The sequence below is a fragment of the Pontibacter ruber genome (genome assembly GCF_023630205.1).
Classification (GTDB): Bacteria; Bacteroidota; Bacteroidia; order Cytophagales; family Hymenobacteraceae; genus Pontibacter; species Pontibacter ruber.
The window spans coordinates 749,729-865,071 of sequence record NZ_JALPRR010000003.1; the positions used below are offsets into that span (position 1 = coordinate 749,729).

The window sequence follows — 115,343 nt, forward strand, 5'->3', positions numbered from 1 at the left end:
CAGGGAGCTGTTTATAGAGTTAGAGAGTTAGAGAGTTAGAGAGTTAGAGGGTGGTGAGTATGGCAACAGATTTATACTTGTTCCCAACTTCTAATTCCTAATTCGTAACTCGGCACTCGGAACTCGTAACTGATATAGCTATCTTTGCAGCACCCAAACGGGTTTAAAAAGATGTGTTATGTTTGAGATACCTAAATTAAAGTATACTGAGTCAGGTAATTTCTTCCTGATGGCCGGCCCTTGCGCCATTGAGGGCGAGGAAATGGCCCTGCAAATCGCTGAGCGCCTGAAAGAGCTAACCGACAGGCTGCAGATTCCGCTTATCTTCAAGGGCTCTTACCGCAAAGCCAACCGTTCGCGCCTCGATTCTTTTACCGGCATCGGCGACGAAAAGGCCCTGCGCATCCTGCAGAAAGTAAGCCAGACCTTTGATGTTCCAACCGTTACCGATATACACGAGTCGCATGAGGCTGCCATGGCCGCTGAGTACGTGGATGTGCTGCAGATACCGGCTTTCCTGTGCCGCCAGACGGACCTGCTGGTTGCTGCTGCGAACACGGGCAAGGTCGTGAACATCAAGAAAGGGCAGTTCCTTTCGGGTGAGGCCATGCGCTTTGCCGTAGACAAGGTACGCGAATCCGGAAACGAGAAAGTAATACTTACCGACCGCGGCAACAGCTTCGGCTACTCCGACCTAGTGGTGGATTTTCGCAACATTCCTGAAATGCAGGCAACCGGTGCCCCGGTGGTTATGGACGTAACGCACTCGTTGCAGCAGCCAAACCAGAGCTCCGGCGTTACAGGTGGTAAACCCGCCCTGATCGAGACCATCGCCAAAGCAGCCATAGCCGTAGGAGCCGACGGCCTGTTCATCGAAACGCACCCGCAACCAGGTATAGCCAAGTCTGACGGAGCCAACATGCTGCCGCTGGACCAACTGGAAGGCCTCCTGCAGAAGCTGATCCGTATAAGAGAAGCAGTACGTTAAGCGTTTATACTTTATAATAAGGCTGGTGCACCTCTGGCTCAGGCCTGAGGTGCACTTTTCGTTTTACAACAAAGCAACACCATGAGCAACAGCAGCTATTCCCCGGATTGGGATGTATATTTTACCTTCGTAGACAACCTGCCGGCCTTTTTCAGTGTGGACCTTGGCCTGGCCGACATCGCCCCGATGCAGGACAAACCCGATCTGATAGAAATAGTGATCGGCCTGCAGCAACCGGATGAGGATGGTTTTCCGGGAGAGGGGGAGTGGGAAGTACTGGAAGAGATGGAGGATACCATGGTAAGTACGCTAGAGGCTCGCCTGGAAGCGCAGTACGTTGCCAAAACGCTGAACAATGGGAGGCGTGCGCTGTATTTCTACACCGGAGAAACCCTGTTGCTGGAGCAGCTCATGGAAGAAATTACTGCCCAATTCAGTAGCTATGCTATCGAATACCAGGTAAGCGAAGACCCGGAGTGGAACATCTACCTGGAGTACCTGTACCCGGATGAAGAGGCCATGCTGAAGATCAACAACAACCGCATGTTGCAGGCCCTGGAAGAGCAGGGCGACCAGCCGCACATACCGCGCAACATCAGCCACTGGTTATACTTTAAAAGCGAGCAGGACCGAAAAGCCTGTGCTGAAGCCTTGCAGGAGGAGGGCTTTACTGTGCAAAGTATGGCCGAAACGCAGGATGTGGACGGAATGCCTTTCGAGCTGGAAGTATACCGCGAAGACAAAACCGATGAGGACACGATAACAGAAGTGACGGGTCTGCTGTGGCAACTTGCCGCAAACTATAACGGAGACTACGACGGCTGGGAGACAATCGTGTTACAGGAAAACGCCTAGAGGCATTTTCATACTTGTGCAACGTACAGGCAAAAGCAGGCATCTGAGCAAAAAGCCCACAAATTTTGCTTGTACGAAAGTATAATCAGAGCTAACGGCTACGGCTGCTTCTCCGCTTTTTTCTCATAAACCATTCTGGCCAGGCTGCTTAGCAGCATCGATGACTGAATAGCCGATCGAATCACGTTGAGTAGTTTTTGTTTCATACTAAGGGTGTTTGGTCGTCTTGTAATGCTCCGGCAATGTTACTGGAGCAGGTAGTGGTGCGGTTGTTTACTTAAGAATGCCTTCGCGGTAAGCCCAACTGATCAACTGGTAAGAGTGGCTGAAGCCCAGCTTTCGGAGCATTTTCTGGTGGCATTGCTCCACCTGGTTCTCACTCCAACTAAATCGTTCCCCAATTTGCCCGTTCGTCAATCCATCTGCCAGCAACGCGATAACCCTGCATTCTTTATTGGTAAGCTGTTTTAAGTTTCTGGTCATACAAATCATTCCTAAATTCCCATCGGCCAGTTTGTTTCCATAAGTACTTATCCTCTAATTTATTAAGTACCAACAGCGTGTACAATACTCACTTTTGATGATTTTACAACATTTTTCTGGGTATCTGCTGCAGGTGGAACAGGAAAAGAAACCCGCCATTTAAGAATCCGGCCTTGCTGAGCTGGTTTATGGTTATGGAACAGGAGGCAGCTTCTGTTTTTTTGTTATACTTGAAGCATAATCATGTAAGTATAAAACAATGCCTGATTCATTTCTGATTACCTATAAAACCCCGATCCGGCGGCTGCAGCACCTGGTTAACATGCACTACCTGGAGGTACCAGCGGAAGTTGTGCAGCAGCTGGGCGGCAAGTTCAATGTACGGCTCCTGTGTACCGTAAACAGTGCGCTTACTTTTCAGTGTGGGCTGGTGGCGCTGGGCAGCGGGAGTGGCTACATCAGCCTGAACGCCAAAAGAATGAAAGAACTGGGCGTCAGAGTTGGCGAACAGGTGCAGGTAAATCTCCGGAAAGACGAAAGCCGCTACGGAATGGAGATGCCGGCTGAGCTGGCTGAGTTGCTGGAGCAGGACGAGGAAGGGAAAAGGCGGTTTGGTACGCTTACACCGGGCAGGCAACGCTACATCATCCACTATGTAGCCTCGGTAAAAAGTTCTCAGCTACGCATCGATCGCGCCATCCTGCTGATCGAAAACCTCAAGATGCTACCCGCAGGAAAGGAGTCTTTCAGGGGGATGCTTGGTCTGACCTGATTCTTTATTTATTCTTAAGACCTGAATAAACCCCTTTTACCATTAAAATCATTTCATTCACCCGGGTTTTTGCAAAAGTTGATTTAAGTCATTTTTGGCTTACTGGTAACTGCTTAGCTTTGAGTATATTAAGGAGGGTGGTTATGGACAACAAAAGCAAAGCAGTACTGGAAACACTGGGATATTCACTCAGCAACGACTTAGCAAAAAAGCTCTTCAACGACGTGTACGCCTATATCCTGTATAACGACACGGATATTTTCCTGGAAGTGCTGGATTTTAGAATGAATATCCAGGAAACGACTACCTGTGCTGAAGATTATCACTTCTTTAAGTTCATGCTCCAGAAAATGCTCGAAAAACATCCGTCCAGGCTGGTTACACTTAACCCGCTCTCTGACAATATCGCTGCCTGAGTTTACTCTTCCAGAAACTAACTCCTGTAATTGCTTACACTTACCCGATGGGCGGCCAGCACGGCAAGCCCGAATAACAGCACCGCCACCACCTGGTGCAGCACCCCCAGTGCTACAGGCACTGCCAGAAGTAAGGTCGTGATCCCGAGTACCGTTTGCAGCAGCCCGGTAAGCAGCATAAGCCCTGCAAGGTTTCGGGTAGCTGCAGGCATGGTAATCCTGCGGCTCTGTTGCCAGAAATAAAACAACATACCTAGCACCAGTACTGCAACCCATCGGTGCATAAACTGCACCGCAGCCCCGTTCTCCCATATAGTACTCCAGCTAAGATATCCCGCCAGGTGCGAAGGGAAGAACTCGCCTTCCATTAACGGGTATGTGTTGTAAGAGAAGCCTGCCTTCAGGCCTGCCACAAATGCCCCTAATTCGATCTGCAGCAACACCAGGATCAGCACCGTCCAGGCCAGCCTCCCGGAAGCAGGAGTTACCGGCTTTTGTATCTTTCTTGCAGAAACAAGATCGGCCACCGTCCAGAGTATAACCCCGATGAGTATGATGGCCAGGGTCAGGTGCACCGCCAGCCGGAAGTGGCTCACGTGCGGGTTATCTACCAGCCCGCTTTTAACCATCAGCCAGCCCATTACGCCCTGCGCCGCGCCCAGCAGCAGGATAAGCAGGAGCCTGCCGAATAGCCAGGCGGAGAGCTGCTTTTTTACCAGAAAGTAAAGGAACGGAAGTATAAACACGAGCCCGATCACGCGGCCAAGAAGCCGGTGCAGGTACTCCCACCAGAAGATCTGCTTAAAACCATGTAGCGACATGCCCGTATTCAGCTTCTGGTACTCCGGGAACTGTTTATACTTTTCGAAAGCAGCTGCCCAGGCAGCATCCGTCAGCGGGGGCAGGGTGCCTGAGATCACATTCCATTCAACGATGGATAGCCCGGAGCCGGTAAGGCGGGTAATTCCCCCGATCACCACCATGGCCAGGATCAGGAAAGCTCCGCTCAGGAGCCACAGTACAAGGGCTTTGTTGTAGTTAGTTTTCTGCGCCATAACAAGAAGGCAAAGTTGCTTCCTGCCGTTTGTCTTGCAGATGATAAGAATCACCGGCAAAGCTGATCCTTATCATTGTACATTTGCTTCCTGTTTAGAGGTAAGGGCAATTCGCTAAATTTTATATTGAAGGGATTGAAATAATTTATAATATTTGTTGTTAAAGTATAAATGTATGGATGAATTCTTGAAAGCTGCCCTTGAAGAGGCAAAAAAAGGGTATGCCGAAGGTGGCATTCCGATCGGATCGGTACTGGTGCACCAGGGCAAAATTATCGGCAGAGGTCATAACAGACGCGTTCAGAAAGGCAGCGTGGTGCTGCACGGCGAAATGGATGCACTTGAAAATGCAGGCCGCCTGCCAGCTTCCGTTTACAAAGAATGCACCATCTATACGACACTGTCGCCATGCCCTATGTGCTCGGGAACTATACTGTTGTATGGCATCCCGAAAGTTGTGATAGGGGAGAACAAGACCTTTATGGGCGAAGAAGCGTTGCTTCAGTCGAGAGGGGTAGACGTAACCGTGGCAGATGACAAAGAGTGTTTCGAGCTGATGCAGAATTTTATTTCTGAAAAGCCGGAGCTCTGGAACGAGGATATCGGAGTATAAAGCAATTGTATGCTTTCTTTTATACTTTGCTGCTTGGCGCTCTTGTCAGAAGCCATTGCAGAAGTATAGTTTAAACTGCATAAGCCGCATTAACTCCTGACACCGATGTTGTAGGACTGATTTTAACGACATAAGTATGTCTCCAACTATAACACCGATTTCTGACTTTTACAAAATAATCCTGCTGGAGAAGTATAAGCTGCTTTATACAGAATGGCTGCGGGCAGTGAGTAGCGAAGAGTACCGGGCTGCGCTGTTAGAGGCTTACAAATGTATCCGGCTTCATCAGCTGGAGCTTTGGGTCATGGATTCGACGCGCAACAACCCTACCGTGCAGGACCAGAAATGGTCGGTAGAGAAACTGGGCAGCTTAATGGCGGGAACCCTCATAAGAAAAGTAGCGATGGTTCGGGCCGACGACCTGTTTGTAGAAGTAGTGGCAGAAGTAATGCGCGATAAGATATACAAGCTGTACGGTCAGGAAAGGCAACTGGAACACTTCAGGACGCTGGAAGAAGCGCTGCAGTATGTGCTCCCCGGTGAGGACCCCGCCAAACTGGTAATTGAATTGCAGAATGCTGAAGCCTATACCGGGTACCCTGCAGATTAAACACTAAAAGTATGCTTTAAAAACTAACGTTATTCCCTTCCCTCCGTTTAAAAGGCCTTAACAAACAAGTTTCACGAGTTGCGTTAAAACCAATTTTGTTTCTTTTTTCGTTAGCTTGCACGAACTAATGTTTTTCGCTGCGTAGCTTCTCATTCAAACACATGGATTTTCAGAAACTGTTCCTGCACATACCCGAAACCATAGTGGTACTTTCACCGGATCTTAAAGTACTTGCTGCAACTGACGAGTATCTTCGTATCACCATGCGGTCGAGAAATGAGCTGATCGGTCAGGATTTCCTGGAAGCATTCCCGGATAACCCCGACAGCAATGAGTCTAAAAATACAATGCTGCTGCGCCAGTCCCTGGAACGAGCTTTGAACACGAAAAAGGTCGACTACCTGGATGTGCTTCGCTACGATATTCCGAAGCCTGCATCAGAGGGCGGGGGCTTTGATATCCGTTTCTGGGAAGCATCGCACACACCGGTTTTAGATGAGGAAGGCAACGTAGAGTTCATCATACAGCGTACCTCCGATATAACAGATCGTGAGATAGCCAAGCGTGCTCTTTCGGAGAGCGAGCAGAAGTTCCGGTTTATGGCAGAAATAATGCCGCAGCTTATATTCACGACCAACGCTGCAGGTGAGCTTACCTACTTTAACCAGCGTTGGCACACGTATACGGGCATTCCGGTGAAAGAACTGCTCATCAACGGCTGGCAGAATGTGATACACCCGGAGGATATGGAGAAGTCCATGTCGGTATGGGAAGAGGCCTTCCGGAACAACACGGAAATGCAGCTGGAGCTACGCAAGCTCGACAAGGATGGCGAGTACCGCTGGCACCTGTGCCGCACACTGCCCATGCACGACGAGCAGGGAAATCTTCTCATGTGGGTCGGCAGCTCCACCGACATCCACGATACCCGCCAGATGGTGCAGGAACTGCTGGAGTCAAACGAGCAGATGGCACTGCTTTCGGATCAGGTACAGCTGGCCTACCGCAAGGCTGAAGTCGAGCGTAACACACTGCTGCGTCTGATCGATAGTGCCCCGGCTTTCTTCTGTATTCTTCGTGGGCCGGAACACCACTTTGAACTCATCAACAGGAATTATCAGAGGCTTTTCCCGAACCGGCAACTGCTCAATAAAACAGTGGCAGAGGCGTTACCGGAGGTAGTAGAGCAGGGCTATATAGATCTGCTTGACCGTGTCTACCAGACAGGCCAGGAGTATCAGGCACACGATGTACTTATAAAACTGGATCAGCAGGATAGTGGTGAGCTAAATGACGTCTACGTTACCTTTATTTACCAGCCCTTACTCGACGAGCAGGAGCGCATCAATGGCATCCTCGTATACGGGTATGATGTGACCGAACAGGTAAACCTGAAAAAACAACTCAGCAATTTGGGCAATACGCAGCAGGTTGGTCAGTAAAGCGATTTTACAAACCACGGGCGCTACTCCATGAAATACGCACACATCGACATACAACAGCTTCGTATTAAACATATCCTGTTTAAGTCGAAGGTGCGTTCGGTACTGTACGGTGGTACGTACGATGAAGCCTTTTTCTCGAGTGCCGGCCCTATTGCTACCTGGTTCTCTTCGGTTGGGTTCGTAAAGTTCGGCCATGCCCCTGAGGTGCTGGAAATGCATAAACTGCACCAGGAGCTGAATACAACAGCCCAGCAGCTTTTCCTGTTATACAAGAGCAACAAGATCGATCAGGCCCATGAGGGGCTGAAGACTATAGAGAAGAATTCTGAACGCTTCCTGCTCATACTTGCACGGCTCGAGGAGCAGCTGGGATTAGCTGCAGCCGAATCATCGGTCTGAGGAAGTATAAACGAGCGTAAGATGGGCTGTTTACAATAGCCCTGTAGTTGTAATTAGCTGTAGCTGTAGCTACAATGCTTGCGAAAGCGCAAGTTCTGCGGTACTGTCTGTAAGTTTTGGCAGGCGATAATGCTGCATGTTAGGGAGCATCCAGGCCAAAGCTGTTTCTTCATCCTCAAAGAGCTCCGCGATCACTCTTTTCCCGTAAATCCGGTAGGCTCTGTCCCTTACTGACTTTATCGACATCGAGGTCCCTTCATGATCCGGGCATATACTTGCCAGGTATTTCAGGTTGCTGCCAACCAGCAAAAGGCCCAGCTCTTCAGTGACCCATCGCTGCTCCTGTACATCCAATTGTGTCAGATGCTTGTTGTTATGCAGCCACAGGCAAAGGTTATGCTTTTGCAAGACTTCACACAGCAAGCTCATACCTTCCCGGTACTCATCGCTGCTAACAGACCGGAGCCATTTGCTGTAAAGAAGCTGCTTGTTTGCGTCTACTAAATACAACAGGTAATCTGGTGATTTTTTCATGCCTTAAAACTTACTACCTTAAGCTAAAAAGAAGTTTTTCCTGCACAAATTCCTTTCCAGAATAGAGAGGTTGAGTGTCAGGCAAATCGGATGATGGTACTGAAAAGGTAAGCTCGTATTAAGTTTGTTAGTAAAGCGCGCGTAAACTCTTGTGAGTAAATCTAAATGGGGTGTAAAAGTTATAAAAATAATTTGAATAAAAATGCTCTTTATAGAATATGTAAGAGATTAAACCGTAGACGATTCCAAAATATGGAAGTTTCTGAGGTGCATTTTTCAAAATCAGGAAAAGTCAGCACGAGATTGAATAACAAAAGCATATGTATACAAGGTTATATGATTGATAAACATAGCCTTGGCCATACTTGTAATACAGGTGCCTATAACCTAATCAGCCTCGTTAAAGTAAGCGTACAGCGTAGGTTACATAAGCGAATACATGTTAGACTTAGCTGAAATTTTTACCCCCCGATTTATACTTCACCTGGTGTTGCATGTAGCGGTGCCGCTCTTTGTTGCTTTTGCGTTCTATCACAGGCAGTTTAAAAAAGCATTCTTGTTACTACTGGCAGGCTTTCTTATCGATGTGGACCACCTGCTGGCTAACCCGATCGTGAATCCGGACAGATGCAGTGTTGGCTATCACTTTCTGCACAGTTACTGGCTCATCGCCCTGTACGGCCTGCTCGCCATATACCCTAAAACGCGACTGATAGGGCTGGGCCTGGTAATCCACATTGTACTGGATGGGACAGAGTGCCTGCGGGATACAGGTTACTTCGGGTAGTACAAGCAAGCTTAATGATTGTTGTTCAGGGGAAGGTTGCCGGCAACAGCTTCTGCTATCAGTACTTCCAGGTTGATATGGTTAGACGGGTGCGGAATGGTGTTGCAGGTAACAATTCTGGCTGCCCCGGCTCGTTCCAGCGCTTCGTAGGCGTCTCCGGCAAAAATACCGTGCACACCTACGCACACTGCCGGCTGCGTAAGTTTACCTTTCAGGTGTCCGATCGTTTCGATCATCGTTCTGGCGGTAGAGATGATGTCATCCAGTAGTACAGGTGTGTGCTCCTGGTAGGCTGCCAGGTCCGGCACCTTTACCTGCACCTGCTTGTCGCCTAGCCTTGTTTTGCTGAGTACAACATAGGGCGCTTCCGCCAGTGCTGCCACCACCGATACCCACTGGCTGCTTTCCTCATCCGGGCCAATTAACAAAGGCTTTTTTACATGCTTGCTTATCCAGGAGGCAAGGGCAGGCGCGGCATGCAACACATAAACAGGTATAGCATACAGCTCGCTCATACTATGAACCCGATGCAGGTGCGGATCAATGGTGATCATGCTGTCGGCAAAAGAGGAAAGGAGCGAGGCAAAGTACCGGTTCGTGATTCCTTCCCCCGGCTGAAAGCGGATGTCCTGGCGCATGTAAGCCAGGTATGGCGCGATCAGGCAGATAGTGGCTGCGCCAAGTTCCTTTGCTGTTTTTGCCAGGAAGTAGAGGGGCAGCAGCTTGCAATCCGGCTGGTGAAGGCTGCATACCAGCAGCAGGTTTCTGTCTTTCACATCGGTTTTCAGTCTGACGTAAGTCTCGCTATCCGGAAACTGGCGTACAATAACCTCACCCATGTCGGCCTGCAGCAAACCGGCAAGCGAGGTGGCAAGCGCTTCATTTCCGGGGAGGGCAAAAAGCAGGTAGTTCATGCCGGGTCTAGTTGTATCAGGTTGTTGTCGGTTTTAAGAAAATCAATGCTATAGGCAAGCTCTCCCCTGGACTCGGAATGGATGGTGAAAAGCGTCTGCCCTTTCCGGACGTGTGTACCCAGGGGTGCTACGAAATGGATGCCTGCCGCAGGTGATTTGGGTGCACCTGCCAGCTTGGCTAATTTAGCCAGTTTGCGGTTATTTACCCTGCTGACCACACCATCTTTGGTGGCTACGACCGGATGCCGGTACAAGGCTTCGGTGGGTTCGCGAAAGCCCCCCTGTGCCTGGCAGATCCGGTAAAACTTATCCAGCGCAGCACCGCTTTCGAGCAGCTGCCTTGCCTTTTCCTCACCAGCTCCTCTGGGTACCTTCCCAACCGATTCCAGTAAGAGGGCAGCCAGCTTCAGGGAGCGGTTTTTAAGATCACTTGGCGCATCCGGCTGGTTACGCAACACAGCCAGCACATCGCGTGCTTCCAGGGCAGGACCTATGCCTCTGCCAACCGGCTGTGCCCCGTCGCTTACCAACACCTCTATCGAAAGCCCGATGACGTTGCCTACTGCCTTGAAATAATATTCCAGCTTAAGCGCATCTTCTGTTGTCCTTACCTTTGCTGTTTCCCCAACGGGTATATCGATCACGACATGGGTAGAGCCGGCTGCTGCTTTCTTGGAGAGCACGGAAGCGATCATCTGGCCCGAGCTGTCCACATCCAGTGCTTTTTCAACAGAGATGATGATGTCGTCAGCAGGGCTCAGGTGCACGGCGCCTCCCCAGGCCATGCAACCGCCCTCTTTCTGGACAACATCCCGTATCCGGCTGATGCTGAGGTTAACGGGCGTCAGTACCTCGATGGTGTCGGCGGTACCAGCGGGCGAAGTGATGGCTCTGGACGATACTTTAGGTATGATCAGGCCGGCTGCCGCTGCAATGGGAACCACAATAGGAGTGGTGCGGTTGCCCGGCAGCCCACCTACCGAGTGTTTGTCTGCAATAACAGGTGCTTTCCATTTCAGGCGGGTGCCTGTAGCGATCATGGCTTTGGTCAGGTAGATGATCTCATCCAGGCTCAGGTTATCGCCGGTGCAGGCCGTAATAAAAGCAGCCATCTCAATCTTAGAGTAATAGCCGTGCGTAATGTCGGAGATAATATGGCGAAAGGCCTGCTCCGTTAGCTTTTTACCAAACATCTTGGCCCGAACATCGCTGAAGGAGGCAATTGGCTTCAGGTGTGTTATCCAGACCAGGCTTCCTTCCCGTGCCTGCAACAGGTTGAAGGCCGCATCCGACAGAGCTGCCTCGCCCTCCAGCAGCAGGTTGGAAGTAACCAGGTTGAGTGTTGCTACCATCGTGTGGTTAAGGTGGTGGACCAGCACACGGGTATTAGCAGTAAAACCCTCCGACCTGCTTACCTGGCTGTCGGCCCGCATAAAGATGATGTTTTCCAGGTTGGTGTCGATGCCCAGCCTCCGGAGCTTCAGGATGTTGCCCTTATGTACAGCCATACTTTATGTGTCTGGTTCAGGAATGCACGATATTCTGATTTTACCTGCTTTATACTTTAAAGTTGTTGTGCCCTGCTGTAGTTGCCGTGGATTTATACTTTAGGTGCCTACAGCTCATTTGGCATGCTGGTTAAAACAGCTCCCCAGATAAAGTATAATTTACTGCTAAAGTTTACTCACTGCGTTAAAACAAAAGATCACTGCCCATACAGGCAGTGATCTTTTGTTTTATTTGTTCAACTCTTCAAGGAATCGATGTAGGAGCGAAAGCGTTACTTCTGATTCTGCTGCTGCCATGCTTTCAGTTCCTTGATCTCCTTGGTTTGTTCATCAATGGTCTTTTGCGCCATTTGCTTCATTTCTGGTGTTTTGGCCTGCTTCAGGAAGGTTCTCGCCATTTCGTTGCCCATCTCATGGTGGTGTATCATCATCTGGGCAAAGTTCTGGTCGGTGGTCATGCTGCTCATGTTCCCCATGTTTTTGTGCATATCGTCCATCATTTTGCCCATCGGCTGCATCATCCTGTTGGTAGTAGCGGTATCGCCTTTGGTAGGTTTGTGTTTGCTCGTGAAGTCCTGTAGTTTTTTGATATCAGCCTGATTGGTTTCTTTTGTTTTCTGAGCCATCTGCTTCATCTTGCTGTCTGTGCCATTGGCTATTTCGTCTTCTGCCATCCGTATGGCTCCCTGATGGTGATGGATCATCATCTGGGCAAAATCATAATCTGGATCTCCGGTCATCTGGGTTCGCATGCCACGCATTTCTTCCATGTTCTTGTGCATGTGCGCCATCATGCCGCCTCCGGCACTGGTTGTATCCATACCTGTGGCTGCAGTTGTATCAGTAGTTGTCGTTTCTTCGGTAGCAGTGGTGGTTTCTTCTTCTTTAGCACCCTGGTTGCAGGCCATAAATGACAGAGCCATAAGGCAGGAGAAGAAAGCCAGGCCTTTTTTAAGATTAAGATTTTTCATAGTTGTGGATTTTAGATTGTCTGATATACAGTTTAATGTATAAATATAGCTGATTACCAGCTATATCCGGATTTTTGATTATACGACCTGGCTTTAGACACGTTGCTGACCTTATTTTATCTCTCTTCGCAGCAGTTGTGCATTGATGGCAACAATCACGGTGCTCAAGCTCATGAGTGCAGCGCCTACTGCGGGCGAGATCATAATGCCCTGGTTGTAGAGCACGCCTGCCGCCAGAGGCAGCGCGATCACGTTGTAGCCGGTGGCCCAGATCAGGTTCTGGATCATTTTTCGGTACGTAGCCTTGCCAAAAAGTATAAGCGAGGCGATGTCCTGCGGATTGCTGTTGACTAGTATGATATCTGCAGTTTCGGCGGCTACATCGGTACCAGAGCCTACGGCTATACCTACATCGGCCTGGGCCAGGGCAGGAGCGTCGTTTACACCGTCGCCGGTCATGGCTACAAATTCACCTTTTGCCTGCAGCTCTTTTACCTTGTCCTGCTTCTGGTGCGGCAGTACGTTGGCCAGGTAGCCCTCCATCTTCAGTTTGTCGCTCACGCTTCTGGCCACGCGCTCGTTATCACCGGTGAGCAGCAGGTTCTTGATGCCGTTTTCTTTCAGCACCTGTATGGCTCCGGCAGACTCGGGGCGTATCTGGTCGCGCATGGTGATGTAGCCAACCGGCTGTTTGTCCACCAGCACGTACACGACCGTTTCCACACCCTCCTCGGCTTCACTTTTAGGTACCTGTATGTTGAACTCCTGGATGTAATTAGGACCTACCACCTTCACGTCACGTCCCTCTACTATACCTTCCAAACCTTTGCCCGGAAGGTAGTTAAATGACTGAGAAGGAGGCACTGTTATACCTTCTGCCTTCACCTTGCGAAGTATACCCTGTGAAATAAAATGTTCGGAGTTCTGCTCCACGCCAGCTGCCAGGCGCAGCATTTCCCGCTGGTCTATGGTATTATCAAAAGTCACAACGGAAGCTATTTCGTGAGAGCCCTGGGTGAGGGTGCCGGTCTTATCGAAGATAATGGTGGTGATCTTGCGGGAGTTTTCGAAGGCGGTACGGTTGCGGATGAGCAGGCCGTTATTAGCAGAAACGGCTGTTGAAATAGCTACTACCAGCGGCACTGCCAGCCCCAGCGCATGCGGGCAGGAGATTACCATCACGGTAACCATCCGCTCCAGGGCAAAAGCAAAGTCCTGTCCAAGTATAAGCCATACCGCCAGTGTACCAAAACCGGCAATGAGCGCAATATAGGTGAGCCATTTGGCAGCGCGGTCGGCCAGGCGCTGGGTCTCTGATTTGGTTTTCTGTGCTTCCTGCACCAGGTTGATCACTTTATTAAGGTAGCTCTCTTTGCCGGTATGCTCTACCAGCACCCGCAGGGCACCATTGCCGTTAATCGATCCGCCAATCACTTTGTCGCCTCTGGTCTTTTTTACCGGTTTGCTCTCGCCGGTCAGCATGCTTTCGTTCAGGTGGCTTTCCCCGTCTTCTACGGCGCCGTCGGCGGGTACTTTTTCACCGGGTTTCACAAGTATAAGATCACCTTTTTGCAGGTCTTCTATGCGCACTTTTATAGTTTCTCCATTCCGGATCAGCATGGCCTCGGCAGGCATCATACTTACCAGCAGTTCCAGCGCTTTGGAGGCGCCCAGCACCGAGCGCATTTCGATCCAGTGCCCCAGCAGCATGATCACGATCAGTGTGGCCAGTTCCCAGAAGAAGTCCATGCCCTTCAAACCAAACACAACGGCGGAGCTGTACAGGTACGCTACCGTAATGGCCACCCCGATCAGCGTCATCATACCCGGCGAACCTTTCTTTACTTCCTCTATCAAACCTGTTAAAAATGGCCAGCCGCCATAAAAGTAGATGATGGAAGAAAGTATAAAAGCAATGTACATGGCATAAGGCACGTCCAGCGAAAAGCCCAGGATGTGCTGCACCATCGGGCTCAGGATGACGACAGGTATAGCCAGCACCAGCGACACCCAGAATCGCTTCTTAAAATCTTCGATCATCATGCGGTGGTGGTCGTGGCCGTGCTCACCGTGTGGCGGGTGACCCGTGGTGTCCTGGTGCATGGCATGCTCGTGGCCGTGCAGTGTTTTTTCCTGTAGGCGTTCTTCAACTTTATTTACTTCCTGTTTTGCCTGGCCGTGGGGGGAATGGTGCTCGTGATGTTCGTGTGAATGCTTCATGTAGGTAAAGTATGTTGCCGGACAAACGTATTGAACAATGGTAAAACTGGAAATGATGTTCGACATGTTTGGCCACGATGATTGATTGTAGTTTTGCTTCAATTGCTGCTTTTGGTAACTGCTTCGGCTGCTGGATGTGCTTTTACGTCTTGAATTGCCTGCCGGGCTGGTTTGCCATACTTGCGGTACCGGAGTGGCGTTACTCCGGTTACCTCCTTAAACTGCGCCGATAAGTGCTGTACACTTTTATACCCCAGTTTGCTGGCAATCTCGCTTACGTTCAGTTCCTGGTATTCCAGCAGTTCTTTGGCCCGCTCAACTTTTTGCAGCACCATGTAGTGGCTCAGCGACATTTCCTCCAGGTCTTTGAAAGTAGAGCTAATCGTGGCATAGTCTTTTTTCAACTCTTCAGACAGGTACAGCGAGACAGGAGTATTAAGCTGAGAGAGTTTGTCCTGGTAAATGAGGTCTAAAATGGCAAGCTTTGTCTGCTCTACCAGCTCACTCTGGCTGTCCAGGATCAGTTCAAAATCATACCGGCCAAGAGCGGCCTGGATGGTATGATAGCTTATATCTTTTGGTACGCATACAGTTACTCTTCCTAATTCAATAGCCAGCACCTGCATGCCGATTTTCTGCAGCTCATTGCGCACCACTACAATGCAGCGCAGGCATACCATGTTTTTAATATGTAATACCTGCAGGTGTTCACATTCCTTTATTTCCATAATGGTCCTATTCTTTAGATGATCATTGATAGGGCTTTTAAGTGTCCCGGTACAGTACTATTCTTGTACGGGTACAAAAGGGCTCAAGTATAAGAACAAGCTATAAACTAGTGCAACGATGGTGCTTATAATGAGCATCTTCGGGAAAAGAATTTATACTTTGCAGAACCTGTGAATGAACAGGAGAGAAAGAAAATTTATAAAAAAGAACAGGAAATCTGTAAAACCGGGCTTACCTGTGCAGGGTATAAAAAGAGCACTTGTAACCAAACATTTACAACTATGAACACTACGATGAATAGACAACTGATCTCAGTACTGGCAGAATGTGCTGCAGCCTGTAACTACTGTGCCGTTTCCTGCCTGAAAGAAGACGATGTGAAAATGATGGAGCGCTGCATTCGCCTCGACCTGGACTGCGCTGCGATCTGTAAAATGGCCCTGGATTATGTGTCACGCGACTCAACCATGTCAAGAGAGGTATTAGATCTATGCGCCAGGGTGTGCCGTGCGTGTGGTGAAGAATGTGCCAAGCACAAGCACGACCATTGCCAGATGTGCGCCGAAGCTTGCCGCCGCTGTGAGCAGGCTTGCCAGCAGGGCTAAGGTTATTCTGAAAACAGAACCTATAGTATAAATTGCACTACAGGAGATACCTAAAGCCTGGCTAACGTGAGACGTTAGCCAGGCTTTTATTTTGATAAAAGTTTGTAGCTTTAGCCACGAAAGGCACAACATACTTATCAGCCAAAGCATACAACATTCTAAACACCCGAAAATGAACCCAAAAATTACGAACAGCTTTTTAGCCCTTATACTTTGCGGCACCTTGTCTTACTGCAACCAGGCTGCCACGGAGCAGGAAACTCCTGCTGCAGAAGCAACACAACATACCGCACATGCTCCTGAAGCGCATACTCCTAAGGTGAGTGACGGCGCTGTAATCATCAAGGAACAGGCAGAACCGGATACGCTGAAAGGCAGCTTAAAAGCGGAAGCGCATGGCATGATCGATGACGCACACCTGACGATCAACTACCATTCGCCGGCTGTGCGTGGGAGGAACATCTGGGGAGGCCTTGTAGCTTATAACCAGGTATGGGTAACAGGCGCGCACTCCGCCACCAGCCTTACCACCGACAAAGACATAACCATAGGAGGGAAGCAGCTGCCCGCCGGCAAGTATGCGCTGTTCACCATTCCGGGAGAGAACGAGTGGACCATCATCATCAACAAAAACTGGGAGCAGCACCTGGCCGATGATTACTCTGAGAAAGAAGATGTTTTGCGCGTTACGGTAAAGCCTGAAGCAGGAGCGCAGCCGCAGGAGCGCCTTCGTTACCAGATCGTGTCAGAGGCTGACGGCAAGGGTGCCATCAACATTAGCTGGGACAAGTTGAAGGTAACCGTACCCGTTGCTGTATAGGCTTTCCTAAACAAGATATATAAATCAAAAAGCCACACCGACAGTTGTCGGTGTGGCTTTTTGATTTATGGGTGAACCTGAGTATAGGGATATGGGTATACCTGAAAGAGAAACAACGTTGCTTACTTGAAGAAGCTCTGTAAGCGAACAATCATACTTTAACAGTAAAGAAATGGAAAAGGGAAATTATAAGAAGTTTTTGTTAATGCTCGGTGTATCGTTTGTAATCATGTACGGTGTGATGTATTTGAATGCCGATAAGTTCGATCATGTTTACCTGAACCTGAACAGGCTGTACATGGCCTTGCTGATGGTAACGCCGATGGCACTTGTTATGCTAGGTTTTATGTCAGGGATGTATAAAAACAAGAAACTGAACAGTATTATTGTAGCTGTAAGTATAGCCGTTTTTGCAGGCACACTGTTCATGCTAAGGAAACAGGCCTTAGTTGATGATAAACAGTTTTTAAAATCCATGATTCCGCATCACTCCTCGGCCATTTTGGTAAGCCAGGAAGCAAATATAAAAGACCCTGAAGTGAAGAGGCTGACAGAACAGATCATATCATCTCAGGAAAAAGAAATAGCAGAAATGAAGGCAATTTTATCCAGAATGAAATAACAGTCACGCTCCATAGAACGTTGAAAGCAAAAAACCGCTCTTGATTATCAAGTGCGGTTTTTTGCTTTCAAGTATAAACAGTCGTTTGTAGCTCTAAGCTTAAATTTTCCTGAAACGGATCTTGTTTTCATCTTCCCAGACACAAAGCGTCTTGTTATCCGGCATTTCAGCGGTTTCAATATAGCTGCCTTTCCCCACCACAGTTTCCGTATCTGCATTCAGGAACTTTAGCTTCAGATCAGAACCGTTTTTCCAAGCAATTACCGGGTTTGTTTTCCCGCTGATGCGGCAGTTCCGACCTTTGCCAATCTGCATTTCCTGCTGCCCAGGCTGTGCATAGAAGATAGTACCTTCCCGTTGCCAGGCAGTGTGAATTCCATTTTTACTGTCCAGCAGAATGCCACCGCCATCCATAGGGCAGCCCTCCAGTTTCCAGGTGCCGGTTCCCAGTTTCTGTGGTTGTGAAAACTGCTGTCCGTTGTCACTAGATTTGGTCAGGTAAAAATCCCGGGAGCCATCTATCCAGTTTCTGAACATCAGGATTACCTGCTTGCCTTCCACGGCTATACTTGGCTTGCAGCATTCGCACACGGTGCTGTCAGGCGATTCGTACACCACTTTGTTTTCTGACCATGCGTTGGCACTTCCGGTAGTGGAGGCAAACACGATCTTGTTTTGCTTGTTTTTTCTTACATCCAGCCACACCGCATAAAAGTTATCTTGTTCATCGGAGGCAATGCTCATCAGGCCCTCGGCTGCAACACCAGGTACGTCATTTACACCAGCAGCCTTCACCCACTTATCTGTCTTATGGTCCAGTCTGTATGAATGGATATTGCCCTGCTTGTCAATAGCAGTTACCACTGAGTAGTTCGCAGAACTGGCGATCTGAGGCCCCATAGACATGCCCAGGTACAAGCCTTTTAGCTGCCCCACCAGCACCGGTTCTGAAAAGGTTTGCCCGTTATCTTTGGAAGTGGCGCAGTAAATCTTATCCTCCAGGCCATATACCACCCGGGTATTCCCTTTAGGATCTACAGCTAGTTGTGGCTGCCGCCCTGCCGCGAGCAGGGTATCTGTCGTTCCTGTTTCTGTAGCGGTTTCTTTTTCTGTGTTGCTACAGGAGGTATTTAAAATCAGAAGCAAAACAAACGTCAGGAGTAGTAAGGGGGCCTTCATGTCTTTCAAGTATAAAACCAAAGTATTGTGTAAGATAAAGGTTTTTCCGGAAAGTTCATGTAGCAGGAAGGTACGCTACTATCAGTCTGAAGATTACGTACAGGGCACAAACTATAGTTATTTCCTAACCAGTTGTTACCGGTCCCGTTCATTTAATGCAAAAACACTTGTAGCTATGGAAATAATCAAGTTTAAAACCAACGTAGAGAACGAAGAAGCCTTATCCAGGATAGCTCCTTTTTTGGATAAAGAAGAAAGTATAAGCCGCTGGCACATTGATACCGAAAGTAACGACAAGCTGTTGAGCGTATCCGGTACAGATCTGGATCCCCAACGGATCGAAAACGTGGTGCAGCAGGCAGGTTTTAAAGCTGAAATCATCCGGGTAATTGGCATTGGTGGCGATGGCTTGTAAAACTGATGGCATAAACCGTCAGATACCGTTTCAGTCACCTTCTTTTAATATGAGGTGCTGAACTTGTTTATGGTGTTATTGACATAAAATCTATACTTATTGTAAGATGTTGTGCGTATAAAACAATAGCACTGTTTTTATACGCTACACGGCATGATTGAAAAAATCATTTCCTGGTCCATGCACAACAGGTTCTTTGTCTGGATGGGCATACTGCTCATTTTAGCAGGAGGAGTCTATTCTGTGCAGCAAACCCCGGTCGATGCCATTCCGGACCTTTCTGAAAACCAGGTGATCGTTTACACGGAATGGATGGGGAGAAATCCCCGGATAATGGAAGACCAGGTAACCTATCCGCTTGTTGCCAACCTGCAGGGTATACCGCGCATCAAATCCGTAAGGGCAGCTTCTATGTTCGGCATGAGCTTTATTTTTGTGGTGTTTCAGGATGAGGAGGATATTTACTGGGCCCGAACGCGCGTGCTGGAGCGGCTCAACTATGCCCAGCGCTTCCTTCCGCCGGGAATAACGCCTTCGCTTGGTCCTGACGGTACCGGTTTGGGACACGTGTTCTGGTATACGTTAGAAGCACCCGGGTATAACCTGGGCGAACTCCGCGCCCTCCAGGACTGGTACATCAAATTTGCGCTGCAAAATACAGAAGGCGTAAGCGAAGTGGCTTCTTTCGGAGGCTTTCAGAAACGCTACCAGGTCAATATTGATCCGCATAAACTGGTGTACTATGGCATCCCGCTGATGGAAGTAACCAATGCCATTGCCCGCAATAACCGCGATGTGGGCGGCAGCATTTACGAGATCAACTCCAGCGGCTACCTGGTGCGGGGGCTTGGGTACATCACCGACATAAACGACATCAAAGACATTGCCGTGGGCTCCTATAAATCCGTTCCCATCACAATAAACGATGTGGCGTCGGTGCAGGTAACAGGGGACCTACGGCTTGGCATCACCGACCTGAACGGAGAAGGCGAAGTGGTCGGCGGCATCGTCATCAGCCGGTACGGGGAAAATGCCAAGGTGGTGATCGACCGCGTGAAGACAAGAATTGCGGAGATAGAGAAAGGGCTGCCGCCCGGAGTAAAGTTTAAGGTTGCTTATGACCGCAGCGATCTGATCGAGGCAGCTATTGCTACACTTAAGGAGGCGCTGTGGGAAGAAATACTGGTGGTATCGCTGGTGGTTACACTTTTTATGTTTCACCTGCGGAGTGCGGCTGTTGCGCTCATCACCATCCCTTTATCTATCCTCATCGGTTTTATGCTGATCCGCTTCTTCGACATCAGCCTGAACATTATGTCGTTGGGTGGTATTGCCCTTGCTATCGGAGACCTGGTAGACGCCGGAATTGTGATGGCAGAGAATGCCTACAAGTCGCTGACGAACGAAATGCTGCAAAACCCGGAACCGTAAAATAGATGGAAAGGATAGGCTCAACAAGGGAGTTTGCGGAAGAAAGAAGACTGGAGATCGTGGAGCGCTCATCCAGAACGGTAGGGCGGGCTGTTTTCTTTTCCATACTCATTACGCTGATCTCACTGATGCCCATCCTGCTGCTTACGGGACAGGAGCAAAAACTCTTCTCGCCACTGGTGCTGACCAAGACCTTTACCATGATTGGTTCAGCTATCGTAGCCATCCTGATCGTGCCGATGCTGCTGCGCACCCTGATGAAGGGAAAACTTGTGCCGGAGAGCAGGAACAAGGTGTCAAGTTTCTTTATCAAAGTATACAGCCCCGTTATCCGCTGGTGCCTGGAATGGAAGAAGACCGTGATTGCCATTGCGTTGCTCATTGTACTGGGTAGCATTCCGTTGGTACTCGGTATGGGTACCGAGTTTATGCCGCCGCTCGATGAAGGTTCGCTTCTTTTTATGCCCGTCACCATGCCCGATATTTCCAACACAGAGGCCAAGCGCATTTTGCAGGTGCAGGACCGGATCATCAAATCAGTACCAGAGGTCGAAAATGTACTGGGGAAAGCAGGCCGAGCCTATACGGCAACCGACAATGCCCCGATGAGTATGATCGAAACCATCATCATCCTGAAGCCACGGTCCGAGTGGCGCAGTGGCATGACAAAGGACAAACTGGTGCAGGAACTGAACGAGAAAGTGCAGATTCCAGGTGTGATCTCCGGCTGGACGCAGCCCATCATCAACCGGATCAACATGCTCTCTACCGGTATACGCCTTGATGTAGGGATCAAAGTATACGGGCAGAACCTCGACAGCATTTATTCGCTGTCTCTGGAGATCGAGAAAGCGTTACAGGGCGTGGAGGGTTTGCAGGACCTGTATGTAGAGCAGCTCACCGGCGGGAAGTACCTGGACATCAGGATAAACCGCAAGGAGGCAGGCAGGTACGGCCTCAGCATTGACGATGTGAACATGGTCATCGAGACTGCCCTGGGGGGTATGCCGCTCACCACCACCGTAGAAGGACGGCAGCGGTTTAACGTGAACCTGCGGCTGGCGCAAAATTACCGGGATGATCTGTCAGAGATCAAGCGGATACCCATCCAAACGGGCCAGTATGGCGTTATTCCGCTGTCTGTTGTGGCAGATATTCTGGTGCAGGAGGGCCCGCCGATGATCAGCTCGGAAAATGCCATGCTGCGCGGTACGGTGCTGTTCAACATCCGGGGCAGGGACATGGGAAGTGTGGTGAAGGAGGCCCGGCAACGCATAAGCGAACGCTTCGAAAAGCTGCCGGAGGGTTACTACATCGAGTGGAGCGGCCAGTACGAAAACCAGGTCAGAGCGCAGAAGCGGCTCTCGATCATCATCCCGCTCACGCTGGTGATCATCGCATTCATACTTTATTTTACCTTTTATTCGGTACGCGAATCCCTGATCATACTTACCTGCCTTCCTGTTGCCCTCATCGGTGGGGTATACTCCTTATACCTGTTCAACGTGAATTTTTCGGTGGCCGTAGCGGTCGGTTTTATTGCGCTCTTTGGAGTAGCGATCGAAACCGGAGTACTCATCATTCTCTACATGAACGAAGAGCTGCGGAAACTAACGATAACAAAAGGGAACAGCAGCCAGGCGCTAACTACAGCAGATATCAAAGAAGCAATTTTCGGAGGAGCCGCTTTGCGGGTCAGGCCCATTCTGATGACAGTGATGGCCGATATGATCGGGCTTTTGCCGGTGCTCCTGGCAACCGGGACAGGCAGTGATGTGATGTGGCCTATCACAATTCCCTTTGTATTCGGACTGCTCACAGCCACACTGTTTGTACTTGTCGTGCTGCCAGTCGTGTATCAGTTGGTGCACGAGTGGCATCTGCGAAAGTATGGCACCATCAGGGTATTGGATGTAAAGGAGTAATCATGCAAAGGTTTGATCCATACAGGCAGCAGGGACAACGAAAGTATAGGTGGCAGTTATACTGTCTTGTAACTGCTTTGCTCCCGCTGCTGGCAGCCTGCTCCGCAGAACAGGAAACCGGTATACACGATCACCGGGTGCATACGGTACACGAACAGCATGTTAGAGAAGCGGAAGTAGACAGCTTGCTGGTTGCTGTAGCTAAACCCACCAATAAGTATGTTATCTCGGATCAGAAAACCATCAGGGTAGGAGCGGCACCCGGAGAAGCGCAATTCAGTGCAACCGGCTACATCCGCAACGACGAGCGCAGAAACGTGAAAGTTGCAGCCCGCTTCGATGGCCGAATTGAGGCGCTGCAGGTAAAGTATAACTACGCCTATGTTCGTAAGGGGCAACCTATTATGGCGCTGTACAGCCCAACGCTCAACACCTTCCAGCAGGAGCTGCATTACCTGCGCCAGCACCCCGAAGACACTGCCTTACTGGAGCAAGCCAGGCAAAGGCTGCACTTGCTCGGGCTATCTGACAGCCAGATCAATACCATGGAGCGTAGCAAAACCCCAAAATCAACAGTGCAGATCGAGAGCCCTGCAGAAGGATTTGTGTTGTTCTCTGAGACTGCAGCTACTCCTGCAGCCCAAATGGCAACTGCAAGCCAGCAGGAGGGTATGGAAAGTATGAGTGGCGATAAAACAGGTGGTGGCGCTGTTTCAGGCGCTTCGGTCAGGGGAGCAGGGGTGCTTCGGAAAGGGGATTATGTGAAAGCAGGACAGACGCTTTTTGAAGTGAATGATTACCGGGAAGTATGGGCTATACTTTCGGTAGACGCCCGGCACCAGTCGCTATTGAAAGCAGGCACACCTGTTAAAGTATACAATGAGCGGGAGCCAGGCAGGTTTGAGACAGGTAAGATCGACCTGATTGAGCCGGTGTATGAGCCGGGGCAGAAGTTTGTAACGGTACGGGTATACCTGCCGAACAGGGATTTGCAGTTCAAGGAAAACGCGCTTGTGAGAGCTACCCTTGCAAGCGGCAGCAAAGAGGCATTAACCGTTCCGAACAGTACGCTCCTGGACCTGGGCAGAAAAAAAGTAGTGTGGCTGTTGACTGCTAAAACGCCTCAGGGGAAAAAGCTATTCGAAGCCATAGAAGTAAAAACCGGACGCACCACGGCCACTGCCACAGAGATTGTCAGTGGTTTAAGAGCAGGGCAGGAAATTGCTGCAGATGCCGGCCTGCTCGCCGACAGTGAAAGTATAATTAATGCGGCAGCTCTGAAGGAATGAAAATGCTCAAGCTACATAAGTATGTTCTGACCATATCTTCAACAGTTATACTTCTGGCTATAACTTCTGCCTGTAAGTCGGACAAGGGCGGAGCCGGGCATGCTGGCCATACGATAGAAATGCCGCAAGAGCATACTGCCATTCACCTAAACAGGCGGATGAAGCTGCTGGCCAATATTGAAACAGATACCGCCAGAACTTCCTGGATGGGCACGCAGCAAGCTATACTTGGTACCGTGGCAATAGATGAAAACAAAACGGAAGAGGTCAGCGCTAGGGTAAGTGGCAGGTTGGACAGGCTGTTTGTTCGAAACTCCGGGGAGAAGATACGGAAAGGACAAGCCTTGTATGCCCTGTACAGCGAAGAGCTGCTGATTGCCCAAAACGAATACCTGAACGCACTGGAGTTGGTCCAAACTGCCTCGAACCCGGATCAGACGATGTTACGGCTGCTAAGCAGAGCTAAAAAAAGGCTGCAGCTTTGGGGGCTCACGGAAAGACAGATCCGGTCGCTTTCCACAACCCGCAAGGCCGATCCTAAAGTTACCTTCTACAGCCCGGCCTCAGGGTATATCACCAACCTGAAGGTCAGGGAAGGGGAGTACGTGGCAGAAGGTACCCCACTGATGGAAATAGTCAACCTTTCGAACGTTTGGGTAGAAGCGCAGGTATACCCAAATGAGCTGGAATACCTGAAGGCCGGGGCTCCCGTTGAGATTGAATTTGAAGGGTACCCTGGCAGGATGTTTAAAGGCATACCTGCATTTCGGAGCCCTGCTTTGGAGAAGAACAGCCAGGTATACCTGATGCGCTACAAAGTAATAAACCCTACAGGAGCACTCAGGCCCGGCATGATGGCTTACGTGAGCCTAAGTGGAGCAAAAGTAAAAACGCTTACGGTGCCTAAAGCTGCATTGCTGTTCTCGGAAGATACCGCTGTCTGGGTAGAGACAGCACCTGATCAGTTCGAGATGCGACTGGTAAAGACAGGGCTGGAAAACAAAGACAGGGTGCAAGTGCTCAGCGGACTGAACGAAGGAGAAGTAGTGGTTACTTCCGGGGCATACTTGTTAAACAGTAAGAACATCATCGATAAGGGTGCCTCCCACACGATGCCGGGCATGTAAGATCAGCTTATCCTGCTTACAACCTGTTTCTTTTTCTGCAGCGGAAGTTGGTAAAAACATAAAGATATGATCGCTCAACAGCCATACGCCAAAGATATTGCGCTCCTCTCAAAAGAGTTACACACAGAGCCGCAGCGGGGGCTTACGGGCGAGGAGGCAGAAAAGCTGCTGGAACAGCATGGGCAGAATGCTATTCAGTCTGAAAAGCAGAAGAGCATAGGAGCCATGCTTTTGCAGCAGTTCATGAGTCCTATGGTGTTGCTGCTGGTGGTTGCCGCCGGCTTGTCTTTCTTCTTTCAGGAATGGCTGAATGGTACGGCTATCCTGGCTGTTATCGTCATCAATGCATTGATCGGGTTCTACATGGAGTTTCATGCCAACCGCTCCATGAATGCGCTCAGGCAGCTGGCCTCGCTTTCAGGTAAAGTAATAAGGGATGGAAACCTTCAGGAGATTCCTTCTGAGTTTATCGTACCTGGTGATGTTCTGTTCGTGGAAGCAGGCGACATGATACTGGCCGATGCCCGGATATTTCAGTCCATGCAGCTGGAAGTGGATGAGGCCGCATTAACCGGCGAGTCCATTCCCGTGACAAAAGATGAGGCCGTTTTGGAAGGAGATGTACCGCTGGCTGACCGGGTAAATATGCTGTTTAAGGGCACCTATGTTACCAAGGGCAATGCAAAGGCTGTGGTAACCGGAACCGGCATGAGCACCGAGCTTGGCAAAATAGCCTCTCTGGTACAAGGGGCAGAGCAGGCCGCTACTCCCCTGGAAAAAAAGCTGGAGCAATTCAGCAAAAAGCTCATCCGGATTACCCTTGTGCTGGTGGTGGTCATTTTTATTGCCGGTATCCTGCAGGGTGCAGCGTGGTTGGATGTACTGGAATCTTCTATTGCGCTGGCAGTAGCTGCCATACCGGAAGGGCTGCCGATCGTTGCTACACTGGCCCTGGCACAGGGTATGCTCCGGATGGCGAAGCATAATGTAGTTGTCAAAAAACTTGCCGCAGTGGAAACGCTCGGAGGTACCAACGTGATCTGCACAGATAAAACCGGTACCCTCACACAGAATAAGATAGCTGTCAACACCATTCTTATACCTTCCGGCAAGTCTGAAGTAGTTTACAGCCCCGATGGTGCCGTTGCCATTCCGGAAGAGGTCAGGAAATCAGAAAACTACCAGAAAATAGTAGACGCTTCCGTCCTGTGCAACACGGCTAACTTGGAGATGAGAGAGGATACGCTGCGGGAAGTAGGAGACCCGCTGGAGATAGGTCTGTTGAAATATGCAATAACAGCGGGCAGGGATATCCAACAGGAAAGAGAACGATTTCCGAAAATCAGGGAAGCTGCTTTTACCTCTGAAGCCAAGATAATGGCAACGCTGCATAAGAGCGGAGATACCTATGTTGTATTTGCCAAAGGAGCTGTGGAGGAGTTGCTGCAAAAAAGTACACACATACTGCTGGAAGGACAGCCGGTAGCGTTTTCAGATAACGAAAAAGATATCTGGCTGGAACAGACGGAGCAGTTGGCTTCAGAAGGATTGAAGCTGCTGGCTTTTGCTTATAAAGAAACATCTTCCATTGAGGAAGAACTTACCAGGGATCTGATCTTTACAGGCGTACTTGGGCTTCTGGACCCACCCCGGACAGAAGTGTCGCAAGCGTTGGAAGAGTGTAAGTTGGCCGGCATCAAAGTGATCATGATAACCGGCGACCACCCGGCTACTGCAAGAAATATCGCTTTAAAACTGGGGTTAACGGATAAGGAGCAGGCGCCTGTCATGCATGGCAAAGAGATGAAGGATTTCGCCAAATTAAACGACCAGGACAAAAGGCAGTGGCTTAGAACACAGATTTTTGCCCGCGTTACGCCCAAGCAGAAACTTGACCTGGTTACGCTGCTTCAGGAGAACAACTGCATTGTTGGCATGACAGGGGATGGTGTGAATGACGCACCGGCCATCAAAAAAGCGGATATCGGAATTTCAATGGGCATTCGCGGAACACAGGTGGCCCAGGAGGTATCTGACATGGTCTTAAAAGATGATTCTTTCACTTCAATTGTAGTAGCCATAAAGCAGGGCCGGATCATATTTGAGAACATCAAGAAGTTTGTCACTTTCTTACTTTCCTGTAACCTCAGCGAGCTCATGGTTGTGGCAATAGTTTCTGTCTGGAACGTGCACTTTTCATTGCTGCCACTCCAGATTTTATTCATTAACCTTGTTACCGATGTACTACCGGCATTGGCGCTGGGAGTAACCAAAGGGAATGATCTGATCATGAAGAGCAAACCCCGGAAGCCTGAGGCTCCCATCATTGATAACCAGCAATGGCGGTCCATTTTTATGTATGCAGCCGTCATTACACTTTGTGTGCTGGCTGCAGTGTTTGTTAGCCATTACTGGTACCACCGGACAGAAGTATTGCAGGCAAAACTTTGCAATAACATACTTTTCTTTACGCTGGTGTTCTCTCAGCTGTGGCATGTATTTAACATGGCTTCTGCAAAAGTGGGCTTCTTCAAAAGCGAGGTGATAAGAAACAAGTATGTGTGGTACGCCCTTTTTATTTGTTCGCTGGTAGTATTTACGGCCTATTTCTTCCAGCCTTTCAGAGAGGTGCTATACATCCAAACGATGGGTATTGTGGATCTGGCTATCAGTATTGGCTTCAGCTTTTTGTCGCTGGTAATGATTCAGGTTTTAAAAAGAATGAGACTGGTAGTTTAGTAGTGAAAGCTCAGATCTGCCTTAAAGTATGTTTTATTCATTCCTTGAAAGAATTCAAATCCGAGAAGGAAGTAATTAAATGGTTACTCTACAACCAGATAAGCTATAAGGCCAACTAATAGCACCAATCACGCCCATGCCGAATACCAAAGCACTCTTGCTGCTTTATTAGTTGAGCTGGATGTGTTTCTCATTTGAGTTAAATACATCCCACTCACATGCAGAACAGCACCTGTTAGTATAATGATTAAAGCATAATTACTTGCTATACTTCCCCATTTAACACCAAGGCCAAAGCCAAGTATACCCGCTCCAAGTGCCGAAGCAGACTGGGCAAACTGCTGTTGATTTGTCCTGTTTTCCATCACGTTTGTATTGCTGTTTTGCTGCTTTGCTGCTTGATTTATGCAACGTAAGCGCCCTGATCTCATCTGCTTCTTTAAAGCTACTCCGGGAGCCGGGAGATAATAAAACAGAATCAGCCAAAAGTGTACCTTCATCTAATATTTTAAAAGCACAGCCAGAACTGTGACAACACTTTCCTCATGATCGGTACACATCTTTCCAGTACCAGCCATCCATCTCTAAAAGCGAAGTCAGGAGTTTCCGGCGGTCTTTCAGGTCCTGTTTAAAGATTTCTGCTACTTCATTTTTTCCTTTGAGCGGAATTTCTTTCTGCTCCAGTTGCCAAAGATCAGGCATAGGCGCATCAGCCTTGGGAGAAGTGTTTTTCATGAAATTTCCTTTCACCATCTCCAGGTAAGAATCCAGTGCGGTTTGTAGCACTGCCATTTTTAGTTCATCCTTCACCACATCCTGTGAAACGGTTTGCTTCAGGAGTTGATGTGCCTCATCCAGCAGCACAATGGCAGGCGCGACAGACAACTTTGGCTGACTGTTATGAAAGTAATGAACCACAGGAAAGGAGTGATGGTTAACAGTATGTTGTATCAACATCTGGCAAATGTCTGATACGTTATCGAAAAAAGAGGAAAAGCCCTTACCGTCCCAGCTGTTAACCAGAATCTGCTGCGGCGATTTACCCATACTGTTGATATAAAGACTGAACTTGCTCTGCAAACCAACGGCAGACAACACTTGTACAAAATAAGTGAGAGAAGCAGTTATGAAAGCTAAGCCAGAGAAGGCTGTGACACTTGTAATGATCCGCCACAAATCATTTGAAGCCACATAATCTCCCACTCCCAACGTGGAGAGTGTAAAACCGGCATAGTAGAGCTTTTCCAAGGGGCTGGCACTGGATAAAGTAGTGCTGTTTACAACAGAGTCCGGATCAGAAAGTAACATCAGAAACAGTCCTGCCCAGAGCCCCAGAACCCACGTCAGAAGCGTGCTGGTAAGAATTGATGGTCCCGCATACTCAAGTAGTTTTGCCCTTCCCTTTTTACCCGAAACAAAGAAGAAAATCTTCCACACCGTCCTGGAAACTAGTTCCGTAATCCGACCGCCTCCGCTGGAAGAAAAGGTGGTCTTGATAATATCCAGTGCAATCAAGGTAAAAATTAGAACTCCCAGGAAGAGATACAGAATATTCATAAAGCACATCGCATTGTTGGCACGTCCTTCTAAACGCAATAACAAGTATGGAGTTGAATAACACAGAAGTGGCAGATCCGGAGAGCCCGGGAAGTATAAGCTTGGAATCACTGTCAGGGCAGCTGTTGCTTGTTTTAGAGTCACTTAAGCTGGTGCTACTAGCTAAATTATGTAAAAATGCCAGGAAGTGTTTGTAGGGGGAGTTTAACGAGTTCTGATGATTAGGCCACTGCCTTTTTATCCAGGTATAAAAGACAGGCTAATCCAACTTATCAAGCTGATTCCTGTAAAACAGAACTATAACTGTAGTCGCACTCGCTTAGATCTGGGCAATTGTCCTTTGAGCTTTGCGCGTAACAGGCAACTTGTAGAATACTTTTTATTTTGCACCAGCTTAACATGTATAAACTATTGATATTAATGATATTGCTCGGCACCGGGCAGTATACTTTAGCGCAGCACGAAAACCACAAGCCAGCCCAGCAACAACAAAGCGAGATCTATACTTGCCCGATGCACCCCGAAGTGCAAAGCACCAGGCCCGGAAAGTGTCCCAAGTGCGGCATGACGCTGGTAAAGCAAAAACTAAAAGCCCCGGCTAAGCAACAGCAAGCTCCACCCAAGAAAGCTGTGAAGGCCAAGCCTGCCCCAACAAAGCAGCGCGTTCAGCAGAAATCAGCACAGCCTGCTCAGAAGAAAGATCAGCCTGCTCATAAACATGCGCAGCCTACTAAGAAAAAACCTGCCACACCTGTACAGAATCCGGAAGTAAAAGAGAAGCCTGTCCATAAAGCAGGACATAAACCAGAAAGTCCGAGGCAGGCCTACAAACCCCGCACCGTTCGTTACGACCTCTATGTACGCGATACCCTTGTGAATTTTACAGGAAGAACCAGGAGGGCAGTAGCCATAAACGGCAGCATTCCGGCGCCTGCCTTAACCTTTACCCAGGGCGATACAGCTGAGATCTATGTGCACAATGAAATGGATGTGGAAACTTCCATACACTGGCATGGGGTATTTCTGCCAAACCGATTTGATGGTGTTCCGTGGCTTACCCAAAAACCTATAAAGCCTCACTCCACTTACCTGTATAAATTCCCGATCATCCAGAATGGTACCTACTGGTACCACAGCCACAGCGCGTTTCAGGAGCAAAGCGGCATGTATGGTGCCCTGATCTTTAACAAAGTGAATGAACCTGATATGCCGGCTATCCCGATTGTGCTCAGCGACTGGACCGACAGGAACCCCAAGGAAGTATACCGGTCACTGCGCAGTGCCAACGATTGGTTTTCGATACAGAAAGGTGCGACACAGGGCTATGCGGAGGCTATCCGGAAAGGCTACTTTGGCACCAAACTTAAAAACGAATGGAAGCGGATGACAGCCATGGATGTAAGCGACGTGGCGTATGAAAAATTTCTGACCAATGGGCAGGATATAGCAGAACAAACGCATTTTACAGCCGGAGATACAGTAAAACTCAGGGTGGTGAACGGCGGTGCTTCTACCTATTTCTGGCTGACTTACTCCGGCAGTAAGATTACGGTAGTGGGCAACGATGGCAACGATGTGGAACCTGTGGAAGTGGACCGCCTGATTATCGCGCCAGCGGAGACCTACGACCTGCTGGTAACCCTACCGGAGAACATGCAATATGAATTTCTTGCGACTGCCGAAGACCGGAGCAACACAACCTCGCTATGGCTGGGCAGGGGCATGAAAATGAAAGCAAAGCGTTTGGGCAAACTGAACTACTTTGAGGGCATGAAGATGATGAACGACATGATGAAACTGAATGGGGACATAGAACCGATGGACATGGAAATGAGCAACCAGAAGATGGACATGAACAGCGTGATGTACCCCGAGTCTTCAGCGCAGGACCACAGCATGCACGGAGGAGAAACTACTGAGCCCGCTGCTGATACAACTATGCACATGAAACAAAAAGCTGATACCACCTCACACCAGGGCCATACCATGCAGGGGCACGACATGCACAACATGAATAGGAGTGGCAGTAACGGCGAGAAGGTTACCCTGAACTATGGCATGCTGCGTGCACCTGAGAAAACAACCCTAAAGCCCGGACCGGAAAAGGTGCTGCGTTTTGAGCTCACCGGCAACATGAACCGCTACGTCTGGACCTTAGACAATAAAACCGTGTCTGAGTCGGATAAGATCCTGATCAAAAAAGGGGAGAACGTGAAGATCATCATGTTCAACAATTCCATGATGCGCCACCCCATGCACCTGCACGGGCACGATTTCCGGGTACTGAACAAGCACGGCGAATATGCTCCCCTCAAGAATGTACTGGACATACTGCCAATGGAGACAGATACGATTGAATTTGCAGCCTCGGAAAGCGGTGACTGGTTTTTCCATTGCCATATACTTTATCATATGATCGCCGGTATGGGACGCGTGTTCACCTACCAGAACTCACCACCCAATCCTGATCTTCCCGATCCTAAACTAGCCCAAAAAATGTTTAACCGTGAAGACAAAATCTTTCTCCCTTCCGGCCAACTCGGGCTGGAGAGTAATGGGAGTGATGGCGAGTTTGTCTTGGGCAGTTCCAGGTACCAGATCTCCACCGAGTGGCGGGTTGGTTTTAAGAAAGAGTATGGCATTGAAAGCGAAACGTATTTTGGCCGCTACTTTGGCAAAATGCAGTGGCTGTTTCCTTTTGTTGGTTTTGACTATCACTACAATAGTGTGGAGGATGAGGCAGAGGAAAACATGTTCGGGCAGCTGAGCAACCAGAATAACCGGAAGGTGGCCGTAGCCGGTGTGCAGTATACCTTGCCTATGCTGATCCTGTCAGAAATGAGGGTAGACACCAAGGGGAAGCTGCGTTTCCAGTTGCGGCGAGAAGATGTGCCACTCACCAGTCGCTTGCGCCTGAACCTGATGGGCAACACCGATAAGGAATACATGGCCGGCCTGCGATACATCGTTACTAAGTACGTCTCCCTTTCAACGCACTACGACAGCGATATGAAGTATGGCGCTGGCCTCACGTTTGTTTATTGAAGCAGGTAAGAATAGTTATTGGTATGGTAACTATAAAAGAAAACGGCTCCCTATCAAGATAATAAGGAGCCGCTTTTGCGTAAAGTATAAGCTTATACTTGCTTAAGTATAGATTATACTAGTGGTGATGTTCTTTCAGGAACTTACCTTGCGGACCTACACCTTCTATGTGCACAAGTTGCGCTCCATAGTGCCCGACCATAGATACCGCATAGGCTGAGCTGGTTAGAATAAGTGCGGCCACAGCCACGCTCCAGCGCGTGCCCTTGAACAGGAACTGACTGAGAAGTTGTGCTACCAGTCCAATTCCTCCCAGGTACACAGTCCATTCAGCATATAGGTCGTGCTGGTCCAGCACCAGTTGTGCATGTGTGGTCAATCCGTCGGTGTGCGGATGGTTATAGTTTGCAGCCAGATAAGCGGTTATAAAACCTACCAACGCAGCTATAGTTACTAGCCAGTTTAGCTCCTTTCTGAGGAATAAAATGTTTGCCAGCAGTACAGCCGCCGCTACCTTCAGCAGCATGATCGGGAAATGAACAATGAGCGGGTGCGTGTTCGGAAAATCGCTGAGCGAGGCGTGTACCTCGCTTGGAGTTTGCTCGTGCGCCTCGGTATGCACTGTAGTAGAAGGAACAGGAGATGATGCTTCTGCCGTATCGGTTGCTGCTTGCTGTGACGTGGCAGTATCAACTGTTTCTGTTTTTACTACTGTGGTTTCAGTTTTCTTCTTTTCGTGCTTTTCGCCGCCATGTGCCAGGGCCGGTGATGCAGCTATAAGTTGTACAAAGGCAAAAAGGGTTATGCTGTAACAAACAATTTTATGAGTGCGCATTTAGGGTAAAAGTGAAAATTAATTTTTAACGGATTACCATGCCATTAGGCTTTCTGCCAACGGACAGGGTAGTTACTTTAGAATAATCTACTGTATTGATAACCGAGACATTGTGCGCTCCCTGGTTCGTGACATAGGCAAGCTTCATATCCTCATCGAAAATAATGGCGTGTGCATCAGCTCCTGTTGCAACTTCTGTTTTGCGCTGCCAGCTGTTACCGTCTCGGCGGTAGATCACAACTTTGCCATCGGTAGCGTTGCTCACCCATAGCTCATTGGTGCCACTGTGGTAGGCCACATAACCTGGCTTAAAGTTCAGCGCTATGGTTTCTTCTACAGTAAGACTATTTACATCGATCACACTTACCGTCTGGCCTGCCTCGTTGTCGACATACATTTTGCCATTTGCGGCAGGCCAGGCGCCTACCGGTTCAGCTCCCACAGGTATAGTTTTCTTCACCGCTTTGGTAGTCTGATCGATAACTGTTACGGTAGCATCATCTGTGTTGGCAACAAAGGCCAGCGCTCCATTGGTAGAAAAGGTAACTTCTGACGGGCTTTTGCCAACCGCTACAGTGCTCTTCACACTCCAGCTCTTGGTGTCAAACACCAGCACCTTGTTACCACCGGCCTGTCCCACCCATAGTTCTGATCCAGCCTGGTTATAGGCTGCGTTGTGTGGCATGTCAGGGGTGGATAATACTTTCACTTCCATGCCGGAAACGGCGTCCAGTATCATTACTTTATAGCCACCAGTAGAGCCTCCATGCCCGCCATGGCCACCGCTCAGGTCCGTGGATGTAATGGCTATAGCTAGGTGTTTTTTATCCGGGCTGAGCGCGATGTGATGGGGTGCCACTGCTTCCTGTAACTTTATGGTCTCCGCTACCCGGTTTTCCTGAAGCTTGAGGACAGACACATTGTTGTCCTGGCCATTAATCACATAGGCTGCCTTGTAATCAATGTTCAGTGGCTTTTGCGGCTCATCATGCTCACTATGGTGCATACAGCCACTTAATACTACAGCAAAAGCTGAAAGGCCCAATAAGAATGATTTCGGTAGTTTGTACTTATTTCGGATCATAGTTTTAAGTATAAAAAAGAGCCGCATACTTTCGCTGCGGCTCTTTGTGTGGATCTATAAAATTTATTTTTTATAAACTTCTTCGTTGCTTCCGCACTTCAGCATCGCGTCGCCGAAGTATGGGTTACGGATCTCTTCGTTTGAGCTTAGCCAGTAGCCACCTTTATCATCGTTGGCCATCGGGCAGTGCTGGTAATAAAGCGTCTGACCGGCAGCACCGAAGCCTTTGGTCAGGGCAAAAGTAGCTTCAGAAAGTAATTCCAGATGACTGCGCTGTGCAGCAAGGTCTGTAGATTCAGCTATTTTAGAAGCAGCCTGTTTTACCTCGCCCAGTCTTTCTTCCGCAAACGTTTTCTGCTCACCCTGCAATCCGGAAACATCAACTTTCTCAGCAGCTGCTACGATGGCTTTGGCATCGGCCTGTGCTTTTGCAGCGTCAGAAGCCACCAGGTTGTCCTTCAGCTTCAGGTAGCTGTCTACTATAGCTGTGATTTGGTCTTTTACAGGGCCGGCTACCGAAGTATAATCCGGAGTTTCTACCACTACTTTTCCTTCTGCTGGCATGGCATCGCCGTGAGCCATACCTTCGTGGTGCTCCATGTTCTCGGTTTCGGCAGTAGTAGTTTCCTGCTTGTTTTCTCCACAGGAGGTCAGTACAAACGCTGCAAGGGCAGCAGCTACAAACGTTTTCTTCATGATGTTTTTCATGGTTTGGTATAAAGTATAAAGTTAAAAATTGATTTGATTCATAAGTACAATAAGTATGGTCAGTACCACGGCAGAAATAACTATGACCTTCCACCATTTACTCCAGTTACTTTTCGGTTCTTCATCGCCTGTTTTGCAGCAGTCTTTCATATAAAGTATAAATCAATGCTGGTGGCCGGCCATCGGGTCTGCGCCTTTCTTCAATACAAACTCGCTGTAAAGCAGGTATGCGCCCGATACCACCACTTTGTCATTTTCCTTCAGTCCGGAAAGTATAGCTACATTATCAGCGCTTTCTTCGCCAAGTGTAACCATTCGTGCTTTGAACGTATCCTTACCCGACTGCACCCAAACATGCGCGCCTTTTTCGTCGCGTATAACAGCGTCGGTTGGCAGGGTAAGGGATGAACCCGTATCTGAAGGAAGTATAACGTTAGCCTGCATGCCCGGTAAGTACTGGTCGTTCGGGTTTGGCAGCTCGGCACGAAGTATGGCTACCTGACTGCCCGCCCTGAACTCAGGGCTGATGAACGTAACTTTTGCCGCAACCGGCTCCTGGCCAAAACCTTCAACCGATACCTTGATCTCGTCGCCTTCCTTCACGTTGGCAACTTCCTGCGGATACAGCTCGGCCTCTACCCAGATCTTACCCAGTTTTCCCAAGCGATACAGTACGCCGCCTTCTGCTACATACTGACCTTCGGCAGCGGCTACTTCCGTTACCACACCACCGGCAGGGGCCACAAACGTAATGCGCGGACTAACTTGTCCTGTTCTGGCTAGATTGCGGATCTGGCCTTCGGTTAAGCCGTAAAGTATAAGCTTCTTTTTGGCTGCTTCCAGGAACGAAGCAAAGCGCGGGTTTTCTTTCCCTAATTCACGGTTTTGCGCCAAAGCCAGCAGGTACTCGCGTTGTAGCGTCAGGAGCTCTTCCGAGTACAGTTCGTACAGCGGCTGGCCTTTTTTAATGGTTTGCCCGCTTTCTTTCAGGTATAGTTTTTCAATTCGTCCGGAGGCGCGGCTGCTGATCACATCGGTTTGTGTTTCGTCGAGCACCAGCTTACCAGTAAGTATAGAATTGCTGCCTACCGAGCCAAGTTTAACACGCTTGGTCTTGATGTTTCCCAACGCGATCTGACTCTCGCTAAGCATCAGTTCCCCGTTCTCCTTACCCGACTGGGTAACCGGTACCAAGTCCATGAAGCAGATAGGGCAGGTGCCCGGTTCATTCTGCACAATTTGCGGGTGCATCGGGCAGGTATAGGTTGCCTCTTCTCCCTCAGCATGCGATTTTTCTTCCACGGAGCATGCCGCTACTAGTATAGCCGTCAGCAGGAAGAGTATGTTCAGATATCGTCTCATGTTTTAATTTTGAATTTTGAATAATTGAATAACTGAATAAGTTTTTGAATTATTCAGTTATTCATAAGTCAGTTATTCAATTATTTACTTTTATAAAGCTTTCGCTGTCTACCAGGAACTGTGCGTTGGTGGCGATCACATCTGTTTGTTTTAAACCGGAAGTGATCTGGATCTCATTACCTGCACCTGCGCCTGTGGTAACGGCAACCGGCTCAAAAACGCCATCTACTTTCTTGAAAGCGACCGTCTTTGTACCTATGTCCAGCACAGCTGCTTTTGGTACCCATAATGCCGCTTCTGTTTTATAGGTGGCTTCGGCGCTAACCAACTGGCCTACCATCACCTGCTTGTTGTCGCGTGGCAGGTATACCCGCACTTTGGCAAAGTTCTCGCCTTCGTCAAAAAACGGCTGGAAGAAATCTACTTTTGCTTCCAGTTTTTCGCCCGGCAACTGCGGGAACGAGATCACTACAGGAGAACCTTTCGAAAGGGAGCTCATCTCGCCCGCAGGCACATTAAACTCAGCCCATAGCTGCTCTGCATTTACTACGCGCACCAACGGCTGACCAACCGTTACATACATGCCTTCACGCAATTGTATGGCCTGTCCGGCTGGAGTTGCGGGTGCTACCGATGGAGTAGCTGTTGCACTAGCACTTGCGCCGCCCATCGCGTCCATACCACCGCCTGAACCAGAAGCAGGTGCTGCAGCTGTGCTTGGTGTAGTTCCAGGAGCAGTTGCATTCAGGTCTATCACGTAGCCGTCATAAGGGCTGTAAAGCGCAAACGTATAGCTCTCTTCGCCGCGGCTAATAAGGCGGTTGATCTGCTCGTTGGTAGCACCGAGGTACTGCAGTTTTTGTCTCGCAGCCTGTATCAATTGCTTGTCATCGGGGGCCGACTGCACTAAGTATAGAAGCTCTTTCTGTGCCGTGATCAGGTCCGGGCTGTATACTTCCATCAGCTTCTGGCTTTTGCGGATCGGCTGAAAATTATACTTTACAAACAACTTCTCAATGCGCCCACCCACGCGTGCCGGCACCGAGTACACCCTGCGCGGATCGTAGGTGATAATACCATCCATTTTTATACTTGCCTCTGCGGTTTTCTGCTCCGGTTTGGTAGTAGCAATGCTGGCGACTACGGTGCTGTTGGTAGGTTTCAGCAGGAAAGCCAGGTCTTCGGTTATCTCCACGCCATCGCCGTGCACGGCTTTCGGCACCAGGTCCATGCCACAGATAGGGCAGGTGCCCGGCTCGTTCTGCACGATCTGCGGGTGCATGGGGCAGGTATACTCCGTAGCGCCTTCCGCATGTTTATGGTCTTCCCCTTTGCAGGCCGCCACCAGTATAGCTAGCGCCAGGAAAAGTATGTTCAGGTATCGTTTCATGATCTAATTTTGAATGAATGAATGACTGAATAATTGAATAAGAAATAAGGAATTCATTCAGTTATTCAAAAGTCAGTTATTCATAATTAATTTATCTTTCTATCTCTTTTTCGTAGTTCACGGTCATCTGGAAGAGCGACTGAAGGATCTTCAGGTACTCCATCTGGGCCATGTTCAGCGACTCCCAGGCATCGATCACTAAAGGCAGATCGGCGTTGTTCTGCTCGTAAGCCAGCATGGTCACATCGTAGTTCTTTTTGAAGGCCGGAATGATCTTGTTATGATAGTTGTCTGCCTGCTGGCGCATGGTGTTCAGCTCCAGGGCCATGTTGCGGGCCATACCTTGTGCTTCGTTCAGGATAGATTCGCGCTCGCGCTGCATGCTTTGTATCTCCAGGTTCATGGCTTTGGTGTTGGCCTTGTACATCTTCGACGACCAGGGCGCAATCGGTATTGAGATCATGCCCATCGCCGTGAACTGCTGCGGCATCATTGGGTCGCGCGGGTACATATGGTCGAAGCGCAGTTTAAAGTCCGGTAATCGTTCCAGTTTCTCCATCTGCACATTCAGCTGCATCGATTCGATCGTTCTGTCGAGTTGGCGCACGTCGCTGCGGGCACCGGTCAGGTAGGTAGTATCTACAGCAAGTATGGCAGGTTCCGGTATGGTTACCGTGGTGTCAATTTTATACTTCTGGTCTTTCGGCAGATTCATCAGGGTATTGAGCTGCACGTTCTGCTGTTCGATCTGGTTGGCCGTCATCAGTTGCATGTTCTTCACTTCGTGCAGCCTGGCCTCCGCCTTGTAAATACTGCCCAGTTTGCCCTGGCTGTAGGGGTAGCGGATACGGGCCAGCTTCAGCATGAACTCCATAATTCGCTCGTTATCCTTCAGCACTGCCATCTGTTTCTCCAGCACCACCCAATTGTAGTAAGCGGTTTTGGCCTCAGCACGAAGCTGGTTATAAGTAACATCCTTTGCAGCCAACTCAATACCAGCCCTGGATTTCATGTATTTTTCCTTGGCGCGAAGCTTTACCGGGTTGGGCACATCCTGCTCCGCCGAAACCATGATAGAACCTTTGTCGCGATCTTCCATCACTTCAGCGCCTGGGTAAGGTGACATGAAAACACCCCCACCAACCATAGGAGCCATCCAGCTTTTAGCACCTTCGGAGTAAGCGTCCATAGCTTTGGATCTCGATTCGTACATCTGCAGCATGGGGTTGTTATTGCTGATCCGTTGCAGCACACTGTCCAGGTTCATGGTTTGCACTTGCTGGGCTTGTGCGGAAAGTATAGTTAAGGCAGAAAGTATAGCTACCATTAACCCACCCCTGACCCCTCCGGGGAGGGGAATATGTATGTTATATTTCTTAATGCTTAACATCGTAGATATCGAGTTTGCCGTGTTTCTTTAATTCATATTCTTTCACCATTTCGAACACTACCGGCGTTACCAGCAGGATGTGGATGGAAGAGGTAAATACACCTCCGATCAGCGGAAGCACGATTGGTAACATCACGTCGGTGCCCACACCCGTTGCCCAGAGCACCGGAATCAGACCGAACAGCGATACAGATACCGTCATGATCTTCGGGCGGAGACGCTTCACGGCACCTTTAAATACAAAGTCGCGGATGTCTTGTTTGGTGATGGTTTCGTGGGAGTTGCCTTTAAGTTCTGCTAATTCTTTCATGGCTTCATTCAGGTACACCACCATCAGCATACCCGTTTCGATAGCCATACCGAACAGCGCGATAAAGCCTACTGCCACAGCCACCGACAAATTCACGCCATAAAAGTAGACGATAAATACCCCACCGATCAGCGCGAACGGTATAGTTACCAAACTGAAGAAGGCTTCTTTCAGGGAGTTGAAAGAGAAGTATAAGATCAGGAAGATGATCACTACCACAAGCGGAATAATAAGCTGCAGCGTCTGGGTAGCGCGTACCTGGTTTTCCCACTGGCCGCTCCACTCCAGGTAATAGCCGTTAGGTATACCAGTCACTTCGTTGCTGATCTTCTCCATGGCCTCTTTCACGGTGCTGCCCAGGTCGCGGTCGCGCACGTTGAAGAGAACGGCCCCACGCAGTTGCGCATTTTCAGATGTAATCATCGGCGGGCCATCTGTAAAACCAATAGTAGCCACCGAAGAAAGCGGAATGGTACCTGCCGAAGCCGTCTGGATAGGAATGCGCTGAATACGCTCCACGCTGTTGCGGTATTCCTGCGCCAGGCGCACGTTAATACTAAAGCGCTGTCGACCTTCGATGGTATTGCCAATAGGCGTGCCACCCAAAGCAGATTCCACGATCATGTTCACGTCATCTACCGTCAGACCATAGCGGCTAAGTGCTTCGCGGTTAATGTCGATCTCCAGGTACTTACCACCTGTGATCGGCTCTACGTACAGGTCGTTTACACCTGGCACATCACGCAGCGCCGTCCTAACCTTCTCCGACACAGCTGCAATGGAGTCTAAGTTCTGGCCGTATACTTTCACGCCCACATCGGTACGGATACCAGTTGCCAGCATGTTAATACGGTTAATGATGGGTTGAGTCCAGCCATTTACCACACCCGGAATCTGCAGCTTGGTATCGAGTTCGCGAATGATGTCTTGTTTTGTAATACCATCGCGCCATTCCGACTGCGGTTTGAGCATGATGATGGTCTCGATCATACTGATAGGGGAGTTGTCGGTGGCCGTGCTGGCACGACCAGCTTTGCCCAGCACGCTCTCCACTTCAGGTACCGACTTGATGATCTTGTCCTGCACCTGCAGAATGCGCTTGGCTTCGGCATTGGAAATATCGGGCAGCGTAACCGGCATGAAAAGGATAGAGCCTTCGTCCAGCGGCGGCATAAATTCAGTTCCCAAACTAAAGAGCATAGGGATAGCTACCAGTAGGGCAATAATGTTTACGCCTATAGTTGTTTTGCGCCAGTTCAGGCACCAACGCAACAAGGGGCCATACACACGCTCCAGTGCGCGGTTAATAGGGTTAGCTGTCTCTTCCTTAAACTTCCCTTTCAGGAAAAAGGAGATCAAAACAGGCGTAAGCGTGATCGCCACGATGGCGTCTACGATAAGGATGAACGTCTTCGTCCACGCCAGCGGACCAAACAGCTTGCCTTCCTGGCCCGTGAGCAGGAACACCGGCAGGAAAGAGGTAATTACGATAATGGTACTCCAGAACACGCTCGGCCCCACCTGCTTGGCAGCCCTTTCTATGATCCGGATTCTATCTTCTTTTGATAATTTCATGTTTCAATTTTGAATGAGTGATTGAGTGAATGAGTGATTTTTACTTTTGTCATCTCGACGATAGGAGAGATCTGAGTTAATTTGTATCAGATTTCTCGCTGAGCTCGAAATGACAACTTTCGTTCATTCACATTACTCTTCTTCCATCCATTTCTTTCCTTTCTGAGCGTCCGCTAAATGTCGGTAAGCGTTCTCTACCATTACAATCGCGTCGTCCACGATCACACCAATGGATAGGGCGATACCGGTTAGTGACATAATGTTGGAGGAGATATCGAAAGCGTTGAGAAGTATAAACCCGATGGCAACCGAGAGCGGCAACTGAATAAGTATAACCAAGGCGCTGCGCCAATGGAAGAGGAACAGGAACACAATTGCCGAGGCTACCAGCATTTCTTCGATAAGGGTAGTTCGGATGGAATCTATCGACTCGTTGATAAGGCCGCTGCGGTCGTAGACGATGTTGAATTTCACACCTTTCGGAAGACCTTTGGCGACTTCTTCCATCTTCACTTTTACATTGTCGATCACCTCGTCGGCATTCTCACCATAACGCATTACTACAATGCCACCTACTGCCTCGCCTTCACCGTTTACATCAAAAATACCCAGGCGACTTTCGCCCGTCATCTGCACCGAGGCCACATCGCGTACCCGCACCGGAATGGTGTTGTTGGTAGCAATGGCAATGTTCTGGATCTCCTCAGCTGACTGCAGGTAACCTGTTGTTTTGATGATGTAGCCGATATCGGAAAGCTCGAATTTGCGGCCGCCGGCTTCGTTGTTGTTCGCCCGGATGGACTGGATAACCTGCGGAACGGAAAGTTTATAGTAGGTAAGTTTATTGGGATCTAACGTGATCTGGTATTGCTTCTGGAAGCCGCCGAAGGAGGCCACTTCGCTCACGCCTTTCACGTTCTGCAAACCGAATTTTACATACCAGTCCTGCAGGGCACGCTGCTCGCCCAGGTCCATGCCGGGAGCGTCTAAAGTGTACCATAGGATGTGTCCTACGCCCGTACCGTCCGGTCCTAGGGTAGGAGCAACGCCTTCCGGCAGCATGTTACCCACCGAGCTCAGACGCTCCAGCACCCGCTCACGGGCCCAGTACACATCGGTTTCGTCTTCAAAAATGACATAGATAAAGCTCATGCCGAACATCGAGCTGCCGCGCACATACTTCACCTCGGGCAGGCCCTGCAGGTTGGTCACGAGCGGGTAGGTGATCTGGTCTTCGATGATCTGCGGGCTGCGGCCCATCCATTCAGTAAAAACGATCACCTGGTTTTCAGACAGATCGGGGATAGCATCCACCTTGTTTGTCTGCACAGAATATAAGCCCCAGCCGAACAGCGCCGCAGAAATAAGCAGCACAATAAAACGGTTACGGAGCGAAAAGGAAATTAATTTCGCAATCATGTAAGTATAAGATTAACCTTAACAGGAAATTGAGGAGCCACAGGAAAGTGGCAAGTATGCGGTGATGCCAAAGTATAAAGTACAGCCTGTGCAGCCTGTATCTTCAGGAAAAGACACAGCTACGCCAGCCAACGATTGGCATCAGGAATTTGTAAGGTTATAGCAGGAATGATTGCACCAGCACCGGGATGTCGCGGGCAATCGAAGGGGGACTATAAGATGCGTAGGTTGATTCTACAGCTTCCTCAGGAGCAAAAAGCTGAAGTATAACTACTTTAAAAGCGGCTACAAATTTATGATCTAAGGCTTTGGTTAGGAGAAGCGCCTTAGAATCTGAGGTGGCATCAGCATGTTCGAAAACCAGGGTATGGTCGTCGCAGCAGTCAGCTTTGTCTTTGGCAGGTACTTTATGGCAGGCAGGCAGTTTTTCTTTCTGCTGCTCCATCGGGCAATCGGCCTTTGTACCGAAGAATGTAAGATCCTGCAATTCGCCACCGCATATGTGCATGCCCACAACCATACCTGTCGAGGAGACGAGCACCACGAAGGTCAGGACTAGCAGGATCAGTTGGCGAATCAGTTTCATAGTATGTACCCTTTACAGGGACGTCTTTGCAAAGTAACGCAAGTATGTCAGAAATCCGGTTACATAATTAAAAAAAATATTTACAGATTTTCTATCTCACCCGAGCGTTCTTTTGCTGTAAAAAATCTAACACAGAACAATGTTTGACTTTCAATACAAAATTACGACAATTTTTCTGCATTTCTAAGCACGGGCCTGTGGAGGCATCTTTTTACGCATCTTAACTTTTGATTCTGCCTGAATGTTGGGGAGCTACGTATTTGCTTTATTCTTAGATAAATATAGAGGTATCTACGTAAAAGCATCAAGTCCGTCGTCTGAACTTACTTGCGCTGCAGTGGCAATGATCCCAGTACGTGCCACAAGTTTGCGGATTCGTGATGTCGTAAGCTCATGTACTCTTTTGCTGGGGCTGATCAGCACGGAAGTAGCTTTGCTTTAAAACAAACTCATCATGTATTAAACATAGAACCCCTATGCTGAACAGCAAAGAAATATCAGCTGTTAATCCGTCAGCAGTGAAAAAGAGCTTTTCACTGCTGACGGATTTTAGAGTACAGGTATTGCTTCTTCTGCTGCTGGCAGGGATCACGTTCTTTCCTAACCTGGGTGCATCAGACCCTACATTGATGGAAGCCCGGAACTTCATCACGGTACGGGAAATGACCCAGAATGGCCGCTGGTTAATCCCTACCATGAACGGACAGAACCGTTTGGCAAAGCCCCCACTACCTACCTGGATCACGGCTGTATCTGGTATTATTGCCGGTGATGTCGGGAACCTGGCAGCACTTCGTCTTCCGGCTGCCGTAGTAACTACTTTGCTGGTGTTCTTTCTCTTTTTCCTGGCAAGGCAACTTACCAGCGACCGTTTAATTCCTTTCTTTGCGGCAGCCATACTTGGCAGTTCGTTTGCCGTCGTGAACATTGGCAGGCAGGGTACCTGGGACATTTACTGCCATAGCTTTATGCTTGGGGCAATCTGGCTGCTGGTAAAAGGCTGGAAAAGACCTGAGGACAACAAAGGATCATTTGTTTTGTGTGGCGTGCTGTTGGGCTGCTCCTTCCTGAGCAAGGGCCCTGTTTCGTTTTATGCCTTGCTGCTCCCTTTCCTGGTAAGCTATGTGTATGGTTTTGGACTAAAGAAGCCAGAACGGGGCGGGCTTATTATTGCATTGGCTTCCGGGCTGCTGCTTAGCGCGGGCTGGCCACTTTATACTTACTTAACGTTGCCGGAAGAACTAGCCCGGAATGTATCCGGAGAAAGTACCGCCTGGCTTAACAGGCATGTCCGCCCTTTCTGGTATTACTGGGGTTTCCCGGCTCAGGCAGGCGCCTGGACGCTATTTGCTGTAGCTGCCCTGGCAGTACCCTATGCACGGCAGCGGATCAGGCAGTTGGGGAATTATAAATTTCTGATAGGTTGGGTGCTCTTAACAATGCTGTTGTTGTCGTTGGTGCCTGAAAAGAAAGAACGCTATTTGTTGCCGGCTCTGATTCCGTTGGCCTTGCTCACGGCGCACTACCTGCGTTACCTGCAGGCTAGCTTTAAAAGTAACAAACTTACCAGGTGGGATAATCGGATCATACTTCTGAATGTAGTGCTGTATACGCTTGCTTCCTTTTGCTTCCCGGTACTGATGTATGTGTTTGCTTACAGAGCAGGGCTAGTTTCTACAGCAACCCAGGTAGCGATTACGGGAGCAGGCGTCCTGCTGGGCTGTTTCATCCTGTTGTTTGCCGCTAAGCGGATCGCAGAAGGGGTGTTGCTGGTGGTTTTGGTGCTGAATGCTTTTGTGCTGCTGGTCGGGCTGCCTCTTTGGTATGGCGTCAGGTACCCCGGTAAACACTACCAAAGCCTGAAAGAAGTACGAAACATAAAGGAGCTGCAGGCTTTGCCATACTTTGCTGTAGGAGGCATGTCGGCTACCAACATTTGGGAGGTCGGGCAGACAGTGGATTCCCTGAGCATAGCTAACAGGGTACTTGAGTTGCCCACAAAGCTTCCAGCCGTTATATTTTCGCCATTCCCTTTGCAGCAGGTTTCGTTGCCGCAAAAAAATATAAGCCTCCAATTCATACGTACCTACCATTACAACCGGAAAAATGAACAGGATGTTTTCTATGTTTATACCTTGGGTGCAGTGCCGGCGAAGTTTTGAATACCGGTCGTAGCCAACCTGCCTGCCGCGAAAAAGGATAAAAAAAATAGTACAGGTAAACCATCTGGAATTAGTAGGCTGAACGTTTTATAATAAGAAAAAAGCAGCTGTATTTAGCTCGGTTTCTGCCAAGTACAGCATGGGAAATTGAACTTGTAGCACGGTTTTTCCCTTATATTAGGAGCAGCAGTAGCTGCAGCAACCCTAATTTAAAACGTTATGAAAAAGAGTCTTTTTGTTTGCCTGCTGATCGGCCTGTTCTTTAGCCTGAATAGCGCATTTGCCGGTACAACGCCCGAGCATGGCAAGGAGTGGAAGGTAAAGTATGGCGCCGCCGTTGAGGAGGCAAAAGTGTCACATAAGCCCATACTGATGGTTTTTGCCGGCTCCGATTGGTGCAAGCCCTGCATCATGCTGCGCAAAGAAGTATGGGATACAGAAGCCTTCCGTACTTATGCCAAAGAACATTTCGTTTTGCTCGAGCTAGACTTTCCCCGGTTCAAGAAAAACCAGTTACCTGCCGATCAGGTGAAACAGAATGAGCAACTGGCAAGCAAATTTAACAAAGAAGGCACATTCCCGTTAGTAGTACTCACGGATGCAGAAGGCCACGTACTTGGCCGAACCGGTTACAAAGCCGGCGGACCTGAAAAGTACATCCAGCACCTGGAAAGCCTGATGCACCACTAATATCCTAAAGCTTCTAACACCTGCATCGTATGCCCCGAAACCTGTTTTTGCTTTACCTGATTCTGTTAGTTCTTGCAAGTCCAGTTTCGGGGCATACTCTTCAGGGACCTTCAAAGAAGGCACACAAAAAAGTACTATTGCTGATGGGCACACGCTTCGAATTGACAGCGGTGTCAGAAGACGAGCAGCAGGCACTGAAAGCAATTGACGCAGGCATCAAAGAAATACAGCGCATCGAAGCGCTTATATCGGAATGGCAGCCAAACACCCAGGTAAGCGAAATTAACCGAAACGCCGGCATCAAGCCGGTGGTGGTCGACAGGGAGCTCTTCGATTTGATCATCCGGAGCAACCGTATCTCCAAAATGTCGGGTGGTGCTTTTGATATTACCTGGGCCTCTGCCGATAAGATCTGGAAGTTTGACGGCAGCATGAAAAAAATGCCTTCTCCGGAAGAGGTTGCCGCATCGGTAAAGCGTATCGGCTATGAGAAAATCATTCTCGACCCTACCAAGCCCAGTGTTTTTCTCAAAGACAAAGGTATGAAGATCGGGTTTGGGGCAATAGGCAAAGGCTATGCCGCCAACCGTGCCCGCGATGTGATGCGCAACATGGGCATCAGCAGCGGTGTGGTAAATGCTGCAGGCGACCTGATTGCCTGGGGCCGCCAGCCGGACGGGCAGCCCTGGTACGTGGGCATTGCCGATCCTGCCGAGAAAGACAAGGTTTTTTCCTGGCTTACTGTTAACGAGACCGCTGTAGTTACTTCCGGCAGCTACGAAAAATTTGTAGAATTCAATGGCAAGCGCTACGGCCATATTATCGACCCCCGCACCGGCTATCCTGTTTCCGGCCTCAAGAGTGTGACCGTAATTTGCCCCAACGCCGAACTGGCCGATGCCCTGGCTACTACGGTATTTGTGCTGGGGAAAGAGGAGGGCTTGTACCTGATCAACCAGCTGAAAGGAGTGGAGTGCCTGCTCATTACTGACGAGGACGAGATGGTCACTTCCGATAACCTGCACCTGCACTTTTATAAGAATCAGAATCCTGCCAAACTACGTAAAGAGAAATCACACGCTTTAAAAGAAGAGGCAAGATGAGGAAATTACGTGTCTGTTTAACTGTTGCTTTCTGCTCTGGTTTGATGCTCCTGCTCAACAGTTGCGAAGTAGTTAAACCCTACCAGAAGACTTTTCTCAACGAAGAGGAAATGAAGCTCAGCGCCCGCAAGGTGGAAACCTTTGAGTTTAACTTCCAGACGTACCGGGAAGGAGCTGCCGGTGCCAACAGCGGTAAAGTAGGAGGAGGATGCGGATGCAACTAAAGTATGCAGGCATGCTGGTAGCCTGGACAGTGGCTACAGCGGCAATGGCACAAACCCAGGTTACTACTCCTAAACGACGGGTAAAGGAGCTGGACCCGACCGAGGTCAACATCCTGGGCAGTTATTACTCACAGGATGGAGAGCATTCCCCGGTTACCGGGGGCGTGGGTACCGAAGAGCTGACTGACGTGACGCCGACCGTGATCGTAAATGTTCCGCTCGACACGACCACCAACATGATCGTGAACTTCGGGATGGACTTTTATAGTTCTGCCTCCACAGACCGGATTGACTACAATATTTCCTCTGCCTCCAGCCGTGACACGCGCATACACATGGATGTAGGTCTCAGTAAGCGCAACAATGCCCGTCGCGTAATCAAAAGTATATCCATCGGGGGCTCCACCGAATACGACTACCAGTCTTTGTCGCTGGGGCTGGGCTGGAGCAAAGGGTCTGCAGACGGTAACCGGGAACTAAGTTTTGCAGGGCAGGCTTTTTTCGACACCTGGACGCTCATTTACCCGATAGAGCTACGCACCGGCCAGGAGCTGCTGGATACAAAGAAGCGCCAATCCTACAACTTTTCGGCAACGCTGTCGCAGGTAATAAACCGGCGTTTGCAGGGTTCTCTTACTACGGACATTGTTTACCAGAGCGGGTTGCTTTCGACGCCTTTCCATAGGGTATACTTTCAGGAGCAGGAATTGCCAAAAGTGGAACTACTGCCGGATAACCGCCTGAAGTACCCCGTAGGCTTGCGCCTGAACTACTACATCAGCGACTATCTTACTTCGCGTTTCTTTTACCGGTTCTATGCCGATAACTGGGGCATTGTAGCCAATACAGTAGAACTGGAAACACCGATCAAGATCGGCCCTTTCTTTTCGTTCTATCCGTTCTACCGGTACCATACTCAAACCGAAGCCGATTATTTTGCACCTTACAAAGTGCACGATCTGGGGGAGGAATTTTATACTTCTGATTACGATCTTTCTGCTTTCAACAGCCACAAGGCGGGGCTTGGGGTACGTTATTCGCCCCTGATGGGCATTGCAGAAGGGCATTTCCCTTTCCGACGTAAAACAACGTTGTTTAAGAGTGTAGAATTGCGCTTTGGCAACTACTGGCGCAGCGATGGCCTGAAAGCTTTCATCATTAGTGCGGATCTGGGCTTTACCATCAGCCCGCGAGAGCGGTAAGGTGCGCAACCCAAGCAATTAAAAAGTATAAAAGCCGCCTGCTTGTATCAGCAGGCGGCTTTTATACTTTAACTCAGGTTATACTTATGCTTTTGCCGGAATACGCTTGAGCGTTTCCAGCAGGTAACCCCAGTATTTCTGCACCGAGCTGATCTGTACTTTTTCGTCTGGGGAGTGGGCACCACGGATGTTCGGACCAAAAGAGATCATCTCCATTTTAGGATAGTTAGCACCCACAATGCCGCATTCCAGGCCGGCGTGGCAGGCATTCACGTGGGCTTCCTCTTTGTACATGTCGCGGTACAGGTCGCTCATCAGCTTCACGATGGTAGCACCCGGGCGTGGCGTCCAGCCCGGGTAGGAACCGGCAAAGTTTACTTCTGCACCTGCCAGTTCAAATGTGCTCTGGATGGCACGGGCCAGGTCCATTTTTTCGCTGTCTACGGAGCTTCGGGTGAGGCACTGGATGGTATAGTTGCCGTCTTTTACCAGCACGCGGGCCAGGTTGTTGGATGTTTGCACCAGGTTCTCAATCTCCGGGCTCATGCGGAAAATTCCGCTAGGGCAGGCATACAGCACCCGTAGCAGTTTGTGCTGGAACTCTTCGGAGAGGGCAGTTGCTGGTGTATTTACAGCTTCAACTGTCACCTCCATGTTCGGATCTGTGGTGCGGTATTCGTCTTTCAGATTGGCGGTTTCCTGACGGATGAAGTTTTCAAAAGCTGCTTTCTGGTTTTCCGGTACGGCCACTTCGGCAAACGATTCGCGCGGAATCGCATTGCGCAGGCTGCCGCCATCAATAGAGCTCACGCGCAAGCTAAAGGACGAAGCAGCCTGGAACAGCAGGCGGTTCATGAGCTTGTTGGCGTTGCCTCTGCCTAGGTGGATGTCCATACCCGAGTGGCCGCCTGTCAGGCCTTTCACGCCTACACGGTAGCCGTGCATGCCGCCCTCCAACGACTCCTGTTGGTAAGTGCCTGTAGCGGTAACGTCCACACCGCCGGCACAGCCGATGGTCAGTTCCCGGTCGTCTTCGGTGTCGAGGTTGAGCATGATGCTGGCGTCCAGCATGCCACCTTTCAGGTTCAGCGCGCCCGTCATACCGGTTTCTTCATCTATTGTAAACAGGGCTTCGATAGGCGGATGCTGAATGTCTTTGGATTCCAGCAAGGCCATGATGGTAGCCACGCCAATGCCGTTATCTGCTCCCAGTGTAGTGCCTTCTGCCTTTACCCAGTCGCCATCCACAAACATTCTGATGCCTTCGGTTGCAAAATCAAAGTTGGTATCAGCATTTTTCTGGTGTACCATGTCGAGGTGGCTCTGCAGGAGCACAGTCTGGCGGTCTTCCATGCCCGGGCTTGCCGGCTTTTTGATGATCACGTTACCGATCTCATCTTCGATGGTTTTCAAACCCAGACGGTTGCCAAAATCTTTGATGAACTGTATCACCCGCTCTTCTTTCTTGGAAGGGCGTGGCACTGCATTCAGGTCTGCAAAGTTACTCCAGAGGGCCTTGGGCTCCAGGTTTCTTACTTCGGTGCTCATATAGTAAGGTTGGTCTATGGTTAAATTTGATACTGATTCCGGGTTTGAAGGTAGTAATTATACTTTATACTTCAGGCATAAAGTATAACCGCACCTCCAAGGCAGATCAGCTATACCTGCTGCTGATTTACTGAGCAGCTTCAATGGCCTGTACCAGTTCTTCGTCCGAGAGCTGCTCGTTCCAATTGCTGTCCAGTTCTAATCGTACGCTTTGCGCGCCACCGCTCGGCGTACAAACTACCGGTACTTTTCCGTCTTTGTTTTCGGCCAGTTCGGCTGCTTTTTCTCCTTCTTTTCCCTCCAGTCCGGAATAGGCCTGCGCGCAGGTCCAGGTGGTGTTTTCCTTATCGGTTACTTCGCGTTGTATCATGGTTATACTTTGTGTTAGTGTATCGGGCACGTTCCATTGTTCCAGGAAACCGCCACCTGCACTGGTACGTGAAAAGCAGCTGTTTGCTTGCCTTTACCACACAAAAAGTATAGAAGTGTTAGTATTTGTAGACCACGCCGTCCTTCATTACCAGCTTTACTTTCCGGATCTGGCTGATGTTTTTTGTAGGATCTCCTTCCACGGCAATGATATCAGCGAGTAAGCCTGTTTTAATCCTGCCTATCGAGCTGCCTTGCCCAAACGCATCGGCGTTTACGGAGGTAGCCGAACGCAGCACTTCCAGCGGTTTCATCCCATAGTCCACCATCATTTCCATTTCGCGGGCATTGTCGCCGTGCGTGAACACGCCCACGTCGCCGCCCATCACGATGGTAACACCGGCATCAAGCGCTGCAGCAAAGCTTTTGCGCTTGGCTTTGATACGCTCCGGCTCTTCCTCGCTTCCTTTTTTCCAGCCACGGTACTGCGTAATGGCGTCGCCGGCAGCCAGGGTAGGGCAGAAGGCTACCTTGTTCTTTTTCATCAACCTGTAAATTTCAGGAGTGGCGTCGTCACCGTGCTCGATGGTAGATACTCCGGCAAGTATGGAACGGCGCATGCCTTCCGGGGTAGATGCATGTGCCACTACCGGGCGCCCGCTGCTGGCTGCCACCTCCACCATCTTTTTCAGCTCATCTACCGTGAAAGTGGGCTGAGCTTCTTTGTTCAGACCCCAGCGGTAATCGGCGTATACTTTGATCAGATCGGCACCTTTCCCTATTTGCGTGCGCACTTCTTTGATCAGGGCGTCTGTTCCGTCGGCTTCGGCAGCTCCGATGGGCGTCGTGATTTCATAGCTCAGTTCTTTAGGTCCGTAACTACCGGTAGCCACAATGGCCTTGGTGGCAATGAGCATGCGCGGACCTGGGATGATGTTTTTGTTGATCGCTTCTTTCAGGCCCACATCGTCGTACTCTGCGCCTTCGGTGCCCAGATCGCGTATGGTGGTGAAACCAGCCAGCAGCGTATTGCGGGCGTGCACTGTAGCTCTTGCCACCCGCTCAGCCCGCGACTCTTTCAGTACTTGGTCGTTCCAGGTAGTTTCGTTATAGGGGTGCAGCAGCAGGTGGCTGTGTCCCTCTATCAAGCCGGGCAGTAGGGTAGTGCCCGGAAGCTCCACCACCTGCGCTTGCGGCGGGGTATTCGTCATCATGCCAACTGCCTCAATTTTGTTGTTTTTTACCAGCACCTGCCAGCCTTCGTGCATCTTTTCTCCGTCAAACACGCGTGCAGGCTTGAGCAGATACCAGGTGTCAGCAGTTGTTGCCTGCGCAAGCAGCACTTGACAAGGGAAAAAGAGCAGCAGAAGAACAAATAGTGTCAGTTGTCGCATAGGGTGTCTGTATAAGTATACTTCAGAAGGCTAATCGTCATGCCTAATTATTCCGACTACAATTTAAAGAATTGTCGGAGCCAAAGGAGCCGGAAAGAAGAAAAGTTGCAGGCAGATGGTTGCATAATTTGATCTATCAGCACCCAACCGTTAGATTCTTTATTGTAAGCTATCAAATAACTAGCCGGCAACTGAACAAGCATCCTGGTACGGGGTAAAATTATGGGTAGTCTTTCCAATCTTAAAGCACGACACCTATGGAAAAGCAAGATCTACCCCGAGGGTTTCAGGATATGATGCAGTTTGGCCTGATAGAAGCACTGCTCGGCCGCCGCTCCCGCCGTTTTTTTATGGGTGCCGAAATACCGGATGGCGTGTTTAAGTATAAATCGAAGCATGCACCTGTGCCGCTTACCGAACTGGAGAAACTGCTGGTGGTAACGGCCTGCGGCGGTAATACGGGTTGGCACCACATGATCCACAGGGCGCAACGGTACGCGCCGCACCTTTCCAATTATGCCGGTGCGGCAGGAGGGCGCACTTTTCCATCAGCGGCAGGTTTCCATACCAGCAAAACGTTTTTTACTGATGATGAAGGCGTATACGTGCTGGACAACCGCGACGCACCCGCCAGTGCTGACCGACACGAAGACGGATCGCTGGAGCTGGAGGCGGTACTGGAAGCACTCCGGAGCAACGTGCGTAAGTTGCAAAACGGGCGTTTACGCCTGCCGGCAGAGGTACCGTTTGTAGAGGCACACAACACCTGGGTAGCCAACCAGCCGGGCACGCTGCTGGTGATGCCTGTGGGGGACCTGGCACAGCACGTTTTGCTTGGCATTTGCTACATGCTGCAGAACGGCTACATCCTCTACGACGACATCCATAAACGCCCGATACCAGGTATTGAAAAGTATAAGCACCTCTACGACGAAGAAAAGGTATGGAACATTACTTTGCTGGAGCAACTTTCGCTGTCGGAGGTGACGGTGGAACTGGCTACCAGCTGCTACGCAGGTACCCTGATGCTGCAGGCAATGGGGCTGGGAGGCTGGATGTACGATGGCATTGATTTGTTCAGTATGCTGGGAGCCAGCGGCGTGCCGGATATACCTGGCCTCGGCTTCCGTTTTGATACAGATGACCGCTGGCCGTACCCGAATCCGACCGGACTGGAAGGTGTGATGGAAGGCTTTTGCCCGCCGCACTACCCGGACATGCGGGCAGCAGTGGAGGCCGTTGTGGATCGCAAGTATGGCAAAGGCGGTCCTTTTAACCCTGATACTGCTGGCCCCTGGAAGAACTCGGCAAAAGTGCGTGGCGCAGCCCAGGTGCACAGCGAAGATTTTAAAGCCTGTGTGGCGTTGCAGGCGCAGTACGTGTACGATACCTTTGGCAAATTCCCGGGTACGGTGCCATCTATCTTCACGCTCATGTACCTGCAGGCACACCACCTGGACCTTGACTTTTACGACACGTTCTACAAACCGGGAGCCTACCTGAAAACACATGCCGAGCATATGGCGAAGTGGCATGGTGGGGATGGATTCAAATAGGAATTATGAACCTCTTAGCCAACTGTACCTCATACTTTTGATTTTGTAGCTCTTCGCTGGCTTTTCGCCTCGCCGGCGGGGCCTTACTTTTCTCCTTGATGAGAAAAGTAAGCAAAAGAATCAAGACGATTTTGAACTCGCTGAACGCTCAAACAAAAAATCGTCATCAGTGCACCTGGCAAAAGCCATTGCTTTAAAAGTATACTTTTAAACTATACTTCTACTCCCTATGGCGCGAGCGTCCTCGCTCGTGTTCTATTATTTGCTGGGCCTCCGGCCCAGTTGAGTCAGAGACTCAACCTTATTCTTTGGTCACGAATCTGGAGATTCGCGCCAGTGATTTTAGTACTTAGCAGCACCCTTCGAGGAGGAGATTTGGCCGTTGCTATAGTTGAGGTTATACTTTCATCATTGCCTATATGTGCAATCACAAAGTTTTACTGCCCAGAACTATCCTCTTTCGCTTCTTCCTGGTGCACGAGGTAGCTGGTGAGTTTGTTCCATTGCAGCGCCTGAATACCAGCCCAGCCTCCTTCGGCTACCAGGGTGTTCAGCAGGGCGCGATTCCCAGCTTCCGGACCCTGGTTGTTGATGCCTTCGTTCTTGCCTATTTCAAGGCCAATCAGCTTATTGCCTCGACGCTCTACCCGGAAGGTGCTGCTGGCTTCTTTGATGAAAAAGTGCTGAATTACTTCTTCCCCTGCTGTACTTTCGGTAGGTTTTTCGCTGGGATGGACGGTAAACTCGGCTACATCGCCGGCTTCCTTTATATCGGTTATCCTAACCCAATTTTCGATGGCGGCTCCGGGCAGTATGATCTGCATGTAATAACCAACTTCCGGTTTGGTGGCATTGCTTTTCCGGCCGTGCTGGTCGTAGAGCGTGAAAGTGGAGTTGATACCTGCCAGATCAGACCATTTGTTTACATCAAACAGCTTCTTTTTTGCCCTTTCAAACTCCTGGCGTGCAGTGGCCTCATCGGCAAAGGTATTTTCGTTGGTGTAGCGTTTGTCCTTTGTTTCATCCCCCTGCACGATTTTCACTTCTTCTTTTACTTTATCTATAATCTTCCTGATGCCCATCTTATACTTGCTTCTAGCTTAACACAATGCTTTAGCTTACGGCTGTAGCAGGCAGATGTTGGTTCCTGCGGGCAGACAGGAAGCTGGTGGAAAGATAGCTGAAGCCGGAAATTAACCTGTCGGCAAATAGGGCAGGTTATACTTAATAAAACAGGGTAAAATGTTCCTTAGGCTGCGACTTGCGGAAGAAAACGAGCCCGATGAAGAAAAGGTCTACCGTCTGAAGTACCTGCGGGTGCTGTTTTATCTCTTCCCAGGCTTGCTTCATCTCGGCAGACCAGTACAGGTCGTCCAGCACAAATACGCTGTATTCGTGGCTTTTGGCAAGGCAGGCGTTAAAATATCGCATGGTAGGCTCGTAGCGGTGGTTGCCGTCGAAGAAAGCAAAATCCAGCTTATCTACCTGCTGGAGTTGCCGCTGCAAAGTTTCGTCCAGGTTTCCTTCTATCACCTGCACATGCTTCAGGCCCAGGTGTTGGAGGTTTTCACGGGCAACGCCGGCAATGGCAGGGCAACCCTCAAAAGTATAGAATTGTGCCTGGTGCCGTGCTTCAGCCATGTAACTGGTGGTAATACCCAGCGATGTGCCCAGATCGAAGATGGTAGCGGGCTGAAAGTGGTTCACCAGCCGGAACAGCAGTTTGGCATATTTGGCTGGCTTGGCTGCGGTGCGGGCGATATCCTTTACCCTGCGTTCGTGTTTGTTTCCGCTTTTGGGGCCTGCGCCAAAGTCAGTTACCTGCAGCTTTCGGTTATCTTTCAGCAGTTTCTGCCGGAGCGCCTCTACCCGCGGGTAAGCAAAATACGTTCCGTCGTGCTGAATAACATGGTGGTACAGGCCGAAGATGAAAGGGGAGTGTACACCGTGTAGCTTGAAGGATCGCAGTCGGTAGCTCAGGTATTCAGCGGCAAAGCGAAAGGGAAGCACTTATTAAGGGTTAAATTGTTGATTGTTAAATTGTTCCTGTATTAATGTAGGAGCACGGTCTATGGACTATGACCGTTTGTTGCTGAAAATTAAAAATAAAATCGTTTCAACAGTATAGCAATTTAACAATCAACAATCATCAGTTTAGTTTATATGGCACGATCAGCACAAATTCCGGGATACTTGCGTTAAACTGCTTCCCATCCACGAGGCGCTCCATCAGGTAGGTGCCCCGCATTTTGCCCATGCCGGTTTTCAGGTTGCAGCCCGAAACGTATTCGTGCGACTCACCGGGTTCCAGCACCGGTTGCTGCCCTACAACACCTTCACCCTCTACTTCGCGTACTACCCCGGTAGCATCGTGTATGTACCAGTGGCGGCGCAGGAGCTTTACGGTAAACTCGCTGTTATTTTCTATATTGATCTTATAGGCAAATACATAGTGCTGCTGTACCGGACTGGAATAATCTGGAAGGTAATTGGTCGTAACCGTTACTTTTACACCTTCAGTAGTTTTTGTATCCATGTTACAGAGTTTTTTGTATACTTAGAAACCTTTTCAGGGAGAGTTTATACTTGCTGAATGGAGGTTTCCTGATAATCTAACCCACTACCCTCACATACTCATGAATGTAAAGATAGAAGAAAGCTGGCAAACTGTACTACAAGATGAATTTGAAAAACCATATTTCAAAAATCTTGTGTCTTTTGTTAAAGACGAATACAACTCCGAAAAAGTTTACCCGCCGGGCAACCAGATCTTCAATGCTTTTTGGATGTGCCCATTTGATGAGGTAAAGGTAGTTATTTTAGGGCAAGATCCTTACCACGGTCCAAAACAGGCCAACGGATTGGCTTTTTCAGTGAGCGATGATGTACGCATACCGCCTTCGCTGGTGAACATTTTCAAGGAGATAAAAAGCGATTTGGGCAAGGACCTGCCGCCAACCGGAAACCTGGAGCGGTGGGCCCAGCAGGGGGTATTGCTGCTAAATGCAACCCTTACCGTACGTGCCGGAAATGCCGGTTCTCACCAGAAAAAAGGCTGGGAAGAGTTTACCGATGCCGTAGTAAAGAAAGTGAACGAGCTGAAGGAACATGTGGTGTTCATGCTATGGGGAGCCTATGCCCAGAAAAAGGGTGCCTTTATCGACAGAAACAAACACCTGGTGCTGGAAGCAGCACATCCATCACCGTTTGCCGCAGACCGGGGCTTTTTCGGGAGCCGCCACTTCAGCAAAGCCAACGAGTACCTGATCGCCCACGGTAAAGAGCCCATCGACTGGTAACAATCCCTTTAAAGTACAAAGTATAGCAAGTATAAAGTATAGCCGGAGGTGCGTTTCATTCTGAATTCCGGAGCCACAAATTATTCTCATTCTGTTAAGAAGCTTGGTAGAAGGGAGTTTACGTCTGTACTACTAGCTACCAAGATCCTTACAGGATGACAAAAGAAGAGAAGAATACAGCCCTAAGTATAACCTGAGAAATACTTATCAGCCGCAGTGCTTCATGGCGCGAGCGTTCTCGCTCGCGTAATAAACGTTTTTTATACTTATGCCTGCAATTCTACAAGCAGTGCAAAGAACTCAGCCGACGCGGAAGTGCCAAGAATTATAAAGTATAGCCGGTGCTATTTCTTTTTTTACTGCTCCGGCTCCTTGTTCTGCCACGGAAATTTGCCTTCCAGCTCCACCTGCAGCGACAAGCTCAGGAAGGTTCTGATCAGCACGATCAACCCCAGCGTCATCACCCTTTCCAGACTTGGTTCGGTCACTACCGTGGCAATAATGTCTGCTGCCACCAGAATTTCCAGCCCCAGCAGAATGGCTTTGCCCAAATCCAGCCGCAGTTGCTTATACGTTCCGGTCTTGGTCTGCAGCACCAGGAAAATGTACTTGATGAGCGCAATGGCAGCACCCACCGAAATGATCAGTACACCAATTCCTTCTATGATTCGGGCTGTTTGCTCAATGTAAATTCTGATGTATTCCATACCTGATGGGTTGCCTGCAGCGAGTTTTTGAGTTGCTATACTTATACGGTATTCTGTTACAATGCCTGCTCAGAAGCTGCTCATTTTTATACTTTAGCCGGATAGCAGAGCGGCAACTATAGCTTGAAGTCTGTTGCTTTTAGGAAAATATAGCTTTTAGAGCGAAATTGGCGAAAATACAGCAGCAGATGAAGATCAAGCTTATCGCAATAGGCAAAACAGACGAGAAGTTCCTGGAAGAGGGTATCGAAAAGTACCTTAAACGACTGAAGCATTATCACCCTTTCGAGTTTATCGTGATCCCAGATATAAAGCAGGCGGGCAAGTATACTGCTGATAATCTGAAAGAGGCGGAAGGCAAGCTGATACTTCAGAAATTACAGGACGGCGACCATGTGATTCTGCTCGATGAAAAAGGAAAAACATTTACCTCTTCGGAGTTTGCCAGTTTCCTGCAAAAGAAGCTGAATGCCGTTACCACCAACCTGGTATTTGTCATAGGTGGTGCTTTTGGTTTCTCTCCGGCCATTTACCAGCGGGCCAACGACCAGATCGCCCTTTCTAAAATGACCTTCTCACACCAGATGGTAAGGCTCTTCTTTACCGAACAACTCTACCGGGGCTTCACCATACTTAAAGGAGAAAAGTATCATCATGAGTAGGTAGGGGATGGGTTTTGGAGGTGAAGTCCGTAGTATAAAGAAGGCGCCAAGTTCCTCCAACTGCTGACCTTCTGTACAACAATGGCTCAAAAAAGGTGCTTGGCTGTATCCAGTAAGTAGCTTTTGTTGATATTTTTTCAGGCTACACCATTAACACTGAATTCCACCACTTCCTTTGTTGTTAAGTTTATAATTAATTGAAAGTAGCAATCACCTCCGTCCATTACCTCAACTAGTCCATCTTTCCAGTAATCATGTCCCTGCAATGTGCAGAAGGCATTGATATAAATAAGCTTTTGCCCATCCGAATTAATAGCTGGTATATACTGGCGAGCATAGTTAGATGGATTTTCTATTATGAAGATCTCCTTCTGGAAATTATATTTTGGATACTTGACCTTCATTTCATTAAAAATCTTAATCTGGGACTGATTGTACTGATCAATCTGCTTTAATAACAGTAGTTCTGCTAGCGTTATTTCCTCTTTAGATAACCCTACTAGGCTGAGATTTTTAGAAAAGCTCCAGTATATAGAGTATCTAGATGAATCATATGTAAATACTACATAGGTAAGAGAGTCTACATTTACTGAAGGCTCAACAATGGTTTTCTCTTTAGCTTCTACTATGGGCAGATTTTTTTTGGCCTCAGAGTTACAGGTGAGGAGTCCTAGCAGTGTTATAAGAATGATCTGGGATTTCACTTATATAGGGCAAAGTGTTTGTGGTTCAGCCATGAAACTCAAGCAAAAAAGTTGTTTTTCAATAAAGTTTTGAATGTTGTACTACGGTCTGCCAGACGCAATAACCTTATTAGTCGTTCATAGTTTTTCTTGGTTTGCTGGTCGGTTCTGATTTTAACAATTGTCTGATTGAGGCTAAATGCCCGAATAGTACGATTGGGACTATAAATGCTGGTAGCCAACTAAATGGAAAGTGTAAGATCGCTACGTTTGGTTGATCAAATGCAAACTTCTGTATTGGTGTAGGTGTGGAAAGTATGGCATTCACAACAATATTTATCAAGAGGCCCAGGCAAATGAAATTCCAGATGAGAATGCTTCGTCGGCTTAATTTAGTTCGTGTAAATCCGAAGTAAGCAACAAATGGAGCTGAAATTCCAGCTAAAATATCAAAATTCCGCCCTTCAAAAGTCATCAGTTCAGGAATGGTTTTGTTGAGGAAAAGCCAGTACAAAACTACCTCGACCGGAATTCTTACTACGTGCAAATAGGTCAGGTTTTTCAGTGGTAAACTGTCAATAAACTGTCTCCCGTTTTGAGTGGCAAATGCATAAATTATTGTCAGGATTGCCGGGAAGACGCCGGATAACAAAATTTTAAGTGGAAATGAATTTGGATCTGAGTTGTAAATATTATTCAGTGTCAGTATTGCTTGGATTACTAACCAAAGCGTGAAAATTATAAGAAAAAGCGTTGTTCTTCTTCGTGTTATTTCAGACGCTGAACTTCTGATCGTCCATAGGAAAAGTGACAATGTTGCAACTGTTGTCAGAGCAAAAGTCAGAGAAATATACGTTGGTAGATTGTCTATCATATTCTGAGTTTTACAGTGGTGTACAACGGATTGGTTTAGACGACTTGAGAGGCTTTAGCTCGGCATTGTTTTTTATACATAACAGACCGCTTGGTTTCTTCAGTGCCTCTAGATTGAAGAAGTTCTGCACCAGTAATCGCTGTAGAAGATGTTGGATCTCTATTTTCGAATGAAGGTGTATTTTTGTACTCCAGTAAAAGGCTTATTATCTTCATCATAAAGAATGACTTCATAATTTAATTTTAATGAATCTGCAGAAACCTCTTCAATCAATAATTTCATTTCACCTCCTGGTTGACCATAATTCATTTCCTTCCACACGATTTTGAGAAACTTTCCATTCTCGATTATCCAGGAGCCAGCATGTACATATTGGTGAGGGTTGCAGGCCTCCTCTTCTTTAAAACGGAAATATCCGGTTTCTTCAAAACTCCAAATTTTCAACTTTGAACAATCATCTAGAGTTTGGTTGAGTCTGAACTGTGAAGGCTCTGTAATTTTAACTGAATGAAGCTGCCAATCCTTTGACAATGCTAATTTAGTTTTCATTAACCTTTCCTCCTCGTTATCTTTTTCACATCCAAAAAGCGCAATGATTAGAAGAGATAATAAGAAGAAGTCTTTCATGGTTTTAGTTTGTAAAGTGTTTATAAGGAAATTAAAATAATGGCTAACGGACTTGGCCATAAGGCGGCGTAGCTGGCTTATGGGTGTGGTTATCTAATTTTGTTTTACCTACCGTATATTATATATTCTTCCCTTACTGTGTAGATGATACTATCAGGCATTGCAGGATTCATAATAACAGCTTCCCATTCTTTAAGCACAGAATCCCCTTTTTCAAGGTTAGGCTCAAAAACCTGAAATTTCACATATCCTGTATCATTTCTAACTACAGCATTTATGCCACGCCCTTCCATTATGTCTTCAAAGGAAGCCCTTCCTTTGAAAAACCTTATAGTAGTACTATCAGAATATCCAGCAGGAAATTTATAGTTCTTTAAAAACACTTTTGCTCTATACCAATCATGATTTTTTAATTTTTTCTTTTCATATAAAGCCAAAAGATATGGTCCTGTAGGGTATGGCCCTATAGACTGCAGAGGCACTACTTTATAATTAAATTCATCTGCTTCGCCAATTTTTTGCTCGCTTTGCTGGCATGAGAGAAAAAGCAGAAAGATTAATAAAAGTAGGTTTTTCATTAAATCACTATTTTAGATAACTACTGTATAAACGGAACCCTATTCCGTTAATCTGCACTATGTGTGGAATAACTGTTGTTCAGAATGGCTTTTCATTAACGACATTCTGATCTAAGATAAGTATAATTCGCTTCCTTAACTTTCTTTTTATATTAAATATTTTACATATTCTACCAGGCGCCTATAAAAAAAGCCAGCCCTGCGGGGCTGGCTTTTCAGCTTTTATACTTTGCTATACTTAGTGAATCGTGTTGAAGATGCGGTTCCAGCGGATCCTGTCGAGGAAGCCGCCGTTCGGGTCGGCAGACATCCAGATCATCACGGCTTTGCCAACAATATGGTCGGCTGGCACAAAGCCCCAGTAGCGGGAATCGAGGGAATTGTGACGGTTGTCGCCCATCATAAAGTAATAGTCCTGCTTAAAAGTATACTGCTTGGCTTCTTTGCCGTCGATGTAGAGCTTGCCCTCGCGTACCTGTGCATTGTCGTTGTGCTCGTAGGAAAGTATAACTTTCTCGTAGAGCGGCAGTGTTTCCGGTGTAATGGCTACCGTAGCACCCTCTTTGGGTATGTACAGCGGGCCATAGTTGTCGCGGTTCCAGGCGTACTTGCTCGGCACATGCGGGAAAACCTCCGCTTCAGCTCTGTAAGATGGGTTTTTCAGTAGTTGAACACTTTTGATGAAATCTAGGGCTTCAAGTTCTTTTGCCTTTGCAGGCGTAGTCATGATCACAAACGTTCGCTCCTCCATTTGCTGCACGTCGGTAATATCGCGCTCCAGGAAGAACTTCTGGTTCAATAAATTATTCGACTCCAGGTAATAGCTGTACTGTAGCTTTTCCGGGTTTTCTACCGGCTTCCCGTTGATGTACACCTGCATATCACGGATCTGGATAGAGTCACCGGCAATACCAATACAGCGCTTGATGTAGTTGGTGCGCAGGTCGGCAGGGTGCTGCTCTTCCGGCGGGTAATTAAATACCACCACATCGTTGCGTTTTACTTCCGAAAAGCCCGGCAGACGGTACGATTTCAGCTGGATGGCGTCGGAGTAGGAGGGGATGTTGGTACCCCAGATGGTCTGGTGCGTGAGCGGAACCTGAAGCGGCGTCATGGGCGTGCGCGGGCCGTAGTGCAGCTTGCTTACAAATAGAAAGTCGCCAACCAGCAGCGATTTTTCCATGGATGGCGTCGGGATGGTGTAAGCCTCGAACGTAGCCCAGCGGATCAGGCTGGCTGCCACCACAGCGAAAAGTATGGCATCGCCCCATTCGCGTAAAAACCCTTTCTTCTTTTTAGGCGCTTTGGCCACGGGTTTCTTTTCCCAAAACTTTACGTTCATCTGCAAAGTGTTTTGTTACAGGTTTAGCATATCTTTCATACCGTAAACGCCCTGGCGGCCTTTTAGCCACTCAGCAGCCATTACGGCACCTTCTGCAAAGCCGGCCCGGCTATGGGCAATATGGCCAAGCTCAATCTTATCTACTTCCGAGCTATAGGTTACAATATGGGTACCTACCACATCCGGCTCACGCTCCGAAATAATGTTTAGCTTATCTTTTTGCGTATCATCGTCGCCCACCCAGCCATGCAGGTTAGGGTAATGCGCCAGAATGCCTTCTGCTGTCGTAATGCCCGTACCGCTTGGTTTGTCCACTTTCTGCAGGTGGTGCATCTCCCTTATCGAAACGTGGTACTCTTTGTAGGCTTGCATTTTTCCGGCAATATATTCGTTAAAATGGAAAAACAAATTAACGCCCACACTAAAGTTAGAAGCATAGAAAAAAGCGCCCTTGTTTTGCTCGCACAGTTGCTTTGCCTCGTCAAATTTATCCAGCCAGCCCGTTGAGCCAGAAACCACCGGAATGCCACTTTTCAGGCAGTAAGAAATATTGCCTAGCGCAGCTTCCGGATGGGTAAATTCTATGGCTACGTCGGTGTTTTCAGGAGTATAGTTTGCCAAGGTACCGGCGTTGGTATGGTCTATGGTTCCTGCTATCTGGTGACCTTTGCTCAGGGCCATTTGCTCAATGGTCTTGCCCATTTTGCCATAGCCGATCAGGAGAATTCTCATTTTGATTTTGTGTATAAAGTAAGGGTAAGCCCCGGCGTCAGCGCAGGGGAGTGGAAAGGGTGTACCCGCATCAGATCAGGCTGCACCCGCAGGCTCAGGTTATCACTCACATCAAAGTCCTTCATATGCGCATGCACATAGGCTTCTGCAATGTTCAGGGTATAGGCTCCTACCGATAACAGGATGGTCAGGTCACGGTTACGACGGTAATAGTCGCGGTAATACTTCAGGGCCTGCTCGGAGTTGGGGAGCCCCTTGCCCAGTATAGGATGATCGTAGTACTTATCTATACCGCCACTTTTGCGGGTGTTGAGTGCTACCCGGTAATCCTGGTACTTGTTGTTATTGTCGATGAGGAAGTAGCCCAGCACAGCGCCCGTAGCATAGATAATGGGTATCTTCCAGTAAGCTTTGTTATAGGCCTGGCCTAAGCCAGGTATGACGGCTGAAAATATAGCCGCTTTCCCCGGTCGGTCAAGGTTGCGCAAGCCCTTCAGGAAGAACTGTTTTTCCTGTACCGTCGTGTCCGTTTCCTGGGTGATCACCTGCACAGAGTCCGGGCCGGCGGTTATGACCTGCCCCAGCGCCTTGCCGGGAAATAACTGGAGCAGTAGCCCCAGCAGGATAACTGCCAAGCCGTAGGGCAATTGCTTCATCAAACGTTAGTAGTTTAAGATTTCAAGTATACGGTTCAGCTCCTCCACCGACAGGAACGGGATCTTGATCTCGCCTTTGCCGTCGTTGTTGGCCTTTACCTGTATCTTGGTGCCAAACTGAGAAGACAGGCGGGTTTCAACCGTCTTGATCTCCTCTTCATACTTGTTGAATACCAGCTTCTGCTGCGGATCCGGTTTTTTCTTGGCGTTCTGCAGGTTACGCACCAGTTCCTCCACTTTGCGCACCGACAGTTCCTTGGCCACCACTTCCTTGAACACATCTAACTGCTGCTCCACCGTGTCGATGTTGATGAGCGCGCGGGCGTGGCCCATCGTGATCACGTTATCGCGCAAAGCAATCTGGATATCCGGCGGAAGCTTGAGCAGGCGCAGGTAGTTGGTAACCGTTGTACGCTTTTTGCCTACACGGTCACCCAGTTCTTCCTGCTTCAGGCTGCACTCGGTCAGGAGGCGCTGGTAGGAGAGGGCAATTTCAATCGCGTTCAGGTTTTCACGCTGAATGTTCTCGATCAGGGCCATCTCCAGCATCTGCTGGTCGTCGGCTTTGCGGATGTAAGCGGGTATGCTTGTTAAACCGGCAATTTTGGCTGCCTGGTAGCGGCGCTCACCCGAGATCAGCTGGAACGTGTTCTGGTCGAGCTGACGAACCGTGATGGGCTGAATAATGCCTTGTATTTTAATAGACTCAGCCAGTTCTTCCAGCGCGGCCTGGTCAAAGTGGGTACGCGGCTGGTAAGGGTTCGTCTGTATCTGATCAATAGCTATATCTGCGATGGTATTGACTTCGTTAATGGTGGTGGTAGATTCGGCTGTTTTGCCGGTATACTTATTTCCCTCTAGAAGAGAGCCAAGGCCTCTGCCGAGGCCGCCTTTACGCTTTGCTGTTGAATTATTGTTATCAGACATGTAAACAAATAAATTATTTCGCCAGCTCTACGCTGTTCTTCTCTGCTATTTCGCGGGCCAGGTTCAGGTAGCTCATTGCTCCCTTGCTTTCTGCATCGTGCAGAATGGCAGGTATACCAAAGCTCGGCGACTCGCTCAACTTCACGTTTCTAGGTATGATCGTATCAAAAACCATCTGCTGGAAGTGTGTTTTCACTTCTTCCACCACCTGGTTGCTCAGGCGCAGGCGCACGTCGTACATGGTCAGCAGTATGCCTTCGATGCTCAGCTCCGTGTTCAGGCGCGACTGAATGATCTTGATCGTATTCAGGAGCTTGCCCAGACCCTCCAAAGCGAAATACTCGCACTGCACCGGAATCACCACAGAATCGGCGGCTGTCAGGGAGTTTACCGTGATCAGACCTAGCGACGGCGAGCAGTCGATGATGATGTAATCATACTTCTCTTTCAGCGGGGCCAGCGCCTCACGCATCTTCTCTTCGCGGTTCGGGAGGTTGATCATCTCCACCTCAGCGCCCACCAGGTCGATGTGAGAGGGGATCAGGTCCAGAAACTCGATGTTCGGCGACTGCAGGATAATGTCCTCCACCTTCACATCCTCTACCATGCACTCGTAAATGCTGGTCGTGATGCTGGCCGGGTCAAAACCAAGGCCCGACGTGGCATTTGCCTGCGGGTCTGCGTCGACTAATAATGTCCTATACTCTAAGGCTGCCAGGCTTGCCGCCAGGTTAATGGCAGTGGTTGTTTTGCCCACGCCACCCTTTTGGTTAGCAACCGCAATTATTTTTCCCATCTAAAAATTATAGGTTTATAGTTTGACCTATTTCCAACAATATAAGTTCCTTGCCTGCCATCTGCGCTACTTCCTTCACCTCTTCATGGTCTATTTTGATGTACGGGAAGGTGTCGTAGTGCATACCGATCACGCGGTCAACTTGCACAAAATCAGCGGCGATCATGGCATCGTGGATGTCCATGGTAAAATTATCGCCGATAGGCAGCAGGGCAAAATCCACGTCGAACTGCTCAGGTATGAGCTTCATGTCGTAGGTGAGGGCGGTGTCGCCGGCAAAGTAAAAGGTAGTGTCTTCCGTCTCCACCACAAAACCGGCCGCGTTACCTGCATACGTACCATCCGGCAAAGAATTGGAGTGAATGGCATTTACCATCTTTACCGTGCCGAACGGCAGCGTCACTTTGCCACCGATGTTCATCGGGTGCGTTTTTTTGATTCCCTTTTCCGCATACCAGCCCACAATTTCGAAGCTGGAGATAAGCGTCGCATCGCTGTTTTTGGCAATGCGCTCAGCGTCGTGCACATGGTCTTGGTGGCCGTGTGAGAGCAGAACATAATCTGCCCGGATGCTGTCCACTTCGATTGCTGAGGCTAGCTCATTAGGAGAGATGAACGGATCGAATAAAATACGGTGTTCACCTATCTGAAATAAAAAGCAGGACTGGCCGTAGTATGTTATTTCCATAATGTTGCTAGTTTAGTGTTTAGATATCTACGCAGGATAGCTTAAACTTGCACAAAGATACATTATTTTCACTAGATAGACCGATGTTCCACGGAAGACGTTCCATATTTTTATCCACCATTTTATCCACTTTTTTAGCGCTTTGTTTCTCCTGCACAGAGGGCGAAAACAGCGGTTCTGACAAGAAGGTTTTCAGGTATAACCAGCCCGAAGCGCTCTCCTCGCTCGACCCTGCCTTTGCACGCAATCAGGCAAACATATGGGCTACCACACAGCTGTACAACGGGTTGGTGGAGCTGGACCAGGAGCTGAAAATTGGGCCTGCCATAGCCCGCAAGTGGGAGGTGTCGGAAGACGGCCGCAGCTATACTTTCCACCTGCGCCCCGATGTATTTTTCCACGACAGCGAGGTGTTTCCGGGCGGTAAAGGGCGCCGGGTTACGGCAAAAGACTTCGAATACAGCTTCAAACGCATCGTGGATCCTGCGACTGCCAGCACCGGTGCCTGGATCTTTAATGATAAGGTGCTCAGCGATGCAAAGGGCGCAATTTCCGACACGGCTTTCCTGGCTGTGAACGACTCTACGTTCAGAGTATACCTGAATGAGCCTTTTATTGCTTTTCTGGAGATCCTTACCATGCCGTATGCGTTTGTGGTGCCGCAGGAGGCCGTGGCAAAGTATGGCAAAGACTTCCGGGCAAACCCGGTGGGTACCGGGGCTTTCCGTTTTCACCTGTGGGATGAGGGCAATGCTATTGTCATGCATCGTAACCCCAAGTACTTCAAAAAAGATGACAAAGGACAGCAACTGCCTTACCTCGATGCGGTGCAGATATCCTTTATTACTGACAAGAAATCGGAATTCCTGACCTTTATGCAGGGCAAGCTCGACTTTCTTTCCGGCATCAAAGAAGGTTCCCGCGACCTGATCCTGAACAACGACGGCACGCTGCAGGCCGACTTTGCCGGCAAATTCAGCGTCCAGAAAGTACCTTACCTTAACACAGAGTATATAGGCTTTCAGCTGGATCCTGCCAACCTGAAGGGTGACAATACAGCCTTGCAGGACAAACGCGTGCGCCAAGCCTTAAGCTACGCGATCAACAAAAAGGAAATGATCGCCTATTTCCGCAATAACTTAGGGATTCCGGGGCACTCCGGTATGGTGCCTCCTTCCTTGCCTTCCTTTAGCGAGCAGGAGGTTCCGGGTTATAGCTACAATCCTCAAAAGGCTGCAGAATTACTCAAAGCGGCAGGTTACTCTGCTCAAAAGCCGTTGCAACTGCGGCTAAGTACGGTAGCCGAGCACAAGGAACTGGCTGAGTACATGCAGAAAAAGTGGGCAGAAGCGGGTGTAAAGGTGCAGATCGACATCAACCAGGCGCCGGCACACCAGGAGATGGTAGACAACGGCAGGGCCGCTTTCTTTATGAAGTCGTGGCTGGGAGATTACCCGGACGCGGAAAATTACCTTGCACTGTTCTATAGTAAGAACTTTTCACCGGCTGGCCCCAACAAGACCCACTTCCGCAATGCCCGGTTCGATAAGCTCTACGAGCAGGCCAAACTGGAGCGGGATGTAAAGAAGCGCTGGGCCATTTACCAGGAAATGGACCGAATTGTGGTAGAGGAGAGCCCGGTGATCGTGCTGTTCTACGACGAGGTGATACGACTGACCCAGAACAACATACAGGGGCTGGAGCCAAACCCCATGAACACGCTGAACCTGGAGCGGGTACGAAAGAATTAACGTATAACTACCAAGTATAAGGTATAAAAGGCGGCAGATGTCAGAGCATCTGCCGCCTTTTATACTTTACTGCCTCTTAGTTTATACGTTACGATCCCGCCGCTCATCCGGATCACGAAGATCCCGGTCGCGGTTAAGGTCCTTGATGTCTACGTCCTGCCTGCGTACGGTGTCGCGCACTGTTTCATCGTGTTCAGTAGTTTCCCGGGTAAGGTCAATTTCCTCTACTACGCGCGCCTCTTTATTTACCACCGGTATCTCGGCATGTTCCACGATCTCGATCTCACCTTCCTTAAAGTTGGTGATGTCCTTTTCGGTGGCAGGACGGTTTACCGGATGACGCTCTACGTGCAGGTGCTCCTCGCGCAGGCGCAGGTGCTCTTCTACCGGGCGCTCCAGAATGCGGCTGCGCATGCGTACGCCTCCCTTATCCACCGTTTCTTTGCCTACATGCAGTCTTTCTTCGGTAACCGGTATGGTACGTTCCCGGGGCAGGTCTGCTTCGGTGTGCATTCTTTCCTCTTCGGTTGTTCTGTCCAGCCTTTCTGCGCGCTCATCCACATCCACGGCGCCATACTTGTCCAGGAGATCAGCGGCGCGCTTTGCCTCTTCTTCGGAGCGGGCGTGCACCGTCACAATGGAGCCATGTTCGGCCACCTTGGTGTATTTATCCGATTCGTGATGGCTGCTGAAAAGAGAACGAAAGAAGTGACCTACGCGGGTGTCTTTTTCCCTGTTGGCATACTCTCTGTTTGAGGCTGCTGCCCTGTCGGCTGCACCTTTTACGGCAAGATCAACCTGGTCAGCTGAAAAGCCGTTGCTCATCAGTTGCTGGGCTGCCATCTGGGCATCCACGCCATAGTCAAAGATGCCTATTACTGTTTGTCTCATAGTCTGTTTTGTTGTAAGTATCTGTACTAAAACACATTTTACTACACCCGGCCGCTATCGGACTCGTCGCTTCTGAAACGGTTTACATTTACCGTTTCTTTGCGAAGGGTTACCTGTTGTGCTTCATGCGATTCAGTGATGCGCTTGGTAACGTGCAGTTCTTCAACTACAAGTATGCGCTTTTCAACCACCAGCACTTCTTTAATTACCGGAATGATCATTTTGTCGCCTTCGTAGCGGATGGGAGGCGGAGGGGTTTCTACGTATTTGTTGACCGGCACCCGTTGCACGTCGGCTTCCTCGTACACCGTAGGCAGGTCCACGGTTACTTCTTCTTCGTGCACGTCTTTGGAGATGCGCACCCGCCCGGTCTCCACGGTTTTCTTGCCTACATGCACCTGTTCTTCTACCACCGGAATCGTGGTTCGCTCCACAGGGCGCTCTCTTGTTTCCTCTCTCCGGTAGTCGTCGCTAACGGTTCTGTCAGCTGCGGGGGCAGTTGTTTCTTCGCTTCGGTAGTCGTGCGATGCATCTCTTTCCACCCGCTCACCAGCAGGTTTGCCCTCGTTGAGTTTCTCGTCGAATTCAGATCGAAGTTTATCGTTTTTCTTATCCATTGTGTTCAGAATATGGCTTTTTATGTACTGTATAGTCGGGTAAACCCGATCATTTTATTTACGCGCCCATGTGGCTATAGTTTTGAGAATGAAAGGATTGATCGCTGTTGCAAGATCAGAATGTTACGCCTGGAGCCGCCCACTTTGATGGGGCAGAAGTATGCGTTACAACAGAAGAGACGGAATATAGATAATACCGTTCAACAGGATAAAAAAAGGGCAGCTGAAGTCTCAGCTGCCCTTTTTACTTCTAAATTTATTTACCTGTCAGGTATACTTACTTGCCTGCAGGACCCTTCGGGTCCATACCTGGTCTTCTCTGCTCTGTGCCTGGGCGTAGTTTATCTACTTCCACATTTGTTTTGCGAACAGAACCACGAATTGTTTCATCATGCTCTTCGGTGTGCTTACCAATCTTGATTTCTTCTACCACGCGGGCCTCTTTGTTCACAATGGCTCTTTCCGCATGTTCCGTAATCGTAGCTTCCCCTTCCTTGAAGTTTTGAATGTCTCTTTCCGTAGCTGGTCGGTTTACCGGATGGCGCTCCACGTGTACGTGCTCTTCACGCAGGCGCAGGTGCTCTTCTACCGGGCGCTCCACAATGCGGCTGCGCATGCGAATACCGCCTGTTTCCACGTTTTCTTTGCCTACCTGCATTCTTTCCTCAATAATCGGGATTGTTCTGTCTGTAGTACCGCCAGTGGTTGTGGTGCCCGTATTCAGGTTAGTAGCAGATCCGGTAGCCTGTGTGTTGCGGACCTGAGCTGAGCGCTCATCCACGTCTACTGCACCGCAGGTATCCAGGATATCCGCTGCACGCTCTGCTTCCTGCTGCGAGTCGGCGTGTACGGTTACCACCCATCCTTTGCGCGCTACTTCCGTGTGTTTTCTGGCTTCGTCGTTGTTGCCAAACAAAGAGCCAAAGAAGTTACCTATTTTATCGGAGTCAGTTCTGGTAGCAGTTCCTACTGCGCTGGCTGAACTCTGGTTAGAGATATCAATATTGCCAGGATTGATCCTGTTGGTTTCTAGTTTCTGCACGGCAGTCTGCGCATCAACACCCTTCTCAAAAATTCCTATTACTGTCTGTGCCATAATCAATTAAGTTTGTTTGTAGTTAAAAAAATGTATCAGTTCAGGGCTTTTACCTGTTGCAGATGGGCAGCCCTTTGCCCATGTTTTCATACTTTGCCTACGCACACAGATTCCCGGCGAAGGATGTTTCTCCTCTGCGTATCTACTGCACCATACTTGCCGGGAAATCTGTTGTGGTAGGATTATTTATAGAAAGTTATTTACAATACACGGGTTGTGTGTATAAAACTTTTCGTCTCAAAATATGTTCAAGAACTAGTTTTTCGAATATATAAATATAACTTTTCATGGTTTTGAATTTGTGTTGTATTTGTACTTTTTACGGGATGTATTCCGGTGGGGTTTAGAAAAGTTGAGAATAGAACAGGATTTGCAAGTTAGATAGAGCTTTTTCTTTTTAGTATTTATCTAAAACAATGGCCTGAATGCACTACGGAATAAGGTAAAAGGGAGAGATGGTGTTCAGATAACTTTTTATACTTGGAAAGGCAACAGCAAGACAACACCCGATCATGTGTCAGGTACTGATGCTTTTTAAAGGGTTAGACTGAACTGATTGTGGAGGGATAATCTCTGACCGGAGGCGGTGGTTATTTACTCCTTCGGGAGCCGCCTTATTGCTTCGGCTTCTACCAGGTCCATAATCCGCTTGTGCAGGTGTTCCTGGAACTGCAACAGTTTCTCAGGGCCTCCTTCCTGGTGTTTCACGCGCTTTACCTCTTTGCCATTAGCATAGAACGTGCTATAAGTAGAGGGCATATCACTCCACTGCGTTAAGTAAGCATCCTGCAATTCGCTGTAGTTGAGCTGCTTTACCTCCTCCTGTAAGGACTTGACTTCCGGTGCTGAAAGATGCAGTTCCACCGTATCTTTTAGCGGAACGTGTTCCCATCCAACATAAGTTATACTTCCGTTTTCATAAATGGTCGCTTCATAAGAAGGGCAGATGCCAAAGCAGGGAGTTTTCTGAAAGATTAAAAAGACCTGTGCGTTTTTTTGTTTCATGGTGTTTTCCTGTGCTTTGCACCCCGGCATAATTAGCAGCAAAAGTATGAAAACAAAGCAGGGCAGGAGCGAAAGCAGGCTCTGCCTGCACCACTTTGCAATGTACAAGTATAAACCGAAGTTCAGATTAGCGTTGTTCCTGTGCATTTTTGGAAGAAAGTTTGCGGAACCTGCCATTTTCGAATACATAAGCCTCCGGCGTGCACTGTGCACACGCTGTATAGTTGATGGTAGAGTCTGGTGGATTAACGATAAAAAGGCTGCTGTTCGGGTTATAGGCAGCGCCTAAACTGCTCTGGACCTTGTCGAGCACCTTGCCGCTTTCGCGGTCTACCACATAATGCACCTGGCAGGAGGTGCCGCAGCCTACGGTTACCACGGTATACTTGCCGGCAAAGTTAACGCCTTGCTTTAGACCATCGCGAAGTGCTGTCCGGAAGGTGCGGGCATCGGCGTGGCTGCCTTCGTCCAGTGGGGCAAGGCGACCACGGTACAAGGTAGGTACCTGGTGAGTGCCGGCGCGCTGGTATTCCTCTGTCGTGATGCGGTAACGCTCGTAGATCTCCGAGTTTTCATCTGTTGTAGCAGGCGCTTTCAGAGAATCCTTCTGTAGTTGCTCTTCCAGTTCCGGGTGCGTGCTGGCTAGGGACTTATCTTCTTCTGTGCCTGATTGGCAGCCCGACAGGGCAATTGAGAGCAGCAGCGAGCAGTATAACAGCTTTTTCATTTTTTATATAGTATAGCACCTATACATACGTGGTTGGTGTAAGTATAGCTAAACAAAAAAGCCTTTCCGGTTACGGAAAGGCTTTTTTGTAAGTATAATCAGCGATTATTTTTTTGCTTTCGGATTGCGCTTCTGCTGCTCTTTTTCAGCGGCCTGGCGCATGGCCTCCTGCATTCTTTCGGAGAAGGAAGGACCACCTGTTTTCTTCTTATCCTTACGCTTTTCTTTGTTTTCTTCCAGTCTGGCTCGCACCTTGCCTTCGTCCACAAACTTGCGGATGATGGCCTGCTGGCCAAATGTTACCATGTTGGAAACAAAGTAGTAGAAAGAAAGACCGGCAGGGAAGGAGTTCAGCACGAACATGAAGATAACCGGCATCAGGTACGTATAAAACTTCATCGGCCCCTGCATGGTGGTGTTCATCTGGTTGTTAGACCAGGTATAAAGTATGGTAGAAGCTGTCATCAGCAACGTGAACATACTTACGTGGTCGCCATAGAACGGAATCGTGAATGGCAGCTTTGCAAACACATCGTAGGTAGACAGGTCATTTGCCCACAGGAAAGCCTCCTGGCGCAACTCGATCGAGTTCGGGAAGAAATTGAACATCGCAAACAGGATCGGGATCTGCAATAGCATCGGAATACAGCCGCTCAGCGGGTTAACGCCCATTTCAGAGTACAGCTTCATTGTCTCTACCTGCGTCTTTTGCATGTCGCCTTCGTTGCGCTCTTTAATGGCATCGATCTCAGGTTTCAGCACCTTCATCTTTGCCATCGACAGGAACGACTTGTAAGTCAGCGGGAAAAGGATCGTTTTGATGTAAAGCACCAGCAGGATGATGATGATACCATAGTTGCCGATGTAGTTCTCCAGGAAGTCGAACGCCGGAATAATGATCCACTTGTTTACATAAGAGAAGATACCCCAACCCAGGTCCAGGTTCTTGTCGAAGTCGTTGCTGATATGCTTCAGGATCTTGTAGTCATTCGGGCCGAAGTAGAACGTGAATTCACCTTTGCCGTTCAGCACGTCCTGTGTCGGGATCAGAATCTGGGAAGAAAGCGTCTTTACCACAACTGAATCGGCAGGATCCACAGCAGCTTCCATTTTGGCACCTGCAAAGCTGTTGGTGGCAATAATACCCGCAGTAAAGAAATTCTGCTTGTTGGCCACCCACTTCACCGGCTCTTCCAGGGTAGCTGTTTCTTTTGTCTCAGAGATCGAAAGCTTGTCGAAACCATCTTCTACGGTCGCGTAGTTAATGGTAGACTTGGCGCGGTTCTGCTTGATATCGCGTTCCAGTTGCTTTAGTTTATCTGTCCAGGTCAGGGTCAGGTTGTTGCCGCTGATCTGGTTGTTCAGGCCTTTGAAATCAAGCTTGTAGCCTAACTGAAAGCTTTCGTCTGCCAATGTATACACCTGGTCGATGTACTGGCCCTGACCGATTTCAGCTCTGAAAGAAATGGTTTGGGCAGGCTGATCGTTTACAGTTGCCTTTGCTATTTCAGAAGGTTGGAAATACAGGTCGGAAAGCTTTACCAGCTTGCCATCGTTTGTAGTGAACTGCACATCGGTTTCGCTGCTTTTGCTGTCAAACAGGATCAGCGGCTCGCCTTTGTAAGTTTTATAGTTCTTTAGCAACACTTCTTCAACCTGTCCGCCTTTGCTGTTGAAGGTAATGCGAACGTTCTCGTTCTCAATAGCTGCTGTGCTTGCCTGGCCTGTAGCAGCGGTGCTGAAGGCACCCAGAGCGGCGGCACGCCGTACCTGTGCCAGCGAGTCGTTTTCGGCAACCGGGGCAGCAGCCTGTACTTGTTCTACCTTGGCTTTTTGTTGCGTAGCCTGTTTGGCGTCCTCTTTCGGGCTTGCAAAGAAGAAGGAGTAAGCCAGCAGCAGCACGGCAATCAATCCAAAGCCAATAGCTTGATTTCTATCCATTTAAAAAGTGTTGAATTGTGTTTATGTTGCTTAATTAGATTTAGCGTGATTCATAGCCGCCTTTACAAACTTAACGAAAAGCGGGTGAGGGTTCAGCACGGTGCTTTTCAGTTCCGGGTGGTATTGTGCCGCCACAAACCAGGGATGCTGCTGCAGCTCGATCACCTCCACCAGTCCGGTTTCCGGGTTTATACCTGTTGCGTGCATACCGGCTTCTTCAAAAGCGGCTAAGTAATTGTTGTTGAACTCGTAACGGTGCCTGTGACGCTCTGTGATCTTAGACTTCCCGTAAATAGAATAAGCCTTAGAACCTTTTTTTAGTTCACAGGCATAGGAGCCAAGACGCATGGTGCCACCTTTCTGCGTCACTTCCTTCTGGTCTTCCATCAGGTCGATGATCGGGTGCGGTGTATTCGGGTCCATTTCAGTAGAAGCGGCATTTTGCAGCCCCAGCACATTCTGGGCAAATTCCACGGCGGCGCACTGCATACCCAGGCAAATTCCCAGGAAAGGTATGTTATTTTCCCGTACAAAGCGCACTGCTTCCAGTTTACCTCGGAAACCGCGCTCACCAAAGCCCGGAGCAACCAGCACGCCGTCCATGCCGCTGAGCATCGCCGCTACGTTTTCGTCGGTTACGTGCTCCGACTGGATCCATTTGATGTTCACCTTGCATTCGTTATAGGCGCCGGCGTGGATGAAAGACTCTACAATAGACTTGTAAGCATCCGGCAACTCCACGTACTTACCCACCAGGGCAATGTTCACCTCATCGGTAGGGTTTTTCAGTCGGCCCAGGAATTCTTTCCAGCTGTCCAGGTTCGGCTCTGCTTTGTGTGGCAGCTTCAGTTTGCTGATCACGCGCTCATCCAGCTTCTCCTTGCGCATCAGCAGCGGTACGTCGTAGATCGATTCGGCATCGAGCGACTCAATAACAGAGTTCACCTTTACGTTACAGAAAAGTGCGATCTTCTTGCGCAGATCTGCCGGTATAGGGTATTCGGAACGGCAAACCAGAATGTCTGGCTGCACGCCCGCTTCCGATAAGTCTCGTACGGAGTGTTGTGTTGGCTTTGTCTTCAGCTCGCCGGCGGCTTTCAGGTAAGGCACCAGCGTCAGGTGAATCACACAGGATTCGTTTACGCCCAGTTCCCAGCGCAGCTGACGCACAGCTTCGATAAATGGCAGTGATTCGATATCACCCACACAGCCACCGATCTCAGTGATCACGATGTCGTACTCACCGGACTGGCCCAGCAACAGCAGCCTGCGCTTGATCTCGTCGGTAATATGCGGGATAACCTGTACTGTTTTGCCCAGGTAAGCGCCCTGGCGCTCCTGCGTGATGACGTGGTAGTAGATGCGGCCGGTAGTTACGTTGTTTGCCTGCGACGTTGGCACGTTCAGGAAACGCTCGTAGTGGCCCAAGTCCAGGTCGGTTTCGGCGCCGTCTTCCGTTACAAAGCACTCGCCGTGCTCGTAAGGGTTCAGGGTGCCTGGGTCGATGTTGATATAGGGGTCGAATTTCTGAATTGTTACAGAGAAGCCTCTTGCCTGCAGCAACTTAGCAAGAGAAGCGGAGATGATACCTTTACCAAGAGAGGAGGTAACGCCTCCTGTAACAAAAATATATTTAGTAGCCATAAGTTAGGGTAAGTCTTATGGACTGCAAAGGTACGGGATTTATTTGATTATCCTTTAATTTGCTCGCATAGTTCTGCCGGGTATATAGGTATAACTTAATTATTTTTCAAGTATGATTTACCGGAAAACCTGGGGTAAGGTATTGTTTCAGCAGGTGTTTTCCTTTTTTATTCAGATCAAACGTTAACGAAAGTTGCAGCTGGCTGATTGACGGCTCATTCAGTTTAAGGCTGCCAACAGGGCTGAAGGCAGGAAACAGCTTCCAGGAACCATCAACCATTAACCATCAACTCCTGCCACCGTACCTTAACCTATGGCAGTAGCTGGTTATTTACCTATAGAAGATCATGGAGTGATCGGAGACCTGAACACGGTCGCCCTGGTAGGACTTAACGGCTCAATTGACTTCATGTGCTTTCCGGATTTTGACTCACCTTCTATATTTGCTTCCCTGCTGGATGCAGAGAATGGAGGGTGCTTCTATATTTCCCCTGCCTGCGACGGAATGAAGCACAAGCAACTTTACCTGCCCGATACCAATGTGCTGCTGACCCGGTTTCTGTCGGATGACGGTATTGCCGAAATAACGGACTTCATGCCCCTGGAGGCATCGGACCAGAAAAGTGACCTGATCAGGCGGGTAACCTGCGTGCACGGCGATATGTCTTTCAGGATGCGGTGCAGCCCGCGGTTCAACTATGGCATGGCTGCGCATGCGACTGATCTTGAGACGGAGCACGAAGTCAGGTTTTCCAGTGCCGGGCCTGATGGTACCATCCTGCGCCTTAAAAGCTCTGTGCCCCTGAAAATTGAGGGCAAAGATGCCGTGGCTACCTTCAGCCTGAAAACCGGGGAGCAGGCGGATTTTCTGCTGGAACGGGGCACCTGTAACACACCACCTGCTCCGGATCTCAGCAACTTCGTCACGCAAAACCTGTACGAGACCATTAACTACTGGAAAAAATGGATTTCGGAGTGCAGCTACCGAGGACGCTGGGTAGAGATCATCAACCGGTCAGCCCTGGTGTTAAAGCTTATGACCTCCAGCAAGTATGGCTCCATGGTGGCTGCCCCTACGTTCGGGTTACCGGAAGAAATAGGAGGTGTACGCAACTGGGACTACCGGTATACCTGGATCCGGGATGCCTCCTTCACAGTATACGTGTTGCTCAGGCTGGGCTTTAAACAGGAGGTCAAGCGTTTTATAGACTGGGTGGATAAGCGGTGCGATGACGTGGGCAGCGCAGGTTACCTGAGGCTAATGTATACGCTGGCTGGCGAGCTTGATCTGGACGAGCGCATACTACAGCACCTGAGCGGCTACAGAGGCTCCAAACCGGTACGCATCGGGAATGGCGCTTTCGACCAGGTGCAACTCGATATCTACGGGGAGCTGCTGGATTCGGTATACATTTACGATAAGTATGTAACGCCTATTTCATATGGGTTCTGGAACGACCTGCGGCGTCAGGTGGAGTGGGTTTGTGATAACTGGCAGCGGGAAGACGAAGGAATATGGGAGGTACGTGGCGGCAAAAAGAACTTTCTGTACTCCCGGATGATGTGCTGGGTAGCCATAGACAGGGCCATGAAGATTGCCAACAACCATTCTTACCCGCTACCAGCCAGGTGGCAGCAGGAACGCGATAAGATCTTCTTCTCCATTCATCAGGAGTTCTGGAATGAGGATCTGAAGTGTTTTGTACAGTACAAAGGCGCTGATACCGTAGATGCCGCCACGCTGCTGATGCCCCTGATCCGGTTCATCAGTCCGAAAGATCCGCGCTGGCTCTCTACGCTGAAGCGCATCGAGGAGCGGCTGGTGTCCGATGCCTTGGTTTTCCGCTATCGCAACAAAGAACATCTGGATGGCCTGGAAGGGGGCGAAGGTACCTTTTCGATGTGCACGTTCTGGTATGTGGAGTGCCTGGCAAAATCGGGTCAAATAGAAAAGGCGCAGCTATACTTTGAGAAAATGCTCGGGTATGCCAACCACCTGGGGCTTTATGCCGAAATGCTGGGGCTAAGAGGAGATCATCTGGGCAATTACCCGCAGGCCTTTACGCACCTGGGGCTTATCAGTGCAGCCCTAAGTATAAACGACATCCTGGAAGGCCAGGAAAACAAACGGAAAATCTAGTAAGGGCTGTATACCTGGAAACCTAAGTATAAAATCAGGGAATGCCATACTTTGATTTCATACTTACTGCTGAAGCCTAACCTGCAACCCGCATCCGGTCCTTTTAGCTTTATAATCTTACACTTCTAAAAAGGGCAGGGTGCACTAAAGTGTAAGAGAATGTTCGCTTTAATGTCTATCTCTTAAACAATAAACAGGATGCATTGCAGGAAAGATGGATAGAGCCCGGAAGTATGATACGTGCAGTTCCGCCTGATACCTTTGGCAGGTAGAAACAAAAAGCCCCGGCTAAATTAACCGGGGCTTTCTCTATCATAAAAACAGGAAATTAGCTTTTTGGATTCAGGATATTGTCAATGCGCACCAAGGCATCCTGAAGGTGGTACTTGGTCATGGTATCGCTGGTTTTGGCAAGCGAAGACCGGATCTGGCCACGTAGCGTGGTAAGCTCCCCGCGCACCATCGGACGGATATCAGACTGCGCCACGTTTACTGACGGAGCAGAACTTCTGCCACCACGCGCTGCTGTAGTGCTCTTTTCCTGGTCTTCCATCAGGTACGCCATGCGCTCCAGGTAACCGCGCTGCAGGTTGCGGCGGTACATGTCAATTGACTTGCCACTAGAAACCTCTGACCAGATACCATTGCGCAGCTCGGCCATCATTTCAGGCAACGTATAGGTGCTGCTACCCAGCGCAGCCTGTGCATCCAGCAGACGTGCCATGCGGCCTGGCTCCAGTACGTTGTTCAGGATGTTTACCTGCGCATTACGCACACGCTCAACAGAACCGTTATGTTCGATCTTGCGCAGGATGTTCTCATCCAGCATCCAGGTAGGAGTGGCAAAGCCCTGCTCGTTCAGGAATTTAACAGCACGTTTCTGCTTCTCTTTCGGTACTGCAGCGTACACATCGCCCTTCTGGTCGTAGGTCTTGTAGTTCTCATACACACCACCGATGTTGGCAGTTACATGGCCCATGTAGCGGTTCCACTGCCCCAGTACCTGGCCATACATCTCCTGCAGGTCATCGTAGTTCTTGTTATCCTCAGCCGTCCATTCGATCAGCTTTGGCATGATGCGCTTCAGGTTTTTTATACCATAGGTGCTGGCCAGCATAGCATCATCACCTAAGTCTTCTGTCTGCGAAGAAGGATCGATTGGGTTGCCCTGCTGGCGACCGAAACGGTACATCGGATCGTTTTCTTTTTCACGCACCCACTTAGCCAACTTCTCTGTATTGTCGCGGCCGTTCGTTTCCGGGAAGTACGAGTAACCCCATTTCACGGAATACTTGTCGTAGATTCCGATGCCCGGCATCAGCGCCACGCCGTTGTCCTCCGGCTGCGCTACATAGTTAAAGCGCGCATAGTCCATGATGGAAGGGGCTGTGCCCATCTCTTTCGTGAATTTTGCGTCACGCAGCTTCTCGACAGGATAAGCAGCGCTGGAGCCCATGTTGTGTGGCAAACCCAGGGTATGGCCCACTTCATGCGAGGACACGAAGCGGATCAGTTCGCCCATCACTTCGTCTTTAAATTGCACGCTACGTGCATCCGGGTTAATGGCTGCCGTCTGCACAAAATACCAGTTGCGCAGCAGGTTCATCACGTTGTGGTACCAGCCGATGTGGCTCTCCAGGATCTCGCCGGAACGTGGGTCGTGCACGTTAGGGCCGTAGGCGTTCTGCGTTTCAGAAGAGAAGTAGCGAATAACAGAGTAGCGCGCGTCTTCGGTGCTGAACTCCGGATCTTCCTGCTGAGAAGGCGGATCTTTGGCAATAATGGCATTTTTGAAACCAGCAGCTTCAAATGCCTTGTTCCAGTCCTCTACACCTTGTTTCAGGTAAGGGCGCCATTTCATCGGCGTGGCCGGGTCGATGTAGTACACGATCGGCTTCACCGGCTCCACCAGCTCGCCACGGGCATAAGCTTCTTTGTCTTTCGGCTCCAGTCTCCAGCGCACGATGTAGCGGCGCTTGGCAGCACGCTGTTCGTCGGTGCCGTAATCTGTTTGCGACAGGGTGAAGAAACCTACGCGCTGGTCAAACTTACGGGCAGCCATCGGTACTTTGGGCAGCAACAGCATAGAGTGGTTAATTTCCAGGGAAATGGTGCCGGCGCTTGAATTGGCAGGTGGTTCGGAAGCCTCATACGTCATCAGTGAGCGGGCCTCGATGTTCATCGGGAAGCTTTTAACGTTCTCGATAAACGAACGCTTGTCGTCCAGGCGCTTTACTTTATACTTGTCGCGGTTCTCTTTGTCCAGGCCAAGGGCAGGTACGTCTTTCGAGAAGAAGTCTGTTACCTCTACTACCGAGGTGCCGTTGTTGAAAGCCTTGATGTCGAATGCCTGGATAACAGGTGCCAGGTTGGAGTTCTGTACCGAGTTGTATACTTCCAGCGTATCGTTGGCTACGTTCTGGTAAGAGATCAGGCGCAGCAATATGCGGTTGCCTTTCTTCTCCCAGCGCAGCATCTGGCGGTTCAGCTCCTCGCCGCCGTAGCCGATGTTGGTGGCTGTTTTGGCAATGCGGCTCACCATCAGCATGTCGCGGTTCAGCAGCGTATCCGGAATCTCGTAAAAATACTTTTCGTCGATGCGATGTACTTTAAATAAGCCGTCGTCGGTCACGGCATTCGGCGTGATTACGCTGGCGTAAGGCTTTGGACCTGTTTCTTCTCTTTTTTGGCCGGCACCGGGTGCAGCCTGTGTTGCAGTGGCTTCCTGTTTTGCCTTCTTTTTCTTCTTTTGCTTGGTTTGAGCAAAGGAAGGAGGTGCTAAAAGGGCACCAGCCAGCAGCAGCGTGGCCAACTGGGCATAGCGTACGTTTTTACTCATAAGGGTGTTTGGTAAAGGTAGATTAGTTTATGCGGTTAGTTTGTACTACTAGTTAGGTTTAGATAGACTTTTGAGAGTGGGAATGGTTTAATCCAAAATTAAAAAATTTAGCCGCTATTTTCGGACTGATGATCATAGTGTGATATAGGAAAACAATGACCAAGGGCTGGTTTGTAATCTGTAATTGTTTTTGGACTACTATGGCGCGAGCGTCTTCGCTCGTGACGGGCTGTAGCCTGGGCCTCTGGCTAAGTCGAGTCACAGACTCTACCTTATAAAGACCCCAATTATACCTCCAGTTTGAGCGCAGCGGTAACAGGTGGTTGGGTATGTCAGCCATTTTGTAACTGGCGAAAGTATGGATTTGAGAAATACATCAAGTTACAAACTGGCCTCATGTTTAGCCACAAGTTACGCAGCCGATAAGCTTGCGGCTTGGATACTGTATCAGATTTCTCACGCTGTTCGAAATGGCATTTATTTTGTTGTCACTCATTGAACACGCACAAGCTAAAACTCAATAGTCAATTGATAGCCTTCCTGCTTGTCGTGCTGGTAGAGGAGGGAGGAGGCGGAAAGGCCCAGCAGGCGCACCGGGTATTGCGGCAGTTGCGGGGTGCGCAGCAACTCCCGGGCGATGGTAAACAGCGCCTCGGCAGACTTAAACTCGCTGAGATAGGTTTTGCTGCGGGTATTCTGTGTAAAGTCGAAGTACTTGATCTTGAGCGTCAGTGTTTTGGCTGTTGCCTGCAATCTTTCCAGGTCGTAAGCAACTTCCTTTGCCAGTTGCTCCAGCTGGGTCAGCATGTCTTCCTCTTCTGTGATGTCCACTTCGAATGTACGTTCCGAGCCAATGGATTTTCGAATACGGTGGGGCTGTACTTCGCGGTCGTCTTCGGCGCGGGCAATGCGGTAGTAGTAGCGTCCGGTTTTGCCAAAGTGTCGTACCAGTTCCTCCTCTGTACGCTCACGCAGGTCTGCACCCGTCAGGATGCCCATACTTTGCATTTTGGTAGCCGTCACTTTGCCAATGCCATAAAACTTCTCAATGGCCAGACTGGCTACCAGGTCTTCAGCCCTATCCGGGGTGATGAGCGTAAAGCCGTCGGGCTTGTTCATATCCGAGGCGATCTTGGCCAGAAACTTATTGAACGATACGCCAGCAGAAGCCGTCAGGCCGGTTTCCTCAAAGATGCGTTGCTTTATTTCTTTGGCGATGATACTGGCAGAAGGCATGCCGATCTTGTTCTCTGTCACGTCCAGGTAGGCCTCATCCAGTGACAACGGCTCCACCATTTCGGTGTAGGAATGGAAGATCTCCCGGATCTGGCGCGAAACAGCGCTGTAAACGTCGAACCGGGGCTTCACAAAAATGAGCTGCGGGCAGCGTTGCGCCGCGATCTTGGAGGCGAGTGCCGAATGCACGCCATACTTGCGGGCCTCGTAGCTGGCAGCAGCCACCACGCCCCTGGCCCTTGAGCCCCCCACAGCCACAGGTTTCCCGCGCAGCTCGGGGTTGTCGCGCTGCTCCACGGAAGCAAAAAAAGCGTCCATGTCGATGTGGATGATCTTGCGGATGGGCTGGCTCAAGCGTGCTAAAGTATACACCAAAGTATACCTGCAAAGATACGAAAAGCAGTGTTGGCTTTGATATACTTACAGAGGTTCCGGTATTTTACCGTATACAAGCTTTACTAAATCAGATAAGCAAGAAGATGGCAACAGAAAAAGTATGGTTTATAACAGGCGTATCGGGCGGCTTTGGCCGTGAGTTGGCTGCACAAGCCGCCAAAGCAGGTGCTAAAGTAATCGGTACGGTGCGGCAGGCAGGGCAATTGGAAGAGTTTAACGCGATCTCGCCGGGCAACACCTTCGGATACTTGCTCGATGTAACGAACCCGGATGGGGTAAAAGCGACCGTGGATGCTGCCTTTAAATATTTTGGCCGGTTGGATGTGCTGGTGAACAACGCCGGCTTTGGTTTTCTGGGTGCCATTGAGGAGGCAAGTATAGCCGAAGTGCGGCAGGTAATGGAGACTAACTTTTTCGGGGCGCTACAGGTAACGCAGGCGGTGCTCCCTTACATGCGTCAGCAGGGCAGCGGTCGGATCATTCAGATATCGTCGGTAGCCGGTATTCGCTCTACCCCGGGGTTTGGGGTATACAATGCCAGTAAATTTGCCTTGGAGGGTTTCAGTGAAGCGCTGGCACAGGAGGTGGCTCCTTTTAACATTCAGGTTACGATTGTAGAGCCGGGGCCATTCCGTACCCGGTTTGCCGGTACAAGTATAAAGCGGGCTTCCCGGCACATGCAGGAGTATGAATCAACCTCCGGCAGGTTTAAGCAGGCCATGGAAGAGCGAAACGGCTACCAGGACGGTGATCCGGAGAAAGGCGCTGCTGTGATTGTGCAGGTAGCGAGCTCCGATAACCCACCGTTGCGGCTGCCGCTGGGCAGAACCGCTTTCGAGGCTGTACGACTGAAGCTGCAGCAGGTAGCCAAAGACCTGGATGCCTGGGAGTACCTGGCCGCGCATACTTCTTTCGACGAATAAGGAAGCTTCCGAAGTATAAAGTATAAACTGAAAGGCGAGGTGCGATCCCACGAAAAGGAGAGTACTTCGCCTTTTTTATGCAGCAATTACAGCGGGGCAAAAACAAAAACGTATACCCTGAACTTACTTGTTAAGTATAAACTACAACCAGCCCACGAACTCAACTATGAAAATATTGAAACTACCCGTAACAATCCTGCTCCTGACTGGTCTGCTGTCAGCCTGTAACGAATCTTCGCGCACGGTAGAGGAAAAAGAAGCTGCTGCCACTGACACGACCGCTGTGCAAACTGATACCACAGCTACATCGGATACAACAGCAAGTGGCACCGTACAGACAGCCGTTCAGAACCTGAACCTGCCGGCACCCGATACCACGCACAAAGCCGAAAAGCGCAGCATTGTAGTGGGCTGGAGCGGTGGAAAAAAGCCTCAGGCACCTGCAGGCTTCACTGTAACCAAATTTGCTGACGGACTAAAGCACCCGCGCTGGATTTACGTGGCCCCCAACAAAGATATCTTTGTTGCAGAAAGCGACGATGAAGAGAAAAGCGCCAACCGCATCACCCTGATCCGGGACACCAACAACGACGGCAAACCGGATATGCAGCAGGTATTTGCTTATGGCCTGAACCAGCCTTTCGGTATGCTGGTGCTCAACAACAGTTTTTATGTAGCTAACACCGATGGCATAGTGCAATACCCATACAAGGCAGGTCAAACCAAACTTACTAGCAATGGCAAAAAGATACTTGATTTGCCAGCCGGCGGCTACAACCACCACTGGACGCGTAACATCATCCCTAATGCCGATGGATCGAAAATTTATGTATCTGTAGGCTCAGCCAGCAACGTAGGTGAGTATGGGATGGACAAAGAGCAGCGTCGTGCTGCCATTCTGGAGATCAACCCGGACGGAAGTGGTGAACGCATCTATGCCAGTGGACTTCGTAACCCGGTAGGTATGGACTGGGCACCGGGCACCAACACCCTCTGGACGGTAGTAAACGAGCGCGATAACCTGGGCGATGACCTGGTGCCGGATTACCTGACCAGTGTAAAAGAGGGTGGCTTTTACGGTTGGCCTTATGCCTACTTCGGCCCCAAAGAAGACCTGCGCATGGCAGGCAAGCGCCCGGACCTGGTAAAGAAAACACTTGTTCCCGATGTGGCGCTGGGCGCTCATACTGCCTCCCTTGGCCTGGCCTTTTACAAAGGCACAGCATTTCCGGAGAAGTATCGTAACGGTGCCTTCATCGGGCAGCACGGCTCCTGGAACCGATCCGAGTTCTCCGGCTACAAAGTGGTTTTCGTACCTTTCCGCAACGGCAAACCAACTGGCGAGCCCGAAGATTTCCTGACCGGATTTATAGCAGAAGGAGGGGGCAGTAACGTGTACGGCCGCCCGGTTGGCGTAACCCTGCTGCCCGATGGCTCTCTGCTGGTTGCAGACGACGAAGCGAACACGATCTGGCGCGTAAGTGCACAACAATAAGTATAAATCAGGATAAATTTATGGCTACTCTGTTAGATTTTATAGGCAACACGCCGCTCGTAGAACTGAATCGTATCTCTACGAACCCGAAGGTGAAGCTGCTGGCAAAATTGGAAGGCAACAACCCGGGTGGGAGCGTAAAAGACCGTGCGGCTTACGGTATGATCAAAGGCGCTCTGGACAGGGGCGAGCTTACCAAAGGCATGAAACTGATCGAGGCTACCAGTGGCAACACCGGCATTGCCCTGGCCATGATCGCCCGCCTGTTTGGCGTGGAGATAGAACTTGTAATGCCTGCCAGTGCTACCGCCGAACGTGTGAAAACGATGGAAGCCTTTGGCGCTAAAGTAACGCTTACGCCTGCCGAAGGTTCGATGGAAGCTGCCATTGACTATGTGCGGGACAAGGAAGCTAAAGGAGGTTACCTGGTGCTGAACCAGTTTGGCAACCCCGATAACTATAGGGCACATTACCGCTCTACCGGCCCCGAGATCTGGCGCGACACGCAGGGCACCATCACGCATTTTGTCTCGGCTATGGGCACTACGGGTACCATTATGGGCGTGTCCCGCTACCTGAAAGAGCAGAACAGCCAGGTACAGATTGTGGGCACGCAGCCCGTGGAAGGATCGCAGATCCCGGGCATACGCCGCTGGCCGCAGGAATATTTGCCCAAAATATTTGAGCGGGAGCGGGTAGACAGGATCATGGATGTATCGCAGGAAGAAGCCACTGCCATGACGCGCCGTCTGGCCCGGGAAGAAGGCGTTTTTGCCGGCATGAGCAGCGGCGGAGCCGTACATGCTGCTACCAAGCTGATCCAGGAACTGGACGAGGGCGTCATCGTCTGCATCATCTGCGACAGAGGCGACCGCTACCTTTCTTCTAATCTGTTCGGGTAATTTTATATTTGCAGGGGCAGATAGCGGCTCCTGCAAGTTATCGAATCTGGTGACAAGCAAAGTATAACTAGGGAAGCACCCTAGTTATACTTTGCTTGTCGGTTTTATATTCTGGTTTACCCTGAACAGGTTATGCGGATCATACTTATACTTGATTCTCACCAGCCTCTCATAGTTGTCGCGGTAAGTGGCCCTGATCCTTTCTTCTCCTTCCTCCATCATAAAATTGATGTATGCACCACCGGCTGAAAAAGGGTGTAGCGCATCGAAATAGTCGCGGGCCCAATTCGTGATTTTCTCTTTATTTGCTGGGTCGGGGTCTACGCCTACTACTACCATAGCCCAGTTGGCATCGCGGTAGCTCCAGGCCGTTTCGTCCTTGTCAAGCCGATGCGCGGCCCCATTGATAGGGTAGAGGTGCATACTGGAGAGCGGAGTTGGGAGCGCTGCGCCGTGCCGGATGTGCTGCTCAATGGCCTCGTCGCTCAGCTCCTTTACAAAATCTGCCTTCCAGTACCATTGGTGGCCCGGAGGGTACAGCGGGTCGAACATACTTTGCAGGGCAGGGTGAGGTATAGAGCCAACAAAGTCTATTGCTGGCATGGGAAGATGTTCGCGTATCGGGCGAAGTACTTCTTCAGCCCTTGCAAGTTCACCTACATAGCACCAGACCACTCCACACATTTTTTTATTATGGTAAGCCTCCGGAAAAGGCGCAACCGGAGGCACTGTCAAAAAGGCAAAGAAGCCGTTGATCACTTCGGGGGCACGAAGTATAAAATCGCGATACCACTGCATCACTTCCCGGGCCTGGTCCATTTCCCATAGCATAGGCCCGGCATAGTCTATATCGGCAGGGTTTAACCTGAAAAGGAAAGAAGTTACCACGCCAAAGTTGCCGCCACCACCCCGTATTGCCCAGAACAGATCCTCGTTCTCTACCTCACTTACTTTTACAAAACTGCCGTCCGATAACACCATGTCAGCCTCGAGCAGGTTGTCAACCGTCAAGCCATACTTGCGGGTCAGGTGCCCGATGCCGCCGCCTAACGTAAGCCCGCCAACACCGGTAGTAGAGATGATACCGCTTGGTACAGCCAATCCAAAGGCGTGGGTGGCATGATCTACAAGGCCCCAGGTGCAACCACCTTCTACCCGTACGGTCTCTTCTTCCGGGTCTACCCGGATGCCGTTCATGTGGGAGAGATCAATTACGATGCCTTCATCACAGATGCCTAGCCCGGCCCCGTTGTGCCCGCCGCCTCTGATTGCCACCAGCAGGTTGTTTTCGCGCGCATAGTTAACTGCCTGTATTACATCGGCCACATCTTCGCATCGGGCTATCAGGCCCGGATGCTTGTCGATCATGGCATTGTATACTTTGCGGGCCTGTTCGTAGCCTGCATCCTGGGGCGTAATGAGCTCGCCCCGAAAGCCTGTTTTTAGTTCTTTGATAGTAGCTTCTTCTATCATGGCAACCTCCTGCTTTAATCAGAATTGCGTCTTACTCGCCGGGAGTTGATCAGGATTAAGGAATGATGATGAAACTCAAAAGTGGTGCTGGCACAATCCTGCATTTGAAAAATATTTTACGTCAGGTTATACGAATGACTCTTAATTGAAGCATCAGGCAAATGCCAATACTCCGTAGCCAACTTTATACTTTGTCTCAATGACCAAAAGGCTATGATTAAGTATAAAATGCCCTGCCAAAGAGCGGTTTGGCAGGTTTACAGCTTTGGCTATGCATAGAGCTGGGTTACTTCTTCCATGAAATCTATTTCAGGAGTGCCCATTACACCTGCTCGTTTCATGGCTGCATTCAGATCCTCAGAAAGCATAAACTGCTTCGCTTTCTGGATATCGCCTACCCTGAACATTAGAAAAATCTCGTTGTTGTTGTCTCTGTTTTGCAGCAGGAACAATTCTTCCAGCCCGGCCTGGTCGCGTGCTTGTTTGTGGGAATCATACACTTTTCTCCAGGTGCTGTAGTCGTTTACCTGGTGCCTTATGCTTAAGTATACCACGGCAGTTAAGTTTAAAAGTAGATCTAAAAAACAGTTTCGTCAGGTTATCAGATGGCTGTTGCGGATAAGGTACCGCCCCGTATGTGGTGCTCCCTCTGGGGTGGAGTACACCAGCATGACAGCTCAGGGAGTTTCAGTAGGGTGAAGAAAGGTGGTCGTAAGGGTATGTTGGGCTGCTATAAAGTATACGATTTCTCTATGCTTTTAGAGTCAGAAAAAAGCTGAAACAAATGATAATGAAGAATCAAAAGTGCTGCAGGGTGCCGGCTATAAAACCTGTCTTTTTAAACAGAAAGCTAAAATACTGGTTATAAGAATTACCGTACGGAGGTATTTGATGTCAGATCGCTCCCGTTTGGTCGTTATCTCGTAAGTATAGAAACGATTGTGAACCACCAACCAAAAAGAAGAAACTATGAAAGTATTATTTGTATTGACCTCTCATGATAAACTCGGGGATACCGGCAAGAAAACAGGTTTCTGGATAGAGGAATTTGCTGCGCCCTACTATACGCTAGCCGATGCCGGAGTTAATGTTGAACTTGCTTCGCCAAAGGGAGGCCAGCCCCCCATTGACCCGAAAAGTACGGAGCCGGACGCCCAGACCGAAGCAACCAGGCGCTTTTACGAGGATGAGGACCTGCAGCACAAGCTCTCGCGTACCAAAAAGCTGAGCGAAGTGCGCGCCGAGGATTACGATGCCGTATTTTACCCGGGAGGACATGGCCCGCTGTGGGATCTGGCAAGCGACAGAGACTCTATCAGGTTAATAGAGGATTTCACAAAACAGCATAAACCGGTAGCCGCCGTTTGCCACGGGCCGGCTGTGTTGGCAGAGGCCAAAGCCCCGGGCGGAGAGCCACTGGTGAAAGGCAAAAAAGTGGCAGGCTTTACCAATTCCGAAGAAGAGGCGGTGCAACTAACCAACATCGTACCGTTCCTGTTAGAGGACAGGCTGAAAGAGCTAGGGGGCAATTACTCCAAGGTAGACGACTGGAAACCGTACGTGGTTACCGATGGGCTGCTGATCACGGGCCAGAACCCGGCTTCTTCAGAACCTGCCGCAGAGGAGTTGCTGCGCATGCTGCAGAAAAAGTAAGCTGATGACCCTATCCGGGGATAGTTCGTATAAACAGCTATCAGTGTAGCGTAAGATCCCATCATTCCTGTAAAAAGGTCTGGTGGGATTTTTATGTTAACTAAACGACTGGCCTGAATTCTTATACCTTGCCTTTACATAAGATTCGTTTTATTTGCTTATACTTGATGTATGTACATTAATTGATGCGTACTTTATACCTGACCTATGAGAAAGATCAAAAAGAAACATAAAGCGATGTATGCCCCGATGGACGACCTGGTGACTTACCGGGCGCTTCCTACGCGGGAGGTAGAGTACATCGATCCGTTCCTGTTCCTGAACCACCACGGGCCGCAGGTGTACAAGCCCGGCAACAGGGGGTTGCCTTTTGGTCCGCACCCGCACCGTGGCTTCGAAACCTTAACATTTATACTTGATGGCGACATCATGCACCAGGATACCGGTGGAGGGAAAGATGTGATCGAAGCCGGCGGCGTGCAGTGGATGACAGCCGGCAGCGGCCTGATCCATGCCGAAGTATCGTCGGATAAATTTAAAAAGGAGGGAGGCCCGCTGGAAATTCTGCAGCTCTGGTTTAACCTGCCGGCAAAGTATAAAATGACGGAGCCCAGGTACATTGGCTTGCAGAAAGATAAAATTCCGGTAGTAACCCTGGACAACGGCAAAGTGAAAGTAAATGTGGTGTCGGGCAGCTGGGGTGAGGTGCAGGCGCCCATTCAGAGCCTGAGCGACATCCACATGGTTAGTATAGAAATGCAGAAAGGCGGCCACTTTATCTATAACATTCCCACCGAACGTAACATCTTTTTTTACGTGGTGCGCGGCTCGGTAAAAGTGAACGGAGAAACAGCCGATAAGCTAACCCTGGTAGAGTTCGAACACGAAGGCAAAGAAGTAAAAGTAGAAGCTACGGAAGATGCCTACATCCTATTCGGCCACGCGCTACCGTACAACGAACCCGTGGTATCGCACGGGCCATTCGTGATGAACACGGAGCAGGAAATAAGAGAAGCCTTCCGCGATTACCAGATGGGCAAAATAGGAAGGTGGGAAGGATGAAAAAGTTAGAAAGGTATGGAGTTAGAAAGTTAAAAGGTTAGGGTAGGAGTGATGGTTTACCGCTTTTATTCTTTTTCGATCTTTTCATGCCCTAACTGATAACTTGATTGGCTTCCTGGTTTTTAGCTCATCATAAAACAAAAGCTCTCCCTCTGATAATATGGAAGGAGAGCTTTTTATTTACAGTTGGCTGATGTTTCTATCTGCCGCGCTTAGGGCCACCTTTAGGGGCAGCGCCTTTTCTGGTACCGCTTTTAGGTGCAGTGCTTCTGCCGGCACCTGTTTTGGGACTCTCCTTGAAAGAACTTCCCCGCGAGCTTTTAGCAGGGCCGCCGTCTGTACTTCGGGTTGTTCTGCTTTTACCGGCTCCGCTACCCTGTGCTCCCCTGGAGGAGTATCCGCCAGGTCTGCCGGCTCCGCTTCGTGCACCCGCGCCGGTGCTACGGCTTTGCCTTTCAGGCCTGGTATACGTGCTGCTTCCTGTTGATCTTCTCACTGAGCCAGCTTTAGCGGGTTGTGCTATACTTGTAAGGCTTTCTACTTCCTGCTGCGTAAGCACACGCCAGTGCCCGTTTGGCAACTTGCCCAGCGTGAAACTGCCAAAACGCGTCCGTTGCATATGCACTACTTTGTAGCCAAGGCTCTCACACATGCGTTTCAGGTAGTGATCGGTGCCCGGCTTTAGGGTAATCCGGAAGCGTGTTTGTGCCTCTTTCGAAACAGAATTATTCTTACGCTCTTCGCCCGGCTCCGGTATTCCGCCGCCACTTAGCTTCTGCAGAAAGTCGGATGTAATTGGCTTGTCAACCGTAACCGCATACTCTTTCTCAAACTTATTATCTGCACGTTTGACGTTGCGCACAAAGTCGCTGTCGTTGCTCAGGAAGATAATGCCTTCAGCCTCTCTTTCGAGCATGGCGGTAGGTTCAAGCGTAGCCGGGAAGTTGATGGCACGCACCACGTTGTCACGCACCGACTGGTCGGAAGTAGCCGACATGTTGGACGGTTTGTTGAAGATGAGGTAGACCGGCTTCTCTTCGCGTACGCTCAGGATCTCATCGTCGATGCGCACCTTGTCTTTTGGCGTTACCCGAACGCCCGCATCGGCAGGTATTTTGCCATTTACGGTTACCCGGCCCTGCTCGATCAGTTCGTCCGCCTCGCGACGCGAGCAGAAGCCCGTATCGCTGATGTATTTATTCAGTCTTTTTGGTTCCATGTTGTTGGTGGCGTAGCGTGGCTAAAGTATAACGCAGCACTTCGTTTTACGCCGGTTTTAAAGAAGAGACAAAATTACGGGAAAAAATAGGTTTACCTATACTTACCAGTGAATGCACGTATAAAGCTGGCATAAGTAGGGCTGTTGTAAGTACTCATCCTTCCTGAACGGAAGTATGAAACTAATTTGCTGCTGTCAGCCTTATATAATGCCTGACATGAGGAGATACATATGCTGGAATATTCAATGTTTGAAAGGCTCCCGTTGCGGAGCCAGACAGATGCTTTAGCCAGGGACGGCATTATACTTGCCCGGCGCAGGTATAACAACTGGACCGTTACCCTCTATACTTTGAACAACGCATTTGTGGAGCTTTGGACAGGGAAGGAGATAGAAGTTGTCAGTACCTTCAAAAAGTCGGCGAATGCGGTTGCTATTTTAGAACCCTACGTAGCTGATATGGATGTGCAGGATTTCCTTAACTGAATAGAAACGAAATAATCTTACTTATATAAACACGTGTGCCCCTGTCGGAAATGGCAGGGGCACACGTGTTTTGGGTACTGCTATACTTTGTTTAAACTACTCGTTAGCGAGTATTGACGCAGCCAGTCTTCGGCCTTTCCTTTGTCATCAAACACCTCTACTGTAAAAGCTTTGATGTTAGAGTAGAATTTTGAAGCAGTAGACCCTCCGAATGTTTCAGGTGTCGTGATCATGGCAAAGTTCTTCAAACCAGCCCTGGCTGCGCGTGGGCCCCAGTCATTCAGAACCCAGTCCAGGGAATGGTCCCAGCCTCCGATGATCAGACGGGTATCGTTCAGCACACAATGATGGCCAGACTTTGCCAGGGCATTTGCATAGGCTATTGCTCCTGTTTTGATGTTATCTTCCGTCAGATAACCCATCCAGTTCACATATACCCATTTGTTCTTTGCATCTACTTCAATTGTCAGATAAACTCTTCCGAAGGGATTCCTCAGCTCCTGTTTCATATGATATTGGTAAACGAAAGTGCAAAAATAATCAATAATCTTTTTCTACGGAACTGCTAGCTAAACAGAAATTAACAGGGCTTTACATGATTTGCCTTGTCTGTACTACTCACACCCGAAAATACCATCCCCGATCGGAGCTCCGGGCGGAAGATCAAGCACCTTCGTTGGCACGATCTCCTCCGGCTTCTCTATTCTTGCCAGCGTAAATGCTAAATGGGCTTTATAGTTGTCGTCGCGGGTACGTTTTGCCTGGCTGGTGGCATGGCGCTTAATATCTGCGATGGCAGCAGTAGCAACGGCACGTGCTCCATAAGAGGCATTTGGGTTTTGAGCCAGCGCCAGCAGGTGCGTAAGCACTACCTGTTCGGTTTGCAGCTGTACTTGTGCAGCAAGTCCGTTTTCACGACGTCCTTTCCAGGTGTTTTCAATCAGCTGGTTAGTTACATCCTGCAGGCTGAGGCTGTTGCTACGGGCACCCAGTTCCACAAGGCGGGATGCGCGCTCCGGGTGCAGCAGGAACGAAACCGTAAAGTCGGCAGAGGCCTGAGCTGCGGCCAGCGGATCGAAGGTAAGGCCGGTGCGCTTTGCAAAAAGCTCGCGGCTGTTGCGCAAGCCCGGGGCACGCGGCGGGATCAGGGTGATGATATTTTCGGGTAACGTCAGCACCTCCGGAGAAAGGGTTCTGAGCATAGCGTCGAGGGCTTTCTGCTGCTCTTTTTTATCCAGCACCTCCGTTACAAGTTGCTTGTCGCCGCGCACGGCATAGGTATAGTTTACGCCGCCTACCAGTTTGGCAGCTGCTTCGGTCTGGTAGCGATGGTAGTTGTAGATCGGAACGAGTACATCTTCCAGCGTACTCATGGCAGCACCCGGTTTGATGTTTTTTTCAGAGAAGTTCTGCAGTGCCTTTTTACGAACGTCCAGCACATGCAGCAGCTCTTCGGTAGCGTTGGCTCCATTGTCCCAGAGGTGGGCGGTAGGGTGGGCGCCACCCGGTGAGCGGGCGTCGCGGTCGGAGATAAAGGTCAGCCCGTTTGCTCTGCCCTGTGCCAGCAACTCATCCAGCGCTTTCTTCTCGTTGGTGCCTTTCGGGAAATCCTGGTAGCCATAGGTAACAGCCAGCTTGTCCCAATCCCCGATTCCGGTGCCGTAGGCCTTGCTCAGGTCTATCTTGCCGGCACGATCCAGCTGCACCTGCGGGTGCGGGTAGTCCATTACCGAAGCATTGTTGTTGGCGGCATAGTTGTGCATGATGCCCAGTGTGTGGCCCAGCTCGTGTGCCGACAGCTGACGGATGCGAGCAAGTGCCATGTCCATCATGGCTTTGTTTACCGGTTTGCCGTCTTCGTAAGGTGCCAGTAACCCTTCAGCAATCATGTAGTCCTGGCGTACGCGCAGTGAGCCCAACGACACATGGCCTTTGATGATCTCGCCGGTGCGTGGGTCCTGCACCGATGCTCCATAAGACCAGCCACGGGTGCTGCGGTGTACCCATTGTATCATGTTGTAGCGGATGTCCATCGGATCTGCTGAATCAGGCAGAACTTCTACGCGGAAGGCGTCTTTGTAGCCGGCTGCTTCGAAGGCCTGGTTCCACCAGCGGGCTCCGTCCAGCAGGGCTGTGCGGATCGGTTCCGGTGCACCGTTATCTACATAGTACACGATCGGTTTTACAGCTTCGGATACTTTGGCCGAAGGGTTCTTTTTCTGCAGGCGGTGGCGCGCGATGTAGCGTTTTTCAATGTCTTCGCCTACCGGAGTGGCATAATCGAAATAGGAGATGCCGAAGTAGCCGGCACGCGGATCTGCCTCGCGTGGAGTATAGTTGTTGTCAGGCAACTCGATAAACGAGTGGTGCTGACGCAGCGTGAGTGCCTGCACATCCGGGGCTACTTCACGCACAAAGCCACCCGCATCCTCGCCGCCTGTAAAGGTGAGTGTCGACTCGAATTCGGTATTTTTCGGGAAGTTTTTGGTGCGTGGTAAGTATAAAGCCGAGCGACTGGCATCCAGTTTATAGCTGCCTTGTCTGGTGCGCTTTATACTTCCAACTACGTCGTGGGCATCGCGAAGCAGGAAATCTGTCGCATCAACCAGTACGGCGTCGTCGTCAGCAGCCTCTGTTTTAAAGCCCCAGAGTATGGATTTGGCAAAAGACTCTTCCACGGCTCTGCGCTCGTTCGCATTATCGCTGATGGCTCGGTAGTCAAGGTTTGGCTGTACCAGCATGATCTTCGGTCCGATCTTCTGAAATGATACGATCCGTTGCCCACCCAGCTGGCCGCGGTCCAGGCCAATGTCGTTGGAGCCAAGCCCGCCCGGCAGCGAGTTCACATACAGGAAATCCTTGTTAAAGCGGTCGATCTCAAGCCAGATCTTGCCGTTGTTTTCGTCCCAGTAAAAAGTGAAATAACCGGGATACTTTTTCATGCCTGCCGTTTTAGAGGCGATGGAAGGAAGTTTCTGTGCAAAGGCTGCAGTTGTTGACAAGAGGGGGATCAACAGCAGCAACCAGAGCTTACTGGTAAAGGGTGATTTCATGTTTTAGTAAAGCGTTTGGTTTAAAGGTGAAGTAAGATAAGGATTTAGTATATCTTTTAGTATGATAGGGAAAAATCTATACTTATAGCTGAGGTTTATACTCTATGCTAACAAGCCTTCGCTATCGTGGCTGCCTGTATTCCTCAGTCTTGTACACTTATATTTTCATAGTTAGTAATGGTGCGCTCAGAGCCGCGGGGCCTCGTCCTCGGGTATCGCGCTGTCTAGCTTTCCTTTGCTACCCTTCGGTCGCAATGCCCTGGCGGGCACCGGAAACCCAGAAGGCGCTCAACCCAAGGACTGGAAATGACACGGCTTCGTTAGCGGCTATGCAACTATAGCCAAGTCCCCCTTTGAAGGGGGTAGGGGGATGACCTGCAGCAGCTATGAAACTTATACTTGAAGTATATCAACAACAGAACTCCCCGCCTTAGACAAGGAGGGGTTAGGGGTGGTTGGACAATAGCAACGATGAAACTTATACTTACAAGGAGGCAAAGACGTAAATTCCCCTCCCGGGAGGGGTGCAGGGGTGGGTTCATACGTTAGCAATAAAACAGAGCCCCCACCGAAGTACCTGTCGAAAGAAACCTAAAAAGATATAGTCAGTACATACTGTTTTATCGTTCTAAAGCACAGATGTTCATCAAACCAAAGTATAACAATGAAAAAGATACTGACTGTACTTACCGCCTGCGCAGTACTAACGGCATGTAGTGAAAAAAAATCGGAGTACGACAAATACTACGAAGATGATTATCAGCCGGATACTACGGCCACTGCCGCTGCAAGACCTGCCCCTGCTACACCTGCTACGCCTGCACCCAAGGATAATACAGCTGTAGCCAAAAGCGATACTGCTGAAACAGGAGCAACTGCCGGAGGCGCAGCTGCTGGTAAAGAAGCCTTGGCCGGAAAGTATGAAAAAGGAGAAAAACTCATCGCCATGTCGGATTGCCTGACTTGCCATAAGGATGATCAGCGGGTAGTAGGTCCGTCTTATGTTGAAGTAGCTCAGAAATACGAGTTTAACGACAAGAACATCGACTACCTGGCAGGTAAAATCATTAAAGGTGGTGCCGGTGTATGGGGCCAGGTGCCTATGTCGCCGCACCCGGACCTGAAAAAGGAAGACGCGGAGGAAATGGCCAGATACGTGCTTTCACTGAGAAAATAATGAGTAACAAGGCAGCAAACGCTGCCTTGTTTGTTTAGTGTCAGCACCAATAGCTTATACGTTGAATACAGACAAAGATCAAAAACAAGCGCCTGCTAAAGCAGGGAACGAATGGGTGGCTCTTTTCGATGGAAAGACTACCACAGGTTGGCACAGCTATGGCCGGAAAACAGTGGCAAGTGCCTGGAAAGTAGAATATGGTGTGCTTCATCTTGCGGCCGATTCCAAAGCGTATGGCGAAGACAGCGGGGACCTGGTAACAGATGAGAGCTTTGAAGACTTCCATCTGAAGCTGGAGTGGAAAGTTGCCCCGGGCGGCAACAGCGGCATACTTTTTTACGTGCAGGACCAGCCCGATAAGTATGACCGCAGCTGGAAGACAGGGCCTGAAATGCAACTGCTCGACAACGAACGCCATCCGGACGCTAAAATACCAAACCGAAAAGCGGGCGATCTGTATGACCTGCTGGCAGGTGCTCCGGACAACGCAAATCCGGCAGGCGAATGGAACCAGACAGAAATCATCTGCGATAAGGGCAGGCTACAGTTTTACCAGAACGGAGAGAATATCCTCACCACTACCCTGTGGGATGAGCACTGGAAAAATTTGATTGCGCACAGTAAGTTCAGGGATTATCCTGATTTCGGCACTTTCCGATTGGGTAAGATCGTGCTGCAGGACCACCGCGACGAAGTATGGTTCCGTAATATCCAGGTTAAAAAACTATAAGTATACCACGCAACTTATGAGCCATACACCGCGAACTATCGAAGCAACACTTGTACTCGATGCCAAAGCAACCCTGGGCGAGGGCGCTCTGTGGCACCCATCCGAAAAGGTGCTGTACTGGATTGACATTGAAGGCAGAAAGCTCCACATTTTCAATCCTCCGACAAAAGAAGACAAAGAGTTGACGGTGAGGGAGCGAATCGGCACCGTAGTACCTGTGGCGGGTGGCGGAGCGCTGGTGGCGCTGCAGAACGGTATTCATAAGATCGATACCACTACCGGTGATCTTACCTTTATTACAAACCCGATCAAGGAAAAAGACATTCGCTTTAACGACGGCAAATGCGACCCTGCCGGCAGGTTCTGGGTAGGCACCATGGCGCTGGATACCCGGAAAGGCGCCGCCGTACTTTACCGGATGGAAGCTGATAAAAGAATAGAACAGGTGCTGGATAATTTAACCATTGCGAATGGCATTGTGTGGACGAAGGATAAAAAGCAAATGTACTTTACCGACACCCGCACCCAGCAGGTGCAGGCTTTTGATTACAACAACGAGACAGGAATGATAAGCAACGGCCGCGTCGTGATCGAGGTGCCGAAGTCGGAGGGCTCGCCCGATGGCATGACCATTGATGCGGAAGACAAGCTTTGGATTGCGCTGCACAAGGGGGGAGCGGTTGGCTGCTGGGACCCGGAAACCAGCGAACTTCTTACAAAAGTAACCGTGCCGGCCCCGCAAACTACTTCCTGTGCTTTCGGAGGAGAGGATCTGGATACGCTCTACATCACCACGGCCCGGGAAGGGCTTGACGAGAAACAACTGCAGCAATATCCCGGAAGCGGAGGTATATTTGCCGTAAAGCCAGGAGCCAAAGGAGTGCCTGCTTCCTTTTTCAAAGGCAACGTTTAAATTGCAAGTATAGATCCGACACCAGCCGATGCCGAGCCGGAAGTATAGCGTTAACCAAACGCCCTAGTGCACGTTCAACTTAATTCAACATATTACCAAAGAAACTATGATACCAGCTAAAGCTTATGCAGCATTTGATCCTACCAGTCCGCTGGGGCCGTTTAATTTCGAGCGCCGCGAGGTGGGAGAGCATGATGTGCTGATCGATATTAAATACTGTGGCGTTTGCCACTCGGACCTGCACCAGGTGCGCGACGAATGGGGCGGGGCCATGTACCCGCTGGTGCCGGGCCACGAAATTGTCGGGGTGGTAAGCCAGGTGGGTAGCAAAGTAACCAAGTTTAAGGAAGGTGACCTGGCCGGTGTCGGCTGCTTCGTAGACTCCTGCCGCGAGTGCGACAGCTGCAAGGAAGGCCTGGAGCAGTACTGCGAAGTACACAACGTGGGCACCTACAACAGCTACGAGCGCGACAACAAAACCATCACCTACGGCGGGTACTCTTCTAAAATTGTAGTAGACGAAAACTATACCCTGAAAGTACCGGAGAACCTGGACCTGGCGCGTGTGGCGCCGCTGCTGTGCGCGGGCATAACCACCTATTCCCCAATCATGCAGTGGAAGATCGGTAAGGGACACCGCGTAGGTATCGTGGGTTTGGGTGGTTTGGGCCACATGGCGGTTAAGATTGCCGCTGCCAAAGGTGCCGATGTAACGGTGCTGAGCACCTCGCCAAACAAAAAGCAGGATGCCATGGACCTAGGCGCACATAACTTTGCCGTAACCAAAGACGAGGCTACCCTGAAGCAACTGCGCAACTCCTTCGACTTCATCATCGATACGGTGTCGGCCCCGCACGACTACAATTTATACTTGTCGATGCTGAAGCGCGACGGCACGATGATCCTGCTGGGTGCACCGCCGGAGCCATCTACTGTGGCAGGCTTCAGCCTGATCGCGCGCCGCAAGCGCCTGGCCGGTTCCATGATCGGTGGTATTCCGGAAACACAGGAAATGCTGGATTTCTGTGCCGAGCATAACATCATGTCCGATATCGAGCTAATCCCGATGGAGGAGATCAACACGGCTTATGAGCGCATGTTGCGCAGCGATGTGAAATACCGGTTTGTGATCGATATGGCAAGCTTGTAGCAAGTATAACGTATAAAAACAGAGCGGCCTCTGCCATAATAGCAGAGGCCGCTCTGTTTTTATACGTTACTTCAGGCTTTCGAGCTCCCGCAGCAAATTCTGTCTGGCCTGCTCTTCAAATTGTTGCTGAAAGGCAGGGGTTTTGTAAATGTGTGATTGCTGCAGGAAGTGTTGCAGCACTTTCCTACGGCCAGGCTTGTAGATCAGGTCCGGATAAATGCTATACTCTTTGCGCACGTTCTGGCTGTAGGCGTCGTACTGTGCTTTGACGGCACCAAGTATAGCCAGGTCCAGGTCGAGCAGCAGGTTAATAATTGTTTCAGAATGCAGTTGATGTGCTTTGGTAGCCAGAATCATTTCCTTTACCAGCACAATATCTTCAGACGGCAAACAACCTATTTTGGTTAGACGCTTTTCTGACAATTCAGCGCTTTTCTCCTCGTTGTCGGAGCGGGTAGAGCTGTACACTACATCGTGGTAAAAAATGGCGAAAAGCAGGAGATCATGCTGTTGAGAGTCGTCGTTATACTCAGCAGCAAGTTCCAGCATGTAGGCCAGGTGTTCCAATGTATGATAGTGCCTGCCTGTGGAAGTATACGCCTGCGCTAGTTCCTCCCAAAGTTGCCTGACAATGGCTAGATCCGAAGTATACTTAGAGCAGAGTGCTTCCCATTCTTGTTTTACGTTTACAGGCATCTTACTTCTTGCTGTTAGGGTTGAATCGGACTACAATTTTCACCTGCTGTTCTACCTTCTTGCCGTTGCTAATGGCAGGTTCCCAGCTGGGACCCTGGCTTACTAAGCGCAGTGCTTCTTCGTCGCAGCTAGGGCAGAGGCTCTTGATCACCTGCAGGTTTTGCAGGGTGCCTGTTGGCGAAACGGTAGCCTGCACCACCACACGCCCTTTTTCAGAAGCAGAAGTATAGCGAATGTTTTCTTCCAGGTACTTTCTATAGGCTTTGGCACTTACAGCTAGTTTGGCAGCTACTACTACCGGAGGCTGGGTTGGAGCAGTACGTTTGCCATTGCCAGTCACCACCACTTCGCTTAAGGAGCTCGTGTTTTCCTGCAGGTTTACCGTCAGGTGCTGGGTGCCGGTGCTAATGGTTTTTTCCTCCCGTTCGAACCCGATGTAGCTGAAGGCTAGTGTGGCTTTCTCTATGGGCAGGTTAAGTGTGAAATTCCCTTGTGCATCGGTGGCTACGCCCGTGCTGGTCCCCTTGATGGTAACCGCCACGCCTGGCAAAGGCCGCCCGTCCGACGAAAGCACCTGGCCCTGCACCTGCTTCATGGCAACCGAGTTTGCGCTTTTCAATTTTATGCCAGCTGCTCTGCCTTCTAAGGCTTTGGCAACAGAAGAGCTTTCCGGTACCAGTGCATTTCGGTCTTGGAAAGCGATCGATCCTGCTGCTTCTGTTACAGGGGCAGACTGGGCAACAGCAGGCGTTTCAGGAAGTATAATTTCTGCTTCACTCTCTGGATGCTCAGCATCCGAAACGATCTCTTCCTGTTCCTGAACCCGTATCTGCGGAGGTACAAAAGGTAGTTTTTTGCGACGGGTAGTATGGGGTGTAGTAGTAACTATGGTTTGTCTTACCGTGTCCGGCACCGCATCGGCCATACTTTCAGGAGCGGATACGGCAGGTGCCTCCGCCAAGTCCATTGATTCCTGAATGACTCTATCTGAATCAGAAGCTATACTTTGTTCCTGCTGCCTGATCTCCTTGTAGTTGTAATAAAACACCAGCAGGGTAGAGCAGAGCACCAGGAATAAGGCCGCTGCCACACGCCAGTCGGTTAAGTACAGGGGCAAAGGCTTGCGCTTTTTCTTTCTTGTTCTAGCTGCAATGTGCTGATTTATGTGCCGCAGGGCCGATCGTGTTTTACCCGCATCCGAAACAACCAAGCCCTCCAGTACATCCGTGCACAGGTCGCAATCCAGCAGGTGGCGCTCCAGCTGGTGGCTCAGGGCATCGGGCAAGGCGTCCTCCTGGTACTGCCGCAGCAGTTCCGTGGAAGGATGATCTTCGCGATCCCAAAGTATGTGTAGGTTATCTTGGCTCATGGTGTTTCTCCATGTATAGTTTCAGGTTTCGCTTCCCGTTCTGGATATAGCTTTTCACCTTGTTTAGATCACAACCTGTCAGGGTACTTATCTCTTTATAACTCTTCTGCTGCAGGTAAAACAACTCGATGCACTGGCGCTGTTCCGCTGGCAGCTCCTGCAAAGCCAGTTGCAAGGTTTGTTCCGTTTTTTCTGCCTGTTCTGCCTCCGTAAGATGCATGGGCTCCGGGTTTTCCATAAAGAGAAGTGTATTATCTTCCAAAGCTATACTTGGCTTTTTCCTGTTGGCGCGCAGCAGCATCAGGCAGTGGTTTTTGGCTGTGATGTGCAGCCAGCTTTTGAAGTTGTTTACCTCGTGCACCAGCAGGGCCTTGGCAATGTGCTCGAAGAGCTGCATGGTGGCGTCTTTGCTGTCGTCCTCGTCCTTCAGGTATTTGAGGCACACCAGGTAGACCATTTCGGAGTGTCGCTGAAACAACTCGCCCAGGTGCGCCAGCTCGCCAGTCTGTCTGTACAGGCGCAGCAGCTCCTGATCATCAGGAGGCGGCTTACCGTTGGAGAAGAGCTTGAGGAAGAAAGGCAGCATGGGTTTATACTTGGCTGCCTAAAGAAAAGAAAAATTTTTCTGAAAATTTTATGGAATCTGTGTGGAGGCGGCATCATCTGAGAAACCTAAACACGAAAGCCATGAAAAAACACATCTACATGCTGCTGGCCCTGCTGCTGATGGGGCTCCACACGTCTGCCCAGGGACGCATGATTTCCGGAACCGTTACCGATGCCAGCACCGGAAATGTGCTACCCGGGGTAACGGTGCTGCTGAAAGGTACCACTACAGGCACCAGCACCGACCAACAGGGCAAGTACAGCATCAGCGTGCCCGACAACAACACGATCCTGGTGTTCCGATACATCGGTTATACTTCCAAAGAGGTAAAAGTAGGGAAGAAGAAACAGCTGGATGTGAAGCTGGTGCAGGACCTGAGAACCTTAGAGGAGGTGGTTGTGACCAGGAATAGTACGCAGCGGGGGCTGGCAGGCAAAGTGGCAGGAGTCCGGAGCAGCAGAAAGAGCGAGCAAATCGTAACAGAAATGGCACTATATGCTCCCCCTGCTATAGCTTATGATATGGAGGTGATGCCGCAGCATAACACCGAGAACTATAACTACATCAAAGAAAGTACCTTTCAGGATGCGCAGAAAACACCGCTTTCTACTTTCTCCATCGACGTGGACAATGCATCTTATAGCAACGTGCGCCGCTTCCTGAACCAGGGCGCGAAGCCGCCGGTAGATGCAGTTAGAATAGAAGAAATGATCAACTACTTTAGCTATGATTACCCGCAGCCTACCGGCGATGCCCCTTTTTCAGTGAGCACTGAACTGTCGGAATGTCCCTGGAACAAAGAGAACCAGTTGCTGCACATCGGCCTACAGGGCAAGAACATTGCAACGGATAACCTGCCTGCTTCCAACCTGGTGTATCTGCTTGATGTATCCGGTTCCATGAGCTCGCCCGATAAATTGCCCTTGGTGAAAGCAGGTTTTAAACTGCTGGTAGACCAGTTGCGCCCCCAGGACAAAGTAGCCATTGTGGTGTATGCCGGTGCGGCCGGGTTGGTGTTGCCCGCTACTTCTGGCAAAGACAAGCCGAAGATTCTGCAGGCGATCGATAACCTGGAAGCTGGAGGTTCAACAGCGGGTGGTGAAGGAATAAAACTGGCCTACAAAGTGGCTCGGGAGAATTTTGTAAAAGGCGGTAACAACCGCGTTATACTTGCCTCTGACGGAGACTTTAACGTGGGCGTGAGCAGCGACAGCGAACTGCAGCGGCTGATAGAGGAGAAGCGGGAGACGGGCGTTTTCCTGACAGTGCTGGGTTTTGGTTCGGGCAACCTGAAAGACTCGCGCATGGAGCAGCTGGCTAACAAAGGCAACGGCAACTATGCCTATGTTGACAATATTCTGGAGGCGAAGAAAGTGTTTGTGAACGAGTTCGGCGGCACGCTCTTCACCATCGCCAAAGACGTGAAGCTGCAATTGGAGTTTAACCCGGCCAAAGTGAAAGCCTACCGCCTGATCGGCTACGAAAACCGTGCTCTGGAAGACAAAGATTTTAACAACGATAAAAAAGATGCAGGTGACATGGGAGCAGGTCATACCGTAACAGCACTCTACGAGATCGTGCCTGTTGGCGCTAACTCAGCTACGCAGGCCGGCAAAGTAGACGAGCTGAAATACCAGAAAACACAACTCGAGGCAAAGGCTAAAAACACAAACGAAATACTCACGATGAAGCTGCGCTACAAAGCACCGGATGGCAACACGAGTAAGCTCATAACTACTACTGTTTCGGACAAAGCTGTAGCTGCTGATAAAACCTCTGATAACTTCCGTTTCTCGGCAGCCGTTGCCGCCTGCGGCATGCTGCTCCGCGACTCCGAATTCAAAGGCAACGCTTCCTTCCCAATGGTACTGGAACTGGCAAAAGGCGCCCGCGGCAAAGACGAAGAAGGTTACCGGATCGAGTTCATCAACCTGGTTAAGTCGATGAGTTTACTGAATGAGAGAAGGTGACCTCTCCCTGCCCCCTTCAAAGGGGGACTTGGTTTCAGTTGCATAGCCGTCAGCTAAGCAGTGTCGTTTCCAGTCCTTGGGTTGAGCGCCTTCTGGGTTTCCGGTGCCCGTTAGGGCATTGCGACCGAAGGGTAGCAAAGGAAAGCTAGACAGCGCGATGCCCGAGGACGAGGCCCCGCGGCCGTGAGCGCACCAAAGTATAAAATGAAACTATAGGCAAGTAAGACTAAGGAAGACAGGCAGCTACAATAGCAAAGTCTTGCTGGCATAAAGTACAAGAGTCAGCAACGAAGCAAAAGACAATTAAAGTGTTAAAACCATCTTCTGCCTTAAAAGAGCAGAATATGGTTACTTCCTCACTACCCACGTCGTCATACTTCGTTCCTGCTCTACCAGCACCGTTTTGAGCGGCTCCAGCCTTTCTGCACCCAACTGTTGCTCCAGATCCAAAATCAACGCTTCATCTGCCAGGAACCAGACCGGGCCGTGCGACATCCGGTAAAATCGTCCCTCCAACTGTTGAAGTTTTCCTTCCAGGCCAATAGTGGTGCTGAAGCGGCAGAACAACATGCCGCCTGGTTTCAGTACCCGCCACAGCTCCTGCACCATACTTCTAAAATGGAATTCGCTTCGGGCAAAATGCAACACCGCGCTGCAAAGCACCACGTCAAACTCCTCGTCAGCAAAAGGCAGTTGCTCGAGATCGGCTTGCACAAAGTTGCGTGCTGGTAGGGTTGGAGCAAGTTCTTTAGCTAACTGTTGCACCCGATCTATAGCTTCTGTTGAGGCATCGACCCCGTATACTTTTATTTCCGCCTGCATTAGGTATTGTATGTTCCGACCATAGCCACAGCCGGCGTCCAGCAGTTTCATGCCTTTCTGTATCCGGCCTTTCAGGAGCTGGTCGAACAGGTAAATATCGATGTCGCCAAACTGAGCTTTGAGGGATGTAATGGGCAGGTGGAACATAGCGTTTATACTTTAGAAGTGGATCTGGCGGAAAAGTCAGCAGGCTAAATTATGCATGATTTTCCTATCCTTTTTCCTTTATTTTTAGGAATATTGAACAGGATTATACGATAAAACAAACTATGAATAGCACACCAGAAACCGCAACTGCCGTTCGCTCTAAACTATCCGTGAGCGAATTCATCGAGAAATACGCCAACCACCCGGTTTACATTCCGCCCCGCGGAACGGAGTTACATGCTAAAAACTGGCAGTCAGAGGCTGCCCTGCGCATGTTCCTCAACAACCTGACCGATGAAGTGGCCGAAGATCCGAAGCGTCTGGTGGTGTACGGTGGCATCGGGCAGGCTGCCCGCACCCCGGAAGATGCCCGCAAAATCATTGAAGTGCTGCTGAACCTGGAGGAAGACGAGAGTTTGCTGGTGCAATCGGGTAAGCCGGTAGGCAAAGTGCGCACGCATGCCGAAGCGCCGCGTGTGCTTATCGCCAACTCTAACCTGGTGCCGCATTGGGCAACCTGGGAGCACTTTAACGAACTGCGCGCGCGCGGCCTGATGATGTATGGACAGATGACCGCCGGCAGCTGGATCTACATCGGTACGCAGGGTATACTTCAGGGAACGTACGAGACCTTTGCTGCCTGCGGCAGAATCCACTTTAACGGCGACCTGCGCCACAAGCTGCTGGTAACAGGTGGCTTAGGCGGTATGGGAGGCGCGCAGCCACTGGCTGCTACCATTGCCGGTGCAACCTTCCTGGGTGTTGACGTGGATCCGGAGCGCATCAAAAAGCGCCTCGACACCCGTTACATCGACAAAATGACCTACGACTACGAAGAGGCAAAGCGCTGGGCACTGGAGGCCAAGGAGAAAGGCGAGGCGATCTCGATTGGTTTGGTAGGCGACATCGGCGATGTGCTGGAACGCCTGATACAAGACAACATCACACCGGAGATCCTAACCGACCAAACCTCTGCCCACGACCCGATCAACGGCTATGTACCAAACGGCCTGACGCTGGAAGAAGCAAAAGCATTGCGCGAAAGCGATCCGCAGGAATATAAAGCGCGTTCCTTAACAAGTATGGCCCGCCATGTGGGCTTTATGCTGGAGCTGCAGCGCCGTGGCAGCCGCACCTTCGATTATGGCAACAACCTGCGTGAGTTTGCGCAGCAGGGAGGCGAACCGAATGCCTTCAACATACCGGGTTTTGTTCCGGAGTATATGCGTCCGCTGTTCTGTGAGGGTAAAGGTCCTTTCCGCTGGGCAGCTTTGTCAGGCGATCCGGAGGATATCCGCGTGACCGATGAGGCGCTGAAAGAGCTCTTCCCGGAGAACAAACACATGATAAACTGGCTGGAGCAGGCCGAAGAGAAGGTAGCTTTCCAGGGATTGCCGTGCCGTATCTGCTGGCTGGGCATGGGCGAGCGCGAAAAAGCAGGCTTGCTGTTCAACCAGCTCGTACGCGATGGCAAAGTCAAAGCGCCGATCGTAATTGGTCGCGACCACCTCGACTGCGGTTCTGTGGCTTCGCCGTACCGTGAGACCGAAGGAATGAAAGATGGCTCGGACGCTGTATCGGATTGGCCATTGCTGAACCTGATGTCGAACACAGCCGGTGGTGCTACCTGGGTATCGTTCCACCACGGGGGCGGGGTAGGCATTGGCTATTCGCAGCATGCCGGTATGGTAATACTGGCCGATGGCACCGACCGTGCTGAGCGCTGTCTGCGCCGCGTGCTGCACAACGACCCGGCTATGGGTATTTTCCGCCATGCCGATGCCGGCTACGAAACAGCTCAGGAGAATGCCGAGAAGTTCGGACTGAAACTCTAGATCCTATAGCTATGGTTATAAAAGATGGAAGTATAGCAGGTTTATACTTCCATCTTTTTTCTCTATAATGGTACTATGAAATGCCTTTAACTTGCCTTAACCGACTGAAACTATGAAACCTAGAGAAACTGATCATACGCTGATTGGTCCCTTCAGCCAGGTGGTGACCATGGCCGGTCTGCCTGAGAACGGACCTATACCTGACGAAGCCCTGCAGGTACTGGAAAATGCCGGTGTGATGGTGCTGAACGGAGCTATTACGCAGGTAGGCGATTATAATACACTATTGCAGGTAGCTCAGGACGGAGGGTACAAACTACAAAAGATAGAACAGCCGATGGTGCTGCTGCCGGGGCTGATCGATGCGCATACGCATATTTGTTTTGCCGGCTCCCGCGCCAACGACTACGCCATGCGCGTGGCCGGAAAATCATACTTAGAAATTGCCCGCAGTGGCGGCGGTATACTGGATAGCGTGCGCAAAACACGCGAAGCAACGGCTGTAGAACTGGTCGATCTGCTCAGGAAACGCTGCGACCGGCATTTGCGCGAGGGTGTTACAACCTGCGAAGTAAAAAGCGGCTATGGCCTGACAGTGGAGGATGAGCTGAAAATGCTTGAAGCGATCAGCTTAGTGAACAAGCACCACGCCCTCGACCTGGTGCCCACCTGCCTGGCCGCTCACATGCGTCCGCCGGAGTTTACCGATTCGCAGGTATACCTGCAGTGTATTCTCACAGAGCTGCTGCCACAGGTAAAAGAGCTGGAACTGGCAAACCGTGTAGATATCTTTATTGAAGATACCGCTTTTAACGAAGAAGAAGCACTGGAGTACCTGCTGGCTGCAAAGGAGCTTGGCTTTGATATCACAGTACATGCCGATCAGTTCAGTACCGATGGGAGTAAAGTAGCTGCAGAAGTGGGGGCTGTAAGTGCCGATCACCTGGAGGCCAGTGGCGATGAAGAGATCACTTTATTAAAAGAAGCAGGTGTGATAGCTACCGTATTGCCAGGGGCGTCCTTAGGTTTAGGCATGCATTATGCGCCTGCCCGCAGGATGCTGGACGGTGGCCTTTGCCTAGCCATAGCTACCGACTGGAACCCGGGTTCTGCCCCGATGGGCGATCTGTTGCTGCAGGCGGCCATACTTGGCGCCGCAGAAAAGTTAACGACAGCCGAAACCCTTGCTGCCATTACGACTCGTGCCGCACGTGCATTGAATCTTTCGGACCGGGGGAGGCTGGCAAAAGGTATGGTAGCAGATATGATCGCTTTCCCGATAAACAACTACAAAGAGATTTTATACTTCCAGGGAAAGCTGAAGCCAGCTATAGTTTGGAAGCATGGAGAGCAAGTATAATGCATTCGCTATTGGTCGTAATTGCTTGTCTCTTTCTAAAGGAGACAACTACTTACTCAGATAACCAAAACTAATAATCAGCAACTAACAATCAAATGTATAAACCCACCGTGGCCGGATCCTGGAAAGGACGTGTAGATGTGCATGACGGCGAAGAAGGTAAACGCTGGCACCAGGGCATAAACCTGCTTAACCTTACTGAGGCAGTTGAACCCGCTGATGCAGCCCAGCCGATTGCTTTCCTTGGATTTTGCTGCGACGAAGGCGTGCGCCGCAACCAGGGCAGGGAAGGAGCGGTAGAAGGCCCTGCAGCCCTGCGGCAGGCCATGGCCTCATTTGCGTGGCATCTGGACGACGAGGTGATGTTGTTTGATGCCGGCGATGTTTACTGTACCAACCAGAACCTGGAAGAGGCGCAAAAGCAACTGGGCAGGAAAGTACAGGCATTGCTCTCCAATACCTACAAAACCATCATACTCGGGGGCGGGCACGAGACGGCTTATGGACATTTCCTGGGTATAAAACAGGCGCTTCCGGCTGGGCAGCGGTTGGGTATCATCAACTTCGATGCCCATTTCGATTTGCGAAGCTATACACAGCAAAGTAGCTCGGGTACGCCTTTCCTGCAAATAGCAGATGATCTGGCAGCTGATGGTGCAGCCTTCAACTACCTGTGCCTGGGCATACAACAAGCCAGCAATACACAAAAGCTTTTTAATACAGCCGAAGCCTGCGGTGCAGATTACGTTTTCGCGCCGGCCATGCAGGTGTACAATTTTGACGCACTGCGCGAGCGCCTGCAGCAATTTATGGATCAGGTGGATGTGTTGTATGTGAGTATCGACATGGATGTTTTTGCGGCAGCTTATGCACCGGGTGTAAGTGCCCCTGCGGCGTTAGGCGTACATCCGGACATGGTCATGCTGTTGCTCCAGGAGATCATCGGGAGCGGCAAATTACTGACGCTTGATGTAGTGGAGCTTAACCCCAAGCTGGATATTGATAACCGCACGGCTAAGCTGGGAGCCGCCTTGTTGTACCATGTAGTGCAGCAGTGGAGCCAGGTATAAAGTAGAAAACCAGTGGCTTTGCGCAAAATCAGGCAAAGCCACTGGCTTATGATAGCTTTTGTTTGTTTTATCTGCCGATCTTGAATTTGGTCCAGTAGGTAGTGTCGGAGGTTTTCACTTCAATCAGGTACGTATCCGGCCGCAATTTACCAACGTCGAAACGCCAGGCCTTGTCGCTCTTGGCCGCAGCTATGGGCTTGTTGTACACCATCTGTCCGGCAGTATTGGTGATCTCAAGCATGGCGTTTTCTTTCAGCACCTGGGAGAAGTCCAGCTGAAAGGTTCCCTTTTTAGTTGGCTTCAGGTTGATACCTGAAAGTGTCTCCAGGTTTGTTGCTGTATCTGCAGCGATCAGCACATGCTCCCGCTGCTGCGAAGCGACGTTGTCTTTGGTGTTCTGCGCATTGGCAAAAAAGGTAAAAGCAGCCAACGAAAGGGTAAGAGCAGTGTGCAGTGCATACTTTTTTGTCGTCTCCATAAACTCTTCTCAGTTAAAAGTATAAGTGTAAATCTGCTACTGCATTTTTGAGGCCAATTTTTATAAACGCAACAGTTTTTGTCTTTAAAATTATTTAAGCTGCTCAGTATAATAAAGTTAAATGGTAAGTTGCAGCTTGTTGTTACACAGCTAGCCGTGTGTTGCCTGTAATTTTCCCGCTTGCCTGTTGTAGCAGAACATACCGGTGCCATTCAGGTTAACGCCGCCCAGCCATTGCTCTGCAGGTAACGATAGTTCAGCCTTTTTCGTCTGCTGCAGCACTTCCCGCCCATACTCGGTTAGTTGTAAAGGTTCGCCTTTAGTTACAAGTTGGGGCTGCAGTTGGCTAAGGATGACCTGCAGCTGCCAGTCGCCGAAACCGTAGCCGGGCTTCTGGTGCCAGAAGGCCTGCATCAGTTCCATCTCTGTAGCTGCGCCATCCTGAATTAACTGTAGTAAAAGCTGCTGCGGATAACCCAGGCCGGTACGGCAATCAGGAAAACGTTGGAGATGTAAATGCAGGGCATTTTTGAGGAAAGGAAGAAGTATGGTTTTTTCAGTCAGGTACTGCTGCAGCAACAGCGGATCGGCACCAGCATAAAGTTTCCATAACTCCTGCGCCTGCTGGAGTTGCTCTGGGTGGAGCTGCAAACGCTTCTGGTATACTTGCGTTAGTTTATCGGGCCGCAGCAGGCCAATCGATTCACTTGCCTCCACATGGCACATGAATATTTTCTTAAACTCTAACTGTTGCAGCTTGCTTAACAGGTAGAGCTGGTTTACCTGGCAGGTGAGGTCCGCATCAAACCACAATACTATTTCAGTGGTTTTGGGCGTCTGCTCCAGCTTTTGCAGCTCTTCGAGTACTTTCTGTCTGTATCCTTCGGGTGTTTCCCGGAATGTAGAGGTGATGTGCTGAAGGCGCTGCTGCCAGAATCCGGCTTCCGGTAAGGCATACGATACAGGACCATCTACCAGAATTTCACGCCATACCAGCACCTGGCCTGCAATGCCGGCTGCTTTAAAAGCGGGCAGGGAGGCATCGCCATTTAGTATATGCAGCTGTTCCATTGTTGCTGGGAGGTATCAGCAGTATACTTTATACTGCTTAGATAAAACGAAGGCAGCTATACTTCCGGGTATTGCTGCCTTCGTTTTAATTATGATCCACTTAGAAACTGACCGTATAGGCAACCACGCGGTTATCATGGAAGGTGGGCACGTACAGCAGTTTTTGTTCTTCGGAGTAGCTGATGTCGGCGGCATTTACTTTTTTGCCTTTGGTGTCAAGTACTTTCCATTTGCGTCCTTCCTCGTTCAGGTAGTATACTTCGCCTTCCCATCCGGATACGAAATAGCCGCCGTTGCCGGTGCTTGCAATGCCATCCGCATACTTGATGTGGTCAGCCCAGTCCGAAAAATTTTTGTTTTCTGTATTGATGCGACGCACATTGCCACTGCTCATAAAAGCTATAAGCAGACGATCCTTATCATAAAGCAGGCCGTTAGGAGTTTCGCGTCGGGTATTATCAAGCCAAGTGGTTACGCGGCCGTTGCGGAGGTGGTAGATGCGTTTTTTGCCCGAGTCGGAGACATACACATTGCCCTCGCCATCGACAGTCACATCGTTCAGCACTTCTGCTTTGTCGGCTTTATACTTGCCCAGAACAGCGCCCGTTTCCACGGCAATGGCAACAATTTCGTCCAGATCGGCTACGTACAGCACGTTGTTGTGCAGGGCCATCCCTTTCGGATCGTTCAAACCGGATACCCAGTAGAGGTTCTCAATTTTTCCGTCCGGCGAAAGCTTGGAAATAAAGCCGTCTCCGTCTTTCTTTTCCTTGTTGCTGCTGTTGATGTTGCTCACATAAAGCACGTTACGCTGCTTGTCGTGCAGCACGGATTCGGGCGTGCGCAAGGTGATGTCGCTGGCCCATGCCTGCTTCAGTTCAACAGGCGCTTTTGCAGTGAAAAGGCCGCTGCTGCAACCGTACAACCCTGCTGCAATCAGGCAGGTAAGGGTGGTGTGAAGTATAGTTTTCATCATGTCGATCAGAAATTTATACCTACTACGGGTGCAGCAGCTAACCGTTCTGCCAGTTTATAATGTTTCGAGGCCCAATTTCTGTAAGGTGCGTTGCCTGGAGATCTTACCGGTAGCTGTTTCGGAGAACGAAGCAGCATAGTAGGTTTCTTTCGGCATTTCAAATTTCCTGAGCAAAGCACGAAGCTTTTCCTGGAAGGCTAGTTCTGCTTCGTCGGTCATTTTTTCTCCTTCCAGTACCAGCACGATCTTTTCGCCTAACAGCTCATCGGGTTGTGCCGCCACAAAAAAGCGCGGCGGGTTATCCATATCTGCTAGTGCTTCGGATATGGCCACCTCAACTTTCTCGGTCTGCACCTTTACGCCGCCTGTGTTGATGGTATTGTCTACGCGGCCGATCCAGCGGAAGCGGGTAGGGGTGAGCAGCTCTACCAAATCGTTGGTTACAATGCGCTCGTTGTTGGTCACATCGCCCTGTATGGTAAGGCAGCCCCGGTGGTCCTGACCGATCTCAACGCCCTGCAATACCTCGTAATAATCAGCAGCTTTGGGGCCGTTGAGCAGGCGCAGCGCCACGTGCGATGCCGTTTCCGTCATGCCATAGGTATGGTAAACAGGTACATCCAGCAGCAGGATGTCGCGCTGAAGCGTAAACCCAACGGGGGCGCCACCCACCAGTATTGCTTTCATGTGGTTAAGTATGGTAGCAGCTTCCGGGGTTTCCTGCAGAATTGTCTGCAGTTGCATGGGTACAAACGAAGCGAAGTCGATTTTCTGACCTTCGGGCGCCAACGTAAGCGGGTTAGAGATCGGTTCTACAATGATCATTTCGAGCTCTGCCATAAAACCGCGAACCAGCATCATCATACCGGCAATGTACTCGGTGTTCAGGCAGATGAGTGTACTGTCGCCCGGTTGCAGGTGCAGCAGTTTGATGGTGCGGGCGGCGCTTGCCTCCAGTTGTTTTCTGGTCAGGCTTATGTGTTTTGGCGCACCCGTAGAGCCGGATGTCTGGATCGGGAATTCCTGAACGCCGTTCAGCCAGTTACGGCAAAATTCGAGTGTTTTGGCCTCGTACCCGTTCAGCGGGATGCTGTTGCGGAAGGAGTACGAAGAAATCTCGTCGTAATAAAACTTTTTACCGTTGAGTAGGAGAAACTTTTCAGCCATTGATCTACTATGTTAAGCGCTTTCCGGCTCTAAACCGAAGAGCGATGTGTATACTTTAAGATGAGGCCCAACCATTTTGGATATGCCCGAACGCAAAAATGGCGTAAACTTCCTTTTAAAACAAAAAGAGCAGTCAGTGAGTTGGCCTCATCTACCTGCTCTACTTTTATCAGCCCTCTATAGTTTATACTTTCTGGTATAAGGCTGATGATGAATGGCGATTTTTTTACGGGAGCTTAGGATATTTTGAAAAGGATAGCTATGCTTTTTAAGGAGAGGTATTTTGCCTCTTCAGGCTTGTATTGAAGCAGTTTGTGTCATAAGCCGGTTGCTGCATGCCGCACTTACTGTAAAGGAGAAAGCAAAGTATAGCCTGCAGGTAACTTTCGGCACCTGAAACACTGGGCGATGAGAGACTTTCAGCTGCTTAGTACAGCCAGTCGCGTTTAGGCTTGCGGATCAGCCGGTCTACAGAAAAGCGGCCGGATCCCCATACCAGAAAGAAAAGCAGCAGGATCAGCACGATAATGGAAGACCAAAGCTCCGTGTTCTCCGAATAAAAACCTCTTTGGGGATTGATAAAGAAAACTGCTCCAATCAAGATCGGCAACTGAAACAGAATGGCCACCCGGGTTAATAATCCCATCGCAATGAGAAGGCCGCCTACCAGGTGTGCGAAAGCAACGTAGTGCGCCATGCCAAAGGAAACCCATTCGAACTGGCTGTTACGCATAATGTGCTGAAGCGCCTGCGTATCCTGTATGAACATGATGCCTTTTGCAAAAATGTATACGCCCAGGGCTATGCGTATGAAGTCAATCCAGATAGGATGGTGGGTATCTGCCCAACGCTCCACGCGGTGCATGTCGTGTGTCAGGTTCATAATATTAGGGATTTAGATGAAACATCTTGACTTACAGTTTATTAAACGTTTATCGCAGAGAATAGGGCATGTAGGGAGGGTTGGATTTTAAGGGATCTTTCTAGTGTAAAACTACCTGTTTTATTGTCCTTTCGAACTGAAGTGAGAAATCTGATACTTATAGCTGAGGTTTATACTTTGAGCCGGCAAGCCTTTGCTTCGTAGCCACTGCTGTTCCTCAGTCCTACTAACCTATACTTTCATTTTATACTCTGGTGCGCGCACGGCCGCGGGGCCTCGTCCTTGGGCATCGCGATGGGAGCTTTTCCTTTGCTCCTGCGTCACAATATCGCTGGCGCGATACCGGAAAAACTCACATAGGCGCTCAACCCAAGGACTGAAAACGACACTGCTTCGTAAGCGGTTATGGAACTAGAACCATTGTAGGGACAGGTCGTGACCTGTCCGTGCTATACCTGCAGCTATGAAACCTATACTTTCAAGTCTAGCAAAAGCCAGTAAAGCTCCCCTCCTTAGACTAGCGAGAACGCGAGTTCGAAGCTAGCGAGCGTAGCTCTGAGGGGCAGGGGTGGTTGGATAACAGCAGCTATGAAAGTATAGCCTAAACGGATAGCAAAGGCCGAAATTCCCCTCCTGGGAGGGGTGCAGGGGTGGGTAAAACCCTGACTCAGACTTCTCCCGCTGGTCAAGATGATGAGAGAACGGAGCAAGTATAAACTCCCCCTCCTGTTTTGGGGGTAGAGGCCCTAGATAAAAGAAGAGGGCAGGGGTGAGGTAAAACACAGGCTCAGGACAGCGCCCGCAGCAGCGCTTGCTTATACTTGGCAAACTCAGTGGCATTGGCTTTGCTGTCGGTAAAGATCTCCAGGATACCTGTCCCGGCCTCTGCAGCGAAAAAAGCCGGTAGCGCCTGCTCCAGTTCTGTCAGGGAATTGCACGAAGTATAGTTCATGCCAAAATCGCGGGCCGTATTCTCTGCATTTAAATTTTGTCGCGTTTCAAAGAATTCTTCCAGTTCCGGCTGCTGCTTGGGTCCATCGATCAGGCGGAAAATGCCACCAGCATGGTTGTTGAGCAGCACGATACGCAAATTAGCTGGCAGGTAATTGTGCCAAAGCCCGTTTCGGTCGTAGAAAAAGGCAAGGTCGCCGGTAAGGAGCGTGGTAATAGCTGAGCTGGTAAGGGCACAGCCAACAGTAGTGCTGGTGCTGCCGTCGATACCGCTGGTGCCGCGATTGGCGTATACTTCTATTTGCTGCTCGGGAGCCAAGCCCAGAATGTTGGCATAGCGCACGGCCATGCTGTTAGCCAGGTGCAGGTTGCTTTGCTGCGGCAGGTATTGTAGCACGCGTTCTACTGCCGTTAATTCGCTGTAATCTGCTTCTGCAGTGTAAGTTTTTAAAAATCCTGCGGCTCTTTCGGCTATATTTGACCAGGCAGAAGTATAATTAGACGCCTCTGAGCCTTTACGTACAGCCATTGCTTCAAAAAAAGCTGCCGGTGCGCAGCGCACAATTCTGGTCAGCGCCTGGAACGTATCCGCCACCTGGCCAGCGGGCTGCAGGTGCCAGTGGGCAGCAGGTTTATACTTGCGCAGGAACAGCTTCAGGCTCTTGGAAATGATTGACTTGCCGAACGTGATCAGCAGATCCGGCTGCAGGACACGAAGTTTTTCTTCATCGGGACAGGCAAGTATGGCATCCTGGTAACGGATTACCTCCGGCAGTTCGTGCACGTTCGCAATCAGGTCACCTACCACCACAGCACCGCTCGCTCCTGAGAAGGCTTTTATACTTTCCAGCAACTCCGGCTTATAGTTATCCTGGCCGGCTACTACCAGTATGCGGCTATACTTTTGTAGTTCCTGCTGCAGCGTTTCCGCCTGCTGCCGGTTCAGTTCAAAGGTATTCGTTTCTTCCTCAATTACCTTTACCTGCGCATCAAACCTTATCTCTTCACCGGGAGCAGGGTAAAAAGGTTCGCGCAGCGGAATGTTGATGTGCACCGGTCCGGCAGGAAAGGCAACAGCCTCATTCAGTGCTTCTGAAATCAGCCGCTCACTCTTCCAGACAGCATCCGGGTGCAAAAGATCAACCGGGAAAGAGAAGCTGTTTTTGATGTGGCGCCCATATACTTGTTCCTGACGGATGGTCTGGCCGTCCAGTTGGTCGATCCACTCAGGCGGACGATCAGCGGTAAGTATAAGCAGAGGCACCTGCTGGAAGTAAGCTTCGGCCACCGCAGGGGCATAGTTGAGCGCAGCCGTGCCGGAAGTACAGATGAGAACCGTTGGTTTGCCTGTTGTAAGCGCCATGCCCAGGCCAATAAAAGCCGCCGCGCGCTCGTCGCTTACGGTGCGTACAATCAGCTTCGGGTGACGGGCAAAAGCAATGGTAAGCGGTGCACAGCGCGAGCCCGGCGACAGCACTACATTCTCAACGCCTTTCTGCGCGCAGATCTCCGCTATATTTACAACAGGTTGAAGAACCATGATTTTTAATTACGAATTAATAATTAATAATTACTAATGAGGGGAATTGTTGAATGGTTAAATTGTTGATTGTTTACTTCAGCTTTTACTGCTGTATTTACACTCTCTACCTCTCTACCTCTCTACCTCCCAAACTCTCTAACTTTTTACCTCTCTACCTCATTCACTCATTTAAAATTTGCCAGCACCCGCTGCATGGTTTGCATTTTGTGCTGGGTCTCCTGCCACTCTTTTTCAGGGGAGGATTCTCCGGTGATACCGGCTCCTGCATAAAGTATGGCATCTGTTGCAAGGAGCTGCATGCAGCGTAAGTTTACAAACAAATGCGTTCCTGCTGAGCTGTTTACAGGC

106 protein-coding genes (2 of these 106 running past the window's edge) are annotated in these 115,343 nt (G+C 49.8%); 44 read left to right on the forward strand and 62 right to left on the reverse strand.

Features of this window, described 5'->3' with window-relative positions:
• From MJ611_RS15025 to MJ611_RS15035, 3 genes are all read left to right on the forward strand, one after another.
• A protein-coding gene (locus tag MJ611_RS15025; protein WP_250430800.1) for a methyltransferase crosses the window boundary here: on the forward strand, positions 1-31 show its final stretch. Its footprint begins 554 nt before the window's first position; 31 of the gene's 585 nt are visible here — the last part of the coding sequence; the start codon falls outside the window, past its left edge; the stop codon is at positions 29-31.
• Positions 32-178: 147 nt separating this feature from the next.
• On the forward strand, positions 179-988 hold the full coding sequence (gene kdsA / locus MJ611_RS15030; RefSeq protein WP_250430802.1) for a 3-deoxy-8-phosphooctulonate synthase: 810 nt from the start codon (positions 179-181) through the stop codon (positions 986-988).
• Between the two features lie 81 nt (positions 989-1,069).
• A complete protein-coding gene (locus MJ611_RS15035) occupies positions 1,070-1,843 on the forward strand; it encodes a DUF695 domain-containing protein (protein WP_250430804.1) in 774 nt (257 codons plus the stop codon).
• A gap of 273 nt (positions 1,844-2,116) precedes the next feature.
• On the opposite strand, the gene MJ611_RS15040 is transcribed toward MJ611_RS15035, so the two are convergent.
• The gene (locus MJ611_RS15040; RefSeq protein ID WP_250430805.1) at positions 2,117-2,326 is read right to left on the reverse strand and encodes a response regulator transcription factor; all 210 of its coding nucleotides are present in this window, start codon (positions 2,324-2,326) and stop codon (positions 2,117-2,119) included.
• A 259-nt stretch (positions 2,327-2,585) separates the two neighbouring features.
• Between MJ611_RS15040 and MJ611_RS15045 the strand changes: the two genes are divergently transcribed.
• Entirely contained in the window at positions 2,586-3,098 is a 513-nt protein-coding gene (locus tag MJ611_RS15045) for a YdeI/OmpD-associated family protein (RefSeq protein ID WP_250430807.1), read from the forward strand.
• A gap of 143 nt (positions 3,099-3,241) precedes the next feature.
• Positions 3,242-3,514, forward strand: a complete 273-nt coding sequence (locus MJ611_RS15050) for a hypothetical protein (protein ID WP_250430809.1) — start codon at positions 3,242-3,244, stop codon at positions 3,512-3,514.
• Positions 3,515-3,531: 17 nt separating this feature from the next.
• Here MJ611_RS15050 and MJ611_RS15055 read toward each other — a convergent pair whose 3' ends face one another.
• Positions 3,532-4,569 (reverse strand): COX15/CtaA family protein, encoded by a 1,038-nt coding sequence (locus MJ611_RS15055; protein ID WP_250430811.1) that lies wholly within the window; start codon positions 4,567-4,569, stop codon positions 3,532-3,534.
• 175 nt (positions 4,570-4,744) lie between these two features.
• Here MJ611_RS15055 and MJ611_RS15060 point away from each other — a divergent pair, with 175 nt between their 5' ends.
• From MJ611_RS15060 to MJ611_RS15075, 4 genes are all read left to right on the forward strand, one after another.
• Positions 4,745-5,182 carry a nucleoside deaminase gene (locus MJ611_RS15060; protein WP_250430813.1) on the forward strand — a complete coding sequence of 146 codons (438 nt, stop codon included), beginning with the start codon at positions 4,745-4,747 and terminating at the stop codon, positions 5,180-5,182.
• A gap of 136 nt (positions 5,183-5,318) precedes the next feature.
• Positions 5,319-5,792 (forward strand): hypothetical protein, encoded by a 474-nt coding sequence (locus MJ611_RS15065; RefSeq protein ID WP_250430815.1) that lies wholly within the window; start codon positions 5,319-5,321, stop codon positions 5,790-5,792.
• A gap of 161 nt (positions 5,793-5,953) precedes the next feature.
• Complete coding sequence (locus MJ611_RS15070) at positions 5,954-7,234, forward strand: PAS domain-containing protein (protein WP_250430816.1); 1,281 nt, start codon at positions 5,954-5,956, stop codon at positions 7,232-7,234.
• Positions 7,235-7,264: 30 nt separating this feature from the next.
• Positions 7,265-7,636 carry a histidine kinase gene (locus MJ611_RS15075; RefSeq protein ID WP_250430818.1) on the forward strand — a complete coding sequence of 124 codons (372 nt, stop codon included), beginning with the start codon at positions 7,265-7,267 and terminating at the stop codon, positions 7,634-7,636.
• A gap of 69 nt (positions 7,637-7,705) precedes the next feature.
• On the opposite strand, the gene MJ611_RS15080 is transcribed toward MJ611_RS15075, so the two are convergent.
• Entirely contained in the window at positions 7,706-8,170 is a 465-nt protein-coding gene (locus tag MJ611_RS15080; protein ID WP_250430820.1) for a hypothetical protein, read from the reverse strand.
• 439 nt (positions 8,171-8,609) lie between these two features.
• Here MJ611_RS15080 and MJ611_RS15085 point away from each other — a divergent pair, with 439 nt between their 5' ends.
• Positions 8,610-8,957, forward strand: coding sequence for a DUF6122 family protein (locus tag MJ611_RS15085; RefSeq protein ID WP_250430822.1), 348 nt, complete (start codon positions 8,610-8,612; stop codon positions 8,955-8,957).
• Between the two features lie 11 nt (positions 8,958-8,968).
• On the opposite strand, the gene MJ611_RS15090 is transcribed toward MJ611_RS15085, so the two are convergent.
• From MJ611_RS15090 to MJ611_RS15110, 5 genes are all read right to left on the reverse strand, one after another.
• Positions 8,969-9,871: a ribose-phosphate pyrophosphokinase gene (locus MJ611_RS15090; protein ID WP_250430824.1), complete on the reverse strand. Its 903-nt coding sequence runs from the start codon at positions 9,869-9,871 to the stop codon at positions 8,969-8,971.
• On the reverse strand, positions 9,868-11,379 hold the full coding sequence (locus tag MJ611_RS15095) for a thymidine phosphorylase family protein (protein ID WP_250430825.1): 1,512 nt from the start codon (positions 11,377-11,379) through the stop codon (positions 9,868-9,870). The genes MJ611_RS15090 and MJ611_RS15095 overlap by 4 nt, the downstream gene beginning before the upstream one ends.
• 272 nt (positions 11,380-11,651) lie before the next feature.
• The gene (locus tag MJ611_RS15100) at positions 11,652-12,350 is read right to left on the reverse strand and encodes a DUF305 domain-containing protein (RefSeq protein ID WP_250430827.1); all 699 of its coding nucleotides are present in this window, start codon (positions 12,348-12,350) and stop codon (positions 11,652-11,654) included.
• A gap of 111 nt (positions 12,351-12,461) precedes the next feature.
• Entirely contained in the window at positions 12,462-14,570 is a 2,109-nt protein-coding gene (locus tag MJ611_RS15105) for a copper-translocating P-type ATPase (protein ID WP_250431399.1), read from the reverse strand.
• A gap of 98 nt (positions 14,571-14,668) precedes the next feature.
• Positions 14,669-15,298: a helix-turn-helix domain-containing protein gene (locus tag MJ611_RS15110; RefSeq protein ID WP_250430829.1), complete on the reverse strand. Its 630-nt coding sequence runs from the start codon at positions 15,296-15,298 to the stop codon at positions 14,669-14,671.
• Between the two features lie 282 nt (positions 15,299-15,580).
• Here MJ611_RS15110 and MJ611_RS15115 point away from each other — a divergent pair, with 282 nt between their 5' ends.
• The 3 genes from MJ611_RS15115 (at position 15,581) to MJ611_RS15125 (ending at position 17,346) form a co-directional block, all read left to right on the forward strand.
• A complete protein-coding gene (locus MJ611_RS15115) occupies positions 15,581-15,904 on the forward strand; it encodes a four-helix bundle copper-binding protein (RefSeq protein ID WP_250430831.1) in 324 nt (107 codons plus the stop codon).
• A gap of 172 nt (positions 15,905-16,076) precedes the next feature.
• Entirely contained in the window at positions 16,077-16,724 is a 648-nt protein-coding gene (locus MJ611_RS15120) for a DUF2911 domain-containing protein (protein ID WP_250430833.1), read from the forward strand.
• Positions 16,725-16,896: 172 nt separating this feature from the next.
• Complete coding sequence (locus MJ611_RS15125; RefSeq protein ID WP_250430835.1) at positions 16,897-17,346, forward strand: DUF305 domain-containing protein; 450 nt, start codon at positions 16,897-16,899, stop codon at positions 17,344-17,346.
• 99 nt (positions 17,347-17,445) lie between these two features.
• On the opposite strand, the gene MJ611_RS15130 is transcribed toward MJ611_RS15125, so the two are convergent.
• Positions 17,446-18,525 (reverse strand): hypothetical protein, encoded by a 1,080-nt coding sequence (locus MJ611_RS15130; RefSeq protein ID WP_250430836.1) that lies wholly within the window; start codon positions 18,523-18,525, stop codon positions 17,446-17,448.
• 175 nt (positions 18,526-18,700) lie between these two features.
• On the opposite strand from MJ611_RS15130, the gene MJ611_RS15135 reads away from it, so the two are divergent.
• From MJ611_RS15135 to MJ611_RS15160, 6 genes are all read left to right on the forward strand, one after another.
• Positions 18,701-18,940, forward strand: coding sequence for a copper chaperone (locus MJ611_RS15135; RefSeq protein WP_250430838.1), 240 nt, complete (start codon positions 18,701-18,703; stop codon positions 18,938-18,940).
• Positions 18,941-19,093: 153 nt separating this feature from the next.
• Complete coding sequence (locus MJ611_RS15140; protein ID WP_250430840.1) at positions 19,094-20,371, forward strand: efflux RND transporter permease subunit; 1,278 nt, start codon at positions 19,094-19,096, stop codon at positions 20,369-20,371.
• 5 nt (positions 20,372-20,376) lie between these two features.
• Positions 20,377-22,296 (forward strand): efflux RND transporter permease subunit, encoded by a 1,920-nt coding sequence (locus tag MJ611_RS15145; RefSeq protein ID WP_250430842.1) that lies wholly within the window; start codon positions 20,377-20,379, stop codon positions 22,294-22,296.
• 2 nt (positions 22,297-22,298) lie between these two features.
• The gene (locus MJ611_RS15150) at positions 22,299-23,585 is read left to right on the forward strand and encodes an efflux RND transporter periplasmic adaptor subunit (RefSeq protein WP_250430843.1); all 1,287 of its coding nucleotides are present in this window, start codon (positions 22,299-22,301) and stop codon (positions 23,583-23,585) included.
• Between the two features lie 2 nt (positions 23,586-23,587).
• Positions 23,588-24,712 (forward strand): efflux RND transporter periplasmic adaptor subunit, encoded by a 1,125-nt coding sequence (locus MJ611_RS15155; RefSeq protein WP_250430845.1) that lies wholly within the window; start codon positions 23,588-23,590, stop codon positions 24,710-24,712.
• A 66-nt stretch (positions 24,713-24,778) separates the two neighbouring features.
• Positions 24,779-27,451, forward strand: coding sequence for a cation-translocating P-type ATPase (locus MJ611_RS15160; RefSeq protein WP_250430847.1), 2,673 nt, complete (start codon positions 24,779-24,781; stop codon positions 27,449-27,451).
• Between the two features lie 128 nt (positions 27,452-27,579).
• Here MJ611_RS15160 and MJ611_RS15165 read toward each other — a convergent pair whose 3' ends face one another.
• Positions 27,580-27,951, reverse strand: coding sequence for a hypothetical protein (locus MJ611_RS15165; RefSeq protein ID WP_250430849.1), 372 nt, complete (start codon positions 27,949-27,951; stop codon positions 27,580-27,582).
• Positions 27,952-27,994: 43 nt separating this feature from the next.
• Positions 27,995-29,152, reverse strand: coding sequence for a potassium channel family protein (locus MJ611_RS15170; protein WP_250430851.1), 1,158 nt, complete (start codon positions 29,150-29,152; stop codon positions 27,995-27,997).
• Between the two features lie 276 nt (positions 29,153-29,428).
• On the opposite strand from MJ611_RS15170, the gene MJ611_RS15175 reads away from it, so the two are divergent.
• On the forward strand, positions 29,429-32,053 hold the full coding sequence (locus tag MJ611_RS15175; protein WP_250430853.1) for a multicopper oxidase domain-containing protein: 2,625 nt from the start codon (positions 29,429-29,431) through the stop codon (positions 32,051-32,053).
• Positions 32,054-32,171: 118 nt separating this feature from the next.
• On the opposite strand, the gene MJ611_RS15180 is transcribed toward MJ611_RS15175, so the two are convergent.
• From MJ611_RS15180 to MJ611_RS15220, 9 genes are all read right to left on the reverse strand, one after another.
• Positions 32,172-32,888: a hypothetical protein gene (locus MJ611_RS15180; protein WP_250430855.1), complete on the reverse strand. Its 717-nt coding sequence runs from the start codon at positions 32,886-32,888 to the stop codon at positions 32,172-32,174.
• Between the two features lie 25 nt (positions 32,889-32,913).
• Positions 32,914-33,972, reverse strand: a complete 1,059-nt coding sequence (locus MJ611_RS15185; protein ID WP_250430857.1) for a YncE family protein — start codon at positions 33,970-33,972, stop codon at positions 32,914-32,916.
• A gap of 63 nt (positions 33,973-34,035) precedes the next feature.
• Positions 34,036-34,680 carry a DUF3347 domain-containing protein gene (locus MJ611_RS15190; RefSeq protein ID WP_250430858.1) on the reverse strand — a complete coding sequence of 215 codons (645 nt, stop codon included), beginning with the start codon at positions 34,678-34,680 and terminating at the stop codon, positions 34,036-34,038.
• A 162-nt stretch (positions 34,681-34,842) separates the two neighbouring features.
• The gene (locus MJ611_RS15195; protein ID WP_250430860.1) at positions 34,843-36,042 is read right to left on the reverse strand and encodes an efflux RND transporter periplasmic adaptor subunit; all 1,200 of its coding nucleotides are present in this window, start codon (positions 36,040-36,042) and stop codon (positions 34,843-34,845) included.
• Between the two features lie 76 nt (positions 36,043-36,118).
• Positions 36,119-37,432, reverse strand: coding sequence for an efflux RND transporter periplasmic adaptor subunit (locus tag MJ611_RS15200; RefSeq protein ID WP_250430862.1), 1,314 nt, complete (start codon positions 37,430-37,432; stop codon positions 36,119-36,121).
• Positions 37,433-37,523: 91 nt separating this feature from the next.
• Positions 37,524-38,699, reverse strand: coding sequence for a TolC family protein (locus MJ611_RS15205; protein WP_250430864.1), 1,176 nt, complete (start codon positions 38,697-38,699; stop codon positions 37,524-37,526).
• 109 nt (positions 38,700-38,808) lie between these two features.
• The gene (locus MJ611_RS15210; RefSeq protein ID WP_250430865.1) at positions 38,809-40,707 is read right to left on the reverse strand and encodes an efflux RND transporter permease subunit; all 1,899 of its coding nucleotides are present in this window, start codon (positions 40,705-40,707) and stop codon (positions 38,809-38,811) included.
• Positions 40,708-40,839: 132 nt separating this feature from the next.
• On the reverse strand, positions 40,840-42,126 hold the full coding sequence (locus tag MJ611_RS15215; RefSeq protein ID WP_250430867.1) for an efflux RND transporter permease subunit: 1,287 nt from the start codon (positions 42,124-42,126) through the stop codon (positions 40,840-40,842).
• A 157-nt stretch (positions 42,127-42,283) separates the two neighbouring features.
• The gene (locus MJ611_RS15220) at positions 42,284-42,712 is read right to left on the reverse strand and encodes an HYC_CC_PP family protein (protein WP_250430869.1); all 429 of its coding nucleotides are present in this window, start codon (positions 42,710-42,712) and stop codon (positions 42,284-42,286) included.
• 476 nt (positions 42,713-43,188) lie between these two features.
• Here MJ611_RS15220 and MJ611_RS15225 point away from each other — a divergent pair, with 476 nt between their 5' ends.
• From MJ611_RS15225 to MJ611_RS15245, 5 genes are all read left to right on the forward strand, one after another.
• Positions 43,189-44,874 (forward strand): ArnT family glycosyltransferase, encoded by a 1,686-nt coding sequence (locus MJ611_RS15225; protein ID WP_250430871.1) that lies wholly within the window; start codon positions 43,189-43,191, stop codon positions 44,872-44,874.
• 219 nt (positions 44,875-45,093) lie between these two features.
• Complete coding sequence (locus MJ611_RS15230; RefSeq protein WP_250430873.1) at positions 45,094-45,564, forward strand: thioredoxin family protein; 471 nt, start codon at positions 45,094-45,096, stop codon at positions 45,562-45,564.
• A 143-nt stretch (positions 45,565-45,707) separates the two neighbouring features.
• Entirely contained in the window at positions 45,708-46,667 is a 960-nt protein-coding gene (locus MJ611_RS15235; protein WP_250430875.1) for an FAD:protein FMN transferase, read from the forward strand.
• On the forward strand, positions 46,664-46,891 hold the full coding sequence (locus MJ611_RS15240) for a DUF4266 domain-containing protein (RefSeq protein ID WP_250430876.1): 228 nt from the start codon (positions 46,664-46,666) through the stop codon (positions 46,889-46,891). The genes MJ611_RS15235 and MJ611_RS15240 overlap by 4 nt, the downstream gene beginning before the upstream one ends.
• Entirely contained in the window at positions 46,876-48,093 is a 1,218-nt protein-coding gene (locus MJ611_RS15245) for a DUF3570 domain-containing protein (RefSeq protein WP_250430878.1), read from the forward strand. The genes MJ611_RS15240 and MJ611_RS15245 overlap by 16 nt, the downstream gene beginning before the upstream one ends.
• A gap of 84 nt (positions 48,094-48,177) precedes the next feature.
• Here MJ611_RS15245 and MJ611_RS15250 read toward each other — a convergent pair whose 3' ends face one another.
• The 3 genes from MJ611_RS15250 to MJ611_RS15260 form a co-directional block, all read right to left on the reverse strand.
• On the reverse strand, positions 48,178-49,641 hold the full coding sequence (locus MJ611_RS15250) for an aminoacyl-histidine dipeptidase (RefSeq protein ID WP_250430880.1): 1,464 nt from the start codon (positions 49,639-49,641) through the stop codon (positions 48,178-48,180).
• 127 nt (positions 49,642-49,768) lie between these two features.
• Complete coding sequence (locus tag MJ611_RS15255; RefSeq protein ID WP_250430882.1) at positions 49,769-50,011, reverse strand: hypothetical protein; 243 nt, start codon at positions 50,009-50,011, stop codon at positions 49,769-49,771.
• Between the two features lie 118 nt (positions 50,012-50,129).
• The gene (locus tag MJ611_RS15260) at positions 50,130-51,404 is read right to left on the reverse strand and encodes a metal-dependent hydrolase family protein (RefSeq protein ID WP_250430884.1); all 1,275 of its coding nucleotides are present in this window, start codon (positions 51,402-51,404) and stop codon (positions 50,130-50,132) included.
• Positions 51,405-51,661: 257 nt separating this feature from the next.
• Between MJ611_RS15260 and MJ611_RS15265 the strand changes: the two genes are divergently transcribed.
• A complete protein-coding gene (locus MJ611_RS15265) occupies positions 51,662-52,960 on the forward strand; it encodes a hypothetical protein (RefSeq protein ID WP_250430886.1) in 1,299 nt (432 codons plus the stop codon).
• Between the two features lie 437 nt (positions 52,961-53,397).
• Here MJ611_RS15265 and MJ611_RS15270 read toward each other — a convergent pair whose 3' ends face one another.
• The 3 genes from MJ611_RS15270 to apaG all read right to left on the reverse strand — a co-directional run bounded on the left by MJ611_RS15270 (position 53,398) and on the right by apaG (position 55,496).
• Positions 53,398-54,042: a hypothetical protein gene (locus tag MJ611_RS15270; protein WP_250430888.1), complete on the reverse strand. Its 645-nt coding sequence runs from the start codon at positions 54,040-54,042 to the stop codon at positions 53,398-53,400.
• A gap of 142 nt (positions 54,043-54,184) precedes the next feature.
• Positions 54,185-54,970, reverse strand: coding sequence for an O-methyltransferase (locus MJ611_RS15275; RefSeq protein ID WP_250430890.1), 786 nt, complete (start codon positions 54,968-54,970; stop codon positions 54,185-54,187).
• Between the two features lie 139 nt (positions 54,971-55,109).
• The gene (gene apaG, locus MJ611_RS15280) at positions 55,110-55,496 is read right to left on the reverse strand and encodes a Co2+/Mg2+ efflux protein ApaG (RefSeq protein ID WP_250430892.1); all 387 of its coding nucleotides are present in this window, start codon (positions 55,494-55,496) and stop codon (positions 55,110-55,112) included.
• Positions 55,497-55,596: 100 nt separating this feature from the next.
• Between apaG and ung the strand changes: the two genes are divergently transcribed.
• Positions 55,597-56,259: a uracil-DNA glycosylase gene (ung, locus tag MJ611_RS15285; RefSeq protein ID WP_250430894.1), complete on the forward strand. Its 663-nt coding sequence runs from the start codon at positions 55,597-55,599 to the stop codon at positions 56,257-56,259.
• 356 nt (positions 56,260-56,615) lie between these two features.
• Here ung and MJ611_RS15290 read toward each other — a convergent pair whose 3' ends face one another.
• Entirely contained in the window at positions 56,616-56,966 is a 351-nt protein-coding gene (locus MJ611_RS15290; RefSeq protein WP_250430896.1) for a DUF1622 domain-containing protein, read from the reverse strand.
• 188 nt (positions 56,967-57,154) lie between these two features.
• Here MJ611_RS15290 and rlmH point away from each other — a divergent pair, with 188 nt between their 5' ends.
• Positions 57,155-57,628 carry a 23S rRNA (pseudouridine(1915)-N(3))-methyltransferase RlmH gene (gene rlmH / locus MJ611_RS15295; protein ID WP_250430898.1) on the forward strand — a complete coding sequence of 158 codons (474 nt, stop codon included), beginning with the start codon at positions 57,155-57,157 and terminating at the stop codon, positions 57,626-57,628.
• A gap of 137 nt (positions 57,629-57,765) precedes the next feature.
• Here the strand turns inward: rlmH and MJ611_RS15300 are convergent, their stop codons facing one another.
• The 10 genes from MJ611_RS15300 to MJ611_RS15345 form a co-directional block, all read right to left on the reverse strand.
• The gene (locus MJ611_RS15300) at positions 57,766-58,332 is read right to left on the reverse strand and encodes a hypothetical protein (RefSeq protein WP_250430899.1); all 567 of its coding nucleotides are present in this window, start codon (positions 58,330-58,332) and stop codon (positions 57,766-57,768) included.
• A gap of 109 nt (positions 58,333-58,441) precedes the next feature.
• Positions 58,442-59,185, reverse strand: coding sequence for a hypothetical protein (locus MJ611_RS15305; protein ID WP_250430901.1), 744 nt, complete (start codon positions 59,183-59,185; stop codon positions 58,442-58,444).
• Positions 59,186-59,344: 159 nt separating this feature from the next.
• Positions 59,345-59,812, reverse strand: a complete 468-nt coding sequence (locus MJ611_RS15310) for a hypothetical protein (protein ID WP_250430903.1) — start codon at positions 59,810-59,812, stop codon at positions 59,345-59,347.
• A 104-nt stretch (positions 59,813-59,916) separates the two neighbouring features.
• Positions 59,917-60,390, reverse strand: coding sequence for a hypothetical protein (locus MJ611_RS15315; protein ID WP_116543990.1), 474 nt, complete (start codon positions 60,388-60,390; stop codon positions 59,917-59,919).
• Between the two features lie 238 nt (positions 60,391-60,628).
• Complete coding sequence (gene lepB / locus MJ611_RS15320; RefSeq protein ID WP_250430905.1) at positions 60,629-61,732, reverse strand: signal peptidase I; 1,104 nt, start codon at positions 61,730-61,732, stop codon at positions 60,629-60,631.
• A gap of 15 nt (positions 61,733-61,747) precedes the next feature.
• Complete coding sequence (dapB, locus tag MJ611_RS15325; protein ID WP_250430907.1) at positions 61,748-62,464, reverse strand: 4-hydroxy-tetrahydrodipicolinate reductase; 717 nt, start codon at positions 62,462-62,464, stop codon at positions 61,748-61,750.
• Complete coding sequence (locus MJ611_RS15330) at positions 62,461-63,120, reverse strand: DUF5683 domain-containing protein (protein WP_250430909.1); 660 nt, start codon at positions 63,118-63,120, stop codon at positions 62,461-62,463. The genes dapB and MJ611_RS15330 overlap by 4 nt, the downstream gene beginning before the upstream one ends.
• 6 nt (positions 63,121-63,126) lie before the next feature.
• On the reverse strand, positions 63,127-64,047 hold the full coding sequence (locus MJ611_RS15335; protein WP_250430910.1) for a ParB/RepB/Spo0J family partition protein: 921 nt from the start codon (positions 64,045-64,047) through the stop codon (positions 63,127-63,129).
• A 13-nt stretch (positions 64,048-64,060) separates the two neighbouring features.
• A complete protein-coding gene (locus tag MJ611_RS15340; RefSeq protein ID WP_250430912.1) occupies positions 64,061-64,843 on the reverse strand; it encodes a ParA family protein in 783 nt (260 codons plus the stop codon).
• Positions 64,844-64,850: 7 nt separating this feature from the next.
• Complete coding sequence (locus tag MJ611_RS15345; protein WP_250430914.1) at positions 64,851-65,531, reverse strand: metal-dependent hydrolase; 681 nt, start codon at positions 65,529-65,531, stop codon at positions 64,851-64,853.
• A gap of 83 nt (positions 65,532-65,614) precedes the next feature.
• Here MJ611_RS15345 and MJ611_RS15350 point away from each other — a divergent pair, with 83 nt between their 5' ends.
• Positions 65,615-67,282, forward strand: a complete 1,668-nt coding sequence (locus tag MJ611_RS15350) for an ABC transporter substrate-binding protein (RefSeq protein ID WP_250430916.1) — start codon at positions 65,615-65,617, stop codon at positions 67,280-67,282.
• A gap of 81 nt (positions 67,283-67,363) precedes the next feature.
• On the opposite strand, the gene MJ611_RS15355 is transcribed toward MJ611_RS15350, so the two are convergent.
• From MJ611_RS15355 to MJ611_RS15385, 7 genes are all read right to left on the reverse strand, one after another.
• On the reverse strand, positions 67,364-68,173 hold the full coding sequence (locus MJ611_RS15355) for a YsnF/AvaK domain-containing protein (protein WP_250430918.1): 810 nt from the start codon (positions 68,171-68,173) through the stop codon (positions 67,364-67,366).
• Positions 68,174-68,214: 41 nt separating this feature from the next.
• Positions 68,215-68,790, reverse strand: a complete 576-nt coding sequence (locus MJ611_RS15360) for a YsnF/AvaK domain-containing protein (protein ID WP_250430920.1) — start codon at positions 68,788-68,790, stop codon at positions 68,215-68,217.
• Between the two features lie 277 nt (positions 68,791-69,067).
• Positions 69,068-69,886 (reverse strand): YsnF/AvaK domain-containing protein, encoded by an 819-nt coding sequence (locus MJ611_RS15365; protein ID WP_250430922.1) that lies wholly within the window; start codon positions 69,884-69,886, stop codon positions 69,068-69,070.
• 594 nt (positions 69,887-70,480) lie between these two features.
• Complete coding sequence (locus MJ611_RS15370; RefSeq protein WP_250430924.1) at positions 70,481-70,891, reverse strand: DUF6438 domain-containing protein; 411 nt, start codon at positions 70,889-70,891, stop codon at positions 70,481-70,483.
• A 127-nt stretch (positions 70,892-71,018) separates the two neighbouring features.
• Entirely contained in the window at positions 71,019-71,618 is a 600-nt protein-coding gene (locus MJ611_RS15375) for a hypothetical protein (protein WP_250430925.1), read from the reverse strand.
• Between the two features lie 105 nt (positions 71,619-71,723).
• Entirely contained in the window at positions 71,724-73,559 is a 1,836-nt protein-coding gene (yidC, locus tag MJ611_RS15380; RefSeq protein WP_250430927.1) for a membrane protein insertase YidC, read from the reverse strand.
• A 30-nt stretch (positions 73,560-73,589) separates the two neighbouring features.
• On the reverse strand, positions 73,590-75,203 hold the full coding sequence (locus MJ611_RS15385; RefSeq protein WP_250430929.1) for a CTP synthase: 1,614 nt from the start codon (positions 75,201-75,203) through the stop codon (positions 73,590-73,592).
• A 313-nt stretch (positions 75,204-75,516) separates the two neighbouring features.
• Between MJ611_RS15385 and MJ611_RS15390 the strand changes: the two genes are divergently transcribed.
• Positions 75,517-77,343, forward strand: coding sequence for a glycoside hydrolase family 15 protein (locus MJ611_RS15390; protein WP_250430931.1), 1,827 nt, complete (start codon positions 75,517-75,519; stop codon positions 77,341-77,343).
• Between the two features lie 328 nt (positions 77,344-77,671).
• Here the strand turns inward: MJ611_RS15390 and MJ611_RS15395 are convergent, their stop codons facing one another.
• Entirely contained in the window at positions 77,672-80,182 is a 2,511-nt protein-coding gene (locus tag MJ611_RS15395; protein ID WP_250430932.1) for a zinc-dependent metalloprotease, read from the reverse strand.
• Between the two features lie 510 nt (positions 80,183-80,692).
• Positions 80,693-81,736, reverse strand: a complete 1,044-nt coding sequence (gene dinB / locus MJ611_RS15400) for a DNA polymerase IV (protein ID WP_250431401.1) — start codon at positions 81,734-81,736, stop codon at positions 80,693-80,695.
• Between the two features lie 161 nt (positions 81,737-81,897).
• Here dinB and MJ611_RS15405 point away from each other — a divergent pair, with 161 nt between their 5' ends.
• The 3 genes from MJ611_RS15405 to cysM all read left to right on the forward strand — a co-directional run bounded on the left by MJ611_RS15405 (position 81,898) and on the right by cysM (position 85,134).
• Complete coding sequence (locus MJ611_RS15405) at positions 81,898-82,737, forward strand: oxidoreductase (protein WP_250430934.1); 840 nt, start codon at positions 81,898-81,900, stop codon at positions 82,735-82,737.
• A gap of 166 nt (positions 82,738-82,903) precedes the next feature.
• Positions 82,904-84,232, forward strand: a complete 1,329-nt coding sequence (locus tag MJ611_RS15410; RefSeq protein ID WP_250430935.1) for a PQQ-dependent sugar dehydrogenase — start codon at positions 82,904-82,906, stop codon at positions 84,230-84,232.
• Between the two features lie 20 nt (positions 84,233-84,252).
• Entirely contained in the window at positions 84,253-85,134 is an 882-nt protein-coding gene (gene cysM / locus MJ611_RS15415; protein ID WP_250430937.1) for a cysteine synthase CysM, read from the forward strand.
• A gap of 84 nt (positions 85,135-85,218) precedes the next feature.
• Here cysM and MJ611_RS15420 read toward each other — a convergent pair whose 3' ends face one another.
• Positions 85,219-86,607, reverse strand: coding sequence for an FAD-binding oxidoreductase (locus MJ611_RS15420; RefSeq protein ID WP_250430939.1), 1,389 nt, complete (start codon positions 86,605-86,607; stop codon positions 85,219-85,221).
• Positions 86,608-86,876: 269 nt separating this feature from the next.
• Complete coding sequence (locus MJ611_RS15425; protein WP_250430941.1) at positions 86,877-87,161, reverse strand: hypothetical protein; 285 nt, start codon at positions 87,159-87,161, stop codon at positions 86,877-86,879.
• Positions 87,162-87,576: 415 nt separating this feature from the next.
• Between MJ611_RS15425 and MJ611_RS15430 the strand changes: the two genes are divergently transcribed.
• Positions 87,577-88,260, forward strand: coding sequence for a type 1 glutamine amidotransferase domain-containing protein (locus MJ611_RS15430; RefSeq protein ID WP_250430942.1), 684 nt, complete (start codon positions 87,577-87,579; stop codon positions 88,258-88,260).
• A gap of 207 nt (positions 88,261-88,467) precedes the next feature.
• Positions 88,468-89,322 (forward strand): pirin family protein, encoded by an 855-nt coding sequence (locus tag MJ611_RS15435; protein ID WP_250430944.1) that lies wholly within the window; start codon positions 88,468-88,470, stop codon positions 89,320-89,322.
• 199 nt (positions 89,323-89,521) lie between these two features.
• Here the strand turns inward: MJ611_RS15435 and MJ611_RS15440 are convergent, their stop codons facing one another.
• Positions 89,522-90,541: a pseudouridine synthase gene (locus MJ611_RS15440; RefSeq protein WP_250430946.1), complete on the reverse strand. Its 1,020-nt coding sequence runs from the start codon at positions 90,539-90,541 to the stop codon at positions 89,522-89,524.
• A gap of 246 nt (positions 90,542-90,787) precedes the next feature.
• On the opposite strand from MJ611_RS15440, the gene MJ611_RS15445 reads away from it, so the two are divergent.
• Positions 90,788-91,027, forward strand: coding sequence for a hypothetical protein (locus MJ611_RS15445; RefSeq protein ID WP_250430948.1), 240 nt, complete (start codon positions 90,788-90,790; stop codon positions 91,025-91,027).
• Positions 91,028-91,107: 80 nt separating this feature from the next.
• Here MJ611_RS15445 and MJ611_RS15450 read toward each other — a convergent pair whose 3' ends face one another.
• Positions 91,108-91,536: an STAS/SEC14 domain-containing protein gene (locus MJ611_RS15450; protein WP_250430950.1), complete on the reverse strand. Its 429-nt coding sequence runs from the start codon at positions 91,534-91,536 to the stop codon at positions 91,108-91,110.
• 105 nt (positions 91,537-91,641) lie between these two features.
• On the reverse strand, positions 91,642-94,080 hold the full coding sequence (locus MJ611_RS15455; RefSeq protein WP_250430952.1) for a zinc-dependent metalloprotease: 2,439 nt from the start codon (positions 94,078-94,080) through the stop codon (positions 91,642-91,644).
• A 664-nt stretch (positions 94,081-94,744) separates the two neighbouring features.
• On the opposite strand from MJ611_RS15455, the gene MJ611_RS15460 reads away from it, so the two are divergent.
• From MJ611_RS15460 to MJ611_RS15475, 4 genes are all read left to right on the forward strand, one after another.
• On the forward strand, positions 94,745-95,257 hold the full coding sequence (locus MJ611_RS15460; protein WP_250430954.1) for a c-type cytochrome: 513 nt from the start codon (positions 94,745-94,747) through the stop codon (positions 95,255-95,257).
• Between the two features lie 61 nt (positions 95,258-95,318).
• A complete protein-coding gene (locus tag MJ611_RS15465; RefSeq protein ID WP_250430956.1) occupies positions 95,319-95,987 on the forward strand; it encodes a 3-keto-disaccharide hydrolase in 669 nt (222 codons plus the stop codon).
• A gap of 16 nt (positions 95,988-96,003) precedes the next feature.
• Positions 96,004-96,900, forward strand: a complete 897-nt coding sequence (locus tag MJ611_RS15470) for an SMP-30/gluconolactonase/LRE family protein (protein ID WP_250430958.1) — start codon at positions 96,004-96,006, stop codon at positions 96,898-96,900.
• Between the two features lie 106 nt (positions 96,901-97,006).
• Positions 97,007-98,050 carry an NAD(P)-dependent alcohol dehydrogenase gene (locus MJ611_RS15475; RefSeq protein ID WP_250430959.1) on the forward strand — a complete coding sequence of 348 codons (1,044 nt, stop codon included), beginning with the start codon at positions 97,007-97,009 and terminating at the stop codon, positions 98,048-98,050.
• Positions 98,051-98,116: 66 nt separating this feature from the next.
• On the opposite strand, the gene MJ611_RS15480 is transcribed toward MJ611_RS15475, so the two are convergent.
• From MJ611_RS15480 to MJ611_RS15490, 3 genes are read right to left on the reverse strand one after another with little or no spacing between them, the layout of a single operon-like run.
• Positions 98,117-98,746, reverse strand: coding sequence for an HD domain-containing protein (locus tag MJ611_RS15480; RefSeq protein ID WP_250430961.1), 630 nt, complete (start codon positions 98,744-98,746; stop codon positions 98,117-98,119).
• Between the two features lies 1 nt (position 98,747).
• Entirely contained in the window at positions 98,748-100,115 is a 1,368-nt protein-coding gene (locus MJ611_RS15485) for an energy transducer TonB (RefSeq protein WP_250430963.1), read from the reverse strand.
• Positions 100,102-100,701 carry an RNA polymerase sigma factor gene (locus MJ611_RS15490; RefSeq protein WP_250430965.1) on the reverse strand — a complete coding sequence of 200 codons (600 nt, stop codon included), beginning with the start codon at positions 100,699-100,701 and terminating at the stop codon, positions 100,102-100,104. The genes MJ611_RS15485 and MJ611_RS15490 overlap by 14 nt, the downstream gene beginning before the upstream one ends.
• A 101-nt stretch (positions 100,702-100,802) precedes the next feature.
• Between MJ611_RS15490 and MJ611_RS15495 the strand changes: the two genes are divergently transcribed.
• The gene (locus MJ611_RS15495) at positions 100,803-102,692 is read left to right on the forward strand and encodes a vWA domain-containing protein (RefSeq protein ID WP_250430966.1); all 1,890 of its coding nucleotides are present in this window, start codon (positions 100,803-100,805) and stop codon (positions 102,690-102,692) included.
• Positions 102,693-103,040: 348 nt separating this feature from the next.
• On the opposite strand, the gene MJ611_RS15500 is transcribed toward MJ611_RS15495, so the two are convergent.
• A complete protein-coding gene (locus tag MJ611_RS15500; RefSeq protein WP_250430968.1) occupies positions 103,041-103,661 on the reverse strand; it encodes a class I SAM-dependent methyltransferase in 621 nt (206 codons plus the stop codon).
• Between the two features lie 122 nt (positions 103,662-103,783).
• Between MJ611_RS15500 and hutU the strand changes: the two genes are divergently transcribed.
• From hutU to hutG, 3 genes are all read left to right on the forward strand, one after another.
• On the forward strand, positions 103,784-105,496 hold the full coding sequence (gene hutU / locus MJ611_RS15505; protein WP_250430970.1) for a urocanate hydratase: 1,713 nt from the start codon (positions 103,784-103,786) through the stop codon (positions 105,494-105,496).
• Positions 105,497-105,608: 112 nt separating this feature from the next.
• On the forward strand, positions 105,609-106,856 hold the full coding sequence (gene hutI / locus MJ611_RS15510; RefSeq protein WP_250430972.1) for an imidazolonepropionase: 1,248 nt from the start codon (positions 105,609-105,611) through the stop codon (positions 106,854-106,856).
• Between the two features lie 95 nt (positions 106,857-106,951).
• The gene (gene hutG, locus MJ611_RS15515; RefSeq protein WP_250430974.1) at positions 106,952-107,926 is read left to right on the forward strand and encodes a formimidoylglutamase; all 975 of its coding nucleotides are present in this window, start codon (positions 106,952-106,954) and stop codon (positions 107,924-107,926) included.
• 67 nt (positions 107,927-107,993) lie between these two features.
• On the opposite strand, the gene MJ611_RS15520 is transcribed toward hutG, so the two are convergent.
• From MJ611_RS15520 to MJ611_RS15550, 7 genes are all read right to left on the reverse strand, one after another.
• Positions 107,994-108,404, reverse strand: a complete 411-nt coding sequence (locus MJ611_RS15520) for a T9SS type A sorting domain-containing protein (protein WP_250430976.1) — start codon at positions 108,402-108,404, stop codon at positions 107,994-107,996.
• 150 nt (positions 108,405-108,554) lie between these two features.
• Positions 108,555-109,475 (reverse strand): DUF1835 domain-containing protein, encoded by a 921-nt coding sequence (locus MJ611_RS15525; RefSeq protein WP_250430978.1) that lies wholly within the window; start codon positions 109,473-109,475, stop codon positions 108,555-108,557.
• A 100-nt stretch (positions 109,476-109,575) separates the two neighbouring features.
• Entirely contained in the window at positions 109,576-110,451 is an 876-nt protein-coding gene (locus MJ611_RS15530; protein WP_250430979.1) for an SMP-30/gluconolactonase/LRE family protein, read from the reverse strand.
• A gap of 54 nt (positions 110,452-110,505) precedes the next feature.
• On the reverse strand, positions 110,506-111,618 hold the full coding sequence (locus MJ611_RS15535) for an AMP-binding protein (protein WP_250430981.1): 1,113 nt from the start codon (positions 111,616-111,618) through the stop codon (positions 110,506-110,508).
• A gap of 427 nt (positions 111,619-112,045) precedes the next feature.
• On the reverse strand, positions 112,046-112,501 hold the full coding sequence (locus tag MJ611_RS15540; protein ID WP_250430983.1) for a DoxX family protein: 456 nt from the start codon (positions 112,499-112,501) through the stop codon (positions 112,046-112,048).
• A gap of 787 nt (positions 112,502-113,288) precedes the next feature.
• Positions 113,289-114,992 carry a 2-succinyl-5-enolpyruvyl-6-hydroxy-3-cyclohexene-1-carboxylic-acid synthase gene (gene menD, locus MJ611_RS15545; RefSeq protein ID WP_250430985.1) on the reverse strand — a complete coding sequence of 568 codons (1,704 nt, stop codon included), beginning with the start codon at positions 114,990-114,992 and terminating at the stop codon, positions 113,289-113,291.
• A 167-nt stretch (positions 114,993-115,159) separates the two neighbouring features.
• Positions 115,160-115,343 carry the 3' end of a chorismate-binding protein gene (locus MJ611_RS15550; protein WP_250430986.1) on the reverse strand. It continues 1,001 nt past the right edge of the window, so 184 of the gene's 1,185 nt are visible here — the last part of the coding sequence; the start codon falls outside the window, past its right edge; its stop codon occupies positions 115,160-115,162.

Excerpts from the sequence above, each read along its gene's own strand:
- MJ611_RS15045 (WP_250430807.1), top strand. The coding sequence starts at position 2,586 with ATGCCTGATTCATTTCTGATTACCTATAAAACCCCGATCCGGCGGCTG.
- MJ611_RS15065 (WP_250430815.1), top strand. The coding sequence starts at position 5,319 with ATGTCTCCAACTATAACACCGATTTCTGACTTTTACAAAATAATCCTG.
- MJ611_RS15225 (WP_250430871.1), top strand. The coding sequence starts at position 43,189 with ATGCTGAACAGCAAAGAAATATCAGCTGTTAATCCGTCAGCAGTGAAA.
- MJ611_RS15175 (WP_250430853.1), top strand. The coding sequence starts at position 29,429 with ATGATATTGCTCGGCACCGGGCAGTATACTTTAGCGCAGCACGAAAAC.
- MJ611_RS15260 (WP_250430884.1), bottom strand. The coding sequence starts at position 51,404 with ATGCGACAACTGACACTATTTGTTCTTCTGCTGCTCTTTTTCCCTTGT.
- yidC (WP_250430927.1), bottom strand. The coding sequence starts at position 73,559 with ATGGATAGAAATCAAGCTATTGGCTTTGGATTGATTGCCGTGCTGCTG.
- MJ611_RS15535 (WP_250430981.1), bottom strand. The coding sequence starts at position 111,618 with ATGGCTGAAAAGTTTCTCCTACTCAACGGTAAAAAGTTTTATTACGAC.
- MJ611_RS15120 (WP_250430833.1), top strand. The coding sequence starts at position 16,077 with ATGAACCCAAAAATTACGAACAGCTTTTTAGCCCTTATACTTTGCGGC.
- MJ611_RS15105 (WP_250431399.1), bottom strand. The coding sequence starts at position 14,570 with ATGAAGCATTCACACGAACATCACGAGCACCATTCCCCCCACGGCCAG.
- MJ611_RS15470 (WP_250430958.1), top strand. The coding sequence starts at position 96,004 with ATGAGCCATACACCGCGAACTATCGAAGCAACACTTGTACTCGATGCC.
- MJ611_RS15235 (WP_250430875.1), top strand. The coding sequence starts at position 45,708 with ATGGGCACACGCTTCGAATTGACAGCGGTGTCAGAAGACGAGCAGCAG.
- rlmH (WP_250430898.1), top strand. The coding sequence starts at position 57,155 with ATGAAGATCAAGCTTATCGCAATAGGCAAAACAGACGAGAAGTTCCTG.
- MJ611_RS15330 (WP_250430909.1), bottom strand. The coding sequence starts at position 63,120 with ATGAAGCAATTGCCCTACGGCTTGGCAGTTATCCTGCTGGGGCTACTG.
- MJ611_RS15190 (WP_250430858.1), bottom strand. The coding sequence starts at position 34,680 with ATGAAAAACATCATGAAGAAAACGTTTGTAGCTGCTGCCCTTGCAGCG.
- MJ611_RS15525 (WP_250430978.1), bottom strand. The coding sequence starts at position 109,475 with ATGGAACAGCTGCATATACTAAATGGCGATGCCTCCCTGCCCGCTTTT.
- lepB (WP_250430905.1), bottom strand. The coding sequence starts at position 61,732 with ATGAACGTAAAGTTTTGGGAAAAGAAACCCGTGGCCAAAGCGCCTAAA.
- MJ611_RS15430 (WP_250430942.1), top strand. The coding sequence starts at position 87,577 with ATGAAAGTATTATTTGTATTGACCTCTCATGATAAACTCGGGGATACC.
- MJ611_RS15350 (WP_250430916.1), top strand. The coding sequence starts at position 65,615 with ATGTTCCACGGAAGACGTTCCATATTTTTATCCACCATTTTATCCACT.
- MJ611_RS15345 (WP_250430914.1), bottom strand. The coding sequence starts at position 65,531 with ATGGAAATAACATACTACGGCCAGTCCTGCTTTTTATTTCAGATAGGT.
- MJ611_RS15245 (WP_250430878.1), top strand. The coding sequence starts at position 46,876 with ATGCGGATGCAACTAAAGTATGCAGGCATGCTGGTAGCCTGGACAGTG.
- cysM (WP_250430937.1), top strand. The coding sequence starts at position 84,253 with ATGGCTACTCTGTTAGATTTTATAGGCAACACGCCGCTCGTAGAACTG.
- MJ611_RS15390 (WP_250430931.1), top strand. The coding sequence starts at position 75,517 with ATGGCAGTAGCTGGTTATTTACCTATAGAAGATCATGGAGTGATCGGA.
- MJ611_RS15135 (WP_250430838.1), top strand. The coding sequence starts at position 18,701 with ATGGAAATAATCAAGTTTAAAACCAACGTAGAGAACGAAGAAGCCTTA.
- MJ611_RS15370 (WP_250430924.1), bottom strand. The coding sequence starts at position 70,891 with ATGAAACAAAAAAACGCACAGGTCTTTTTAATCTTTCAGAAAACTCCC.
- MJ611_RS15485 (WP_250430963.1), bottom strand. The coding sequence starts at position 100,115 with ATGAGCCAAGATAACCTACACATACTTTGGGATCGCGAAGATCATCCT.
- hutU (WP_250430970.1), top strand. The coding sequence starts at position 103,784 with ATGAATAGCACACCAGAAACCGCAACTGCCGTTCGCTCTAAACTATCC.
- MJ611_RS15395 (WP_250430932.1), bottom strand. The coding sequence starts at position 80,182 with ATGAGTAAAAACGTACGCTATGCCCAGTTGGCCACGCTGCTGCTGGCT.
- MJ611_RS15150 (WP_250430843.1), top strand. The coding sequence starts at position 22,299 with ATGCAAAGGTTTGATCCATACAGGCAGCAGGGACAACGAAAGTATAGG.
- MJ611_RS15130 (WP_250430836.1), bottom strand. The coding sequence starts at position 18,525 with ATGAAGGCCCCCTTACTACTCCTGACGTTTGTTTTGCTTCTGATTTTA.
- MJ611_RS15500 (WP_250430968.1), bottom strand. The coding sequence starts at position 103,661 with ATGTTCCACCTGCCCATTACATCCCTCAAAGCTCAGTTTGGCGACATC.
- MJ611_RS15230 (WP_250430873.1), top strand. The coding sequence starts at position 45,094 with ATGAAAAAGAGTCTTTTTGTTTGCCTGCTGATCGGCCTGTTCTTTAGC.
- MJ611_RS15490 (WP_250430965.1), bottom strand. The coding sequence starts at position 100,701 with ATGCTGCCTTTCTTCCTCAAGCTCTTCTCCAACGGTAAGCCGCCTCCT.
- MJ611_RS15305 (WP_250430901.1), bottom strand. The coding sequence starts at position 59,185 with ATGATAGACAATCTACCAACGTATATTTCTCTGACTTTTGCTCTGACA.
- MJ611_RS15215 (WP_250430867.1), bottom strand. The coding sequence starts at position 42,126 with ATGATTGCGAAATTAATTTCCTTTTCGCTCCGTAACCGTTTTATTGTG.
- MJ611_RS15180 (WP_250430855.1), bottom strand. The coding sequence starts at position 32,888 with ATGCGCACTCATAAAATTGTTTGTTACAGCATAACCCTTTTTGCCTTT.
- MJ611_RS15195 (WP_250430860.1), bottom strand. The coding sequence starts at position 36,042 with ATGAGACGATATCTGAACATACTCTTCCTGCTGACGGCTATACTAGTA.
- MJ611_RS15050 (WP_250430809.1), top strand. The coding sequence starts at position 3,242 with ATGGACAACAAAAGCAAAGCAGTACTGGAAACACTGGGATATTCACTC.
- MJ611_RS15035 (WP_250430804.1), top strand. The coding sequence starts at position 1,070 with ATGAGCAACAGCAGCTATTCCCCGGATTGGGATGTATATTTTACCTTC.
- hutG (WP_250430974.1), top strand. The coding sequence starts at position 106,952 with ATGTATAAACCCACCGTGGCCGGATCCTGGAAAGGACGTGTAGATGTG.
- MJ611_RS15520 (WP_250430976.1), bottom strand. The coding sequence starts at position 108,404 with ATGGAGACGACAAAAAAGTATGCACTGCACACTGCTCTTACCCTTTCG.
- MJ611_RS15460 (WP_250430954.1), top strand. The coding sequence starts at position 94,745 with ATGAAAAAGATACTGACTGTACTTACCGCCTGCGCAGTACTAACGGCA.
- MJ611_RS15375 (WP_250430925.1), bottom strand. The coding sequence starts at position 71,618 with ATGAAAAAGCTGTTATACTGCTCGCTGCTGCTCTCAATTGCCCTGTCG.
- MJ611_RS15440 (WP_250430946.1), bottom strand. The coding sequence starts at position 90,541 with ATGGAACCAAAAAGACTGAATAAATACATCAGCGATACGGGCTTCTGC.
- MJ611_RS15355 (WP_250430918.1), bottom strand. The coding sequence starts at position 68,173 with ATGAGACAAACAGTAATAGGCATCTTTGACTATGGCGTGGATGCCCAG.
- MJ611_RS15340 (WP_250430912.1), bottom strand. The coding sequence starts at position 64,843 with ATGGGAAAAATAATTGCGGTTGCTAACCAAAAGGGTGGCGTGGGCAAA.
- MJ611_RS15255 (WP_250430882.1), bottom strand. The coding sequence starts at position 50,011 with ATGATACAACGCGAAGTAACCGATAAGGAAAACACCACCTGGACCTGC.
- MJ611_RS15165 (WP_250430849.1), bottom strand. The coding sequence starts at position 27,951 with ATGAAGGTACACTTTTGGCTGATTCTGTTTTATTATCTCCCGGCTCCC.
- MJ611_RS15085 (WP_250430822.1), top strand. The coding sequence starts at position 8,610 with ATGTTAGACTTAGCTGAAATTTTTACCCCCCGATTTATACTTCACCTG.
- MJ611_RS15290 (WP_250430896.1), bottom strand. The coding sequence starts at position 56,966 with ATGGAATACATCAGAATTTACATTGAGCAAACAGCCCGAATCATAGAA.
- MJ611_RS15450 (WP_250430950.1), bottom strand. The coding sequence starts at position 91,536 with ATGAAACAGGAGCTGAGGAATCCCTTCGGAAGAGTTTATCTGACAATT.
- hutI (WP_250430972.1), top strand. The coding sequence starts at position 105,609 with ATGAAACCTAGAGAAACTGATCATACGCTGATTGGTCCCTTCAGCCAG.
- MJ611_RS15095 (WP_250430825.1), bottom strand. The coding sequence starts at position 11,379 with ATGGCTGTACATAAGGGCAACATCCTGAAGCTCCGGAGGCTGGGCATC.
- MJ611_RS15200 (WP_250430862.1), bottom strand. The coding sequence starts at position 37,432 with ATGAAACGATACCTGAACATACTTTTCCTGGCGCTAGCTATACTGGTG.
- MJ611_RS15475 (WP_250430959.1), top strand. The coding sequence starts at position 97,007 with ATGATACCAGCTAAAGCTTATGCAGCATTTGATCCTACCAGTCCGCTG.
- MJ611_RS15090 (WP_250430824.1), bottom strand. The coding sequence starts at position 9,871 with ATGAACTACCTGCTTTTTGCCCTCCCCGGAAATGAAGCGCTTGCCACC.
- MJ611_RS15385 (WP_250430929.1), bottom strand. The coding sequence starts at position 75,203 with ATGGCTACTAAATATATTTTTGTTACAGGAGGCGTTACCTCCTCTCTT.
- MJ611_RS15360 (WP_250430920.1), bottom strand. The coding sequence starts at position 68,790 with ATGGATAAGAAAAACGATAAACTTCGATCTGAATTCGACGAGAAACTC.
- MJ611_RS15530 (WP_250430979.1), bottom strand. The coding sequence starts at position 110,451 with ATGATGAAAACTATACTTCACACCACCCTTACCTGCCTGATTGCAGCA.
- MJ611_RS15495 (WP_250430966.1), top strand. The coding sequence starts at position 100,803 with ATGAAAAAACACATCTACATGCTGCTGGCCCTGCTGCTGATGGGGCTC.
- MJ611_RS15040 (WP_250430805.1), bottom strand. The coding sequence starts at position 2,326 with ATGACCAGAAACTTAAAACAGCTTACCAATAAAGAATGCAGGGTTATC.
- MJ611_RS15270 (WP_250430888.1), bottom strand. The coding sequence starts at position 54,042 with ATGGGCATCAGGAAGATTATAGATAAAGTAAAAGAAGAAGTGAAAATC.
- MJ611_RS15145 (WP_250430842.1), top strand. The coding sequence starts at position 20,377 with ATGGAAAGGATAGGCTCAACAAGGGAGTTTGCGGAAGAAAGAAGACTG.
- MJ611_RS15070 (WP_250430816.1), top strand. The coding sequence starts at position 5,954 with ATGGATTTTCAGAAACTGTTCCTGCACATACCCGAAACCATAGTGGTA.
- MJ611_RS15080 (WP_250430820.1), bottom strand. The coding sequence starts at position 8,170 with ATGAAAAAATCACCAGATTACCTGTTGTATTTAGTAGACGCAAACAAG.
- MJ611_RS15265 (WP_250430886.1), top strand. The coding sequence starts at position 51,662 with ATGGAAAAGCAAGATCTACCCCGAGGGTTTCAGGATATGATGCAGTTT.
- MJ611_RS15160 (WP_250430847.1), top strand. The coding sequence starts at position 24,779 with ATGATCGCTCAACAGCCATACGCCAAAGATATTGCGCTCCTCTCAAAA.
- MJ611_RS15210 (WP_250430865.1), bottom strand. The coding sequence starts at position 40,707 with ATGAAATTATCAAAAGAAGATAGAATCCGGATCATAGAAAGGGCTGCC.
- kdsA (WP_250430802.1), top strand. The coding sequence starts at position 179 with ATGTTTGAGATACCTAAATTAAAGTATACTGAGTCAGGTAATTTCTTC.
- MJ611_RS15410 (WP_250430935.1), top strand. The coding sequence starts at position 82,904 with ATGAAAATATTGAAACTACCCGTAACAATCCTGCTCCTGACTGGTCTG.
- MJ611_RS15185 (WP_250430857.1), bottom strand. The coding sequence starts at position 33,972 with ATGATCCGAAATAAGTACAAACTACCGAAATCATTCTTATTGGGCCTT.
- MJ611_RS15110 (WP_250430829.1), bottom strand. The coding sequence starts at position 15,298 with ATGGAAATAAAGGAATGTGAACACCTGCAGGTATTACATATTAAAAAC.
- dinB (WP_250431401.1), bottom strand. The coding sequence starts at position 81,736 with ATGGACGCTTTTTTTGCTTCCGTGGAGCAGCGCGACAACCCCGAGCTG.
- MJ611_RS15405 (WP_250430934.1), top strand. The coding sequence starts at position 81,898 with ATGGCAACAGAAAAAGTATGGTTTATAACAGGCGTATCGGGCGGCTTT.
- MJ611_RS15455 (WP_250430952.1), bottom strand. The coding sequence starts at position 94,080 with ATGAAATCACCCTTTACCAGTAAGCTCTGGTTGCTGCTGTTGATCCCC.
- MJ611_RS15480 (WP_250430961.1), bottom strand. The coding sequence starts at position 98,746 with ATGCCTGTAAACGTAAAACAAGAATGGGAAGCACTCTGCTCTAAGTAT.
- ung (WP_250430894.1), top strand. The coding sequence starts at position 55,597 with ATGAATGTAAAGATAGAAGAAAGCTGGCAAACTGTACTACAAGATGAA.
- dapB (WP_250430907.1), bottom strand. The coding sequence starts at position 62,464 with ATGAGAATTCTCCTGATCGGCTATGGCAAAATGGGCAAGACCATTGAG.
- MJ611_RS15435 (WP_250430944.1), top strand. The coding sequence starts at position 88,468 with ATGAGAAAGATCAAAAAGAAACATAAAGCGATGTATGCCCCGATGGAC.
- MJ611_RS15155 (WP_250430845.1), top strand. The coding sequence starts at position 23,588 with ATGCTCAAGCTACATAAGTATGTTCTGACCATATCTTCAACAGTTATA.
- MJ611_RS15240 (WP_250430876.1), top strand. The coding sequence starts at position 46,664 with ATGAGGAAATTACGTGTCTGTTTAACTGTTGCTTTCTGCTCTGGTTTG.
- MJ611_RS15075 (WP_250430818.1), top strand. The coding sequence starts at position 7,265 with ATGAAATACGCACACATCGACATACAACAGCTTCGTATTAAACATATC.
- MJ611_RS15250 (WP_250430880.1), bottom strand. The coding sequence starts at position 49,641 with ATGAGCACCGAAGTAAGAAACCTGGAGCCCAAGGCCCTCTGGAGTAAC.
- MJ611_RS15055 (WP_250430811.1), bottom strand. The coding sequence starts at position 4,569 with ATGGCGCAGAAAACTAACTACAACAAAGCCCTTGTACTGTGGCTCCTG.
- MJ611_RS15060 (WP_250430813.1), top strand. The coding sequence starts at position 4,745 with ATGGATGAATTCTTGAAAGCTGCCCTTGAAGAGGCAAAAAAAGGGTAT.
- menD (WP_250430985.1), bottom strand. The coding sequence starts at position 114,992 with ATGGTTCTTCAACCTGTTGTAAATATAGCGGAGATCTGCGCGCAGAAA.
- MJ611_RS15205 (WP_250430864.1), bottom strand. The coding sequence starts at position 38,699 with ATGAACCTGGACAGTGTGCTGCAACGGATCAGCAATAACAACCCCATG.
- MJ611_RS15100 (WP_250430827.1), bottom strand. The coding sequence starts at position 12,350 with ATGAAAAATCTTAATCTTAAAAAAGGCCTGGCTTTCTTCTCCTGCCTT.
- MJ611_RS15315 (WP_116543990.1), bottom strand. The coding sequence starts at position 60,390 with ATGAAAAACCTACTTTTATTAATCTTTCTGCTTTTTCTCTCATGCCAG.
- MJ611_RS15115 (WP_250430831.1), top strand. The coding sequence starts at position 15,581 with ATGAACACTACGATGAATAGACAACTGATCTCAGTACTGGCAGAATGT.
- MJ611_RS15540 (WP_250430983.1), bottom strand. The coding sequence starts at position 112,501 with ATGAACCTGACACACGACATGCACCGCGTGGAGCGTTGGGCAGATACC.
- MJ611_RS15445 (WP_250430948.1), top strand. The coding sequence starts at position 90,788 with ATGTTTGAAAGGCTCCCGTTGCGGAGCCAGACAGATGCTTTAGCCAGG.
- MJ611_RS15365 (WP_250430922.1), bottom strand. The coding sequence starts at position 69,886 with ATGGCACAGACAGTAATAGGAATTTTTGAGAAGGGTGTTGATGCGCAG.
- MJ611_RS15310 (WP_250430903.1), bottom strand. The coding sequence starts at position 59,812 with ATGAAAGACTTCTTCTTATTATCTCTTCTAATCATTGCGCTTTTTGGA.
- MJ611_RS15140 (WP_250430840.1), top strand. The coding sequence starts at position 19,094 with ATGATTGAAAAAATCATTTCCTGGTCCATGCACAACAGGTTCTTTGTC.
- apaG (WP_250430892.1), bottom strand. The coding sequence starts at position 55,496 with ATGGATACAAAAACTACTGAAGGTGTAAAAGTAACGGTTACGACCAAT.
- MJ611_RS15420 (WP_250430939.1), bottom strand. The coding sequence starts at position 86,607 with ATGATAGAAGAAGCTACTATCAAAGAACTAAAAACAGGCTTTCGGGGC.
- MJ611_RS15335 (WP_250430910.1), bottom strand. The coding sequence starts at position 64,047 with ATGTCTGATAACAATAATTCAACAGCAAAGCGTAAAGGCGGCCTCGGC.
- MJ611_RS15220 (WP_250430869.1), bottom strand. The coding sequence starts at position 42,712 with ATGAAACTGATTCGCCAACTGATCCTGCTAGTCCTGACCTTCGTGGTG.
- MJ611_RS15125 (WP_250430835.1), top strand. The coding sequence starts at position 16,897 with ATGGAAAAGGGAAATTATAAGAAGTTTTTGTTAATGCTCGGTGTATCG.